101 protein-coding genes and 1 pseudogene (2 of these 102 running past the window's edge) are annotated in these 112796 nt (G+C 64.7%); 39 read left to right on the forward strand and 63 right to left on the reverse strand.

Going from position 1 to position 112796, the window contains the following annotated elements; all coding sequences use genetic code 11:
• Together AB3X94_RS12110 and AB3X94_RS12115 are read left to right on the forward strand one after the other, a co-directional pair.
• Positions 1–2874: the 3' portion of a tetratricopeptide repeat protein gene (locus tag AB3X94_RS12110; protein WP_368611638.1), read on the forward strand. It extends 930 nt beyond the left edge of the window; 2874 of the gene's 3804 nt are visible here — the last part of the coding sequence; its start codon lies off the left edge, out of view; its stop codon occupies positions 2872–2874.
• 248 nt (positions 2875–3122) lie between these two features.
• Positions 3123–3671: an aspartate carbamoyltransferase gene (locus tag AB3X94_RS12115; RefSeq protein WP_368611639.1), complete on the forward strand. Its 549-nt coding sequence runs from the start codon at positions 3123–3125 to the stop codon at positions 3669–3671.
• Between the two features lie 226 nt (positions 3672–3897).
• On the opposite strand, the gene AB3X94_RS12120 is transcribed toward AB3X94_RS12115, so the two are convergent.
• On the reverse strand, positions 3898–4959 hold the full coding sequence (locus tag AB3X94_RS12120) for a DMT family transporter (protein ID WP_368611640.1): 1062 nt from the start codon (positions 4957–4959) through the stop codon (positions 3898–3900).
• A gap of 411 nt (positions 4960–5370) precedes the next feature.
• Here AB3X94_RS12120 and AB3X94_RS12125 point away from each other — a divergent pair, with 411 nt between their 5' ends.
• Both AB3X94_RS12125 and AB3X94_RS12130 read left to right on the forward strand, forming a co-directional pair.
• Positions 5371–6630, forward strand: coding sequence for an MFS transporter (locus AB3X94_RS12125; protein WP_368611641.1), 1260 nt, complete (start codon positions 5371–5373; stop codon positions 6628–6630).
• Positions 6627–7685 carry a hypothetical protein gene (locus AB3X94_RS12130; protein ID WP_368611642.1) on the forward strand — a complete coding sequence of 353 codons (1059 nt, stop codon included), beginning with the start codon at positions 6627–6629 and terminating at the stop codon, positions 7683–7685. The genes AB3X94_RS12125 and AB3X94_RS12130 overlap by 4 nt, the downstream gene beginning before the upstream one ends.
• Before the next feature lie 165 nt (positions 7686–7850).
• Here AB3X94_RS12130 and AB3X94_RS12135 read toward each other — a convergent pair whose 3' ends face one another.
• The gene (locus AB3X94_RS12135) at positions 7851–8489 is read right to left on the reverse strand and encodes an alkyl hydroperoxide reductase (RefSeq protein ID WP_176105965.1); all 639 of its coding nucleotides are present in this window, start codon (positions 8487–8489) and stop codon (positions 7851–7853) included.
• Between the two features lie 473 nt (positions 8490–8962).
• Positions 8963–9796 (reverse strand): oxidoreductase, encoded by an 834-nt coding sequence (locus tag AB3X94_RS12140; RefSeq protein WP_368611643.1) that lies wholly within the window; start codon positions 9794–9796, stop codon positions 8963–8965.
• A gap of 94 nt (positions 9797–9890) precedes the next feature.
• On the opposite strand from AB3X94_RS12140, the gene AB3X94_RS12145 reads away from it, so the two are divergent.
• On the forward strand, positions 9891–10862 hold the full coding sequence (locus AB3X94_RS12145; protein WP_368611644.1) for an AraC family transcriptional regulator N-terminal domain-containing protein: 972 nt from the start codon (positions 9891–9893) through the stop codon (positions 10860–10862).
• Positions 10863–10871: 9 nt separating this feature from the next.
• Here the strand turns inward: AB3X94_RS12145 and AB3X94_RS12150 are convergent, their stop codons facing one another.
• The 7 genes from AB3X94_RS12150 to AB3X94_RS12180 all read right to left on the reverse strand — a co-directional run bounded on the left by AB3X94_RS12150 (position 10872) and on the right by AB3X94_RS12180 (position 17989).
• Positions 10872–11345: a YbhB/YbcL family Raf kinase inhibitor-like protein gene (locus tag AB3X94_RS12150; protein WP_176369111.1), complete on the reverse strand. Its 474-nt coding sequence runs from the start codon at positions 11343–11345 to the stop codon at positions 10872–10874.
• 158 nt (positions 11346–11503) lie between these two features.
• On the reverse strand, positions 11504–11800 hold the full coding sequence (locus tag AB3X94_RS12155) for a hypothetical protein (RefSeq protein WP_176125700.1): 297 nt from the start codon (positions 11798–11800) through the stop codon (positions 11504–11506).
• Positions 11801–11998: 198 nt separating this feature from the next.
• The gene (locus AB3X94_RS12160; protein WP_176105960.1) at positions 11999–12427 is read right to left on the reverse strand and encodes a VOC family protein; all 429 of its coding nucleotides are present in this window, start codon (positions 12425–12427) and stop codon (positions 11999–12001) included.
• A 63-nt stretch (positions 12428–12490) separates the two neighbouring features.
• Positions 12491–13597 carry a hypothetical protein gene (locus AB3X94_RS12165; RefSeq protein WP_368611645.1) on the reverse strand — a complete coding sequence of 369 codons (1107 nt, stop codon included), beginning with the start codon at positions 13595–13597 and terminating at the stop codon, positions 12491–12493.
• A gap of 223 nt (positions 13598–13820) precedes the next feature.
• A complete protein-coding gene (zapE, locus tag AB3X94_RS12170) occupies positions 13821–14921 on the reverse strand; it encodes a cell division protein ZapE (RefSeq protein WP_368611646.1) in 1101 nt (366 codons plus the stop codon).
• A 230-nt stretch (positions 14922–15151) separates the two neighbouring features.
• Positions 15152–16987: a thiamine pyrophosphate-requiring protein gene (locus tag AB3X94_RS12175; protein WP_176105957.1), complete on the reverse strand. Its 1836-nt coding sequence runs from the start codon at positions 16985–16987 to the stop codon at positions 15152–15154.
• A gap of 99 nt (positions 16988–17086) precedes the next feature.
• Positions 17087–17989 (reverse strand): YihY/virulence factor BrkB family protein, encoded by a 903-nt coding sequence (locus AB3X94_RS12180; protein ID WP_368611647.1) that lies wholly within the window; start codon positions 17987–17989, stop codon positions 17087–17089.
• Positions 17990–18148: 159 nt separating this feature from the next.
• Between AB3X94_RS12180 and AB3X94_RS12185 the strand changes: the two genes are divergently transcribed.
• From AB3X94_RS12185 to AB3X94_RS12220, 8 genes are all read left to right on the forward strand, one after another.
• Complete coding sequence (locus tag AB3X94_RS12185; protein ID WP_368611648.1) at positions 18149–19231, forward strand: ligase-associated DNA damage response exonuclease; 1083 nt, start codon at positions 18149–18151, stop codon at positions 19229–19231.
• A gap of 10 nt (positions 19232–19241) precedes the next feature.
• The gene (locus tag AB3X94_RS12190) at positions 19242–20915 is read left to right on the forward strand and encodes an ATP-dependent DNA ligase (protein ID WP_368611649.1); all 1674 of its coding nucleotides are present in this window, start codon (positions 19242–19244) and stop codon (positions 20913–20915) included.
• A 443-nt stretch (positions 20916–21358) separates the two neighbouring features.
• Positions 21359–21835, forward strand: a complete 477-nt coding sequence (locus tag AB3X94_RS12195) for a response regulator (protein ID WP_176105953.1) — start codon at positions 21359–21361, stop codon at positions 21833–21835.
• Between the two features lie 269 nt (positions 21836–22104).
• Entirely contained in the window at positions 22105–22971 is an 867-nt protein-coding gene (locus tag AB3X94_RS12200; RefSeq protein ID WP_176105952.1) for a glucose 1-dehydrogenase, read from the forward strand.
• A gap of 85 nt (positions 22972–23056) precedes the next feature.
• Positions 23057–23374, forward strand: a complete 318-nt coding sequence (locus AB3X94_RS12205) for a hypothetical protein (RefSeq protein WP_176105951.1) — start codon at positions 23057–23059, stop codon at positions 23372–23374.
• Between the two features lie 150 nt (positions 23375–23524).
• The gene (locus AB3X94_RS12210; protein ID WP_368611650.1) at positions 23525–24085 is read left to right on the forward strand and encodes a (2Fe-2S)-binding protein; all 561 of its coding nucleotides are present in this window, start codon (positions 23525–23527) and stop codon (positions 24083–24085) included.
• Positions 24082–25089, forward strand: coding sequence for a xanthine dehydrogenase family protein subunit M (locus AB3X94_RS12215; RefSeq protein ID WP_368611651.1), 1008 nt, complete (start codon positions 24082–24084; stop codon positions 25087–25089). The genes AB3X94_RS12210 and AB3X94_RS12215 overlap by 4 nt, the downstream gene beginning before the upstream one ends.
• A complete protein-coding gene (locus AB3X94_RS12220; protein WP_368611652.1) occupies positions 25086–27347 on the forward strand; it encodes a xanthine dehydrogenase family protein molybdopterin-binding subunit in 2262 nt (753 codons plus the stop codon). The genes AB3X94_RS12215 and AB3X94_RS12220 overlap by 4 nt, the downstream gene beginning before the upstream one ends.
• Before the next feature lie 44 nt (positions 27348–27391).
• Here AB3X94_RS12220 and AB3X94_RS12225 read toward each other — a convergent pair whose 3' ends face one another.
• Positions 27392–27814 (reverse strand): PRC-barrel domain-containing protein, encoded by a 423-nt coding sequence (locus tag AB3X94_RS12225; protein WP_184227461.1) that lies wholly within the window; start codon positions 27812–27814, stop codon positions 27392–27394.
• A gap of 295 nt (positions 27815–28109) precedes the next feature.
• Here AB3X94_RS12225 and glgX point away from each other — a divergent pair, with 295 nt between their 5' ends.
• The 3 genes from glgX to AB3X94_RS12240 all read left to right on the forward strand — a co-directional run bounded on the left by glgX (position 28110) and on the right by AB3X94_RS12240 (position 32823).
• Entirely contained in the window at positions 28110–30323 is a 2214-nt protein-coding gene (gene glgX, locus AB3X94_RS12230; protein ID WP_176105946.1) for a glycogen debranching protein GlgX, read from the forward strand.
• A 162-nt stretch (positions 30324–30485) separates the two neighbouring features.
• Positions 30486–30662 carry a DUF2934 domain-containing protein gene (locus AB3X94_RS12235; protein WP_176105945.1) on the forward strand — a complete coding sequence of 59 codons (177 nt, stop codon included), beginning with the start codon at positions 30486–30488 and terminating at the stop codon, positions 30660–30662.
• 94 nt (positions 30663–30756) lie between these two features.
• On the forward strand, positions 30757–32823 hold the full coding sequence (locus tag AB3X94_RS12240) for an AI-2E family transporter (RefSeq protein ID WP_368611653.1): 2067 nt from the start codon (positions 30757–30759) through the stop codon (positions 32821–32823).
• 46 nt (positions 32824–32869) lie between these two features.
• Here the strand turns inward: AB3X94_RS12240 and AB3X94_RS12245 are convergent, their stop codons facing one another.
• The 5 genes from AB3X94_RS12245 to AB3X94_RS12265 form a co-directional block, all read right to left on the reverse strand.
• Positions 32870–34471, reverse strand: coding sequence for an efflux transporter outer membrane subunit (locus AB3X94_RS12245; protein ID WP_368611710.1), 1602 nt, complete (start codon positions 34469–34471; stop codon positions 32870–32872).
• A gap of 70 nt (positions 34472–34541) precedes the next feature.
• Positions 34542–36131, reverse strand: a complete 1590-nt coding sequence (locus AB3X94_RS12250) for a DHA2 family efflux MFS transporter permease subunit (RefSeq protein WP_176105942.1) — start codon at positions 36129–36131, stop codon at positions 34542–34544.
• Entirely contained in the window at positions 36128–37324 is a 1197-nt protein-coding gene (locus AB3X94_RS12255; protein WP_368611654.1) for an HlyD family secretion protein, read from the reverse strand. Before AB3X94_RS12255 ends, AB3X94_RS12250 begins: the two co-directional genes overlap by 4 nt.
• 140 nt (positions 37325–37464) lie before the next feature.
• The gene (locus AB3X94_RS12260) at positions 37465–37638 is read right to left on the reverse strand and encodes a hypothetical protein (protein WP_176105940.1); all 174 of its coding nucleotides are present in this window, start codon (positions 37636–37638) and stop codon (positions 37465–37467) included.
• 39 nt (positions 37639–37677) lie between these two features.
• The gene (locus tag AB3X94_RS12265) at positions 37678–39303 is read right to left on the reverse strand and encodes an FAD-dependent oxidoreductase (RefSeq protein ID WP_368611711.1); all 1626 of its coding nucleotides are present in this window, start codon (positions 39301–39303) and stop codon (positions 37678–37680) included.
• Positions 39304–39569: 266 nt separating this feature from the next.
• Here AB3X94_RS12265 and AB3X94_RS12270 point away from each other — a divergent pair, with 266 nt between their 5' ends.
• Positions 39570–41714, forward strand: coding sequence for a response regulator (locus AB3X94_RS12270; RefSeq protein WP_312883530.1), 2145 nt, complete (start codon positions 39570–39572; stop codon positions 41712–41714).
• A 153-nt stretch (positions 41715–41867) separates the two neighbouring features.
• The gene (locus AB3X94_RS12275) at positions 41868–42155 is read left to right on the forward strand and encodes a hypothetical protein (protein ID WP_176105938.1); all 288 of its coding nucleotides are present in this window, start codon (positions 41868–41870) and stop codon (positions 42153–42155) included.
• Positions 42156–42274: 119 nt separating this feature from the next.
• On the opposite strand, the gene AB3X94_RS12280 is transcribed toward AB3X94_RS12275, so the two are convergent.
• The 3 genes from AB3X94_RS12280 to AB3X94_RS12290 all read right to left on the reverse strand — a co-directional run bounded on the left by AB3X94_RS12280 (position 42275) and on the right by AB3X94_RS12290 (position 44147).
• Positions 42275–43294 carry a class I fructose-bisphosphate aldolase gene (locus AB3X94_RS12280; protein ID WP_176105937.1) on the reverse strand — a complete coding sequence of 340 codons (1020 nt, stop codon included), beginning with the start codon at positions 43292–43294 and terminating at the stop codon, positions 42275–42277.
• Positions 43295–43391: 97 nt separating this feature from the next.
• On the reverse strand, positions 43392–43811 hold the full coding sequence (locus AB3X94_RS12285) for a secondary thiamine-phosphate synthase enzyme YjbQ (RefSeq protein ID WP_176125723.1): 420 nt from the start codon (positions 43809–43811) through the stop codon (positions 43392–43394).
• Between the two features lie 15 nt (positions 43812–43826).
• Positions 43827–44147 (reverse strand): thioredoxin family protein, encoded by a 321-nt coding sequence (locus AB3X94_RS12290; RefSeq protein ID WP_176105935.1) that lies wholly within the window; start codon positions 44145–44147, stop codon positions 43827–43829.
• A gap of 171 nt (positions 44148–44318) precedes the next feature.
• Here AB3X94_RS12290 and AB3X94_RS12295 point away from each other — a divergent pair, with 171 nt between their 5' ends.
• The 5 genes from AB3X94_RS12295 to AB3X94_RS12315 all read left to right on the forward strand — a co-directional run bounded on the left by AB3X94_RS12295 (position 44319) and on the right by AB3X94_RS12315 (position 48702).
• Positions 44319–44615, forward strand: a complete 297-nt coding sequence (locus tag AB3X94_RS12295) for a DUF2628 domain-containing protein (RefSeq protein WP_368611655.1) — start codon at positions 44319–44321, stop codon at positions 44613–44615.
• A 78-nt stretch (positions 44616–44693) separates the two neighbouring features.
• Positions 44694–45137, forward strand: a complete 444-nt coding sequence (locus AB3X94_RS12300; RefSeq protein ID WP_176105933.1) for a hypothetical protein — start codon at positions 44694–44696, stop codon at positions 45135–45137.
• 235 nt (positions 45138–45372) lie between these two features.
• Positions 45373–46716 (forward strand): sugar efflux transporter, encoded by a 1344-nt coding sequence (locus AB3X94_RS12305; protein WP_368596246.1) that lies wholly within the window; start codon positions 45373–45375, stop codon positions 46714–46716.
• Between the two features lie 216 nt (positions 46717–46932).
• A complete protein-coding gene (gnd, locus tag AB3X94_RS12310) occupies positions 46933–47967 on the forward strand; it encodes a phosphogluconate dehydrogenase (NAD(+)-dependent, decarboxylating) (protein WP_368611656.1) in 1035 nt (344 codons plus the stop codon).
• Positions 47968–48003: 36 nt separating this feature from the next.
• A complete protein-coding gene (locus tag AB3X94_RS12315; protein ID WP_176105930.1) occupies positions 48004–48702 on the forward strand; it encodes an HAD family hydrolase in 699 nt (232 codons plus the stop codon).
• A 63-nt stretch (positions 48703–48765) separates the two neighbouring features.
• Here the strand turns inward: AB3X94_RS12315 and AB3X94_RS12320 are convergent, their stop codons facing one another.
• Positions 48766–49305 carry an ankyrin repeat domain-containing protein gene (locus AB3X94_RS12320; protein WP_176105929.1) on the reverse strand — a complete coding sequence of 180 codons (540 nt, stop codon included), beginning with the start codon at positions 49303–49305 and terminating at the stop codon, positions 48766–48768.
• A 114-nt stretch (positions 49306–49419) separates the two neighbouring features.
• Positions 49420–49548, reverse strand: a complete 129-nt coding sequence (locus tag AB3X94_RS12325; protein WP_255208912.1) for a hypothetical protein — start codon at positions 49546–49548, stop codon at positions 49420–49422.
• 224 nt (positions 49549–49772) lie between these two features.
• Here AB3X94_RS12325 and AB3X94_RS12330 point away from each other — a divergent pair, with 224 nt between their 5' ends.
• On the forward strand, positions 49773–52166 hold the full coding sequence (locus AB3X94_RS12330; RefSeq protein ID WP_368611657.1) for a phosphoketolase: 2394 nt from the start codon (positions 49773–49775) through the stop codon (positions 52164–52166).
• Between the two features lie 10 nt (positions 52167–52176).
• Positions 52177–53328, forward strand: coding sequence for an acetate/propionate family kinase (locus AB3X94_RS12335; protein ID WP_368611658.1), 1152 nt, complete (start codon positions 52177–52179; stop codon positions 53326–53328).
• 24 nt (positions 53329–53352) lie between these two features.
• Here AB3X94_RS12335 and AB3X94_RS12340 read toward each other — a convergent pair whose 3' ends face one another.
• Positions 53353–53607: a BON domain-containing protein gene (locus AB3X94_RS12340; protein WP_176105926.1), complete on the reverse strand. Its 255-nt coding sequence runs from the start codon at positions 53605–53607 to the stop codon at positions 53353–53355.
• 139 nt (positions 53608–53746) lie between these two features.
• On the opposite strand from AB3X94_RS12340, the gene AB3X94_RS12345 reads away from it, so the two are divergent.
• Positions 53747–54142 carry a PaaI family thioesterase gene (locus AB3X94_RS12345; RefSeq protein ID WP_368611659.1) on the forward strand — a complete coding sequence of 132 codons (396 nt, stop codon included), beginning with the start codon at positions 53747–53749 and terminating at the stop codon, positions 54140–54142.
• Between the two features lie 132 nt (positions 54143–54274).
• Positions 54275–54970: a YceH family protein gene (locus AB3X94_RS12350; RefSeq protein WP_368611660.1), complete on the forward strand. Its 696-nt coding sequence runs from the start codon at positions 54275–54277 to the stop codon at positions 54968–54970.
• Between the two features lie 41 nt (positions 54971–55011).
• Here AB3X94_RS12350 and AB3X94_RS12355 read toward each other — a convergent pair whose 3' ends face one another.
• From AB3X94_RS12355 to AB3X94_RS12380, 6 genes are all read right to left on the reverse strand, one after another.
• Positions 55012–55530: an SLATT domain-containing protein gene (locus AB3X94_RS12355; RefSeq protein ID WP_176105924.1), complete on the reverse strand. Its 519-nt coding sequence runs from the start codon at positions 55528–55530 to the stop codon at positions 55012–55014.
• A gap of 22 nt (positions 55531–55552) precedes the next feature.
• Positions 55553–56596 carry a rod shape-determining protein gene (locus AB3X94_RS12360; RefSeq protein WP_176105923.1) on the reverse strand — a complete coding sequence of 348 codons (1044 nt, stop codon included), beginning with the start codon at positions 56594–56596 and terminating at the stop codon, positions 55553–55555.
• Between the two features lie 146 nt (positions 56597–56742).
• On the reverse strand, positions 56743–57600 hold the full coding sequence (locus AB3X94_RS12365; RefSeq protein WP_176105922.1) for an IclR family transcriptional regulator: 858 nt from the start codon (positions 57598–57600) through the stop codon (positions 56743–56745).
• Between the two features lie 85 nt (positions 57601–57685).
• The gene (locus AB3X94_RS12370) at positions 57686–58414 is read right to left on the reverse strand and encodes an SDR family NAD(P)-dependent oxidoreductase (protein WP_368611661.1); all 729 of its coding nucleotides are present in this window, start codon (positions 58412–58414) and stop codon (positions 57686–57688) included.
• 13 nt (positions 58415–58427) lie between these two features.
• Positions 58428–59729, reverse strand: a complete 1302-nt coding sequence (locus AB3X94_RS12375; protein WP_368611662.1) for an MFS transporter — start codon at positions 59727–59729, stop codon at positions 58428–58430.
• Positions 59730–59812: 83 nt separating this feature from the next.
• Positions 59813–60334: a 2,4'-dihydroxyacetophenone dioxygenase family protein gene (locus tag AB3X94_RS12380; RefSeq protein WP_368611663.1), complete on the reverse strand. Its 522-nt coding sequence runs from the start codon at positions 60332–60334 to the stop codon at positions 59813–59815.
• 330 nt (positions 60335–60664) lie between these two features.
• On the opposite strand from AB3X94_RS12380, the gene AB3X94_RS12385 reads away from it, so the two are divergent.
• Positions 60665–62083: a trypsin-like peptidase domain-containing protein gene (locus tag AB3X94_RS12385; protein ID WP_368611664.1), complete on the forward strand. Its 1419-nt coding sequence runs from the start codon at positions 60665–60667 to the stop codon at positions 62081–62083.
• A gap of 63 nt (positions 62084–62146) precedes the next feature.
• Here AB3X94_RS12385 and AB3X94_RS12390 read toward each other — a convergent pair whose 3' ends face one another.
• From AB3X94_RS12390 to AB3X94_RS12415, 6 genes are all read right to left on the reverse strand, one after another.
• The gene (locus AB3X94_RS12390) at positions 62147–63652 is read right to left on the reverse strand and encodes an efflux transporter outer membrane subunit (RefSeq protein ID WP_368611665.1); all 1506 of its coding nucleotides are present in this window, start codon (positions 63650–63652) and stop codon (positions 62147–62149) included.
• On the reverse strand, positions 63645–66842 hold the full coding sequence (locus AB3X94_RS12395; protein WP_368611666.1) for a multidrug efflux RND transporter permease subunit: 3198 nt from the start codon (positions 66840–66842) through the stop codon (positions 63645–63647). The genes AB3X94_RS12390 and AB3X94_RS12395 overlap by 8 nt, the downstream gene beginning before the upstream one ends.
• An 11-nt stretch (positions 66843–66853) precedes the next feature.
• The gene (locus AB3X94_RS12400; RefSeq protein WP_176105915.1) at positions 66854–68077 is read right to left on the reverse strand and encodes an efflux RND transporter periplasmic adaptor subunit; all 1224 of its coding nucleotides are present in this window, start codon (positions 68075–68077) and stop codon (positions 66854–66856) included.
• Positions 68078–68423: 346 nt separating this feature from the next.
• The gene (locus AB3X94_RS12405; RefSeq protein ID WP_176105914.1) at positions 68424–69890 is read right to left on the reverse strand and encodes an amino acid permease; all 1467 of its coding nucleotides are present in this window, start codon (positions 69888–69890) and stop codon (positions 68424–68426) included.
• A 260-nt stretch (positions 69891–70150) separates the two neighbouring features.
• Positions 70151–70966 carry a hypothetical protein gene (locus AB3X94_RS12410; protein ID WP_368611667.1) on the reverse strand — a complete coding sequence of 272 codons (816 nt, stop codon included), beginning with the start codon at positions 70964–70966 and terminating at the stop codon, positions 70151–70153.
• A 630-nt stretch (positions 70967–71596) separates the two neighbouring features.
• A complete protein-coding gene (locus AB3X94_RS12415) occupies positions 71597–72019 on the reverse strand; it encodes a hypothetical protein (RefSeq protein ID WP_176105913.1) in 423 nt (140 codons plus the stop codon).
• Between the two features lie 34 nt (positions 72020–72053).
• On the opposite strand from AB3X94_RS12415, the gene AB3X94_RS12420 reads away from it, so the two are divergent.
• Together AB3X94_RS12420 and AB3X94_RS12425 are read left to right on the forward strand one after the other, a co-directional pair.
• Positions 72054–72392 carry a hypothetical protein gene (locus AB3X94_RS12420; protein ID WP_368611668.1) on the forward strand — a complete coding sequence of 113 codons (339 nt, stop codon included), beginning with the start codon at positions 72054–72056 and terminating at the stop codon, positions 72390–72392.
• A gap of 336 nt (positions 72393–72728) precedes the next feature.
• Positions 72729–73133 carry a helix-turn-helix domain-containing protein gene (locus AB3X94_RS12425; RefSeq protein ID WP_176105912.1) on the forward strand — a complete coding sequence of 135 codons (405 nt, stop codon included), beginning with the start codon at positions 72729–72731 and terminating at the stop codon, positions 73131–73133.
• A gap of 70 nt (positions 73134–73203) precedes the next feature.
• Here AB3X94_RS12425 and AB3X94_RS12430 read toward each other — a convergent pair.
• Both AB3X94_RS12430 and AB3X94_RS12435 read right to left on the reverse strand, forming a co-directional pair.
• Positions 73204–74160: pseudogene (locus AB3X94_RS12430) on the reverse strand (pyridoxamine 5'-phosphate oxidase family protein); the annotation flags it as partial.
• Between the two features lie 43 nt (positions 74161–74203).
• Positions 74204–74845 carry a glutathione S-transferase family protein gene (locus AB3X94_RS12435; RefSeq protein ID WP_176105910.1) on the reverse strand — a complete coding sequence of 214 codons (642 nt, stop codon included), beginning with the start codon at positions 74843–74845 and terminating at the stop codon, positions 74204–74206.
• Positions 74846–74954: 109 nt separating this feature from the next.
• Here AB3X94_RS12435 and AB3X94_RS12440 point away from each other — a divergent pair, with 109 nt between their 5' ends.
• Both AB3X94_RS12440 and purU read left to right on the forward strand, forming a co-directional pair.
• A complete protein-coding gene (locus AB3X94_RS12440; protein ID WP_368611669.1) occupies positions 74955–75869 on the forward strand; it encodes a LysR family transcriptional regulator in 915 nt (304 codons plus the stop codon).
• A 136-nt stretch (positions 75870–76005) separates the two neighbouring features.
• Entirely contained in the window at positions 76006–76881 is an 876-nt protein-coding gene (purU, locus tag AB3X94_RS12445) for a formyltetrahydrofolate deformylase (RefSeq protein WP_368611670.1), read from the forward strand.
• A 56-nt stretch (positions 76882–76937) separates the two neighbouring features.
• On the opposite strand, the gene AB3X94_RS12450 is transcribed toward purU, so the two are convergent.
• From AB3X94_RS12450 to AB3X94_RS12495, 10 genes are all read right to left on the reverse strand, one after another.
• Positions 76938–77795 (reverse strand): glycine betaine ABC transporter substrate-binding protein, encoded by an 858-nt coding sequence (locus tag AB3X94_RS12450; RefSeq protein WP_176105907.1) that lies wholly within the window; start codon positions 77793–77795, stop codon positions 76938–76940.
• Between the two features lie 183 nt (positions 77796–77978).
• Positions 77979–79172, reverse strand: coding sequence for a 2Fe-2S iron-sulfur cluster-binding protein (locus AB3X94_RS12455; protein WP_368611671.1), 1194 nt, complete (start codon positions 79170–79172; stop codon positions 77979–77981).
• A gap of 34 nt (positions 79173–79206) precedes the next feature.
• Complete coding sequence (locus AB3X94_RS12460; protein ID WP_368611672.1) at positions 79207–80493, reverse strand: SRPBCC family protein; 1287 nt, start codon at positions 80491–80493, stop codon at positions 79207–79209.
• 73 nt (positions 80494–80566) lie between these two features.
• Positions 80567–81346 (reverse strand): electron transfer flavoprotein subunit beta/FixA family protein, encoded by a 780-nt coding sequence (locus tag AB3X94_RS12465; RefSeq protein ID WP_368611673.1) that lies wholly within the window; start codon positions 81344–81346, stop codon positions 80567–80569.
• Positions 81343–82530, reverse strand: a complete 1188-nt coding sequence (locus tag AB3X94_RS12470; RefSeq protein WP_368611712.1) for an electron transfer flavoprotein subunit alpha/FixB family protein — start codon at positions 82528–82530, stop codon at positions 81343–81345. The genes AB3X94_RS12465 and AB3X94_RS12470 overlap by 4 nt, the downstream gene beginning before the upstream one ends.
• Positions 82531–82537: 7 nt before the next feature.
• On the reverse strand, positions 82538–84463 hold the full coding sequence (locus AB3X94_RS12475) for a (Fe-S)-binding protein (RefSeq protein ID WP_368611674.1): 1926 nt from the start codon (positions 84461–84463) through the stop codon (positions 82538–82540).
• Between the two features lie 2 nt (positions 84464–84465).
• Positions 84466–86529: an FAD-dependent oxidoreductase gene (locus AB3X94_RS12480; protein WP_368611675.1), complete on the reverse strand. Its 2064-nt coding sequence runs from the start codon at positions 86527–86529 to the stop codon at positions 84466–84468.
• A 25-nt stretch (positions 86530–86554) separates the two neighbouring features.
• On the reverse strand, positions 86555–87094 hold the full coding sequence (locus AB3X94_RS12485; protein WP_184228574.1) for a DUF5943 domain-containing protein: 540 nt from the start codon (positions 87092–87094) through the stop codon (positions 86555–86557).
• Positions 87095–87128: 34 nt separating this feature from the next.
• On the reverse strand, positions 87129–88100 hold the full coding sequence (locus AB3X94_RS12490; protein ID WP_368611676.1) for a dipeptidase: 972 nt from the start codon (positions 88098–88100) through the stop codon (positions 87129–87131).
• A gap of 18 nt (positions 88101–88118) precedes the next feature.
• The gene (locus AB3X94_RS12495; protein ID WP_368611677.1) at positions 88119–89393 is read right to left on the reverse strand and encodes a serine hydroxymethyltransferase; all 1275 of its coding nucleotides are present in this window, start codon (positions 89391–89393) and stop codon (positions 88119–88121) included.
• 417 nt (positions 89394–89810) lie between these two features.
• Between AB3X94_RS12495 and AB3X94_RS12500 the strand changes: the two genes are divergently transcribed.
• A complete protein-coding gene (locus AB3X94_RS12500) occupies positions 89811–90806 on the forward strand; it encodes a GlxA family transcriptional regulator (RefSeq protein ID WP_368611678.1) in 996 nt (331 codons plus the stop codon).
• A 114-nt stretch (positions 90807–90920) separates the two neighbouring features.
• Here the strand turns inward: AB3X94_RS12500 and fdhA are convergent, their stop codons facing one another.
• Positions 90921–92120 carry a formaldehyde dehydrogenase, glutathione-independent gene (gene fdhA, locus AB3X94_RS12505; RefSeq protein WP_176381424.1) on the reverse strand — a complete coding sequence of 400 codons (1200 nt, stop codon included), beginning with the start codon at positions 92118–92120 and terminating at the stop codon, positions 90921–90923.
• Between the two features lie 279 nt (positions 92121–92399).
• Between fdhA and ampC the strand changes: the two genes are divergently transcribed.
• Complete coding sequence (gene ampC, locus AB3X94_RS12510; protein ID WP_368611679.1) at positions 92400–93581, forward strand: class C beta-lactamase; 1182 nt, start codon at positions 92400–92402, stop codon at positions 93579–93581.
• Positions 93582–93640: 59 nt separating this feature from the next.
• Here the strand turns inward: ampC and AB3X94_RS12515 are convergent, their stop codons facing one another.
• From AB3X94_RS12515 to AB3X94_RS12545, 7 genes are all read right to left on the reverse strand, one after another.
• Positions 93641–95059 carry an MFS transporter gene (locus AB3X94_RS12515; protein ID WP_368611680.1) on the reverse strand — a complete coding sequence of 473 codons (1419 nt, stop codon included), beginning with the start codon at positions 95057–95059 and terminating at the stop codon, positions 93641–93643.
• 164 nt (positions 95060–95223) lie between these two features.
• Positions 95224–95487, reverse strand: a complete 264-nt coding sequence (locus AB3X94_RS12520) for a hypothetical protein (protein ID WP_176105894.1) — start codon at positions 95485–95487, stop codon at positions 95224–95226.
• A 92-nt stretch (positions 95488–95579) separates the two neighbouring features.
• Positions 95580–96236 (reverse strand): sarcosine oxidase subunit gamma, encoded by a 657-nt coding sequence (locus tag AB3X94_RS12525; protein WP_368611681.1) that lies wholly within the window; start codon positions 96234–96236, stop codon positions 95580–95582.
• Entirely contained in the window at positions 96226–99228 is a 3003-nt protein-coding gene (locus AB3X94_RS12530; protein WP_368611682.1) for a sarcosine oxidase subunit alpha family protein, read from the reverse strand. The genes AB3X94_RS12525 and AB3X94_RS12530 overlap by 11 nt, the downstream gene beginning before the upstream one ends.
• Complete coding sequence (locus AB3X94_RS12535; RefSeq protein ID WP_368611683.1) at positions 99225–99572, reverse strand: sarcosine oxidase subunit delta; 348 nt, start codon at positions 99570–99572, stop codon at positions 99225–99227. The genes AB3X94_RS12530 and AB3X94_RS12535 overlap by 4 nt, the downstream gene beginning before the upstream one ends.
• A 17-nt stretch (positions 99573–99589) precedes the next feature.
• Positions 99590–100834, reverse strand: a complete 1245-nt coding sequence (locus tag AB3X94_RS12540; RefSeq protein ID WP_013091654.1) for a sarcosine oxidase subunit beta family protein — start codon at positions 100832–100834, stop codon at positions 99590–99592.
• A 45-nt stretch (positions 100835–100879) separates the two neighbouring features.
• Positions 100880–102274, reverse strand: a complete 1395-nt coding sequence (locus AB3X94_RS12545; protein WP_368611684.1) for an L-serine ammonia-lyase — start codon at positions 102272–102274, stop codon at positions 100880–100882.
• A 326-nt stretch (positions 102275–102600) separates the two neighbouring features.
• Between AB3X94_RS12545 and AB3X94_RS12550 the strand changes: the two genes are divergently transcribed.
• The gene (locus AB3X94_RS12550; protein WP_368611685.1) at positions 102601–103683 is read left to right on the forward strand and encodes a GlxA family transcriptional regulator; all 1083 of its coding nucleotides are present in this window, start codon (positions 102601–102603) and stop codon (positions 103681–103683) included.
• Positions 103684–103699: 16 nt separating this feature from the next.
• Here the strand turns inward: AB3X94_RS12550 and AB3X94_RS12555 are convergent, their stop codons facing one another.
• From AB3X94_RS12555 to AB3X94_RS12565, 3 genes are read right to left on the reverse strand one after another with little or no spacing between them, the layout of a single operon-like run.
• Complete coding sequence (locus tag AB3X94_RS12555) at positions 103700–104695, reverse strand: GlxA family transcriptional regulator (protein ID WP_368611686.1); 996 nt, start codon at positions 104693–104695, stop codon at positions 103700–103702.
• Between the two features lie 20 nt (positions 104696–104715).
• Entirely contained in the window at positions 104716–105618 is a 903-nt protein-coding gene (gene choW / locus AB3X94_RS12560) for a choline ABC transporter permease subunit (protein ID WP_176105887.1), read from the reverse strand.
• Positions 105611–106786, reverse strand: a complete 1176-nt coding sequence (locus AB3X94_RS12565) for a glycine betaine/L-proline ABC transporter ATP-binding protein (protein ID WP_176105886.1) — start codon at positions 106784–106786, stop codon at positions 105611–105613. The genes choW and AB3X94_RS12565 overlap by 8 nt, the downstream gene beginning before the upstream one ends.
• 100 nt (positions 106787–106886) lie before the next feature.
• On the opposite strand from AB3X94_RS12565, the gene AB3X94_RS12570 reads away from it, so the two are divergent.
• Complete coding sequence (locus AB3X94_RS12570) at positions 106887–107042, forward strand: hypothetical protein (protein ID WP_176105885.1); 156 nt, start codon at positions 106887–106889, stop codon at positions 107040–107042.
• Positions 107043–107047: 5 nt separating this feature from the next.
• Here the strand turns inward: AB3X94_RS12570 and AB3X94_RS12575 are convergent, their stop codons facing one another.
• Positions 107048–108175, reverse strand: a complete 1128-nt coding sequence (locus AB3X94_RS12575; protein WP_176105884.1) for a VIT1/CCC1 transporter family protein — start codon at positions 108173–108175, stop codon at positions 107048–107050.
• Between the two features lie 101 nt (positions 108176–108276).
• Positions 108277–108588 (reverse strand): hypothetical protein, encoded by a 312-nt coding sequence (locus AB3X94_RS12580; RefSeq protein WP_368611687.1) that lies wholly within the window; start codon positions 108586–108588, stop codon positions 108277–108279.
• 408 nt (positions 108589–108996) lie between these two features.
• Between AB3X94_RS12580 and AB3X94_RS12585 the strand changes: the two genes are divergently transcribed.
• Entirely contained in the window at positions 108997–109368 is a 372-nt protein-coding gene (locus AB3X94_RS12585; RefSeq protein WP_176105882.1) for a BON domain-containing protein, read from the forward strand.
• Between the two features lie 123 nt (positions 109369–109491).
• On the opposite strand, the gene AB3X94_RS12590 is transcribed toward AB3X94_RS12585, so the two are convergent.
• Genes AB3X94_RS12590 through AB3X94_RS12605 form a run of 4 tightly spaced genes read right to left on the reverse strand, consistent with a single transcriptional unit; the run spans position 109492 to position 110868 of the window.
• Positions 109492–110061 carry an XRE family transcriptional regulator gene (locus AB3X94_RS12590; protein WP_176105881.1) on the reverse strand — a complete coding sequence of 190 codons (570 nt, stop codon included), beginning with the start codon at positions 110059–110061 and terminating at the stop codon, positions 109492–109494.
• Entirely contained in the window at positions 110034–110198 is a 165-nt protein-coding gene (locus AB3X94_RS12595) for a hypothetical protein (RefSeq protein ID WP_368611688.1), read from the reverse strand. The genes AB3X94_RS12590 and AB3X94_RS12595 overlap by 28 nt, the downstream gene beginning before the upstream one ends.
• The gene (locus AB3X94_RS12600; RefSeq protein ID WP_176105879.1) at positions 110195–110581 is read right to left on the reverse strand and encodes a DUF86 domain-containing protein; all 387 of its coding nucleotides are present in this window, start codon (positions 110579–110581) and stop codon (positions 110195–110197) included. The genes AB3X94_RS12595 and AB3X94_RS12600 overlap by 4 nt, the downstream gene beginning before the upstream one ends.
• The gene (locus AB3X94_RS12605; protein ID WP_176105878.1) at positions 110578–110868 is read right to left on the reverse strand and encodes a nucleotidyltransferase family protein; all 291 of its coding nucleotides are present in this window, start codon (positions 110866–110868) and stop codon (positions 110578–110580) included. The genes AB3X94_RS12600 and AB3X94_RS12605 overlap by 4 nt, the downstream gene beginning before the upstream one ends.
• A 199-nt stretch (positions 110869–111067) precedes the next feature.
• On the opposite strand from AB3X94_RS12605, the gene AB3X94_RS12610 reads away from it, so the two are divergent.
• Both AB3X94_RS12610 and AB3X94_RS12615 read left to right on the forward strand, forming a co-directional pair.
• On the forward strand, positions 111068–112462 hold the full coding sequence (locus tag AB3X94_RS12610; protein ID WP_368611689.1) for an LLM class flavin-dependent oxidoreductase: 1395 nt from the start codon (positions 111068–111070) through the stop codon (positions 112460–112462).
• Positions 112463–112510: 48 nt separating this feature from the next.
• Positions 112511–112796, forward strand: partial view of a flavin reductase gene (locus tag AB3X94_RS12615; protein ID WP_368611690.1) — the beginning only. 311 nt of this gene lie beyond the right edge of the window; only the first 286 of its 597 coding nucleotides appear in the window; the start codon lies at positions 112511–112513; its stop codon lies beyond the right edge, outside the window.

The raw sequence follows: 112796 nt of genomic DNA on the forward strand, positions 1-112796 counted from the left end.
GCCTCCCGGTTGGTCGGGCTCGCGGCTTTGCTTGACGGCCTCGACGCTTCAACGATGCGGCGACTTGCTGCACCTGAGCTCGGGATCGGGCTGCCGGCTCCTCAGTATGTGGTCGATGGGGTGCGTCTGCTGGGCTGGTGCAGAGACAATCGATTTCCATCGCCAGCGCCTGACATCGTTGCAGCCGAACTGCTGCGACAGGTGCTCATCGATGCTCAGGACCGTCGCGCTGACTGGGTATGGGCGACACTGTCTGAAACCGGAGCGGATCACATCGAACTCTTGAGCAGGCGTATGCACGACTTGGTTACTCTGCATGGACCTGCTGAACGGATCTTGCGTGACTCGCTTGTTGAAGCGGTCACGGGGAAACCTGAACGTGCCAAAGCATGGCGGGGCTTTCTTGAGGCCAACGCAGTCGGCTTCCGGCTAAGTCCGGTTGGTATCGCAGTTGGCCAGGCGCTGCTTGGTATGGCTGATCTTCCAGCTGCCGAACGCGCAGAAATTCTCAACGATCTGTCAAATCGCCTCGGCGACGCCGGCGATGGCGGGCCCGGGCTAGCCGCGATCCACGAAGCGGTAGAAATCCGGCGGCGTCTCGTAGAGATGGACCAGCGCCAGTTTGCCCCCGGTCTTGCTGCGAGCCTCAACAACCTGTCCGTCCGTCTCAGTGATGCAGGTGATCGCGCGGGCGCGGTAGCTTCAGCCCGCGAGGCAGTAGATATCTTTCAGTCTGTCGCGCAGGAGAACGAAAGTCAGTTCGCACCCGATCTCGCCATGAGTCTCAATAATCTTTCTGACTTCCTGGGCAACGTCGGCGATGACGTGGGCGCATTGGCTGCGATCCGTCAGGCGGTAGAGATCCGGCAGAGTCTCATGCGGGAGAACCCGGGCCGCTTTGCACCCGATCTCGCCATGAGCCTTAACAACCTGTCGCTCCGCCTTCACAATGCCGGTGATGGCGCAGGCGCACTGGCCGCGATCCGCAAAGCGGTAGAAATCCGGCGGCGTCTCGTGCAGGAGAACCCGGGCCGCTTCGCACCCGATCTCGCCATGAATCTCAACAATCTGTCAGTCCGCCTTCACGATGCTGGCGATGGCGCAGGCGCGCTGGCCGCGATCCGCGAGGCGGTGACGATCCGGCGGCGTCTCGCACAAGAGAACCCGGGCCGCTTCGCAGCCGATCTCGCCATGAGCCTCAACAACCTTTCACGCTCCGTCGGCGATGCCGGCGATGGCGCCGCCGCGCTGGCCGCGATCCGCGAGGCGGTGAAAATCTATCGCTTTCTCGCGGAAGAGAACCCGGACCGCTTCTCGCCCGAGCTCGCCGGCAGCCTCCACAACCTGTCGCTCCTCCTGGCCAAAGCCAGTGATGGCGTAGGCGCGCTGGTCGCGATCCGCGAGGCGGTGGAGATACGGCGGCGTCTCGCCCAGGAGAACCCGAGGTACTTCGCTCCTGATCTAAGCGTGAGCCTTAACGACTTGTCGCTCCGCCTCGACGATGCCGGCGACAGTGCCGGCGCACTGATCGCGATGCGCGAGGTAGTGAACATCCATCGTTTTCTCGCAGAGGAGAACCCAGACCGCTTTTCGCCCGATCTCGGCAGCAGCCTCCACAACGTGTCGCGCCGCTTGGCCGATGCCGGTGATGGCGGCGGCGCACTGGTCGCGATGCGCGAGGCGGTGGAGATCCGGCGGCGTCTCGCACAGAAGAACCCGGGCCGCTTCGCTCCCGATCTAGCCGGGAGCCTTAACGACCTGTCGCTCCTTCTCCGTAATGCCAGGGATGGTGCGGGCGCGCTGGCCGCGATCCGCGAGGCGGCGGAGCTCCAGTGGCATCTCGTACAGGAGAATCCAGACCGTTTCGCGCCCGACCTCGCAACCAGTCTTTACAACCTGTCGCTCCACCTCAAGGATGCTGGCGATGGAGCGGGCGCGCTGGCGGCGATCCACGAATCAGTTCAGATCCGGCGGCGTCTCGCACAGGAGAACCCCGGCGGCTTCGTACCTGCTCTTGCCGCGAGCCTCCAAGCCCTTTCGAACTGTCTTGATACTGAGGGCGATGGCCCGGGCGCATTGGCTGCAATACGCGAGGCGGTGAAGCTCCGGCGACGGCTAGTACAGGATGACCGGGACCGCTTTGCAGCCGATCTCGCCATGAGCCTCAACAATCTGTCGGTCCGCCTTGGCGATGCCGGCGACGGCGCGGGGGCACTGGACGCGATCCGTGAGGCGGTGAATATCTATAGTCCTCTCGCAAAAGAGGACCCGGGCCGCTTCGCATCCGCTCTCGCCATGAGCCTCAACAATCTGTCGCTCCGCCTTGGCGATGCCGGCGACGGTGCGGGGGCACTCGACGCGATCCGTCAGGCGGTAAGAATCTATAGTCCTCTCGCAAAGGAGGACCCGGGCCGTTTCGCTCGCGATCTCGCCGCCACATTCCACAACCTGGCGAGCTGTCTCCACAATGCGAACGATAGCGCGGGAGCACTTGCCGCGATAGCCGAAGCGGTCAACATCTATCGCTCGCTCGCAAAGGAGAATCCGGGCCGCTTTGCGCCCAGTCTTGCCAAGAGCCTCCACAATCTGTCGGACCGCCTCAAAGACACGGGCGATGGCGCGGGTGCGCTGGATGCGATTCGCGAGGCGGTGGAGATCCGTAGGCGTCTCGCACACGAGAACCCAGACCGCTTTGCACCTGACCTTGTTAGGAGCCTCAACAACTTGTCGGCCCGCCTTATGGATGTCGGCGATGATGCCGGCGCGCTGGATGCGTCGCGAGAGGCGGCCGACATCTCGCGGTCTCGCTCTCAGGGGCAAGGCAACAGTGGCCTGCATGGCATCCGTCGCGTTTCCGACGGCGACCCCGCCTGAGTTAGTCCCGTTGACTTCGGCGAACGCTTGCCTCTCGCGTTGCCAGTCCAGTTATTTCCTTTTGCTGCGCGGCAGTCTGGTCGTTTTCCGTTATTTCGGGCGAGTCATCGCCCACATATCCAGTTGCGGAAGAGGTGAACGACTACCGAGGCGTACGCCCGTAGTCGACCCTGAAGGGAGGTTCGCCAATACCGGAAACGGACAGTGAACGCTAGACTATGCGTTCTCTCTTTCGATTGGAGCAAACCATGTCGCGCCCGTCGGCGGCTGTTGTCGCGGTCTCAACCGCGGTCCTTCTCGGGATAGCTGTTCTTTCGTCGTCCGCCATCGCCGACGTTACGCCACGCCAGAGGGAAGTTGAGCAATACGGCACGGAGGTAATGCCGTTCTCCCTTGCAGCCACCACACACATCTTTACGAAGACGGCCAATGGCGGAACCCAGCAGGTCGTCACGAAGCATCATGATCCGAAGCAGGCCGCCATGATCCGCGGACACTTGGCCATGATCGCCCGGCAGTTTTCGGAGGGAGATTTCAATGCGCCGGTGCAGATCCACGGCAACGACATACCGGGCCTAGCCGTACTACGTGCCGCGAAGCAGGGTGAACTGACGATCCACTATCACGACTTGCCTGATGGAGGCGAAATCGTATATCACGCGGACGAGCCTCGCCTCATCATGGCGCTACACGAATGGTTCGACGCCCAGTTGTCCGATCATGGCCACGACGCGATGGCAGGGCACGATCCAGGCATGATGCACCATCATCCGGCAGACGCCTCGACAGCGGAATAGATAGCGCACACGATCAGGATGCGAATGATTGGCCGGTCCGATTTCCCGCCCGGTCAGTGGCGGGTCAGCGCCGGACCTTTGACTTGTTACGAATTCAGAAGTGAGCGCCGAAGGGCCGCTTGTGGCCGTACCAAGCCCCACAGCGTCCGCCTCAATCCGACCTTGAACGTCCGGTTGCCGATACCTGGCGTGGGAGCCATATCCGGTCTTCAAGCCGTGCGCACAACTAGTGCGGATGCCGATGATGAATATCGGGGAAATGTGCGTGCGAATGGGTAACAGGCAGATGCACGTGAGGATGTGTGTGCGGCTCGTCACCGGCATAAGGAAAATCATGCTCGTGCTGATGATGCTCGTCATGACGATGCCGGTGCGTGTGTTCGAGAAACTCATGACTGTGCTCATGCTCATGCCGTTCGCGCACATGCAGCCAGATACCCAGCGCCATCAGGGCCGCGGCAATCCAGAAAGACAGGTTGGGCAGGGCGGGCCATATGATCAGCGAAAGGATCACACCGAAAAGCGGCGCTACAGAAAAGTACGCGCCTGTACGCGCCGTACCGAGATGGCGAAGCGCGATAACGAACAAGACGAGGCTGATGCCGTAACCGCTGAGCCCGGTCAGCATCGCCGCCGCCATGGTTCCTGCTGAAGGAAGCGAAGCGCCAGCCGCGAGCGCGATGCCGAGATTCACGGGACCGGCCACCAACCCTTTGAGACACGCGATCACCATCGCGTCGTTCGCCGAGACCTTGCGCGTCAGATTGTTGTCGATTGCCCAGCACAGACACGCGCCGACGATCAGTAACGCACCTACCGGCACGCCTGTCTGGCCCGGATGCCACGACAGAAGCACGCCGCCCGCAACGATCGCCACCATCCCGAGAAAAACCTGAATGTCGACATTTTCCCGGAAGACCACCCAGGCAATCACTGCGGTCAACACGCCCTCGAGGTTGAGCAACAACGAACTCGTTGCCGCTGGTGTGGTGGACAGGCCCAGCATCAGCAATGCAGGCCCGGCGACGCCGCCCATCGCTATTGCCCCGATCAGCCAGGGTAGCTCGCCTTTGGTGATGCGGTGGTGCGCGCCGGACTGATGCCCGCGCGACCGGAAGGCGCGCCACGCGATGCCGACGCCAAGCCCCAGGCCGCTACCGAGATAAAACAGGCCTGCGAGCATGAATGGGCTGACCGAGCCGAGCAGCGCCTTGGCCAGCGGTGTCGCGGCGCCGAACAGCGCCGCAGCGGCCAAGGCGGTGAATATCGCGGCGTATCCTGATTTCACAACTTCAACCTCATGTTCGCAGCAGAAGGGACAGTTTACAGACCATTGCTGAGGTGACGGATCAAACTCGCAGCAGGCAGCCAAAAGCTTGCTTGTAGAAATCGTTACTGCGACGTAACGTAATCTACATGAGCACGCTTTCAACCTGGTTGCTACTGGTGCTGACTCTTCCGACAGAGAACGCCACCGCGCGGATGCGTTACTGGCGTGCGCTGAAAGCCCGCGATGTACACGCATTTCGCGGCCAGTGAAAAAGGCAGCGATACGGGAAGGCGCCCATGAGCACGACGAGCGCACACGTGCCCGGCTATACGCGTGGTCAGATCGCCAGTACGTCAGCCAGCTTTTCAACATCACCAACTGGGAACGCGGCTTCGCGGCTAAAGGCAGCGACGCGCGCATAGCACTGTCATGCGATGCAACGTCTCATCGGCGACGCTTCACTCCCGGCTCTCCAGTCTGGTTCTGCCGGGCGGCGTGGAAGGTGGCGCGTTGACACTGCTTGCGGCTCGCGGTTTGCGGGGTATCTGCGATGGATTCGTCGCGGTGCTGCTGCCTGTCTATCTTCTCCGGCTCGGATTCGGCCAACTGACTGTCGGGTTGATCAGCACCACAACGCTATTCGGTTCTGCTCTCGCCACGGTTCTGATCGGCTTTGTGGGCAATCGCGTCGCCCTGCGCTTGTTGCTGCTGTTTGCCGCGGCGCTGATGACAGCTACAGGTCTTGCGTTCGCCAGCCTTTCTTCGCTGTGGCCGCTGCTGGTCGTCGCTTTTATCGGAACCCTGAATCCGGGTTCCGGCGACGTAAGCCTGTTCCTTCCACTGGAACATGCACGGCTCGCGGAATCCGCTAGTGGCGACGCGCGTACTTCGCTCTTTGCACGCTATAGCCTGATCGGCGCATTGTCGGCGGCGGTGGGCGCGCTCGCTGCCGCACTGCCGGACAGGATCGCTACGGGTCTGGCCGTCTCGTCACTGTCCGCGACGCGAGCCATGTTCGTGGTCTATGCGCTGACGGGGTTTGCCATCTGGCTTCTCTACCTGCGCTTGCCCGCGCGCGTGCCGCAGGCGCGTGTTGTGCGTGCGCCGCTCGGACCGTCACGCGGGATCGTGATCCGCCTCGCACTGCTGTTCAGTGTCGACGCGTTCGCGGGCGGTCTTCTCGTCAACTCGCTGCTCGCGCTGTGGCTGATCCAGCGGTTCGGGCTTTCGCCCGGCGCAGTGGGCCAGTTCTTCTTCTGGGCCGGCATGTTGAGCGCTGGGTCCCAACTCGTCGCAGCGCCGCTTTCGCGAAGGATTGGTCTGCTGAACACGATGGTGTTCACGCATATGCCATCCAGCGTCTGCCTGATCGCGGCCGCGTTCTCGCCGTCGCTCCCACTGACTCTGGCGCTGCTTCTCGCGAGAAGTGCCCTGTCACAGATGGACGTGCCGACCCGCAGCGCCTATGTGATGTCGGTAGTGACGCCCATGGAACGTCCTGCCGCCGCGAGCTTTACCGCCGTCCCGCGAAGTCTTGCGGCGGCGCTCGCGCCTGTGCTGTCGGGTACGTTGCTTGGCCTCGGATGGCTGGGCGCTCCGCTTGTCGCTTGCGGCGTGCTCAAGATCGCCTACGATCTTTCGCTGCTCGCAGCGTTTCGCCACATCGAACCGGAAGGCGGGTCGCCATGACGCGCACGCGCCCCTGCGGGCCACCAGCCATATCGCTTTACGTCATCCTGCTCGTAGTGTCGGCGGCGGCAGGCATTCTGGTACACGTCATTTCACCAGCGAGCGCCGCGCAGTCGGAGGCCCGCCTGCCGCTCGATCACAGCGCCGACGTCCCGTTGCCGGGCCGCGCCACGCGTCTGGACTACGTAAGCCATGACGCTGACCGGCACCTGCTGTTCATCGCTCATCTTGGCGACAGTGAAGTCGTGGTGTTCGATACGCTCAGGTCGAGCGTTGTGTCCCGCGTCGCCGACATTGCGTCAGTACATGGGGTACTGGCCGTGCCGGAACTCGGGCGGGTGTATGCATCGGCGACCGGCACCAACGAGGTCGTAGCGATCGACGAGGCCAGCATGCATGTGGTGGCGCGTGTGCCGGGTGGCATCTACCCCGACGGCATCGCATATGAGCCCGACTCCCAGAAACTTTATGTGTCGGATGAGACGGGCGGCACGGTAACCGTGATCGATACGCACACCAACCAGCGAAAGAGCACTATCCAGTTGGGTGGAGAAGCGGGCAACACGCAGTACGACCCCGACTCGCACCACATCTTCGTCAATGTGCAGACGCGGCGGCAGCTCGTCGAAATCGATCCGTCGACCGACACGATTATCAGCCGGATCGATCTGCCTGGTGCGAAAGGCAACCACGGCCTCGCCATCGTCCCTCAATTGCATCTCGCGTTCATCGCGTGTGAAGACAATGACAAGCTGATCGTGCTCGACCTGCTGACGAAGCGCGTCACTCAGACTTTCGACGTCGGAGGCGGCCCTGACGTGCTCGCTTACGATCCGGGCGCGCATCTGCTTTACGTGGCCGGCGAAGCCGGCATCGTGTCGATGTTCCGCGTCTCGGGGTCTGCCGTATCGAAAGCAGGTGAGGGCAGGGTAGGACCCAACGCCCATGTCGTCGGCGTCGATCCCGCGACACACCGCACTTACTTCCCGCTGAAGAACGTCGATGGTCGGCCCGTGCTTCGCATCATGGCGCTTGCATCCACGGGATCGCGGTAGCGGTGCTTGCGTCGGCGCTCCTCGAAGCTCATTTCGGTGACGCGTGGATCAATCTGATCGTACGCGATCGCGCGAGCGATGGCATGACGATGCTGCTCGCGATCCATGAAATGGGCTTCGCGCGCGAGGTTTCGTCAAAGGTTGGTTTTCTGTGCGACGGCTCGGTTACGACTTGCTCGCCGCACGCAGTGCCGCTCTCATGCTCATTTCTATGTCGAGAAGTCTTGCGCCGAGCTCCACGAAGCTGCTGCGCCCCTCGCCGAAGACCTCGCCGTTCATGTAGATCGTCGGCACGACGCTAATTTCACGCGCGGACAGCTCACTTTGAAAAATTCCGCCGTCGATCGTAACGTTGTGAATCCGTGGATTGATCACCGCCATCATGTTCAGCGCTTGCACAACGTCCACACAGCTTCCGCACGACAACGAAATATAGGTTTCGAAATAGTAGTCACGTTCCAGTGTTCGAATCCGTTCGATGGTCGTACTGTCGGCTACGACGGGATGCCCTCCAACCTGGAGTATGGCGAGGACAAGGGACGAAAATTCAGGCCCTGTTGGGGTGGCGGCAAACTGAATGCAGGCATCTGCTCCCACCTGCCTGATTGAAAACGATGGCTTGCGCTCGTCGCCGTGCTGCTCCTCGACGACCGTGACCAGGTCGGTCAACGACGCAATTTCGTTCAGCATCGCCAGCATTTCGTGCGATGTTCGACTACCGCCCGGCGACACGATTAATTCGACGGGTCTGCGAAGGTTTCGCAAATACGTCTGCAGTTGTGACCTGAGATCGATGTTCAGCATTTGAATTTCGATTCCGTAGCAACCTGCACAGGGCTATGTGAGGAGCCTAACGCCACAACAACACGCGAGTGCCCACAACCGGCGGCGCCGGTCGGTGGGTAGAGGGTGCCTCGCAATGCTCCCCCCGAATGCCGGGACGATTTGGTGCGCTATCGCACACATTCAAAGCGTTCGCGAATTACCTCCAATGGTTGTCACCGTGCCTGCTTCGGCGGCAACTGCGGCCAGCGTCGAGAGTGACAATGCCACCGAAGCGTCCGAAGCGCAACTGATCTTCAAAGCTCGATGACGTATGACTGGCCGGGTTCCAGTGCGCAAATTGTCAGAAAGCGAAGTGGGCGTTCCGGGTCGCAGCTGCTAAAAAGCGTATGTTGCACGTCGCTGCCTTTCTCGTCGAGGTGCTTGGGCGGGACAACCCAGTCGACGCCGCCTGACAGTGAGGCCGCCCGACCGCGTCAACAAGACGGCGTTCATCAGCCATCCGTCGAAACGGTGATAGCCTCCCACGCACCGATTTCCGCGTTCAACGCCGACATCTTGTCTCGAACGAGACCGAGTGCGTCGCTACCGAGCAAAAGATGCGCGGGCGGATGTTCCGCTGCGATGGCGGCCAGCATTGCGCGCGCCGCTTTCCTTGGATCTCCCAATTGCTTGCCGCTTTTTTCCTCGCGGGCTTGGCGGATGGGATCGAAAATATCGTCGTAATCCGGAATCGAGCGGGGCGTTCGGGTCATCGAGCGGCCCGCCCAGTCTGTGCGAAACGAGCCCGGCGCCACCGCCGTCACGGCAATACCGAAGGGCTTGACCTCTTTGCCGAGCGCCTCGGAGATGCCCTCTAACGCAAACTTGCTGCCGCAGTAGTAGGTGATTCCCGGCATCGTGATGTAGCCGCCCATCGATGTGATATTCACAATGTGACCGCGGCGGCGCTCACGCATGAATGGCAGGACGGCCTTCATCATCGCGACCGCACCAAATACGTTCACATCGAACTGACGGCGCATCTCCGGGAGCGGCGATTCCTCCATGATGCCCTCGTGACCGTAGCCGGCATTGTTGACCAGCACATCGATGGGTCCGACGCTAGCCTCGATTTCCGCCACCACGCCGTCGATCGCGTCGAAGTCGGTCACGTCGAGCACGCGTCCCCAAGCGGCGTTCGCGGACAGGGACTCGAATTCGCGCTTTGCCTGGGCAGTTCTCACCGTACCGACGACCTTGTGACCCGTCGCCAGCGCTTCCTGTGCGAGCGCGCGGCCAAAACCGCTGCTGACGCCAGTGATGAGCAGAGTTTTGCTGGATGTCATTGAAGCTTCTCCCGAAAGTCGATTGGAGAGTGCATACTAATCTGACAGACGAGGCAAAATAAGCCGAATTCCGCTGAGTTTCTTGCACAAAACTATGAGCACGCCACGCGCTTCGACCCAGCACCCAGCTCTATCCTCGCGCAGCCAGAAACGCATGGTTGCGCTGCTGCGCGCGTTGGCGCCCGACGAGGGTTACAACCTGACGGCGCTGCCGAGCGTCCGCATCTTGCGGTCGAACCGGGCGCTATCGCGCACGCCCGTTCTGTACGACCCCGGTATCGTGATCGTCTGCCAGGGCCGCAAGCGAGGCTATTTCGGCGACCAGCTGTACCTGTATGACGAGCATCACTATCTGGCCGTATCCGTGCCAGTGCCATTCAGCATGGAGACCGACGCAACCGAGGAGCGACCACTGCTCGCGCTGTATCTGCACCTCGATTTCGCCTTGGCCGCCGAACTTGCGGAGCGGATCGACCGCGAAGGGGGGGCTGAGCGCACACCAGCACCTCGGAGCATGATGTCGACGCCGATGGATGACGCGATGCAAGCGTCCGTGCTGCGCTTTCTCGAGGCGATGCATCGGCCACTCGAAGCTGCTGTGTTGGGTGCCGGGCTGCTGCGTGAGCTGTATTTCCGGGTGCTCACCGGGGCCCAGGGAAGCTCGTTGCGCGAGGCCTTGGCGATGCGAGGACAGTTCGGCCAGATAGGCCGCTCACTCCGCGTGATTCATGCAAGCTATGCGCAGCCTCTCGACGTAAGGCGACTGGCCGACGAAGCGGGTATGAGCATTCCGAGTTTCCACAGCCACTTCAAGGCCATTACACAGGTGTCGCCGATGCAATACGTGAAGTCGACGCGACTTCATCAGGCTCGCCTGTTAATGGTGCGCCAGGACCTGACCGCGGAGGCGGCCGGACACGCTGTGGGTTACGCGAGCCCGTCCCAGTTCAGCAGGGAATTCAGGCGTCTGTTCGGCTTGACGCCGGCAGCGGAGGCTAAGCGGATGCGCGAGAGCTTCGCGATCCCGGCTGTATTCGCTGATACGGCTTATGTGTCGTCGCACTGATGCCAGCGCTCATCGCTTCTGATAGGTGCCGATCAGTTCGGCCTGCGTGAGTACGTGCCCGTGCATGGCCTTCTCGAGAGCGGCCTTGCTGGGGCTTTTCAAATCGGGCAGTACGGTGTCGAGCGCATACAGCTTGTGGAAATAGCGGTGGCGTCCCACGGGCGGACACGGGCCGCCGTAACCGGCACGCTTGAAGTCATTGGTGCCTTCGAGCGTGCCGCCCGGCAAAGGCTGTGCATCAGCGCCATCGGGTAACCCGGTTGCTGTCGGCGGGATGTTGTAGAGCACCCAATGCACCCAGGTCATTCTCGGCGCGTCGGGGTCCGGCGCGTCGGGGTCGTCGACGATCAGCGCGAGGCTTTTTGCATTCGCGGGCACGCCGGACCACGCGAGCGGCGGGGATACATTGGCGCCCTCGCAGGTATGCTGCACCGGAATCTCGCCGCTCTGTCGGAAGGCTTGCGACGTTAGCGTGAGTGTCATGGCAGCCTCCTCGTTGGGTCGCGACCATGCTTTTATTCTAGGTCAGCGTCCACCGAAGTCGCGCGCGGCGAGTGCACGCATTCGCGGATCGAACGACCGCATGCCGGGGCAGAGGCGACGTTCGATTTACCGCGCGGGGTTGCCAGCCAAGCTTGCGCTTATTGGCCGGCTGGCGACTTCGTGGATGGGGTCGCCAGTGAGTTGTTGACCCCGTAAGCGGGCTGGCGGGACGTGGAACTACTGTCCGTGCTCATCGTGCTCATCGGCTGGCCCGAGTTCGGCGATGCCGAGCCGCTGTCCGAGCCGGTGGCGCCAGGCGTGCCGTAGCCACTCGTTGGAGCGGCCGGCGACTTCGTGGACGGAGTCGCCAGCGTGTTGTTGCTTTGGGCATATACGCCGCCCGACAGCATCAGGGCGGCGACAGCCGCGATCAATGTGCTGGTTGCCTTGTTCATGAAGCGCTTCTCCTTTAATGGATTGCGATATCGACGCAAACGATGCTCACGTACGTTTCCGTCAGGGTCGCGAGACTCCAAGTTTAGGAAAGCGAGGGCTGATAGTTATGCGCATTATTCACAATGGTGAATATCGATTTCAGGAATTAACCGGGCAATTCGATGCGCGCTCGTCCCTGATCTGCGCGGCGGCCGTCATCATTTCTTGTCCCGCAGCCAGGGCGTATACGTGATTCCGATCAGCAATCCTTCCGGCCCGATAAAGCGGCTGACAGTCTGGCCCCATGGCTCATTCCGGTTTCTGACCAGCATTCGATACCCTTGCGATTCAAGTTCTGCCGTTGCCGCTTCGACGTCGTCGACATCGAACTCGATCCAGGCTTGCGGGATGGGTACCTCGGGAGGCCACGCTTCGGTGCCGAAGCAAGACTGAGCGGCGTGAGAGAGCGGCCACAACGCGAAAGAGTTTGCGCCGTTCAGGCTCTCCGTATGGAGATAGCCGCCGTTCTCTTCCTTGAAGGGGATACCGAAGGCCCGGCCATAGAGATCGCGGCTTGGCTGGGCCTCGGTAACGATCGGGCCAAAGCCTGCGATGAATAAGGCGGTGGTAACTGGGATCTTTTCCATGGCTTCTCCTTTGCCGCGAAAGAGCGGCGGGTGAGCGGCAGGTGAGCCGCTTACATTCGCTCGTCAATTCGCCGGAATCGTCACCACCGGCGCCTTACTGCTCGTATCCGACTCCGCGAGCGCCATCAGATTCTGCACGACCGTAAACGCGTATTTCGAGTCGAAGTCATTGCGCTCGACCCAATACACCGAAGGCCCATATGCGATCGACACATAAGCATCGGCCGGCGCGACCTTGCCCGAATGCACGATGATCGTCGGCCTGGTTTCACCGCCGACCAACCCGACGGTCGGCTTCGTCGAACCGTCGCTGATGCGCTCCTGCGGCACCTGCACCTGCGCGCCGAGATCGCTGAGGATGCCGAGCACCGAGCGCGTGACCATCGTAATGCGCTCGCCCTTCGCGGAAGTCGACGACGGCCCATAAACGACCTCATAGCTACGTGTCTTCGTAGACAGATGCAGCAGCCTGCGCACGCGCGCGACATCGGCGGCCGTGTCCGGCGACTCGCCGCTGGTGGTCGCGCCGATCGACAGGAACACGGCCAGTGCGGGGCTTTGGCCGCCTTTGAGATCGGCCTTCACATCGAGCTGACGTGTCTCGACGTTCAGTTCGCCCGCCAGTTGCAGACGACGCAACGCCTGCAGCAATTCGAAGAAGCCCGGCGCGCCCGCGCTGTTGTTGCCGCCGAGCACATCGCCGTTGCGCAGACCGCCGATCGATTGCGCGGTGATGCGCAACAGCAGATCGATCGGCACGCCGCCCTCGGCGAGCGGCAACACGAGCGCCGGCGCGAGCGGCCGGATATAGGCGGACGCGAACGCTTCACCGGTGGTCGGCGTGAACGTGAAGGTCGGCCGGTTCGAGTACGACACGCTGCCGGTCGCCTGCGCGTAGTTCGGCATGGTGCCCGAGCCGGCGTTGAGCGTCGCGCCGCCGGTGGTGTCGAACGTGTAGGCGGCGATGATGCTGCTGACGGTCAGGAACGCGGGCGCATCGCCGTAGCGCAGACCGATCACGGCGGCGAGGATCGCGCGTTTCTTCGCGTCGCCGAGCGCCCGCGCATAGTCGACCTGATCGGCCTTCAGACGCGAGGGGCCGATATGCACGCAGGCGGACGTGAGGCAGGCCGCGCACAATGTGGCGGCTACGGAAGCGGTTCTGAGCATGGACGGGCGCGAGCGGCGGTAATCCGCTGAACAATGGGGTCTGCGCTCGGCGGTAGCAGAACCCATTCCCGCGCAAGCGGCGGGCCGGGTCAGCGGGCGGCTTCGTTGTCGCTCCGGCGCCGCGCGCGGCGGCGTCGCGCGTGCGTCGATGCGCAAGGGCGTTGGCACGCTTTACCGCTGCCTTGCAAGAATTGCAGAAATGCGCAGGGTGGATGCCCGGCTTTCAAGCTTCGGCGTCGATCCCGTCTTGCGCTTGGTCCTCGCCGCCTCGCTCGAGCGCGCTGCGATACGCGCGCGATTGCATCTCGGCGAGCCGGCTCAGCGTACGCGACAGATCATGCGCGCCTTCGAGGCCGATCAAGGCGGTCCCGATCGGCTGATCGGACGCGATGAAGAGCGCGCGCTTGCGGTCGTAGAAGATGTCGATCAGCCACACGAGGCGCTGCAGCGTATGCGACTGCCTCAATGCTTCCGTATGCAGACGATCGACGATCAAGCCTTGCCATTGCTCGGCGAGATCGAGGTAGTCGAGGTGCGAGCGGCTCGCGACACATAGCTGCTCGAAGTCCGCCCACAGCAGCGCGCTGCCGGCCGCGCGCGCTTCGAGCGGGCGGCCCGCCGCGCTCAGCTTGACCGGTTCGATCGCAGCGCCGCTTTCATGGCTCGTGAAGATCTCGCGCAACGCGGCCTCACTCGACGCATCGAGCGGCGCGAAAAAGCGCGGCACCTCAGCCGCTTCGCCGCCGAAGCGGTAATCGCGCGCGCCGTCGAAATGGATCACCTTGAAAGCGCGTTTGATCTGCGCGATGGTCGGCACAAAGCGCTCGTGAAACTCGGGTTCGGGCAGCAGATCGTCCGGTGCGTAGTTCGACGTCAGCACGATCCGCGTGCCGAGGTTGATCGCGGTGTAGAGAAAGCGGCCCATCAGGAACGCGTCGGCGATATCGTGCACATGGAATTCGTCGAAGCACAGCAGCTCGATACCGTCGAGCCATTGCCGCGATACGTCGCCGAGCCGGTCGTCGCCACGCGGCGCCTGGACGAGCCGGCGGTTCATCTCGCGCAGGAACTCGTGGAAATGCAGGCGCCGTTTGCGGCACGGCGCGAGCTCGAACAGCGTATCGACGACGAGGCTCTTGCCGCGCCCCGGCAAGCCGTGGCAATAGACGCCTTGCGGCCCGAACGCGGCGGTGGACCATGCACGCCGTGCCCGCTGCTGCGCGCCGAGCAACGCGACGAGTGCGCTGATCGCCTCACGCTGGCGGGGATCGGGCGTGATGCCGCGCGCGGTCAATGCGCGAGCGATGCGGGTTTCGTCAAGCATGGGCGAGAGCGTCCATGCCAGGTGATGCAAATGATGCGACTTGCGCGAATGACGCAGAATGGGCCACCGCGAAAACGGCGAGGACGTGTGTGAGCATGAGATAAGGGGCGGCGTGATGGGCTGCGCTGAAGCAGGCCCAATGAGCGCGTGCACGAAGCGCGCGCCATTTTACCAGTCACGTTCCCTGTCGAACCGTTGGCGCGCGCACACGTCGTCGAGCCACTACCGCATCATTTGTCGTGATGCCCCGGCAGCACCGCACCGAGCACCTGCCTGGCCGTTTCGACCACCACGTTGCCCTGATCGGGATCGCCCTTCAGCAAGGTCTCGGCAAACGCTTTGGCCTGCGCGAGCGTGACGTGCGGCGGCAGCGGCGGCACGTTCGGATCGGACTTCACCTCGATCACGACGGGACGATTCGACGCGAGCGCGTCGTCCCAGGCGGTCGCCATCTGCTCGGGGTTGTCGACATAGATGCCCTTCAAACCGATCAGCTCCGCAAAGCGGTGATACGGCACGGAAGGAATGTCCTGCGACACCTCGAACTTCGGATCGCCTTCCATCACGCGTTGCTCCCACGTGACCTGGTTCAGATCGCCATTGTTGAGCACCATGCAGATCCAGCGCGGATCGCTCCAGCCTTGCCAGTACTTCGCGACCGTGATCAGCTCGGCCATGTTGTTCATCTGCATCGCGCCGTCGCCGACCAGCGCGATCACGGGCCGCTCGGGGTACGCGAACTTCGCGGCGATCGCATACGGCACGGCCGCGCCCATCGACGCGAGCCCGCCCGACAGCGAGCACATCATGCCGCGCTGCACCTGCAGATCACGCGCGTACCAGTTCGCGACCGAACCCGAATCGCTGGTGACGATCGCGTTCGACGGAATGCGCTTCGACAGCTCCCATACCGACAGCTGCGGATTCAGGCCATCCTTCGCGGGTTCGTGCGCGCGTTTTTCCAGCGTCTTCCACCAGTCGGACACCCAGCCTTCGATGCGCTCACGCCACAGCCGATCCTGCTTCTGCTCGATGAGCGGCAGCAGCGCGCGCAGCGTCTCGACGCTATCGCCGACGAGGTTCACTTCCATCGGATAACGCAGGCTCAGCATGTCGGCCTTGATGTCGATCTGCACGCCGCGCGCGTCGCCTTCCTTCGGCAGAAACTCCGAGTACGGGAAGCCGGAGCCGATCATCAGCAACGTATCGCAATGGGTCATCATGTCGTAGCTCGGCTTCGTGCCGAGCAGGCCGATCGAGCCGGTCACCCAAGGCAGATCGTCGGGCAGCGCCGCCTTGCCGAGCAGCGCTTTGGCGACGCCGGCGCCGAGTTTCTCGGCGACCGCGATCACTTCGTCGGTCGCGTGCAGCGCGCCCGCGCCGACCAGGATCGCGACCTTGCGGCCGGCGTTCAGCACGTCGGCGGCCTCGCGCAACTGCTGGTCGCCCGGCACGACGCGCGGACGCGCGTAACCGATGCCCGAATGCAGCGTGCCGTGCTTGCGCCCCGGCGGTTCGTACGGAATGTCCTGCAGATCGTTCGGCAGTATCAGCGCGGTCACCGCGCGCTCGGCAAGCGCGATGCGCACCGCCCGATCGACCAGATGACGCACCTGCGCGGGCATCGTCGCAAAGCCGACGAACGAGCCGGCCACGTCCTTGAACATCGCCGGCAGATCCAGCTCCTGCTGATAGTGTCCGCCGATCGCCGCGCGCGCCTGCTGACCGGCGATCGCGAGCACCGGCATGTGATCCATGCGCGCGTCGTAGAGGCCCGTCAGCAGATGAGAAGCGCCGGGCCCCGAGGTGGCGATGCACACGCCGAGTTCGCCGGTGAACTTGGCATGCGCGGCGGCCATGAACGCGGCCATTTCTTCGTGGCGGACCTGGATGAATTCGATCGGGCCCGGCTGATCCGTGCCTCTATGGCGCTTTTTCGCTTCGCTCTGCGCGCGGTTCAACGCGCCGAACACGCCGTTGATGCCGTCGCCCGGATAGCCATAGATACGCCGCACACCCCACGCATGTAGCCGCCCGATGATGAAATCGCCTACGGTTTCAGCCATGATCCTCGCTCCCTCGATATCCAGTCGATGCCGCCGCGTGGAACGGGCGGCTTTGGTCGGTATCGAACGAGCAAGGGCTGTTCCTTGCGACTGGCTTGCTCAGCCGGTCTTGATCTTCGGCTGCGGCGCGTCGAGCGGTTCGGTGCCGAAGCGCTCGTACTGCGATATCACCTGCGCGCCGAACAGCAGCAGCGTGGCGAGCCATTCGAAGCTCAGCAGGATCACGATGGCCATCGTCAGCGAGCCATAGACGAGGCTCACCTGCGACAGCGTGGCGAAATACCAGACCAGCACGTGCCGCGTGACCTCCCACAACACGCCGGCCACCACGCCACCGATCAGCGCGTGTTTGAGCGACGGACGTCCGACCGGCATCACCAGATACACCGAAGTCAGCACGAAGATTTCACCGGCGAGCCCGAGCAGATACAGCAGCACTCGCGTGAAGCCCTCCAACGACACATGCAGGCCGAACAGTTGCAGACCTTCGGCGCCGATCGTGTCGAGCGCGCTCGATACGAACGTGACGATCAGCAGGCCAACGCCGAGAAACATGATGTAGCAGTAGGGCAGCAACGCCGAGACCAGGAAGTGGCGCCGCTTCACGACGACGCGGTGCACGAAGATCAGCGACATCGCGTTTTCGAGCACGGTGAAAGCGAGCGAGCTGAAGAACAGCATCGTCAGCAGCAGCACCCAGCCAATCACCGCGCGATGCTGCAAAAAGTTCGACAGCTCACGCACGAGCGCGGCCGATTGCCCGGGCACGAGCCAGCGCAGCAGATGCGACAGCGCTTCGAGCACCAGCTGCTGCGGCACCACGCGCGACAGCACGATGACGACCAGGATCAGCAGCGGCACGATGGACAGTAACGCGTAGTATGCGACCGCGCCCGCGAGCAGCAGCCCCTGGTTCGCGCGAAACGCTTTCAGCGTTTGCAGCAGGAAGCGCCCGGGATGCCTGGCGATAAACAGCGCATGCTGGTCGAGCAGGATGGGCATGAGGCCTCGCGGTGCGCGCCGGGCGCTGCCGGATGGCAGCCGCTCTCGACACGCGTGTGTGCTTTATATACCGTAAGCAGAAACGGGGCCATCAATGGCGCGGCATACAGTTTGCTTGGCCGCGTTCGGAAGATCGCCCGCCATTCCCGAGGACAGCCGATGGATCAGCCGCCCCATCAGAACAACACCGCGCCGCAAGCCAATGATCTGGTGGTCGCGCGGCCCGAGGGACTGTATTGCCCGGCCGGCGATTTTTACATCGACCCATGGCGGCCGGTCGAACGCGCGGTGATCACGCATGCGCATTCCGACCATGCGCGCTTTGGTCATCAGCGCTATCTGGCGACGCGCGCGGGCGCGAGCGTGCTGATGGCGCGGCTGCCCGGCATCGCACTGCACACGCTCGACTACGGCGAGCCGCTCATGGTTGGCGCGGCGCGCGTGTCGCTGCATCCGGCTGGGCACGTGCTCGGCTCGGCACAGGTGCGCATCGAACACGCGGGCCGCGTATGGGTCGCATCGGGCGACTACAAGCTCGAAGCCGATCCGACCTGCGCCGGGTTCGAACCGGTGCATTGCGATACCTTCATCACCGAGTCGACGTTCGGCCTGCCGATCTATCGCTGGGACACGCCGCAAAGCGTGTTCGATTCGATCGATTCATGGTGGCGTCACAACGCATCCGAAGGGCGCGCGTCGGTGCTGTTCTGCTATTCGTTCGGCAAGGCGCAACGCGTGCTCGCGAGCGTCGATGCCGCGATCGGGCCGATCTTCTGCCACGGCGCGCTCGAGCCGCTCAATCGCGCGTATCGCGACGCGGGCGTGCGTCTGCCGCCGGTCAATCTCGTCAGCGAGATCGCCGCGAAAGACAAGGCCGTGTTCAGACAGGCGCTGATCGTTGCGCCGCCGTCCGCGCAGAACAGCGCGTGGCTCAAGCGCTTCAGCGATTACAGCGATGCATTCGCGTCGGGCTGGATGCGCCTGCGCGGCGCGCGGCGCCGGCGCGGCGTCGATCGGGGCTTCGTGCTGTCCGATCACGCGGACTGGCCGGGTTTGCAAACGGCGATCCGCGAGAGCGGCGCCTCGCGTGTGATCGTCACGCATGGCTCGATCGAACCGATGGTGCGCTGGCTCAACGAGCAGGGCCTGCAGGCGAGTGCGTTCGACACGCAATACGGCGACGATACGGTCGAAGCCGATGCGGCCGGCGCCGACGAAGCGCCGGCGGCGAGCGAATCATGACGGATACCGTATGAAACGCTTCGCGGCCCTCTACACCGCGCTCGATGCGACCACGTCGACGCACGACAAGCTTGCGGCGCTGACCAGTTATTTCTCGGTGGCCGAGCCTGAAGACGCGGCATGGGCGTCGTATTTCCTCGCGGGCGGCAAACCGCGTCAACTGGTGCCGACGCGTTTGCTGACCGACATGGCGCGCGAGCGCGCCGGCTTGCCCGAGTGGCTGTTCGAGGAGTCGTATCACGCGGTGGGCGATCTGGCCGAAACCATCGCGCATATCCTGCCGCCCGCGTCGCGCGACTCCGAGCTGGGTCTCACGCAATGGATCGAGCAACGCATGCTGCCGTTGCGCGGCCTGCCGCCCGACGAGTTGCGCACGCGTCTACTCAGTTACTGGGACGAACTCGACTGGGGCGGCCGCTTCCTGCTGACCAAGCTGATCGGCGGCGGCTTTCGTGTCGGCGTCGCGCGGCAACTGGTGGTGCGCGCGCTCGCCGAAGTGGCCGGCGTCGATCACAAGCGGATTGCGCAACGAATGGTCGGCTGGACCGATTCGCGACAGAAGCCCGATGCGGCGCGCTATCTGCGTCTGATCGCGCCGCAGACCGACGACGATACGCAAGCTCATGCGCGTCAACACGATAGCGACCTGGGCCTGCCGTACCCGTTTTTTCTCGCGCATCCGTTGCAGACCGATCCGGCGACGCTCGGCGATCCCGCGCATTGGCTGATCGAATGGAAGTGGGACGGCATACGCGCGCAACTCGTCAAACGCGGCGGGCGCGTGTGGTTATGGTCGCGCGGCGAGGATCTGATCACCGATCGTTTTCCCGAGGTCGCGGCATTGGGCGAGTCCTTACCCGATGGGTATGTGATCGATGGCGAGATTCTCGCCTGGGAACCCGGCGCGGCCGCGCCGTTGCCGTTCGCGCGGCTGCAACCGCGCATCGCGCGCAAGACGCTGACTCGCAAGATCCTTGCGGATTCGCCGGCAGCGCTGCTCGCGTACGACCTGCTCGAAGCGAACGGCCAGGACCTGCGCATGAACCCGCTCGTTGATCGGCGCGCGCGGCTCGATGCGTTGAGCGCGTCGGTCGATGGCACGCTCGCGCGCGGTCTGCTGCGCGTATCGCCGCTCGTCCGTGGCGCGGATTGGAGCGCGCTCACCGCCTTGCGCGAGGAGAGCCGCGCGCGCGGCGTTGAAGGTTTGATGCTGAAGGAGCGCGAATCGATGTATGGCGTCGGCCGCACCAAGGCATCGGGCACGTGGTGGAAATGGAAGATCGAGCCCTATGCGGTAGACGCTGTGCTCGTGTACGCGCAGCGCGGTCATGGCCGTCGCGCGAGTCTCTACACCGACTACACATTCGCGGTGTGGGACGAAGCCGACGGCGTGCGCACGCTCGTGCCGTTCGCGAAGGCCTATTCAGGGCTTACCGACGAAGAGATGCATCGCGTCGATGCGATCGTGCGCAAGACCACCGTCGATAAATTTGGCCCGGTGCGCAGCGTAACGCCGACGCTCGTGTTCGAGATCGGCTTCGAAGGGATACAAGCGAGTTCGCGCCATAAGTCAGGCGTGGCCGTGCGTTTTCCACGCATGCTGCGCTGGCGTACCGACAAACATATCGACGACGCCGACACGCTCGCGATGCTGAAAGGCTTTATCGATAATCGTGCGGGATAACCCGCAGAGCACAAACCCCTAACACGTCGAGCATTTTTTTATCGGCATCGTCGCTTATCCTTTGTTTATGACCGCGTCATCGATTCGCGCCATAAGAGCGCTCGCGGCATGCATTGCGTGGCCCCCTCAATCCGTTGGAATACCGATGTCGTGCGACGCCCCTGAGCGAGGCGGATCGCACCAGGACAGAGCGTAAAACGATGTTGCGCAGCACGCACATCGCAGTCGCCGTCATTCAAACGCCGTGATGTATGGGCACGCTGAATCCCGCATACCAGGTAATTGCAACGCTGGAGTGCGGGACGACGCGTGCCGGCCGCGCATCGTCCGAATGAAGCGGAAATAGCAAAAACCTGGCCGCAGTCCGGCAGACGCAATGGGATCGAATCTTGCGCGCGTGGCGCGAGATGCCCTTCAGGGCGAATGTAAAAGGGCGAGAAAAAATGACTGTGTTCAACGACAGCGTGGACAGCAGCGACGACGTGCTCGTATGGCGGCCGATCCGCTATGCGATGGCCGCGCATCGTCGCGTGCTGGTAGTCGACGATTACCGGGAAGCAGCGGACGCGCTGCAAATGCTACTGACGGCCGACGGCTTCGAGTGCCGTGCGCTCGACGATCCGTATGCCGTGTGTCAGACCGCGTGCGAGTGGCAGCCGTTTGCGGTGCTGCTCGACATCAAGATGCCGGGGCTCGACGGGCTCGAACTTGCGCGGCGTCTGCGCGCGCATCCGCAGACTGCGCATATGCTGCTGGTTGCGTGTACCGCGTTCGCGTCGCGCGAGGATCGCTCGCTCGCCAAGGCGGCTGGCTTCGACGCGCATTGCGCGAAACCATTGACGCCCGAGCGTCTGTTGCGCGTGCTCGAATCGGCCGCCGCGTTGCATGCGGCGGAGCCATCATCTGAATCAGGCTGTTAGCGAAAACTTGCTGACCGTTCTGTCATTTCTGCAGGGTCGTCGTCGGAAATCGCACTCGGCGCGGTGCGAATCCGTTTGTCATTTGTTTGCCATCTGGCTGCCACCGTTCTATCCGCCGCAGCTTCCTTAGCCATGCGAGCCCCTACGTTGCAGTTCACGCAGGGGTTTCACTTCGCTCGCACACGCAGGCCCACTCGTTGCTGAAAGACCGATGACGCGGCGCGCTCGGGCGCGCCGCCGAGGGTCATTTGCAACGAGGGAGATCAGACATGAGCGACAAGCAACGCCCGGCACCGCCGTTTCCTGAACAGCAGCAGGACCAGACGCCCGGCCGCACGGCCGGCATGAACCCGCAACCGGATCACGGCGAGAAAACCTACGAAGGTTCGGGGCGTCTCGCTGGCAAGGCAGCGATCGTGACCGGCGGCGACAGCGGCATTGGCCGTGCGGTCGCGATCGCGTTCGCGCGTGAAGGCGCCGATGTGCTGATCGCCTATCTCGACGAAGAAGACGATGCGCGCGAGACCGCGCGCTGGGTCGAGGACGCCGGTCGCAAGGCGGTGCTGGTCGGCGGCGATATCCGCGATCGCCAGCATTGCGATGCGATCGTCGACAAGGCGATCGAGGCTTTCGGCCGGCTCGACGTGGTGGTCAACAACGCGGCGTATCAGATGAGCTATCCGTCGCTCGACGCGATCAGCGACGAAGAATGGGACAAGACCTTCGATACCAACATCGGCGCGATGTTCAGGATCACGCGCGCGGCGGTCCGCCATATGAAGCCGGGCGGCGCGATCATCAACACGTCGTCGATCAATGCCGATCATCCGAACCCCGGCCTGATCGCCTATGCGACGACCAAGGGTGCGATTCAGAACTTCACCGGCGGCCTCGCGCAATTGCTCGCGGAAAAGGGTATTCGCGCGAACTGCGTGGCGCCGGGACCGATCTGGACGCCGCTGATCCCATCGACGATGCCGCCCGACAAGGTCGAGCAGTTCGGCAAGCAGGTGCCGATGAAGCGCCCCGGACAACCGGCGGAGCTCGCGGCCGCGTATGTGATGCTCGCGTCGGACGAAGCGAGCTACATCTCGGGCGCGACGATTGCCGTGACAGGCGGCGCGCCGATTATTTAGGTTGGCGAACCGAAGGCGGCGAGGCTGCCGGCGAGCGCATGGCGCTTCTCGCAGTGGTTTCCATAACGTCATAAGGGAGAGTGACATGAAGATCGATGTATCCGTCAAACTGGGGGCCGCGCTCGTGTCGGGCTGCCTTGCGCTAGGTTTTGCGCAGGCGGGCTTCGCGCAGACCGGTTCCAATCCGTCTACGCAACCCGGAAAGTCCGCCGCAAAACCGGGCGCAAGTCTGGAAGAATCGCGCACGCCGGATACGACCGGTACGAACGACGCGAACGGTAATGTCGGCGAGTCGGGGGGCGCGACCAATGGTGTCGCCGGCGGCGGCAATGGCCGCACCACTACCGACAAGCGCTTCAAAGGCGCGACGCCGCCGCGCGCGGGAAGCGCGGCGGGGCAATAAGCGTTCAGCCGGGCGCGTCGAGCTGCGACGCGCCGCACGCCGCGGCGGCATCGCGCTCGCGCGCTGCCGCCGTTTTGCATGGGTTCGAGTTGCATGGAGTTTCGTCGCGCGCCGCGTTGCTTGCGCGACGCCTTGTGAGGAGGAAATCCGATGGCTACCCCCGATGCTGAAACCGCGCAGGCCGACGCGCCCGCGTCGCATGCATTGACGTTCGAGATCAACGGCGAGACGCGGCACTTCGACGTTCTAGCGTGGACCTCGCTGCTCGATCTGCTGCGCGAGCATGCGCACCTGACCGGCACCAAGAAGGGCTGCGATCACGGCCAATGCGGCGCGTGCACGGCGCTCGTCAATGGTCAGCGGATCAATACCTGCCTCGCGCTCGCGGTCGTGTACGACGGTGCATCGATCACGACGATCGAAGGTCTCGCGAACGGCGATACGTTGCATCCATTGCAGCAAGCGTTCATCGAACATGATGCGTTCCAGTGCGGCTACTGTACGCCGGGGCAAATCTGCTCGGCGTACGCGATGCTCGAAGAAGGCCATGCGCGCTGCGCGGACGACGTGCGCGAGCAGATGAGCGGCAATCTGTGCCGCTGCGGCGCATATACGAATATCGTCGCAGCGATTCTCGACGCGGCGCATTCCGGCGACGAGGATGCAAGGCAAGCCAGTCCGGTCGCGAATCAGCGCGGAGCGCGGCCATGAACCGCTTCTCGTACACGCGCGCCGAGGCGGTGCAGGATGCGCTCGAACGGCATCGTTCGGACAAGACTGCCGCGTTTATCGCGGGCGGCACGAATCTCGTCGACCTGCTGCGCGAAGACGTGGCGCGGCCGGCTTTGCTCGTCGACATCAACCGTTTGCCGCTCAGGCGGATCGAAGCATCGGCGCAAGGCGGCCTGATGATCGGCGCGCTCGTAACGAACAGCGCGCTCGCGTATGACGATACCGTCGCAGCGCGCTACCCGCTGCTTGCGAAAGCGATCCTGGCCGGCGCGTCCCCGCAGATTCGCAACGCCGCGACGGTCGGCGGCAATCTGCTGCAACGCACGCGCTGCTACTACTTCTACGACGTGGGCACGCCGTGCAACAAGCGCGAACCCGGCAGCGGCTGCCCGGCGCTGCACGGCGTGAACCGCATTCACGCGATCCTCGGCGCGAGCGAACACTGCATCGCCGTGCATCCGTCCGATATGTGCGTCGCGTTGGCGGCGCTCGGCGCCACCGTGCATCTGATCGGCAACGACGGCGTACGCACGTTGCCGTTCGCGGATTTTCACCGGCTGCCGGGCGACACGCCGCATCTTGATACCAACCTGCGCGACGACGAACTCGTGACCGCGATCGAGCTGCCGCGGGAAGGCTTTGCCGCGCATCACGCATACGTGAAGGTGCGCGACCGCGCATCGTATGCGTTCGCGCTGGCGTCGGCCGCGGTCGGTGTCGAACTGGATGACGACTCGCGCATCGTCGATGCGCGTTGCGCGCTCGGCGGCGTCGCGCACAAGCCGTGGCGCGATCCCGCCGCCGAAGCCGCACTGCGCGGCGAGACGCTGAGCGCGCGGACCTTGCGCGAATTCGCGGGGGCGCTGCTGCGCGATGCGCGCCCCCAGCGCGACAACGCGTTCAAGATCGAACTCGCGGCGCGCGTGATCGTGCGCGCCTTCGGCGAGGCCACACAACGTTCGTTCGAGGAGGCCGCGCGATGAACCGTGCCGAAACCTTGCCATCGACAGGCAGCCCGAAGCACGCGATCGGCGTGCCGCATTCGCGTGTCGACGGCCTCGCCAAAGTGACCGGCGCCGCGCAATATGCGGCCGAGTTCTGCGCCGAAGGGCTCGTACATGGCGTCGTCGTGTCGGGCACGATCGCTTCGGGCAAGATCGTCTCGATCGATACCTCGGCCGCCGAAGCGCTGCCCGGCGTGCTGCTCGTGCTCACGCATCGCAAACGCCCGGCGCTGCCATCGGACGTCGATGCGTTCAAGGACATGATCGCGCCGGCTGGCACGCCATTGAGACCGCTGTGGGACGAGCGCGTGTGGTACAGCGGGCAGCCGGTCGCGCTGGTGGTCGCGCAGTCGCTCGAACTCGCGCGCTACGCGGCGTCGCTGGTGCGGGTGCGCTACGAGGCCGCTTCTCATCAGACCGATATCGAGGCGGCGTTGATGAGCGCCGTACCGCCGTCGGCCGAGAAGGGCGGCTTCGACCCGCCGCCGCCTGAGCGCGGCGACCCGCGCAAAGCGTTGGCCGATGCCAGGGTGCGTGTAGATGCGTTCTACACGACGCCCGCGCAATACCACAATCCGATGGAAATGCACGGCTGCACCGTGGTGCCCGATGCGCAAGGACACTTGACCGTCTACGAGAAGACTCAGGGCGTCGTCAATACGAAGGGCTATCTGCAGCGCGTGTTCGGTTTGAAAGACGACGAAGTGCAGGTGGTGTCGCCGTTCGTCGGCGGCGCGTTCGGCTCCGGCTTGCGGCCGCAATATCATCTGGCGCTCGCGGTGATGGCCGCGCGCGAACTGAAGAAACCCGTGCGCGTCACGCTGACCCGGCAGCAGATGTTCACCTTCGCGCATCGGCCGCAATCGGTGCAGCGCGTCGCGCTCGGCGCGTCGGCGGATGGCCGCCTGCAGGCGGTGATCCACGAGGCGGTGTCGGAAACCTCGCGCTATGAGGAGTTCTGCGACGTGGTGGTCAACTGGGCCGGGCAGCTGTATCGATGCGACAACGTGTCGATGGGCTACAAGGTCGCGAAGCTCGACGTGCCGACGCCAGCCGACATGCGCGCGCCCGGCGCGACCCAAGGCCTCTTTCCGCTCGAAGTCGCGATGGACGAACTCGCCGAGGCATTGCTGATGGACCCGCTCGAATTGCGGCTCGTCAACTATGCGGAGCGCGACGCGAACAAGAACCTGCCGTTTTCGAGCAAGGCGCTGCGCGACTGCTATCGCGAAGGCGCGGCGCGCTTCGGCTGGGCCGGGCGGCCGCTCGAACCGCGTGCACGCCGCGAAGGCAACGAGTTGATCGGCTGGGGCATGGCGACCGGTGCATGGGACGCGATGCAGAACAAAGCGGCCGCCCGTGCGGTGCTGACGCCCGATGGCTGCGTCAGGGTGTCGAGCTCGACCGCCGATATCGGCACCGGCACCTACACCGCGATGACGCAGATCGCCGCCGATGCGCTCGGCGTGCCGCTCGCGGACGTCAGCTTCGAACTCGGCGATACGCGGCTGCCGAAGGCGCCGATCGAGGGCGGATCGTGGACGGTGTCGTCAGTGGGCAGCGCTGTCGATGCGGCCTGCACGCGCCTGCACAATCGTCTCGTCGAACTCGCGCGCGAACATGGCGGTGCGCGCTTCGCGTCGGTGGATCGCGAAGCAGTGCGGCGCGAGCGCAACCGGCTCGTGTGCGGCCCGCACGCGGACGACTCGATCGCGATCGCGACGCTGCTCGAACGCGCCGGACTCGATGAACTCGAGGAGCAGGCGAGCGTGGAGCCGCACGTCAAGCAGCAGGCATATTCGATGGGCACGCATTCGGCGGTGTTCGCCGAAGTGCGCGTCGACGAAGCGCTCGGCACCGTGCGCGTGACGCGCGTGGTCAGCGCGGTCGCGGCGGGGCGCATCGTCAATCCGAAGACGGCGGGCAATCAGATCGCGGGCGGCGTCGTGTGGGGCATCAGCATGGCGCTGCACGAGCACGGCCAGTTCGATCACGTGCTCGGACGGCAGATGAATCACAATCTCGCCGAATACCACATGCCCGTGAATGCCGACATTCACGAGATCGACGTGCTATTCGTCGACGAGCGTGACGACATCGTCAATTCGCTCGGCGTCAAAGGCGTCGGCGAAATCGGCGTGGTGGGCGTGGCCGCGGCGGTCTGCAACGCGATCTGGCATGCGACCGGCAAACGCATCCGCGATTTGCCGATTACACCCGACAAGCTGCTCGGCTGACGGCCCGTAGCCGCGTCGATCGATTCGACGCGGCAGCGCCGCGCTCAATCCGCGTACTTGAACTCCGGCAACGCCTCGAGCGATTTCTTCGTCCCGTCGGGCAGCACGATACGCCGGTTGTCGATCTGCAGATCATTGAACGGCACGGCGACCAGATGCTTGCCCAGGCCGAGAAAGCCGCCGACCGACAGGATCGCGTAGGTGGTGCGCTCGGTGCCCGGCGATACGATCAGATCGTCGAGCGTGCCGATATTGTCCTTGTTGCGGTTGTACACGTCCGCGCCCGACAGCTTCGACGCGCGATATCCGCTCGCGAGCTGCACGACGTCGGTGCGTTTTTCGGTGATCGCTTGCGGAGCGCCTTGCGCGAACGCGCTGCCGCACGGACCCAACGCGGAAATCAGCGTAATGGCGGCGAGAAGCGATGCGGAAGCGGCCAGCGGTTTGATCTGCGTGTTGCGCATCATCTGTGTTCTCCCTGATTGCTGTCGTGGCTTTTCGATGGCGCGGAACGCGTGCGCCTTGCCGCTACGCTGCAAATCTCGTGCCGCGACTTTTGATCTGAGCGAAAGCAAGCCCGTCAGGCCCAAAAGTTGCTGTTCGAACTCGCCTGCTGGGTGCGCGCTGTGCAATGTCCGGCGCGTTCGCCCCGAATGCCTACACTTAAATAGCGAGCAGCCCGGAACACGTGGAAGGGCAGTTGAAAAAAAGCACATACATGCCCCCGAGATACCAGCCTCCTTGCATCCACTGAGAACACTTATGTCATCCCCAGCCAGCTACTCGACGCGCATTTCCGAAGGCACGCCATTTCCGCTCGGCGCGACATGGAACGGCAGCGGCGTCAACTTCGCGCTGTTCTCCGCGCACGCGACGAAGGTCGAACTGTGTCTGTTCGACGAATCCGGCCAGCACGAACTCGAACGCATCGAACTGCCCGAGTACACCGACGAGGTATGGCATGTGTTCGTACCGAATCTGAAACCCGGTGCCGTCTATGGATATCGCGTGCATGGCCCCTACGAGCCCCAGAACGGGCATCGCTTCAATCCGAACAAGCTGCTACTCGATCCGTATGCGAAGGCGCACATCGGCGAGCTGAAATGGGCGCCGGAAATTTTCGGCTATACGCTCGATTCGGAAGAGCTGGACCTGTCATTCGATGAGCGCGACAGCGCGCCCTTCGTGCCGAAATGCAAGGTGGTCGACGCGAATTTTTCGTGGAGTCATCCGGAGCGCAACGCGCTGCCGTGGGAGCGCGTGATTCTGTACGAGACGCACGTGCGCGGCTATACGAAACGTCATCCGCAAGTGCCCGAGCGTTTGCGCGGCACGTTCGCGGGTTTGGCGCAGCAGCCGGTGCTCGACCACATCCGCAGCCTCGGCGTGACCACGGTCGAGCTGATGCCGATCCAGACCTTCGTCAACGACAAACATCTGCTCGACAAGGGGCTGACGAACTACTGGGGCTACAACACGATCGGCTTTTTCGCGGCCGATCCGCGTTTCTTCGCGTCGTCGACCGAGTCGGTCGGCGAGTTCAAGGAGATGGTCGACCGCTTTCACCAGGCCGACCTCGAAGTGATACTCGACGTCGTGTACAACCACACGGCCGAAGGCAATGAACGCGGCCCGACGATCTCGTTCAAGGGCATCGACAACGCGTCGTACTACCGGCTGATGCCCGACGAGCCGCGCTACTACATCAACGACACCGGCACCGGCAACACGCTGAACCTGTCGCATCCGCGTGTGCTGCAGATGGTGACCGACAGTCTGCGCTACTGGGTCACCGAAATGAAAGTGGACGGTTTCCGCTTCGATCTCGCGACGATCCTCGGCCGCGAAGATCACGGCTTCGACGAAGGCGGCGGCTTTCTCGACAGCTGCCGCCAGGACCCGGTGCTCTCCAGCATCCGGCTGATCGCCGAGCCGTGGGATTGCGGCCCGGGCGGCTATCAGGTGGGCGGTTTTCCGCCGGGCTGGGCCGAATGGAACGATCGCTTCCGCGACACCGCGCGCGCCTACTGGAAGGGCGACGAGAGCACCGCCGCGGATCTCGCCACACGCATCACCGCGTCGGGCGACAAGTTCAATCACCGCGGCCGGCGGCCGTGGGCGAGCGTGAACTTCATCGCCGCGCACGACGGCTTCACGCTGAACGATCTGGTCTCGTACAACGACAAGCACAACGACGCAAACGGCGAGGACAACCGCGATGGCCATGCGGACAACCGGTCGTGGAACATGGGCGTCGAAGGACCGACCGACGACGCCGACATCCGCCAGCAACGCGAGCGCCAGAAGCGCAATCTGCTCGCGACGCTGCTGCTGTCGCAGGGCACGCCGATGATCCTCGCCGGCGACGAATTCGGCCGCACGCAGCAGGGCAACAACAATGCGTATTGCCAGGACAACGAGATCAGCTGGGTCGATTGGGATGCGATCGACGACGACGGCCGCGGGCTGACGGAGTTCGTGCGCAAGCTGACCACGCTGCGCCACCGCTTGCCGGTGCTGCGGCGCGGCCGGTTTCTGACTGGCGAATACAACGAGACGCTCGACGTGACCGACACGCGCTGGCTATCGCCGGACGGCACCGACATCACGGACGAGCAATGGGCCGATCCGGCGATGCGCTGCTTCGGCCTCGTGATCGACGGCCGCGCGCAAGCGAGCGGAATTCGCCGCCTCGCGTCCGACGCGACCTTGCTGCTGGTGCTGAACGCGCATCACGACGTCGTCAATTTCACGCTGCCCGACCTTCCCGAGGGCGAGAGCTGGACCTGCCTCGTCGATACCAACATGCCGGTGCGCGCCGAGCTGCCGCAATTCAGCGCGGGCGATTCGTACCAGGTGACGGGCCGCTCGCTGCTGCTGTTCGCGCTCGAAGCGCCGAGCCGCGCGACCCAGCGCGTATTCGACCGCCTCGAAGAGCAGTTGACTTCCGACGAAGGCGACTCCGCGCCAGGCTAGGTCCTGGTGAGTGAGCGACGCCAGTTCCGTTGCACTCCGTTGTACAAGCGGGCCGCAGCCCGGGTACAAGGTTTGCTCCCTCTGTTGTCGACGACACGCACGCGTCTCCGTTCTTCGCGACGATAGACGCGCGAACGCAAACAGCCAGGCTGGGGTGAACAAATGGAACAGGAACCGAGCGTCGACGAGCAGATCCGCACGCGCGCCTACTATCTGTGGGAGCAAGCGGCCGAGCCGAAGGGCACGCCCGAGCAATACTGGGAGCAGGCGCGCAGTGAGATCGAGAAGGAAGCACCACCGGTCGAGAGCGGGCCGGTGTCGGGCGACACGATGAAATAGGCGTTACTTAGCCTTCCGGAGTAACGAGACTCTGAGCCGGCGCATCGCGCGCGGCTCGGGGACCGCTTTCTCATGCCCGATCTTCCTTCACAAGATGAACGACACACCCGAGCCGCGCGCCACGAGCCCCGCCGCGCGTATTCAGGCAGCGACCGCCGCCTTCGGTATCGAGGGCCTCGTCACATTCGTCGTCGCGGTGATCGCGGTCGCATGCCTGTACTTCGCGAGCGCGGTGATGATTCCGATCACGCTCGCGATCCTGTTGAGCTTTCTCGTCGCGCCGCTCGCCGATGCACTGGCCCGGCTCAAACTCGGCCATGTCGCGTCGGTGTGCGCGGCGGTGCTGATCTCGGTGTCGGTCATCGCGCTGTTGTGCGCGGTGATCGCCACACAGTTGACTGATCTCGCCGCCGGCATGCCGCGCTATCAGGCGACCATCCATCACAAGCTCGATACCGTGCACAGCCTGACGATCGGCAAGCTGAACCGTTTCGCGAGCGAGGCAGGGCAGGCGTTGCAGCCCGCGACGATCGAGCCGCCGCAATTACCAGCGCCGAACGGTGCGGCGGCCGCGGCGAGCCCGCAGGCATCGACGGCGGTGCCGGTGGAAGTGCGCGAGCCGGTGCCGACGCCGTTCGAGCTCGCGCGACGCGTATTGTCGCCGGCCATCAGTCCATTGGAAACCGCGTTCATCGTGTTCGTCGTCACGATCGTGATCCTGCTGCAACGTGACGACCTGCGCGATCGGGCGATCCGGCTGTTCGGCTCGCGCGACCTGCATCGCACGACCACGGTGATGGACGAGACCGCGCGGCGCCTGAGCCGCTACTTCGTGTCGCAGCTCGGCGTGAACACCGGCGTCGGCGTCGTGATCGGCGCGGGGCTGTTTCTGATCGGCGTGCCGAGCCCGGTTCTGTGGGGCATTCTGGCGGCGCTGTTGCGGCTCGTGCCCTACGTCGGCATCTGGATCGCGGCGATACTGCCCACCGCGCTCGCGGCCGCGGTCAGTCCCGGCTGGGAGATGGCGATCTGGTCGCTGGTGCTGTTCGTGGTCGCCGAGCTCGCAGTGGGGCAGGTGGTCGAGCCGCTGTTGTATGGGCGCAGCACGGGCCTGTCGCCGTTTTCGGTGGTGGTCGCGGCGATCTTCTGGAGCTGGATCTGGGGGCCCATCGGACTGATCCTGTCGACACCGTTGACGCTGTGTCTGCTGGTGCTCGGCCGGCACGTGCGGCGTCTGGAGTTTCTCGACGTGCTGCTCGGCGATCAGCCCCCGCTGACGCCGGTCGAAAACTTCTATCAACGCGCGCTCGCCGGCGATCCGGATCAACCGATCGAGCAGGCCGAAGTGCTGCTGCGTGATCGCTCGTTGTCGGCCTATTACGACGAAGTCGCGATCGGGGCCTTGCGGCTCGCGGCCAGCGACGTAACGCGCGGCAGCGTGACGAGCGCACAGCTCGCGCGCATCGAATCGACGACCAACGAGCTGGTCGACGGCCTCGACGGCTACGAGGATCGCGAGCCCGCACCGCTCGCGAGGCAGTCGCACTGGGGCGCGGCGGGCCCGCTCGCGCCCTCCGACGAAACGCGGGCCGCGCGGGCGATGCCACGATCGCTCGACGCGGCGAACAGTGGCATGAGCACCGCGACGGTCACGCCGGAGGAGACCCACGGCCCGCAGCCGGAGCCGGGCAGCGATCCTTCCGTCATAGAGCCCGTATTCGCATGGCATGCGCCGACGAGCTGCGTGTTGTGCCTGCCGGGCCGTGGCCCGCTCGATGCGCTCGCGACGATCATCCTGCTGCAGTTGCTCGGCAAGCACGGCTTCGCGGCGCGCTCGCTGCCGCACGAGGCGGTGTCGCGCGCGTCGATCGATAGCCTCGAGGCCGACGACGTCGGCATCGTCTGCCTTCTGTATCTGCAGATCGACGGCATTCCGTCGCATCTGCGCAATCTGATCCGGCGCATCCGCGCGCGCTTGCCGAACGTGTCGATCGTGGTCGGCCTTTGGGCGCCCGAGGATACGCAGCAGTGGAGCGCGGAGCAGCAAGAGTCGCTGGAAGCGGATTGCGCGGTGACGTCGTTGCAGCAGATGCTAGCCGCGTGCCGTCATCTCGATGCGACGCGAACGGTGATTGAGGAGCCGCAGTTCGAGCATGGCTGACGCCTTGCGGCCTTGCCGTCTTGCGGCCTCGCCGCATCGCGGCCGGTTATCCGCCACTGCCTGGCGGCGCCGCCGCGCCAGCCGCTCCCGCCGCATCCGCATCGCTCTGCCAGCCCCCGCCTAGCGCCTTGTAGAGCGCCACCAGATCGGTGCTGACCTGGGTCGTGCCTTGAGCGTATTGCTCGCGTGCCTGCGCGAGCTGCCGTTGCGCGTCGAGCACGTTAATGAAACTCGTGAGCCCCTTGCGATAGCTGTCGCGCGACAGATCGAACGAGGTCTGCTGCGCGCTGACGCTGTCGGCGAGCGCATCGCGCCGCGCCTGATCGGTGCGATAGACGACGAGCGCGTTATCCACGTCCCGCAGCGCGCTCAGCACGGTTTTGCGGTAATCGAGCGCGGCCTCGGCCTGCTCGGCCTTCGACATGCGCAGATTGGCGACCAGCGCGCCGCCCTCGAAAATCGGCAGCGACACGGTGGGTCCGAACGAATAGAACAGGTGCGACCAGCGCGCGAGATCACGCGCATTCGTCGCGCGCGTGCCGGCCTTGCCGGTCAGCGACACGTCCGGATAGAACTGCGCGACCGCGACGCCGACACTCGCCGTTGCCGCATGCAGGTTCGCCTCGGCGCGGCGGATGTCGGGCCGGCGCCGCGCGAGCGTCGACGGCAGGCCTACCGGCACGACGGGCGGCACCGGCGGCACGGTCTGCGGCGCGCTCAGCTGCGCTTCGAGCGCGCCGGGCGGCTCACCGATCAGATACGCGAGCGCGTTCAGCGCCTGGGCGATCTGCTGGTCGTATTGCGGCAACTGCGTTTTCGTTTGCGCGAGCTGGGCGCGGGCGCTTTGCACATCGAGCTGGCTCGCGAGTCCGACCTTCGCCTGGTTCTCCGTCAACGCGACGGTCTCGCCTTGCTGCTCGACGAGGCTCACCGCAATGTCGTGCAAGGTCTGCGCGCCGCGCAACTGCATATAGGTCTGTGCGACCTCGGCTTCGAGCGATAGCAACGCGTCGTTGCGGCTTTCGTACGCGGCCTCGGTTTGCGCGTTCGCGGCCTCGACCGAGCGACGCACACGGCCGAACAGGTCGAGCTCCCAGGTCGCGTCGAAGCCGACCTGCCACAGATTGATCGGCGCCGTGAGCTGATCGAGCAGGTTGTTCGCGCCGTTTTGCAGCGCGGCGCCCGCGCCCGGTGCGATCGCATTGACCGGCGAATTCGGCGCGCCGAGCTGATCGACCTTATCGAAGGCGCCGTTCTCCTGCAGAAAACCTTTGAGGCCGAGCTGCTCGCGCTGATAGCTGCCGGTCGCGCGCAGGTTCGGCAGACCCTGGGCGGCCGCCGCTTGCACCTGGGTGCGCGCTTCGACGATGCGCAGCACCGCCTGCTGCAAGTCTAGGTTGCCGAGCGCCGCGCGAGCGATCAGCGCGTCGAGCGTCGGATCGTTGAAGCTGCGCCACCAGCGCGGGTCGGGATCGGTGTCGAGCGTCGGCACCGAAGCGACGTTGGCCGCCGTTGCGGATGATGCGCCGCTTGCGGCCGCATCGCTCGCAGCGGTGCGCTGGGTATCGTGCCACTGCGCCGGCACGTCGGCGTGCGGCGCATGAAAGTCGGGGCCGACCGTGCAGGAAGCGAGCAGCAGCGCGGGCATGCCGACGACGACACACGCAATCAAACCCGTAGCGGAATCGGGAACGTTGCGCCTTAAACGAAGCTTCACTTCAAGGTCCTCCGCCGCCGGACGCTTTGACCGGTGAAAAGAAAATCGTGATCGGAATGCAAAGCGTGCAGAAAATCGCGAGGAACGCGAACACGTCGACATAGGCGAGGAACGTCGCCTGCGAGATGTACGTGGTGTACAGATGGCCGTTTGCGGTTTGCAGCGCCTGCGAATGCGGCATGCCATTCATGTCGGCGATCCTCTGGGCGTTGCGTTGCAAGGTATCGTTGTAGTTCTGCGAAAGCGGCGACATGAACTCCGACAGGTGCGCCATGCGCGCCTGCGTGCGCTCGCGAACCATCGCGGTCGACAGCGAGATGCCGATCGAACCCGCGACGTTACGGAACATGGTAAACAGCGCGGACGCGTCGTCGTTGAGTCGCGGCGGCACCGTCAGATACGCAAGCGTGGTGATCGGCACGAACAGGAAGCCGATCGCGAGCGACTGCGCACTGCGCATCTTCACTAGCGTGAAGTAATCGATGTCTGGCGTGAGCGTATGCGAATACGCGAGCGCGCACGCGAGCAGCCCGAAGCCGGTCGCCACCAGAAAGCGCGTCTGCACGTGCGGCATCATTTTGCTGATCAGCGGAATTTCCATCGTGATCAGCACCGCGCCCGGCGACAGCACGAGGCCCGCGAGCATCGCCGTATAGCCGAGCTGCTGCTGCGCGAGCTGCGGCACGAGCACCGCGCTGCCATAGAGAATCGTTGCGAACGCGGCGATCGTCACGCAGCCGAGCGCGAAGTTGCGGTCCTTCAGACAGCGCAGATCGACGACCGGCTTTTTCGTGTACAGCAGCCAGTAGGTCGCGCCGACGATGCCCGACACCGCGAGCACCGTAAACATGCGAATGAAGTTCGATGAAAACCAGTCGTCGTCCTCGCCGCGATCGAGCATCACCTGCAGGCAGCCGAGGCCGACCGCGATCAGAACGATGCCCACGTAATCCACTGACACGCGCAGGTCGCCCTTGCGTTTCCATGGCGGGTCCTCGACCAGCTGCATCACCGCGAGCGAGGTCAGCACGCCGAACGGCACGTTCACGAGGAACACCCAGCGCCACGAAAAGTTGTCGGTGATCCAGCCGCCGAGTGTCGGTCCGAGCACCGGCGCGACGACGATCGCAACCGCCGAGATCGAGAACGCGCGGCCGCGCTGCTGCGGCGGAAACGTGTCGAGAATGATCGACTGCTGGTTCGGTTGCAGCCCGCCGCCGAAAAAGCCCTGCAAACAGCGGAAGATGATGAGCTGCCACAGATCGGTCGCGATGCCGCACAGAAACGAGCACACGGTGAACGCAATGATGCAGACGAGGAAATAGCGCTTGCGGCCGAGCAGCCGGCCGAAGAAGCCCGAGAGCGGCAGCACGATGCCGTTGGCGACCAGATACGAGGTCAGCGTCCACGTCGCTTCGTCGTAGCTCGCGGACATCGTGCCCGCGATATGCGGCAACGCGACGTTGACGATGGTCGTGTCGAGCACTTCCATGAACGCCGCGAGCGTGACGACGATTGCGATCAGCCACGGATTCGCGGATGGCTTCCAGTTCGACGATTCGTCGCCTGGCGCGGCATCGGACGCCGTCATTTCAGGTACACCTTCGGCTTAACCGACAAGCCGAGCCCGAGCGGATGATCGCGCGGCAGACCTTCGTCGATGATGATCTTGACCGGTACGCGCTGCACGATCTTCACGAAGTTGCCGGTCGCGTTTTCGGTCGGGAACGCCGAGAAGCGCGAACCGCTGCCGAGTTGCACGCTATCGACATGGCCGCGCAGCTCGAGCTTCGGATACGCGTCGACGTCGATCTTGACCTTGTCGCCGGGGCGCATGCGTTCGAGCTGCGATTCCTTGAAGTTCGCGGTGATCCACACCTGCGGCGTGACGATCGAGAACAGCGACACGCCCGCGGTGAGGAAGCTGCCGAGCTGCACGTTGCGCCGCGTGATCCAGCCATCCGACGGCGCGCGCACCTCGCAGTACGACAGATTCAGCCGCGCCTGTTCGAGCTGCGCCTCGGCCTGATGCACCTGCTGGCGGCGTTCGTCGACGCTGGCCTCGGCCTCGCGCAACTGCTGCGGCACGAGGCTCGCGGTGCGCTGCTGCGCACGCGCCTGCTCGACGCTCGCGCCGGCCGACTGGCGCTGCGCGTCGGCGGTATCGACGTTCTGCTGCGTGGTCGCGCGCGGATCGACCGAGTGCTGACGCTGCCAGGCGGCTTGCGCCTCGCGCAGATTCGCTTCCGCCGACGAGGTCTGCGCCTTCGCCTGGCGGTACTGCGCGGGATACTGCACGCCCGCGATATCGAGCTGCACCTGCGCGGCGTTCAATTGCGCCTTCGCAAGGCCGAGTTGCGCCTTCGCCTGATCGACCTGTGCCTGGTAGTCTCGCTTGTCGATCACGAGCAGCAGGTCGCCCTTGTGCACGAACAGGTTGTCGTCGACCGCCAGCGTCACCACGTAGCCGGAGACTTTCGGCGCCATCGTGATTGCGTTGCCATCGGTGTAGGCGTCGTCGGTCGTTACTTCGTTGCGGGTCGCGAACCACCAGACGAAGCCGACGATGCCGATCAGGATGACGACCGCGCCGAGGATGATCAGCGGCTTTTTGCCGGGCTTTTTCTGCTGGCTGTCCTCGTCGCCGTTGTCCTTGTTCTTGTCGTTGCCGCGTTTGCCTCCGTCATCGCGTGCGTCGTTGCCGTCGCGGCGCGCATCCCCGTGCGGCGCATCACGCCCGGATGCTTCCTTCCCGGTGCTGGCCGAGCCGGTCTCGTCTGACATGGTGAGTCGTTTCCGTCGTTCCAGGGGGTTGAGAATGGGGGAGTGCAGTAGATGCCACCCGCGGCCGCCGTGATCACAGCAATGCACGAGGCCGCGGGCACTCGGGAAACACGGGCAGCGCGCAGCGCGCCGCCACGCGCCTATTGACCGGCGGGCTTGTCGTGCCCGGCCTTTGCCTTGTCCTGCTCCGGCTCGATCTTCGTGGTGCCGCCGGTCGAAGGCGGGTCGCTAGCCGGGAAGCTGTCCTCGACCTGTTCGTCGATCTGCTGTTCGCTCTTTTCCGAGTGCGGATGCTGTTCCTTGTGTGTCGTCATGGTGGCTCCTTTCTCAACGTTGAACGGCAAGACGATGGCTCACGACGCCGCCGCTTGCGGCGCGCTGCCGGCCGTCGCGCCGATGATCGTGAGCGCTTCGGCGCGCGACAGCCCGCCGCGCATCGCGTCCGAAAGCCGCGCGGTCAGCGCTTCGCGCTCGCAGGCGAACACCGCGTCGACATTGCCGTCGCGCACGTACAGCGCGATGAACTGGTGATGATCGAAGTCGCCATCGACGACGATCTCATCCCACTCGCTCGCGTGACCCAGGTATTCGAAGTTCTTGCCGTAGTGATAGGTCCAGAAGAACGGCACGTCCGCATAGCGGGTACGCAAACCGCACATGTTCTGCGCGGCGATGCGCGCATGCTGCTGCGCGACGCGCCAATGTTCGATACGCAGCGGCTCCTGGTTCTCGTGCAGCGAGAACACGGCGATATCGCCGGCCGCATACAGACCGCACGCGGCGCTCATGCCGGCATTGACGACCACGCCGCCGTCCTTCTGCAACGGCAGTCCTTCGACGAATCCTGTAGCCGGCGCAACCCCCGTGCCCAGCAGCACGACATCGGCGGCGATGGCTTCGCCGTCCGCGAGCATCACCGTATGCACGTTGCCTTCCTCGCCCTCAAGCGAGGCGACCTTCGCGTCGAGATAAAACTTCACGCCATTGCTTTCGTGCAGCGCGCGAAACATCTGGCCCGCGCGCTCGCCGAACTGCTTCACGAACGGCACCTTGTCGCGCGAAATCACGGTGACGGGCACGCCGTGCTTGCGCAACGCGGATGCGACTTCGAGGCCGATGAAACTGCTGCCCAGAATCGCGACGCGGGTTTGCGATGCATCGTCGCCGAGCGCGTCGATCAACGCGGCGGCATCGTCGAGGTGCCGCAGCACGTGCACGCCGCCGAGTTCGCAGCCTGGAATGTCGGGCACTTTCGGCACGCTGCCGGTGGCGAGCAGCGCGGTGTCGTATTTGAGCGGCTCGATGCTCTGCCCGCCATTACCCGCGCCGGCTTCGAAATGGATCGTGCGCGCGGGCACGTCGAGCCGCGCGACCTTCGCGACGATCCGTTCGATGCCGTGCGTGTGCAGCCAATCGGGCGGCAACAGCGGCGGCACGTCGGCGGGTGGCATTTCGAACGATGGAACGAATTTGCTCAGCGAGGTGCGGTCGTACGGCGCGTGCGCTTCGTCGCCGATCAGCGTGATGCGGCCCTCGAAGCCGAACTCGCGTAACGCGGCACAGGCGGCGGCGCCGGCCGCGCCCGCGCCGATCACCACGTAGTGCTTGCGTTGCGCGGCGGCATCGAGCGCGGGCGTGCGCGCCGCCGCATCCGGCGCGGCGATTTTTTCCGCCGATACGAGCACGTCGTCGCCATCGAGCGTGACCGGGTAGCGATCGAGCGGCAGCAGCGGGGGCGGCTCCAGCACGTTGCCGGTCGTGACATCGAAGGTGCCCTTGTGCCACGGACAGATGATGCGGCCGTGGCACAGCGCGCCCTCTTCGAGCGGGCCCCCCGCATGCGGGCAATCCGGGGAGTACGCGCGCACGGTGTCGCCGTCGCGCACGAGCAGGATCGGCGTGTCGTCCACGGTGACGCGCACCGCGCGCTCCGCCGGCAATTCCGATAGCCGCGCAACGCGGCGGGCAGTCGTCGACATGGTGAGGCCTCGCGCATGGAAAGGCTCGCGCAGCGCAGCGAGGCGCGTCGCGAGCAGGAACGGACGTGGGCTTGCCATCAAGCAGCGATAGGGCAGCAATCGGTGTGCCCGCGCGGCTTAGCGAAGTGATGCAGCGAACCCGCTTGGGAAGATAGGCCGAGTTGCGGTAAATTTCGAGGCAGGGGAATTAGCGCGCGAACAGCGGCGTGCGAATTCACAGGCAATGCCTTCCCTGACCGTAGCCAACTTTGATGGAGCAGGTGACCGTGCAGCGTGCAGAACGTGTCGCAGTCGATGTGCCGATGCCGTCACGCAACTTCGCGGCGACACGGCGCATGTTGCTGATCGTGCTGGCCGTGTCGATCGTGTTTCCGTTGGCCTGCCTCGCGGGCTACGGCTACTTCGACTACCAGCGCCGGATCTCCGATGCGAACGATATGATCGACCGCCTCGCGCGCGTGGCGCAAGAGCAGGCCGTCAAGGTGCTGGATCTGAACCGGCAGATGGCCTCGCGCGTGATCGAGCTGCTCGGCGATTCCGACGATGCGCAGATCCGTACGCGCGAGCGCGAATTGCATGAGCGCCTGCAGAGCATTGGCGGCGACTTTCCGCAGGTGGCATCGATCGCGCTGCTCGGCGTGAACGGCGAGCTGCTCGTGTCGAGCCTCGCGTATCCGGCGCCGGCGGTGCAGATCGGCCAGCGCGACGATTTTCTCGCCGCGAAGGCGATGCGTCCGGAGCCGTATTTCTCGCTGCCGATGTTCGGCCCGCTCTCGAAGGTGGACGTCTTCACGACCGCGATCGGCCGCTCGGACGCGAACGGTCGGTTTCTCGGCGCGGTCACGGTCGCGCTGCGCAACGAATATTTTTCGCGTTTCTATCACGAACTGACCAACGGCGATCAGTCGCTCGCGCTCGCACTATACCGGCAGGACGGCAATCTGCTGGTGCGCTATCCGCCATGGCCGGCCGGCGCGCGGCCGTCGATGCACAGCGCGTTCATGTCCGCGTTGCGCGAAAAACAGCTGTTCGGCCACGTGCGTCTGGATTCGAGCGTCGACGGCGTCGAGCGGCTGCTCGCGTTTCGCCGCGTCGGCGACTACCCGTTGTATGTGATGAGCGCGTACGCGACGTCGTCGATCGTGGCGGCATGGCGCATGCACTTTCTGTTGATCGCGGCGCTGACGGCGATGCCCTGTATCGCGATCTGGGCGCTCGTGCTGTATTCGCTGCGCCAGCTCGAAGCGGAGCGCCGCGCGTGGGAGCGCTGGCAGGGCGAGGTCGCAATGCGTCTGTCGGCCGAAGCGTCGAGCCGGCAACTGCAGCGCATGGGCGCGCTCGGCAATCTGGTCGCCAATGTCGCGCACGATTTCAACAATCTGCTGATGGTGGTGTCGGCCAATACCGAGCTAGCGCGGCTCAAGCACTACAACGATCTCGAGAAGGAAGTGCAAGCGGTCGAGCGTGCCACCGCCACGGCCGAAGCGCTGACACGGCGTCTGCTCAGCGTCGCGCGCAAGCAGCCGCTGAAGCAGGAGCCCGTCGAGCTTGCGCGCTGGCTGCCGGCCGCCGTGCCGCTGATCAACGCGGCGCTCGGCGACACGATCGAGCTGGCGCTGCGCATACCGGAGGGCCTGTGGCAGGTGCTCGTCGATCCGACCGATCTCGAGTTCGCGATCGTGAACATCGCGATGAACGCGCGCGATGCGATGCCGCGCGGCGGGCGCTTCGTGATCCGCTGCCAGAACAATCGGCTGGTCGGCAGCGACACGCTCCTGCCGGACGGCGAGTACGTGCTGATCGCCTGCTCCGACGACGGCGAAGGCATGCCCGAATCGGTCGCGCGACGCGCGTTCGAGCCGCTCTTCACGACCAAGCTGCGCGGCTCGGGCACCGGCCTCGGGCTCGCCCAGGTGCTGTCGATGTCCGAGCAGGCCGGCGGCACCGCGAAGATCGACAGCGTGCTGGGCAGCGGCACGACGATACGGATGTTTTTGCCGCGCTATCGTGAGCGCGCCGCAACGGCCGGCGCCGATGCGCGCCAGCCGCTGCCGGCCGCGGCCGGGGTCATACTGCTCGTCGAGGACAACGAGGACGTCGCGGCCGGCGTGACCGCGGTGCTCGAAACCTTCGGTTGCGAGGTCCATCACGAGCCGACCGCCGACCAGGCCTTCGACGTGCTGAGCGCCGGCGAGCGCTTCGAGCTCGTGCTGTCGGACATCCAGATGCCGGGCAAGCTGAACGGTATCGACCTCGCGGAGAAGATCCGCAGCGCGTGGCCGTCGCAGAAGATCGCGTTGATGACCGGTTACGCCGACGAGCTCGACCGCGCGCGTCGGCTCGGCATCGCAATCCTCTCGAAGCCCTTCAATATCGACGAATTGCATGCGCTGGTGGCGTGCGGCCCCTGAAGCCGCGGCACGCCGTTCGCGCATTGCGTGCATGTGCTTTTCCTGTCGTGCTGTGCTGCGGCACAGCCCTTGCTGAAAAGACTGCGAGGTTTGCGCGTGCGGCTGCCGCGCGCCCACTTCGTTTCGACCCTCTCGACACCCAGGAGAATCGCCATGAAGATCAGACACGCAGTGCTAGTTTCCACCTTGCTCGCGGCTTCGTCGCTCGCGATGGCCCAAGGTGCCGGCGGTGGCGCCGGTGGCGGCGGGGGGCCGGCTGGCACCGACCCGAACACCAACGCCGCGACCTCGTCGCGCGAGGGCGGCGATGCGGGCCCGGCGACGACGGCTACGCCTGCGACCCACCATCACATGAAGAAGCACTCGAAGTCGAAGAAGCCCATGACCGACTCGACGAATACGCCGGGCGCCGACGCGAGCAGCGATACGAAGGGGCAGTAAGCGCCGCGTATTGAGGCAGAAGAACGGCAGGAGCCGCGCGCCGGTCCCCCGGCGTGTCGGCTCCTGCGGTTTCGTACAGAAGCGTGATGACGGGCGATTCGCGCTGCGCCCGCCAGCGCTCAATCCTTTTCCATCGACGGGTCGTACTTGCCGAGCGCGGCCGCGCCATTCAGACGCGCGCGCTTGAGCAGCGCCTGCTGCGCTTCCTTTACATTGCCCGGCTGGCCGCGCCACGCATTCAACGGCGGCTCCTGCAACGCGCGCCCATACGAAAAGCTCAGATTCCACGGCAGCGCGCCGAGCCGGTTCATCGCGCTGAGATTGGCGGTAGCCTCCTCGGGCGACTGTCCGCCCGACAGGAACACGAGACCCGGCACCGAAGAGGGCACTGTGCGCATCAGCACGCGCACGGTCGCCGCCGCGATATGCGCGGTGCTCGACTGCTGCTCATGCTCGGAGCCGGCCAACACCATGCTCGGCTTCAGCACGATATGTTCGAGCACGACGCGATGCCGATGCAGCGCATGAAACACCTCGTGCAACACGGCCTCGGTCACTTCGGCGCAACGCTCGATCGTGTGATCGCCGTCCATCAGCACCTCGGGTTCGACGATCGGCACGATGCCGGCTTCCTGGCTGATCGCCGCGTAGCGCGCGAGCGAATCGGCGTTCGCCTCGATCGCGAGCCGGCTCGGCAGGCTCGCGCTGATGTTGTAGACCGCGCGCCACTTCGCGAAGCGAGCGCCTTGCCGCTTGTAATCGACGAAGCGTTTGGCGAGACCGTCGAGGCCTTCGGTGATCTCGTCGCCCGGAGCGAGCGCGAGCGGCACTTTGCCGAGGTCCACCTTGATGCCAGGCACGATGCCGTTCGCCGCGGCCACCTGCGGGAACGGCGTGCCGTCGTCGGCTTTCTGGCCGAGCGTTTCCTGGTAGAGGATCACGCCGCTCACGAACTCGCCGAGGCCGGGTGTCGTCAGCAGCAGGTTGCGATACGCGCGACGGTTTTCTTCGGTCGATTCGAGGCCGATCGTCTTGAAGCGTTTGGCGATGGTCGGGCCGCTTTCGTCGGCGGCCAGAAGCCCCTTGCCCGGTTGAATCATCGCCTTGACGGTGGCTTGCAGCTCGCTACGGGTGTCCATGAGGTGTGCTCCCTTGGGTAGGCTCCGTACGATGCGGTGTGCGGAGAAGTGCCGGTGACGGTTTCCTTTGCGTGACGGGTGGGTGCGAAAGCGGACTTTATTCGCCGAGCAGATGCAACACGATATCGCGCGGCTGTGGCTGACGCCGATGTTCGAACAGATAGAGCCCCTGCCATGTGCCGAGCACCATTCTTCCATGCTCGACGGGCACCGATAGCTGCACCTGCGTGAGTGCCGTGCGCAGATGCGCGGGCATATCGTCGGGGCCTTCGGTGTCGTGCTCGTAGCGCGTGTCGTCCTCTGGCGCGAGGCTCTCGAAGTAGCGCTGCAGATCGCGCCGCACCGATGGATCGGCGTTCTCCTGGATCAGCAGCGACGCCGACGTGTGCCGGCAAAACACCGTCAGGAGACCTGTACGGATGTCCGTATCGTCGACGAAGCGGCGCGCGTCGTCGGTAAATTCGACCAGGCCGCGGCCACGGGCCTGGACACGCAGATGATGGATGACCTGGCGCATGATGGAGCTCGAATGTCAGAGCGACGCGAATGCGTCCTCGATGTCCTCGGCGCTGCGAGGCCGCACCACGCGCGCGACCTCGGCGCCGTCGCGCATCAGCACGAGCGTCGGCCACAGCTTGACCTTGAACGAGCGGCCGAGCGGGCGGCCGGGACCGTCCTCGATCTTCAGATGCCGCAGGCCCGCGTGCGGCGCGAGCGCCTGCCGGATCGAGGCCTGCGCGCCCTGGCAATAGCCGCACCAGTCGGTGCCGAATTCGACGACGGTGGCGCCGGGCAGCGAGTCGAGCTCGGCGCGGGAAGGGGCTTTCGGGGAATAAGCTGTCGAGGAGGTCATGCGTGCTCCGCTCTTGATCTTGATCTGCCAAGGGTAGCAGCTATGCTGCGGATCGTCAGCGCAGCGGCCGTATGCAGCCGATGCGCGTGATGTCGCCGCGGCATGTTAAAAAGCGTGCGCGCGTGCTCGACCGATCGACGCGCCGCGTCATCGCACGGAACCTCGCAAAACATGAACGCCCGAATCTATCTGCAACATCCGCAGCACAAGGACGCAATCGCGGTCGCGACCGGCTTCAGCTGGGGCGCGTGCCTGCTCGGCTTCATCTGGGCGCTGTCGAAAAGAATGTGGTTCGCCGCGTTCGTGATGCTGGGCATCAACGTGATTCTGCTCGGCATCGGTCTGTGGGGCGAGACGGCGGACCTGATCGGCTTCGGGCTGTCGATCGTATTCGCGTTCGCGTGCGGCGCGTATGGCAACCGTTGGCATCGCTGGACGCTCGAACAGCGCGGCTACGTGACCGTGTGATGCGTTCGCGCTGGAGCGGGGATTGCTGCGCGCAGACGTGTGATCGAAGCTGAGTTCAATCCGTGATGGAGGCGTTTCATGCTCATTGGATCGACAGTCGCTGGTCTCGCCGTTTCGTTGGGGATGTTGGCCATCGCGCCGCTCGCCCACGCCGCCGACGCGGCGCCCCCTGCCACGCTCGCCGCCACCCCCGCCACACCAGCGTCCGCTCCCGCCGACGACACCTTCCTGCTGACGATCTTCCTGCGCCACGACGAATCGAAGCCGCTGCCGAAGATCAACGATCAACTGCGCGAGCAGGGCTTCTTCAAGACCTTTCCGCCGCCCGGCATCGAAGTCGTGTCGTGGTACGTGATGATGGGCATCGGACAGGTCGTGACGCTGCGCGTGCCCGCGAGCCGGCTGCGCGAAGTGAACCGTGCGATCGAATCGACCGCGTGGGGCGGCTATCACACCGAGTTCTATCCGACCTACGACTACAAGGCGCAGGCGCAGCAAATGCGCGCAACTGAGGGCAAGTAGCGGCGAGCGTGCCTGCAGCTTGCCGCTAACCGCACGCATCGGCGCGGCACGGCGCGAGCAGCGCTGCGCACGGGCGCGCGCATTCCACATTTGGGACGGCTGTTGCGCGGGTTTACGCGGGCCGCGCTCCGGGTCGATAATGCCCCGGTCGTTTTGGCCCCGAGCCCGCGACGCCTATCGTGCCGTCGAGCGCATCGAAGCGCAGCGAGGCCGCTCCACCTGACCCTCCGTCCCCGTGTTGAAAACTGCGCGTTTTTTCGACCTGCTTCGCATTCCTGGCTTCAAGCCGCTCGCTGCCGCCACCCTGATGCTCGGTGTGGCGATGTCCTTCACCGCACCGTATCTGTCTCTGTTCGGTATCGAACGCGCCGGCATGACGCCGTTCCGGCTCGGCGTATTCATGACGCTGATCGCCGCGAGCGGCGTGCTCGCGAGCACGGCCGCCGGGCGCTGGAGCGACCGGAGCGGGCGGCACCGGCCGTTGTTGCTGGCGGCGCTGATCCTGGCCGCGCTCGGCTACCTGTGTCTGTGCGTGGTGCGAGATTACCGGCTGCTGCTCGTGGTCGGCATCGTTTTCATCGGCGCGGGCGGCTCGGCGATTTCGATGGTGTTCTCGTTCAGCCGCGCGGCGCTGCCGGTGCCGGACCCGGCCGAACGTGTGTTCGCGAGCGCGACGCTGCGCACGATCCTGTCGGCCGCATGGGTGTTCGGGCCGTCGGTCGGCGCGCTGGTGCTCGCCGCGACGAGCTTCACCGGGCTGTTCCTGTTCGCGGCCGCGAGCTTCGCGACCTGTGGCTTCATCGTCTGGCGCATGCAGGAGCCGCAGAGCCATCTCGGCGATCACACGGTCGAGGACACCGCGTCCGAGCCGTCCGCGTCGATCACGGTGCCGCCGCTGCGGCAACCCGGCGAGGATGCGCACGAAACGCTGCCAGCCGCGTCGGCGAACGACATCCTGCGCTCGGTGACCGCGCTGACCTTGCTCGGCCTCGCCGCGAACGCGACGATGATCGTGCTGCCGCTCTACATCGTGCACGGGCTGAACGGCACGCATCTCGACGTGTCGGTGATGCTCGGTCTCGGCGCGCTGACCGAGATCCCGATGATGCTCGCGCTCGGCGCGAAGTCGTCGTCGCTGCACAAGCCGAACTGGCTTGCCGCGTGCGCGGCCGTGCATGCGGTGTACTTCGTCGCGATGTCGCTCGCCGGCAACGTCAGCGTGCTGATCCCGATGCAGATGCTGAACGCGTTCGTGGTCGCCGTGACCTCGTGCCTCGGCATGACCTACGTGCAGGATCTGATGCCGCATTCGCCCGGGCGCGCGACCGCGCTGTTCTTCAATGCGGCGCGAGTCGGCTCGATCCTGTCGGGGGTGCTGTCCGGGCTGCTCGTGCAGGCGTTCAGCTATCGCGGCACGTTCCTGTTTTGCGGACTGCTGGGGCTGTGCGCGCTCGTGCTGTTCGCGGTGCCCGGCTATCGCTATCCGCTGATGTGGCGCGCGGTGAAGCGCTTCGCGGCCGAGCAATACGCGAAGCTGGCCGCGCGCCGCGGCACGCGCCTGCCCGAGCGCAGCGAATGACGCGCGACACCGCCGCATCCGCCTTCGTGCGGATGCGGCGCGCCTCCAGCCGCGCGGAACTTTGACCCGCGCCGCACCTCTGCAAAAAAGTGCGGCTTCTTTCGACCCATTCGGCGCACCTCGCGACACAGCGCCTATGCTTAAGGGCAACCACGCCGCCGCAACACGACGACCAGAAAATCGGACAGCGCAACGCAGCATCTTCCGGAGCGAGCTATGCAGCTAGGCATGATTGGATTGGGACGGATGGGCGCCGACATGGTGCGGCGCCTGACCAGCGGTGCTCAGCAATGCATCGTGTACGACGTGCAGCCGGCGGCCGTCGACAGGCTGAAGCAGGAAGGCGTGGCCGGCGCCAGCTCGCTCGAAGACCTCGTCGCGAAGCTCGCCAGGCCGCGCGCCGTGTGGCTGATGGTGCCCGCCGCGGTGGTCGACGCGACGCTCGACAAACTCGTGCCGCTGCTCGAACCGGGCGACATCGTGATCGACGGCGGCAACTCCTACTATCACGACGACATCCGCCGCGGCCAGCAGCTCGGCGCGCGCCAGCTTCACTACGTGGACGTCGGCACGAGCGGCGGCGTGGCGGGGCGCGAGCGCGGCTACTGCCTGATGATCGGCGGCGAGGCCGAGGTCGTGAAACGGCTCGAACCGATCTTCTCGGCGCTGGCGCCCGGCGTCGGCTCGGAGAGCGCGACACCGGGCCGCGCGGCGGGCGCGAGCACCGCCGAGCAGGGCTTTTTGCATTGCGGCCCGCAAGGCGCGGGGCATTTCGTCAAGATGGTTCATAACGGCATCGAGTACGGGCTGATGGCCGCTTATGCCGAGGGCCTGAACGTGCTGCGCCACGCCGACGCCGGCCGCCACGCGCGCGAAGCCGATGCGGAGACGTCGCCGCTGCGCCACCCCCAGCAGTATCAGTACGATCTGAATCTCGCGGACATCGCGGAGGTGTGGCGGCGCGGCAGCGTGATCGGCTCGTGGCTGCTCGACCTGATCGCCGGCTCGCTCGCCAGCGACACAGAGCTGAAAGGCTACGCGGGCCGCGTATCGGATTCGGGCGAGGGGCGCTGGACCGTCGCGGCGGCCATCGACGAAGGCGTGCCGACGCCGGTGCTCAGCGCGGCGCTGTTCGCGCGCTTCAGTTCGCGCGGAGAAGCCGATTTCGCGAACCGCGTGCTGTCGGCGATGCGGCACGATTTCGGCGGCCATGCGGAAAAACCCGTCGCGCCGGACGGCTGGCTGAAGTAGCCGAGGCGATCCACGAACCTGCCACGAGGAACCGCGATGCCAGTCACTTCCGCGACGCCGCACGATGTCGTATTTCTATTCGATTGCGATAACACGCTGCTCGACAACGATCACGTGCTGCAGGATCTGCGCGCGCACATGATGGGGCAGTTCGGCGAAGAGAACAGTGCGCGCTACTGGGAAATCTTCGAGAACCTGCGCACTGAACTCGGCTACGCCGACTACCTCGGCGCGCTGCAGCGCTACCGGACCGAGCATCCACGCGACACGCGCCTGCTGCTGATGTCGTCGTTCCTGATCGAGTATCCGTTTGCGAACCGGCTCTATCCGGGTGCGCTCGACGCGCTGCGGCATGTCGGCAAGTACGGGCCGACGGTGATCCTGTCGGACGGCGACGTCGTGTTCCAGCCGCGCAAGATTTCGCGCTCGGGCCTGTGGGACGAAGTCGAAGGACGCGTGCTGATCTACATCCACAAGGAGTTGATGCTCGATCAGGTGATGGATTGCTATCCGGCGCGCCATTACGTGATGGTCGACGACAAGCTGCGGATTCTGGGCGCGATGAAGAAGGCATGGGGCGCGGAGCTGACGACCGTGTTTCCGCGCCAGGGACACTATGCGTTCGATGCGAAGGAGATCGCGAACAATCCGCCCGCGGACGTGAGCGTCGGGCGAATCGGCGAGTTGGCGGAGATCGACGTGGAGACGCTGTTGCGTAGCGGGAAGGGCAACTAGGCGGCGCCGCGCGCGATGTGCGGGCACCGCTTCAGGGGTGAAGCCGCGGGTGAAGCCGCGAGATCAAGCGCCCAGCGCTTTCAGGCGCGCCTGGGTATCGGCGGCGCCCATCCGTGCGGCGGCATCGGCCGCGCTGACGCCGTTCGCGTCGCGCGCATGCGGGTCCGCGCCGTGCGCGAGCAGCAAATCGACGATTGCGGTGCGGTTGAACATCGCGGCGATCATCAGCGCGGTGCGGCCATCGGGCGATGCGCCTTCGACGTCGGCGCCATGCGCGAGCAAGGTTTCGATCACGTTGTCGAAGCCCTTGAACGCGGCGCCCGCGATCGGCGTCTGTCCCGCATCGTTGCGCAGGTTCGCATCGGCGCCCTGTTCGAGCAGCGTGCGCACCGCGTCGACGTGACCGTGGTAGCTCGCGAGCATCAGCAGGCTGTCGCCGCGTTCGTTGCGCAGATTCGGCGGTACGCCTTTTTCGATGACAGCGGCGAGCATCGTCGCATCGCCGCGTCGCGCGAGGTCGAAGACTTCGCGGGCGAGCGCCTGCAATTCAGGATCGGGCTGCGAAGCGGGCGGGTTGTTGGTGTGGTCGCTGTGGTGGGCCAAAGCTCTCTCCTTGCGTTGAATGAGCGGCGCGAGGCAAATGTCACGCCAGGTCTTGCAAAGAGCATACACATTCCGCGGCGCTCGCGTCCGCGTGCCGACAGCGGCGCCGCTGTGCTAGGCGTGGCTGAACAGCTTGACCAGCAGCCCGAATACGCCTATCGGTATTCCGACCGCCACGAACGTCAACACGAGCGTCAGGACCAGAACCTTAAGCACTTTGAGCGCACTGGGAGATCTCGACATGGCGGCCATTGACCTGAGACAGAGGATCACGAAAAGAAAGCAGACAGCGCAAGGCAATTGCAGTACGAATGCCACATTCAGCGCGAGATACTGCGAGGGGTAGAAAAATCATTCGCCCCCGGTTTGAGCAGCTTAGTACATTCGACCCGTGCCCCACGGCTTCGTTTCGATTGCACCGCATCATCCGCCAACCAGCCTGACAGTTCTTTTCGAGGAGTGACGCCATGGCCGAAGCAACCTCGCATCCCACCCCACCGCAAGTTCTGGACCCCGATACGCTGCGCAACCTCGATCGCTACTGGCGCGCATGCAATTACCTGTCGGTCGGCATGATCTATCTGCGCGACAACCCGCTGCTGCGCGAACCGCTGAAGCCCGAGCACATCAAGAACCGGCTGCTCGGCCACTGGGGTTCCGACGCCGGCCAGAGCTTCGTGCTCGTGCACCTGAACCGGCTGATCCGCAAGCACGATCTCGACATGATCTTTCTTTCCGGCCCCGGTCACGGCGCGCCGGCGAGTCTCGCGCACTGCTATCTGGAAGGCACCTACTCTGAGGTCTATCCGGACCGCAGCGAGGACGAAGACGGCATGCGGCGCTTTTTCCGGCAATTCTCGTTCCCGGGCGGCGTCGGTTCGCATTGCACGCCCGAAACGCCGGGCTCGATTCACGAAGGCGGCGAACTCGGCTACTGCCTGTCGCACGGCTACGGCGCCGCGTTCGACAATCCTGAGCTGATCGTCACCGTGATGATCGGCGACGGCGAAGCGGAGACCGGGCCGCTCGCCACCTCGTGGCATTCGAACAAATTCCTGAATCCGATCCGCGACGGCGCGGTGCTGCCGGTGCTGCATCTGAACGGCTACAAGATCGCCAATCCGACGCTGCTCGCGCGCATTCCGCGTGAAGAGCTCGAGGCATTGATGGTCGGTTACGGGCACAAGCCCTATTTCGTCGAAGGCGACGATCCCGACACGATGCATCAGCAGATGGCGGCGACGCTCGAACAATGCATCAGCGACATTCGCGCGATCCAGCAGAACGCGCGGCAGAACAACGACACCAAGCGGCCGCGCTGGCCGATGATCGTGCTGCGCTCGCCGAAGGGCTGGACCGGGCCGAAAGAAGTGGACGGTCACAAGGTGGAAGGCTCGTGGCGCTCGCATCAGGTGCCGGTGGCCGATGCGGTGACCAATCGCAAGAGTCTGAAGATCGTCGAGGATTGGCTGCGCAGCTACGGTCCCGAAACGCTGTTCGATGCGAACGGCCGGCTCGTCGAAGAACTGCGCGCGCTCGCGCCCGAAGGCGCGCGCCGCATCAGCGCCAACCCGCACGCGAACGGCGGCCTGCTGTGCAAGATGCTCGACATGCCGTCGTTCCGCGACTACGCGGTGGCCGTGAAGAAACCGGCGGCGGCGTATACGTCGCCGACCGCGGTGCTTGGCACCTTCCTGCGCGACGTGATGCGCAAGAACATGTCGAACTTCCGGCTGTTCGGCCCCGATGAAACGTCGAGCAATAAACTGCATGCGGTTTATGAAGTGTCGGGCAAGACCTGGCTCGATCCCCTCGAACCGAGCGACGCCGACGGAGGCTACCTGTCGCCCGACGGCCGCGTGATGGAGATGCTCAGCGAGCACACGCTCGAAGGCTGGCTGGAAGGCTATAACCTGACCGGCCGTCATGGGCTCTTCGCGACCTACGAAGCGTTCGTGCACGTGATCGACTCGATGTTCAACCAGCACGCGAAATGGCTCGAAAAATCCAAGCGCGAGCTCGGCTGGCGGCAGCCGGTGCCATCGCTCAATCTGCTGATCACGTCGATCGTGTGGCGCCAGGATCACAACGGTTTCACGCACCAGGACCCCGGTTTTCTCGACGTGGTCACGAACAAGAGCCCGGAAGTGGTGCGCATCTATCTGCCGCCCGATGCGAACTGTCTGCTGAGCGTTGGCGACCACTGCCTGCGCTCGCGCGACTACGTCAACGTGATCGTGTCCGACAAGCAGCCGCATCTGGATTATCTCGACATGGACGCGGCCGTCATTCATTGCACCAAAGGTATCGGCATCTGGGACTGGGCGTCGACCGACCAGGGCGCCGAGCCGGACGTGGTGATGGCGTGCGCGGGAGACATCGCGACGATGGAAGCGCTCGCCGCCGTGCAGATCCTGAAGGAGCACTGCCCGACGCTGAAGATCCGCTTCGTCAACGTGGTCGATCTGTTCCGCCTGATGCCCGAGCGTGCGCATCCGCATGGACTGTCCGACCGCGATTTCGATTCGCTGTTTACGACCGACAAGCCGGTGATCTTCAACTTCCACGCGTATGCGGCGCTCGTGCACAAGCTCACGTACAACCGCAAGAACCACGGCAACATGCACGTGCATGGCTACAACGAGAGGGGCAACATCAATACCCCGCTCGAACTCGCGATCATCAACGGCGTCGACCGCTTCACGCTGGCGATCGATGCGATCGATCGCGTGCCGACGCTGCGCGGTGTCGGCGATCATACGAAGGAGTGGCTGCGCGGGCAGATCATCGAGCATCTCGCGTATGCGCACGAGGAGGGGATCGACAAGGAGGAAATCCGCAACTGGACGTGGAAAGGCTGAGGGGGACACCATGCACGACCACGATCAGGAACGCACGATCCTCGTGTTGAATAGCGGGTCCTCGTCGCTGAAGTTCGGGCTTTTCGCACCCTCGGCCGACGACGAAACGCTGCTGCTCGAAGGCGCGGCCGAGGGTATCGGCCGCACCGATGGCCGCCTGCGGATCAAGGCGGCCGATGGCCGCGTGCTGTTGCAGCAGGACCAGAAGCTCGACTCGCAGACCGAGGCGCTGCAACAGCTTTCGCAACTGCTCGTGCAACAGCATCATGCGCGGCCCTCGGCGGTGGGGCATCGCGTCGTGCATGGCGGCCCGCATCTGCGCACGCACCAGCGCATCACCGACGACGTGCGCCGTCAGTTGCTCGACGCGCTGCACTTCGCGCCACTGCATATCCCGCCGGCACTCGAGTTGATCAACGAAGCCACGGAGATTTTCCGCGACGCTACGCATTACGCGTGCTTCGACACCGCGTTTCATGCGACGCTGCCACCGCGCGCCGCGCGGCTCCCGCTGCCGCGCCGTTATGCGGACGCCGGCGTGATCCGCTATGGCTTTCACGGGCTGTCGTACGAATCGCTGGTCAAGCAACTCGGCGCGGCTTTGCCGTCGCGCGCGGTGTTCGCGCATCTCGGCAATGGTGCGAGCCTGTGCGCGCTGCTCGACGGCCGCTCGGTCGATACGACGATGGGCCTGACGCCGACCGGCGGCATCCCGATGGGCACGCGCAGCGGCGATCTCGATCCGGGCGTGCTGCTGTATCTGATGCGCGCGGAACGGCTCGACGCCGATGCGCTGGACACGCTGCTCAATCGCCAGAGCGGTCTGGCCGGTTACGCGGACGGCGAAAGCGACATGCAAGCGCTCCAAAAAAGCGCGGCGGCCGGCGATGCGCACGCGTCACTCGCGCTCGATGCGTTTGCGACCGGAGTGCGCAAGACGATCGGCGGATACGCGGCACTGCTTGGCGGCATCGATCTGCTGGTGTTCACCGGCGGGATCGGCGAGCACAGCGCCGAGGTTCGGCGGCGCGTATGCGACGGTCTTGCGTTTCTCGGGCTCGTCGAGGGCGATCCGGCGGGCAAGGTGAGGGTGCTGCACACCGAGGAGGAGAAGCAGATCGCGCGGCATTGCCGGCAACTGCTGCAAGCAGGCCTGAGCTGAACGGCCTGACCCGCCTGGGCCGCGTTATGCCGATTTGACGACGGTCCGGTCCGCGATGCCGGTGACGCCGAACAACCGCGTCACGTCTTCGAGCATCGCGGTGCGCTGTGCTTCGCGCTGAAGCTCACCCGACAGCGTGATGCGTCCGTGCGTGACCTTCACGCGCACCGCGCGCGGCGGCACGGCCGAGTCCCACGCGAGACGGCGCGCCGCTTCAGCGGCGATCTGAGCGTCGGTCAGGCGGGCAGGCTCGCCAGATTTCCAGCTAGCGGAGCGCATCGAGTCTCCACGAAACAGAATGTCCATCCCTTCACACTAGCAGATGCGCCGGGATTTGCCCGCGTGCGCGCCTGGCCGCTGCCGCGCGCGTTTCGAGGGTATGCTCACGGTTCGTTCCGACCGAGCCCACGCCCGAATCATGTCCGACTTTCCCATCGACAACCCGTTTCTCGAATCGCTCGGCGTGCGTCTGACGCAATGGCGCGACGGCTACGCTGAGCTGCTGACGCCGATCGACGCGAGCAAGCTCAATCGTCAGGGCGTGCTGCAAGGCGGCGCGATCGCGACGCTGCTCGATGCCGCCGCAGGCTACGCGGGCCTGTATGCGCAGCCGGGACAGCCGGCCCGGCATGGCTTCACGCTGTCGCTGACCACCAACTATCTGGACAAGGGGCTCGGCGCGACGGTCACCGCGAAGGGCTTTCTCGAACGGTCGGGCCGCTCCATTTTCTTTTCGCGCGCCGAAGCGTGGGTGGACGGCAAGCTGCTGATCGCGAGCGCGCAGGGCACCTTCAAGTATTCGAAGACCGCCTGACGCGCGGCGGCGCCGGCAGCGCAGATTCCCGCACCGCGCGAACCGCGCCGCGTTTATCATAGTGGCCACCTGACAGAACGCGCCGTCCAGCCGCGAACGGCGCGCGCATCTTCCACGAGACCTCGCATCCCCATGAATTCGACTCCCGACGCTCCTTCCCGACCCTCGCTGCGCGCGCTGACCGCGCTCGAAGGTCGTGTTCTCGGTGTGCTCGTCGAAAAACAGAACACAGTACCCGACAGTTATCCGCTATCGCTGAACGCGCTGACGCTCGGCTGCAATCAGAAGACCGGCCGCGCGCCGGTGATGAACGCGACCGAGGCCGAGGTGCTGACCGCCATCGACGGCTTGAAACGCCTGAGCCTCGTGTTCGAGGGCAGCAGCAGCCGCGTGCCGCGCTTCGAGCACAACATGAACCGCGTGCTCGGACTGCCGGGACAGTCGATCGCGCTGTTGACCACACTGCTGCTGCGCGGCCCGCAAACGGCCGCCGAATTGCGCCTGAACAGCGCGCGTCTGCATGGTTTCGCCGATATCTCGTCGGTCGAAGCGTTTCTCGACGAGCTGGCCGCGAACGATCCGCCTCGCGTCGTCCGGCTGCCGCGCATGGTGGGCGAGCGCGAGAATCGCTGGATGCATCTGTTGTGCGGCGAGGTCAGCATCAGCGAAGCCGCGCAGTCGGCGGTTGCCGAGGACGACAGCGTGCCGCTGTCCGCATTCGAGGCGCTGAAGGCCGAGCAGAAGCGTCTCGCCGATGAAGTCGGCCGTCTGCAATCCGTCGTGCGGCGCATGGCGGCCGAGCTGGGTATCAGCGCGGACGATTTGTGATCTGAATTGCACACGGAAACGGAAACGTAAAGCCGCCCGTTTCACGCATCGCGCCGACGCGGCCTGTCCGCCAGCAACGTGCGCTGCGTGCGATAGAAGATCCGCGGCGGCACGTTCGGCGAGTCTTCTGCGAGACGGTCGAGTTCGGTACGGATCCCGGTGAGGTAGTGCGCTTCGCGCGCATCGGCGTCGCCGGCAAACACCGCTTCGAGCCGCCGGCGCACCGCGCCATAGCGCGCACCGGCCGCGCGATGCTTCTCGGCACGCTCCGCATAGCGCAGGAACGTTTGCAACGCCGCGGAAATCGCCGCCGTCACGCTGACGAGCCCAACGAATATCCGCATCTCGAACGACACCGGCGGCACGCTCAACGACGCGAACACCGCCGTGCCGACGAACGCGGTCAGCGCGGTCACGAGCCAGCCCATGCGGCGCTCGCGCGCCGACAGCAGATCCGCCATGTCGTAATGGCTCATCTGCGATTCGCGCGCGCGGCGAATCCATTTCAACAGCAACTCGGTTTCGTCGACGGGCGGCTCGTAGGCGGGCAGGGTCGTCATCGTTCAGTGGTCGGCACGCAGATCAATCGTAGGAAAACGAGCTGCCGAACTTCTCGATCCGCTCCAGCGCCATGCCCGAGCCGCGGACGACGCAGGTCAGCGGCGCCTCGGCGACGAACACCGGCAGGCCGGTTTCCTCGGCGAGCAGTCGGTCGAGATCGCGCAGCAGCGCGCCGCCGCCCGCGAGCGTGATGCCGCGCTCGGCGATGTCCGCGCCGAGTTCCGGCGGCGTCTGTTCCAGTGCGATCTTCACCGACGACACGATCTGGTTCAGCGGATCGGTCAGCGCTTCGAGAATTTCGTTGCTCGACACCGTGAAGCTGCGCGGAATGCCCTCGGACATGTTGCGGCCTTTGACCTCCATCTCCATGACCTCGGAGCCCGGAAACGCAGAGCCAATTTCCTTCTTGATCGCCTCGGCGGTCTGCTCCCCGATCAGCATGCCGTAGTTGCGGCGGATGTAGTTGACGATCGCGTCGTCGAACTTGTCGCCGCCGACGCGCACCGAGCCCTTGTACACGATGCCGCCTAGCGAGATCACGCCGACCTCGGTGGTGCCGCCGCCGATATCGACGACCATCGAGCCGGTCGCATCCGACACCGGCAGGCCGGCGCCCGTCGCGGCGGCCATCGGTTCCTCGATCAGATAGACCTGCGAGGCGCCCGCGCTATGCGCGGCCTCCTTAATCGCGCGACGCTCGACCTGGGTCGAACCGCATGGAACGCAGATGATGATGCGCGGCGAGGGTGCAAAGAGCCGCGCCTCGTGCGCCATCTGGATGAAGCGCTTGATCATCTGCTGGGTGATGTTGAAATCGGCGATCACGCCGTCTTTCATCGGCCGGATCGCCTCGATGTTGCCCGGCACCTTGCCGAGCATCTGCTTCGCTTCACGGCCCACGGCGAGGATGATCTTCTTGCCGTTCGGCCCGCCTTCCTGGCGGATCGACACGACCGACGGCTCGTCGAGAACGATGCCCTTGCCGCGCATGTAGATAAGCGTGTTCGACGTGCCGAGGTCGATCGCGAGGTCGTTGGAAAAGTAGCCGCGCAGAAAACCGAACATGCGTATTCCTGTCTTTGCGAAGGCGGGCGCGCGAGCGCCGCCGGGAGCTTGTCGGGGTCTGCCGCTTGCACGCGGCGGGCGGCCAGAGCGGCCGCGCGACAGCAAGAATAGCAGTTTATCGACGGCCGCGGCCGCACTATCGTCCGCTATCTGCCGCTTGCCGGGCCCAGCCGCGCCGCGATCGTGCGGCATGCCGCAAGCAGCGGCTCGATGTAAGTAGCTTGCACATCGTCGCGACGGCGGAAGGTCGGCATGCTGATGCTCACGCAGCCGGCCGCGCGGCCGTCCGGGCCGAGAATCGCGGCGCCGTAGCAGCAGATCGATGCTTCGTTCTCCTCGTGATCCTCCGCGTAGCCGCGTTGCGCGGTCGCATCGATCTCGCGGCGCACGGCGTCGAGGTCGGTCAGCGTGTGCTCGGTGAAACGCGCGAGTGGCGCGTTCTTCAGCAGCGCCTCGCGCTCGGGCAACGTGAGTGTCGCCAGATACGCCTTGCCGACCGAGCTCGACGTCAGCGACACGCGCGTGCCGATGCGCGAGGCCATGCGCACCGCGTGCGGGCTTTCGAGCTTTTCGATGTAGACCATCTCACCCTGACTCGGCACCGCGAGGTGGATCGTCTCCGACGTGAGGTCGCGCAACGCCGTCAACGCATCGACGGCCGCGAGCCGCAGGTCCGAGCGCTCCCAGCTATGGCTCGCGAGATTGATCAGGCGCGGTCCGAGGCCGAAGGCGTTGCCGCTGCCGCTCGCGATGATCAGCCCTTCGGCCTGCAATGCGGCGACGATGCGATGCACGGTCGGGCGAGGATAGCCGCTCGCCGCGCTCAGTTTCGCGACGTTGGGCGGAGTTGGCGCATCGGCGATCAGTTGCAGCACCGCGATGAACTTCGAGAACGCGGCGGCGCCGGCGACGGCCTTGGAGTCGGTCTTGTTTTCAGCGTGCCGGACGGCATCATGGCGGGCCGCGCCAGCGTGCGAGGAAGGTTTGGAAGCGGAACTGGACATTACACAGAGGCAGGGCAGGGGTACGCAATTATGCCTTTATCGATGGCCTCAATCGACGGTGACGCCGCTTCACGCAACGACTCGCTCACGCGACCAGATATCCGCCGTCGACCGGAACGATCGCGCCCGTCATGAACGATGCCGCCGGCGTGCAGAGGAACACCGCGACCTGCGCGACTTCTTCAGGCGTGCCCCAGCGACGCAGCGGTGTGCGCTCGAGAATTGCCTGCGAGCGGGCAGCGTCGTCCTGCAACGCCTGCGTGAGCGGCGTTGCGATCCAGCCCGGCGCCACCGCATTGACGCGAATGCCGTCGGCCGCATACGCGATCGCGAGCGACTTCGTTAGCTGCGCCACCGCGCCCTTGCTCGCGCTATAGGCGGGCACGAGACCGCCGCCGAAAAAACTCAGCATCGACGCCGTGTTCACGATGCAGCCCGCCGATGCCTTCAGCAAGTCGCGCGCGGCCGCGCACACCCGCATCGTGCCGTTCAGATTGATATCCATCACGCGTTCGAATACGTCGAGCCGATGTTCTTCGACGCGGCTGATCACGCCCGCGCAGTTGACCACGATGTCGAGACGCTCGAACGCGTTAACCGCTGCGCTTACCGCCTCGGCCGAGCGCACGTCCAGCGTGACGCGCGGAATCTCGCGATCGAGCATATCGGGTGCGCGTTCGGGCAGCGGCAAACCGGCCGCAACCGTGTGCGCCCCGAGGTGCGCGAGCGCGTTGGCGATTGCCGCGCCGATGCCGGACAAGCCGCCGGTCACGAACGCGGTCTTGCCTTCGAGTAGTTGATTCTGGAATGTCATGTGAGAAGCCGCGTCAGGTGGGTTGGGTCTCGATCGAGCTCGCGAGCGGCGCGGGCGCGACTTCCTTGACGACGAACAGATAGACGAGCGCCGCCGCGAACGCAACCGCCGCGCTGATCAGGAGCGCGTTGACGAATGAATGCGTCTGATCGACGACGATGCCGGTGATCACCGGCGCGAACGAGCCGCCCAGATAGCCGCCGAAGTTCTGCATGCTGCCGAGCGACGCCACCAGATGGCGCGGCGCGGCGACGCTGACGAGCGCCCATGCGCTGCCGCTCGACAGGTTCACGAACAGCATCGCGAGCGACACGTAGACGATCGCGAGCGTCGTGCTCGGCGTGTAGGCGGCCGGCACCGTGAACGCGGCCGCGCCGACGAGGCCGATGCACAGCGGCCACTTGCGGCTGCGGATCGGCGCCATGCCGCGCTTCAACAGATAGTCGGCGATGACGCCGCTGCTCGCCATGCCGATCGTGCCGAACACATAGGGAATCGCGACGAGCCAGCCGGTGTGCGCGATGCTCAAATGACGCTCGCGCTCCAGATAGCCGGGCAGCCAGGTCAGATAGAGCCACACCATGTAGATCACGCCCATGAAGCCGAAGATCATGCCCCACGTATTGCGCAGCTTGAACAACGCGCCCCATTCGGACCAGCTGAGGCCCTGCGGGTTTTCCTGGGCGGTTGCGCCTTCGTTCAGATGCGCGGTCTCGGCTTCGGTCAGCGCGATTTCGCTGCGATTACGATAGACGACGTACCACGCGAGCGCGACGATTATGCCGACCACGCCCATGATGACGAACATCGTTCGCCATCCGAAGGCCAGCATCAGCACCGTGAGCAGCGGCGGCGCGATCATCGGCGCGATGGTGGATGACGAGATGAAGGTGCCGATCGGCGTGCCGCGCTCGCGTACCGCGAACCATTCGCTGACGACTTTCGCGCCGGCCGGAAAGAGCGGCGCCTCGGCGATGCCGAGCACGACCCGCGCGCTCAGGAAGTGATTGAGCGTCTGGATGAAGCCGCCCGCGACCTGGGCGATCGACCATACGAGCATGCCGAGGCCGAGCATCACGCGCGAGCCGAAACGGTCGAGCAGTGCGCCGACCGGCAACTGAGCGAACGCGTACGACAACGAGAACGCGGACAGCAGCAAGCCCATCTGCGAAGCGGACAGATGCAACTCCTCGCTGACCAGATGATTCGCGATCGACAGCGTGCTGCGGTCGAGATAATTGACGATGCCCGCAACCGTCAGGAAGACGACGGCCACCACCTGGATACGTTTCAGACGCTGCGACTTCTGAAGCATGCTTGTCTCCTGCGCAATGTGTCCTGCTGGGTGGGATGGTGTTGCTGTGACGCCTGGTATTGCAGAGTCGTTGGGCGCGTTGTTTACCGGATGAACTGATCGACGTAGTCTTCGCCGAGCCCGATCGACGCGTAGTGCTTGCGGCACATGTCGATCTTCGTGAACACGTCTTCATAGCCGGTGTGGTTGCCGTACGGATCGCAATAGAACATCACGCCGTTGACCTGGAAGTACGTGATCATTTCCTCGACGTCCTCGGGCACATACAAGGTATGCGTTTCGCCCGGCGGCTCGTACACATAGCTGCCTTCGGTTGCGACCCAATCATGTTCGAGATAGCGCCAGTGGCCCTTGAGCACCATGCCGTGCACGGCCTGCGGATGACGATGCCGGCTCAGCACACCCGAGCGGCGCACGCGCAGCAGATTCATCCAGTATCCCTGCGACGCGTTCAGGCACAGCGGACGGAACGACACGTTTTCGGCCTGCGGGACCCACACGCGTTCGTCGGTCGGAATCGCGAAGGGCACGACAATTTCCTTTTGCGCTTCCTTCGGGAACGGCAGCTGGTACGGCGTCAAATCGGATTGATTGGCCTCTGGCATGGGGAAATTCCTCGCGAAGTGTGCCAAAAGAACTTGATGTCCACATTGTGGATGCCAAGTCTACGATATGGTCATTATCGGAACCGGTTTCGGCGGGGTCAATCCTGGGGAAATCACTGGTCGGGGACGATAAGCCACTCGTGAATTAATCCTCACACCGCGGGACAGATGCACGGGCAACTATGGCCACGAGCGCGCACGACGCGCAAATGACCCACAAATCAAGGCTTCTTCGCCTGTTCTGATCGAGCACCATCTTTAAGCCTTGTTTAAGAGGAGGCCACTACATTACGCATCCATCTCGAAATTTTCGGCAATATTCCCTTGACTATGACCACGAAAAAATACTGGAGCGGTAGCGCTGCGATTTGCGTAGTACTCGCCTTTGGCGGCGCGTATGCACTGAGCCATCGCAATGCCGATGCGTCCGTGAGCGACACGCAGGGCTCGACGTCGTCGCTGCACGCGGTGTCCGATATCGTCGGCTCGCGCTCGTCGGCGCCCGACTTCTCCAGCATCGTCACGCGCTATGGTCCGGCGGTCGTGCATATCGGCGTCAAGGAAGCCGCGTCGATCGACGAGAACGGTCAACGCAAGAGCGGCGGCGAAGCGCTCGGCTCGGGCTTCATCATCAGCCAGGACGGGTTCATTCTGACCAACAATCACGTCGTCGACGGCGCGACCAGCGTGAGCGTGAAGCTCACCGACGGCCGCGAATTCCGCGCCCGTGTGATCGGCAAGGACAAGACCACCGACGTCGCCGTCGTCAAGATCGACGCGAACAATCTGCCGACCGTGAAGATCGGCAACCCGGACAGCAGCAAGGTCGGCGAATGGGTCGTAGCAATCGGCTCGCCGTACGGCTTCGACAGCACGGTGACCTCGGGCATCATCAGCGCGAAATCGCGCTCGATGTCCGACGATAGCCCGATCCCGTTCATCCAGACCGACGTGCCGGTCAATCCGGGCAACTCGGGTGGTCCGCTGTTCAATCTGAATGGCGAAGTGATCGGCATCAACTCGATGATCTACTCGCGCACCGGTGGCTTCCAGGGTCTGTCGTTCGCAATTCCGATCGATGCGGCGATGCACGTGAAAGACCAGCTCGTGAGCACTGGTCACGTGACTCGCGGCCGCATCGGCGTGGCCGTGCAACCGCTCAGCGCCGACAAGGCGAAGGCGCTCGGCCTCGACTCCGCGGGCGGCGCACTGGTCGGCTCCGTCGATCCGAATGGTCCCGCGCACGCAGCCGGTCTGCGCCAGGGCGACGTGATCGTCGGCGTGAACGGCAAGCATATCGATAACACGAGGGAATTGGTCGGTCAGGTTGCGCAACTGTCGCCGGGCAGCAAAGCGACGATCAGCGTGTGGCGCAACGGCAGCGAAAACAAGCTGTCGGTGACGGTGGGCACGCAGCAAGCGTCGGACTTGGCGTCAGCCGAGCCGGGCGAAGAGCAGCAGCCCCAACCGCAGCAGCAAAACCGTCCGCGTCTGGGCGTCGCCGTGCGCCCGCTGTCCCGCGACGAACTGCAGCAAGCGCAGCTGCCGGGCGGCGTGGTAGTGCAGCAGGCCACCGGTCCGGCCGCCGAGGCAGGCATTCAGGCGGGCGACATCATCGTTGCCGTCGACGGCAAGGTGATTCGCGGCGTCGAGCAGCTGCGCCGCATGATCGCGCAGGCGGACGAAAGCGTGTCCATCACCGTGGTGCGCGATGGTGAACAAGCGTCGGTCGACGTGACGCTTGGCTGATGAGTAGAACCCGCCGGTGCAATGCCGGCGGCGGGCACGACGCGCTGATGCAGCGCGCGTGCCTCAGTTGGACGGCTGGACCCCATCCGCGTGAGACGTGCTGTGCGATACGTTCGGCGGCTCGTCGGGTCCGCCCCCCAACGCGACGTAGAGCGACACGCCATTCTGCAAGGCCGTCGCCCGAAGCTGGATCAGTTGCTGCTCGGCGGCAAACTGATTGCGTCGCGCATCCACAACCTCGAGGTAGATCGAGATCCCGTTTTCGTAGCGCAGCTCCGCAGTTTCGGCGAGCTGCCGCTGCGCCTGCACCGCCTGCTCCTGCGCCGCGATCTGCTCCTTGTAGCGTTGCCGTGCGACCAATGCATCGGAGACCTCGCGAAACGCGTTCTGCACCGTGCGCTGATAGTCGGCGACCAGTTCGTCGCGCCGCGCGCGCGCCTGCGCGAGTTGCGCCTGGCGCTGTCCCGCATCGAAGATCGGCATGCCGACCAGCGCGCCGAACGACCACGCCTGTTTGGCCGGCACGAACAGATCGCCGAGTTCGGGCGACACATAACCGAAGCTGCCCGTCAGCGCGATGCGCGGGAAAAAGTCCGCGCGAGCGGCGCCGATGTCGGCATTGGCCGCGCGCAGCTGCTGCTCGGCCTGCTGGATGTCCGGCCGGTCGATCAGCAACGCGGAGGGCAGGCCCGCATCGAGTTCGCGGAACTGCGCGGCGTCGGCGATAGGCGGTGCTTGCGGTAGCGCCTCGTTCAGTGGCCCGCCGATCAGCACCTCGAGCAGATTGCGCTGCTGCGCGGTGGTCCGTTGCAGCTCCGCGAGCTGCGTTTGCGCCTGCGTGACGAGAATGGCGGCCTGGTCGTAATCGACCATCGACGTGACGCCCGCGTCGAGCCGCATCTTCGCGACTTCCAGCGCGTAGCGCCGGCTGTCGAGCGTCTGTTGCGCGAGCGCGATGCCTTCTTCCCCCGAACGGATCGCGTAGTAGTTCGACGCGACATTGCCGATCAGCGACAAACGAAACGCGTGCTGCGCGTCGACGGTGGCCAGATACCGGCGCCGCGCCGCTTCGCTGGTGTTGCGCACGCGCCCCCAGAAATCGAGTTCGAACGACGTCACCGCGGCCTGCACGTTGTACTGGTTGAACTGGACCGAGATGTCAGTGTTGTCGAACTCGGGATCGATCGAACCGAGCGGCGCCTTCGTGCGGGTCGCAGCCGCGTTCGCATTGACCTGCGGCAAACGCGCGGCGTTCTGGATGCGATAGAACGCGCGCGCCTGCTCGATGCGCGCGATCGACGCGGCGAGATCGCGGTTGTGCTCGAGCGCGGCCTCGATCAGCAGCTTCAGTTGCGGATCGGCGAAGAAGGTCTGCCAGTCGACTTCGCTTGCCAGATGCGCGGTGGCCGGATTGGCGGTCTCCGTCGTGTCGAAATGATCGGCGATCGGCAGTGAGGGCTGCTGATACTTCGGCGCAAAGTTGCAGGCGGCGAGCGCGCAGCAGAAGAGGGGCAGCAGCAGGCGCTTATGAAGGCACCGATGAAGGCTCTGATGAAGGCTCTTAGGCATCGCGCTGCCCTCCACCCAATTCGCCCGGCGTGGCCGTTGGCCGATCGTCATCGTCCAGATCGATGCTGCGCTTCTTGCGGCTCAGCCAGCGACGCGCGGCGACATAGAACAACGGCGTAAAGAAGATGCCGAACATCGTCGCGGTCAGCATGCTGCCCATCACGCCGGTGCCGACCGCGCGCCGGCTCGCAGCGCCCGCGCCGGTCGCGAGCACGAGCGGCAGCATGCCCAGCACGAACGTGACGCTAGTCATCAGAATAGGGCGCAGACGCTGCTGCGCGCCGTTCTTCGCGGCGGCCAGCGCGTCCTTTCCTGCGGCTTCCTCCTTGATCGCGAACTCGACGATCAGAATCGCGTTCTTCGCGGCAAGGCCGATGATCGTCACGAGGCCGATGTTGAAGTACACGTCCGCGGACAGTCCACGCAGCATCGTCAGCACTACCGCGCCGATCACGCCGAACGGGATGATCAGCAACACCGCGACCGGAATCGCCCAGCTCTCGTACAGCGCCGCGAGCAGCAGGAACACGACCACGAGCGACAACCCCAGCAGCATGCCGATCTGCCCGCTCGCCTGTTTTTCCTCGAACGCGGTGCCGGTCCATTCGTAGCTCAGGCTGCCGGTCAACACGCGCGACGCGATGCGTTCCATCTCGGCGATCGCCGCGCCGCTCGAACGGCCGGGCGCGGCCTGCCCCGACAGCGTCGCGGACGGAAAGCCGTTATAGCGTTCGAGCTGCTGCGGCCCGGAAATCCAGCGCACGTGCGAGAACGCCGAGAACGGCACCATCTCGCCGCGGTTGTTGCGCAGGCGCAGCGCGCTCACATCCTCGGCGCGCATGCGTTGTTCGGCGTCCGCCTGCAACAGCACGCGCAGCACGTTGCCCTCGAATACGAAGTCGTTCACGTAGTTCGAACCGAACGTCAGCGCAAGCGCCTGGTTCACCTGGCCGATCTGCAGACCGAGCGCGCGCGCCTTCACGCGATCGATCTCGACATACAGCTGCGGCGCCTCCGGCATGCCCTCGGCGCGCACGCCGGCGAGAAGAGGGCTTTGCGACGCCTCGATCATCATGCGCCGCGCGGCCTGTTGCAGTGCTTCGCCGCCGATGCCGCTGCGATCCTGGATCTTCATCGTGAAGCCGGTCGCGGTGCCGAGCGACGGAATCGGCGGCGGATCGAGCGCAAAAATGATCGCCTCGGGAATCTGCCGGAACGCGGCGTTCGCGCGACGCACCAGCGCGCTCGCCGAATTCTCCTCGCCCGAGCGCTCGTCCCACGGCTTCAGATCGACGAACGACAGCGCCGCCGATTGCCCCTGGCCGAAGAAGCTGAAGCCCGTCACGGATGCGACGTTGCGCACCTGCGGCTGCGTTCGCAGAAACGCCTCGACCTGATCGATTGCGCGCTGCGTGCGCTGGTCGGTGGAACCCGGCGGCCCGGTATAGGTGACGAAAATGTATCCCTGGTCCTCGGTCGGCAGAAAGCCGGTCGGCAGCCGCGTGAAGAAAAACGCGGTGATCGCGCAAGCCGCGACGAACACCAGCAGCCAGCGCAGCGGCGAGCGCAACATCGCATCGACGCCGCCGATATAGCGCGTGGTGCCCGCTTCGAGCCCGCGATTGAAGCCGCCGAACACGCCGTGCAGCAGACGTGAGGCCGGGTTCTTCGGCCGTTCGTTGGCGGCCGCCTCGCTGCGCAACATCGCCGCGCACAACGCCGCGCCGAGTGTCAGCGCCAGCACCGTCGACAGCAGGATCGACACCGCGAGCGTGACAGAAAACTGCCGGTAGATCCCGCCCGTCGAGCCCGGAAAGAACGCCATCGGAATGAACACTGCGACGAGCACCAGCGTACTCGCGATCGCCGCGCCCGAAATCTGCCCGATCGCTTTCACCGTTGCGCGCGGCGCGCCGAGCCCTTCCTCGCGCATGATGCGCGCGACGTTTTCGACGACGACGATCGCATCGTCGTTGAGGATACCGATCGCGACCACCATGCCGAACAGCGACAGAATGTTGATCGACAACCCGAACAGATAGAGCCCCGCGCACGTGCCGATCAGCGCGATCGGCACGACGATCGTCGGGATCACGGTCGCGCGCCAGTCCTGCAGGAACAGGAACACCACGACCGTCACGAGCAGCAGCGCCTCGACCATCGTGCGGATCACGCCCTGCACCGAGGTCGTGATGAATGGCGTGGTGTCGAACGGCACGGTCCACGTGACGCCGCGCGGGAAGATCGTCTGCAATTCGCGCATGCGCTGGCGCACCGCGTTGGCGACCGCGAGCGCGTTCGCGCCGCTGGCGAGCTGGATCGCGATGCCGGCCGACGCCTTGCCGTTGACGGTGAGCCGGTTGCCATAGCTGTCGTTGCCGAGCTCGACGCGCGCGACGTCGCCCACCCGCACGGTCGAGCCATCCGGATTCGCGCGCACGATGATTTCGCGGAACTGCTCGGGCGTCGTGAAGCGGCTTTGCGTGACGATCTGCGCGGTGAATTCGGAGCCCGGCGCGATCGGCTGATCGCCAAGGCCGCCGCCGGCGGTCTGGCTGTTCTGCTCCTGGATCGCCTGCAGCACCTCGCTCGCCGACAGACCAAAGCCCGCGAGCTTGCGCGGATCGATCCAGATCCGCATCGCATACGACGAGCCGAATAGCTGCACGTCGCCGACGCCGTCGATCCGGCGCAGCTCATTGACGATGTTGTTCGACGCGAAGTTGCCCATCGCGACGGCGCTGGTGGAACTGTCGGTCGCCTGCAGCGCAAGCAGCATCAGAAAGCCGGATGACGCCTTCGTCACGCGCACGCCGACCTGTCGGACTTCGAGCGGCAGGCGCGGCTCGACGCGGCTCAGACGGTCCTGCACCTGGCTGCGCGCGACGTCGAGATCGGTGCCGGGCTTCAGCACCACGGTGATCTGCATCGTGCCGTTCGAGCGGCTCACCGACGACATGTACAGGAAATTGTCGATGCCGTTCATCTCGTCTTCGACGATCGACGTGACGGTACGCTCGAGCGTGTTCGCGTCGGCGCCGCTGTACACCGCGGTGATGCTGAGCGACGGCGGGGCGACGTCGGGGTACTGCTCGACCGGCAACAGCGCGAGCGCGATCGCGCCGAACAGCACGATGAACAGCGCGATGACCCACGCGAAAACCGGCCGGGCGACGAAGAATCGATTCATCGGGCCGCCCGTCAGTGCGCGGCGGAAGCGGGGGCGGCGGGCTTGGCCAACTGCGCGGCCGGCTGCGCCGCTGGCGAAGCATCGGGCGCGGGCCGCGCGTCGACATGCTGACCCGGTTGCACCTTCTGCCAGCCGTCGACGATCAGGCGCTCGCCGGGCTTCAAACCACCGCGCACGGTCCAGCGTCCTTCGCCCTGTTCGCCGAGATCGATGTTGCGGCGGACCACGGTGCCGTCGTCGGCGACCAGCGCGACGCTCGCAACGCCGTTGTCGAGCTGCACCGCCCGCTCTGGAATACGGATGCCCTGCAGAGTGCCCGCCGCGATGATGCGCCCGCGCACGAATTGCCCCGGCAACAGCGTGCGGTCCGGATTCGCGAAGCGCGCGCGCACCGTCTGCGTGCCGGTCGATGGATCGATGACGAGGTCGGCGAAGTCGAGAAAGCCGCGCTCGTTGTAGACCTGGCCGTTGGCGAGGATCAGTTGCACCTCGACGTGCTTCATGCTGGTCGGCTTGCGCGCGCCCGCCTGGATCTGCTGCTCGACATCGAGCATCACGGTATTCGACTGCGTGAACACCGCGTTGATCGGCGTCAGCTGATTGACCTGCGTAAGCAGCGTGGCCGCGCCCGCGCTGACGAGCGCGCCTTCGGTGACGAGCGCGCGGCCCGCGCGCCCGGCGATGGGCGTGCGTATGATGCAGCGATCCAGCCGCAGTTGCGCAAGCGCAACCGCGGCTTGCGCATCGGAGACATTGGCCTGGGCCTGCTGCATCGTCGCGAGCGCGGCGTCGTATTCTTGCGCGCTGACCGCATGACGGCCGACGAGCGGCTTGAACCGCTCCACGACCGACGCCGCGTTGTCTCGCACGGCGGTCGCGCGCGTGAGCGCGGCCTGCGCCTGCTGCAACTGCGCGCGATAGTCGCTCGCGTCGATCTGGAAGAGCGGGGCGTTGGCCGGCAGGTCCGTGCCTTCCTGATACAGCGTGCGCTCGACGATGCCATCGACGCGCGCGCGAATCTCGGCGGTGCGCACGGCCTCGATGCGGCCCGGCAACTCGACGACATCGGCGACAGGGGTGGTGGAAACCGTTTCGACCAGAACGGGAACCGGCGGCGGCATCGACGCGGCGGTGGGAGTCTGCGACCGGTCGTTGCAGGCGGCAAGCAGGAACGGCAAACCGGTGATCAGCAGCGACACGGCACGACTACGCAGGCGGAATGCGGAGCAAGGCAAGAGAAACTCCTTTGATCAAGGCAGTCTTTTTTGCGCGTGAGATCGGTGACGGTTTTTCCGGTTTGCGGTCGAATTAACTATTCGGAACGAGTGTGGGCGCGTTAATGCGCGGGAAAATATTTCCGTTGATCCTACCGTGTCTGGGTGGCTTGTCAATTTATTCTTGGTGGTCGCGAGTGGGGAGGACTTGCCGCTCGCAAGCGAGACACCGCGTGGGTTGCCGAACAGACACGCAGCGCGCATGTCCAAAGAGACCGGCAGGGTGAATGGCAATCGTCAATTACATGTCAATTGCCATCCGGCAATCGCCGCTAATTAATGGCATGCAATTGTCACCCAATAACAGTCACGTATGCTTGCGCTCAGGATGGCGCAACACCGAATGATTGCGGCCGTACGACAGATAAATCGTCATGCCGATCACGAGCCACACGACGAGCCGCAGCCACGTGACGAGCGGCAGGCCGACCATCAGCAGCACGCAGAACAGGATGCCGAGCACCGGCACGACCGGTACGCCGGGCGCCCGGAATGGACGCGCCGCCTCGGAGTCGCTGCGCCGCAGATAGATCACCGCGCCGCACACGAGCACGAATGCGAACAGCGTGCCGATGCTGACCATCTCGCCGAGCACGCCGATCGGCGTCAGCGCAGAGACGATCGCGACGACCGTACCGATCAGGATCTGGCTCAGATAAGGTGTGTGCAGACGCAGATGCACCTTCGCGAAAAAGTGCGGCAACAGACCGTCTTGCGACATCGTGAAGAAGATGCGGCTTTGTCCATAGAGCAGCACGAGTATCACGGTGGTCAGCCCCGTCAACGCGCCGATTTTGATCAGTATCGCGAACCACGTGAGCCCGATCGTGTCGACGCCCTTGGCGATCGGATCGGGAACGTTCAGCTCGGTGTAGGGAACGAGGCCGGTCAGCACGGCGGCGACGAGGATGTACAGCACCGTGCAGATGATCAGCGAGCCGAGAATGCCGATCGGCATATCGCGCTGCGGCTGTCGCGCCTCCTGCGCGGCGGTGGACACCGCATCGAAGCCGATGAACGCGAAGAACACCACGGCCGAGCCGCGCAGAATGCCGCTCATGCCGAAACTGCCGAACTGCCCGGTATTGGCAGGAATGAACGGATGCCAGTGTTCCGGCTTGATGAAAAACAGGCCGATCGCGATAAATGCGACCACCACGGTCAGCTTGACCGCGACCATCACGTTGTTCAGGCGCGCCGATTCCTTGGTCCCCAACACGAGCAACGTGGTCAGGATCGCGATGATCACCACCGCCGGCAGGTTGATCACGCCGGTGACCGTCGAGCCATCGGCCAGTTTGACGACGGTGCCAGGGGCGGCGGCGAGGGTAGGTGGAATATCGATACCGACATTGCGCAACAGGCTCACGATATAGCCGGACCAGCCGACCGCGACGGTCGCGGCGCCCATCGCGTATTCGAGGATCAGGTCCCAGCCGATGATCCACGCGAAGATTTCGCCGAGCGTCGCATACGTGTACGTGTAGCTGCTGCCGCACACGGGCAGCATCGCCGCGAGCTCCGAATAGCACAGGCCGACGAACGCGCACGCGATGCCGCCCAGGATGAACGACAGCGTGATGGCCGGGCCCGCGAACTGCGCGGCGGCGGTCCCCGTCAGCACGAAGATGCCGGCGCCGATGATCGCGCCGATGCCCATCGCGGTGATACTCGTCGCGCCCAGCGTTTTCGACAGATGGCGGCCTTCTTCGACGTCGGCGCTGGCGACGATCTCAGCGATGGTTTTGCGTGCCATGTAACCGGTATCGGCCATGATGAGTCGTCCCTTTTTCAGTGTTGATTAGGCACGAACCGGTCAGACTGTCATCGGCTCGCGGAGCACGACAAAAACATCCGTCGCCGCGCACGGCAACGGTCACGGCAAGTGCAAAGAAAGCGTCTAACGGAAAAAGTCTGAATTCAGTCTATGCCGGATTAAAAGCAAAGTGAAATCGGCTTGCTTCGTCGGGGCGACGGGGCAGTGGCATGGCTGGCGCGCGCAGCAGCGGGCGTGCTGCGGGCCGATGTGCAATCTCAGCCGATCCGCCCGCGCCGCAGCACGCCGCTCAGGCCGAGCGAGTGACCAGGGTCGTAGTAGTGAATCAGGAGCGTGCGCCGCTGCCCGTTCTGTACGTCGAGGTTCGCATGCTGAAGCGCGAAGCCATTGAATTCGTAGACGCTGCCGGGTTTGACCGGAATGCGCTTGCAGTTGCCGACACGCAGATCATGCAGGGTATGCCAGCTGCGCCAACTGAGCGGCAGGCTATGCAGGAAGCCATGACGCATCTTGCAGATCAGGTTGGTCAGCGTCGTGACCGACAGGCGCGGCTTGCAATACATCACGAGATCGCCGTTGTGAACGCCGTCGGGTGCGAGCTGAAGCGGAACCAGCAGCGTCAGCAGGTGCGAGTCGTAATGGCGGCAGTGGCTTTCCGCCAGCGAAGTCTTGCTCGCGCAGCGCAGTACGTGGAACGGCTCGGTCGGTAAGTTTGTTTGCCCGATTTTGGCGGCCATCGCGCGCGCATTCGCGCAGATCGACTGCTCGAGTTCGCGAAAGGCCTGAGCGCGACGCAGCATCTCGGCGATTTTCGCGCCGGATTGCGAGCGCGGTGCGGTGGTGTCAAACAGATGGTCGATGAACTGGTTGATTTCGGCGATCGTCTCCTGGGGAATCACGTCATCAAAAGATTTCAAGGCGACGCTTTGGTCGATTCGAATCCCGTTAATCTCAGTGTGCCCACGCACGTCTGTCAGGGTGTCCATAGCCCAGATTTCCATTCGTTTTTTTGCTCTACAACCGTAATGAAAAATATTCCCTAGTAGCCGCGCACAATGTGCGGAAGCGTACATAAAGCCCTCAGGTGATTGATTCCGATCATTAAATCTAAAGTCGGATTTCTCTGACCGCTTTTCTAAATCACGTTACGAGAATTTGGAAATGGCTGCGACTGCGACGATGCGCGCCGGTGTTCAGAAACCCGACATCTGTATTTAGCGGAAACCCGACATTTCTATTTGGGACCCACAGATTTGATGTTGATAATTTATCTTATGTCAAATGCCATATCCGTCGGAGACGGCCACCACTGGGACACCGACGATGCCCCGTCCCGATGGCGAGGCATCCAAAGCGCGCGTTTCCTTCATACCGCAATCGACACCCGGATGCTGGACGGTTCAGTAATCGTCAACAAAACTGCCTCGACAATTTGATGTCAACCTTACCGCGCGCTCAATCAGATCCTTCACGACTTACCATCCTCCACGCGGACCGGGAGATTTCATGCGCACCAGCCGAAATTAGACAATCGTTAAATCCTTCTTGGTGCACCACGAGACTAAGCTTTCAAGCTAACGCGAATATCGCTGTCGCCGCTCAAGCGGATTTTTAATCGTTGTCTATTGCATCGTGGCTCAGAGACGTTTCGCATATTCTCTCGACCCGCGAGCGTCTCGTCGCGCTCGGAGACTGCGCATGCGCTACGTGCATTTCGACGCGGCGTACGGACACAACGCGTTCGCCGCGTTCCCATTTGCCTCGGTCTGCGATGCATGTTCGAACACCCGCAGACGCTCGGCATCCGCAATCAGTCGTTTCTTGGTCGTCGAGCGTCCCGCCGATCCGAAGCCCATCACCTTTTCGTATTCATGCGGCCTGTCGTGCCTGAAACGATTAAAGAAGTCATCACCCGGCAGGCCGTTATCGAGGCTCATCAGGCAGCCGTAGTCGAGCGACGCGCAATCGCTCAGCGAGCGCGCCGCGTCTGCCAACGCGCGATAACGGCTTTGCAACGGTTCGTCGCGACCGAAAAGCGCGTGCAGTTCCTGATAAGACACGAGTCTCTTGCGCCTGGCGGCACGCAATAGCATCGCGGCGATATCGCGGGTCCTATCCGTGTTCATGTCATTCTCCTTACCGCCTGCTGGCTGATGCCCGATGGCACCGACGAAAACGCTGTCCCCTTTGATCGATTTATGCGTATTGAGTCAAAAAGTGCCCGGCGAAAAAGTATTTCCGGGTATTGAGCGACGCAGTCAAATTAAGCAGACGGTTACTGGAGTCGGGATTCACAGCGACACACTCTGCGCGAATGTCCCGTTTCCCTATAATCCGCCTGGAAAAGCGCCGCAAAACGGTTTTCAATCTTCAGAACCCATTTTTCGCAGATTTCCAGCGAACACCAGCCTGCATCGAAAAATGCATTCGAATTGCATTCGCAAAACAGAAATCCACGCATTCAAACGATTCAGTCTTCCGGCATGCCGCGCGCACTGACAAGCCCTAAACGTCAAGCTCTATGCGGCTTGGAGGTAGTGGCGCTAGCCGCGCGAGGCAGGCCGGATTGATCTTTTGTTTAAATCAGTTCAATCAGGTTAGCAAACGTGAAATTCAATCGCAAGGAAGATCTTTACGTGAAGAAAGAAAAACACAGTGCGAACGTCTTAGCCGAGGATTACGTCGTTTTCTATCAGAGGAAAGACGCGATTGATTTTTTATTCTTTTAGACACAGCGGGCGATTTTTCGATTATCTGTAAGTGGCGTGCCCTCTTCTCTGTCTACACCAGCAACCGATTGCAGTCCGGTCAGCGACCCAACGGCGGAGTTCTCCAATGCATCGACCGAATGACGATTTACCGACCGTCGCACGGCGTCTCACGGCGGGCAAGAAACTGCTCGACGGCATCGCTGCGGCCGAGGTCGCGAAACAGATGGGAATGGCAAAGACCACCGTCGAACGATATCGCAAGCTGTTGGAGCAAGGTGGGCTCGACGCGCTCAGAAACATGAGCGTCGGCGGCCGCCATTCCGCGCTCGCGGTGGCGGATCTGGACTGGTTGGCCGAGGCGCTGAGGGCCTCGCCGCGGGACTATGGCTTCGACTCCGATGGCTGGAGCAATGCGCGCATGCGCGAGTTGATAAGCCGCCAGTTCGGCATTTCTTACTCGCGGGTCTATGTATGGCAACTGGCCACTAGACTTGGCGTGTCTTACCGGCTCGGCCGAAATGCACACTGAAACGGCGGCCGCACCCAGCTAACGCACGCGCGTGCGCATCGGCTCAGGCGCTTTCCCGGATCTTTGGCAGAAACTGCGGCGCGAGTTCGACCTGCGACCATTGGAACGGCAACGCGCCGCGGCTGCGGCGCACCTCGTCCACATGGAACCGCACGAGCCGCTGCGCGCCGGCAAATGCCGCGAGTTCGTCGCCGTCCCAGATGATCTCCGCTCGCACCGCCAGATAAAGCAGATCGCCGGTTGCGAAGTCGATGACCAGCAGGCCCGCGCGCGGATCGTGCACGAGGTTGCCGATCGTGTTGAAGAAGCGGTTGCCGCTGTAGTCGGGCGTGGTCAGCGTAGTAGCGTCGTCCACGCGCACGAAGCCCGGTGCGCCGCCGCGATGCGAAACGTCGACCCCCTTCCCCACCCCCGCTTCCTCGCTCAGATTCGCACTGGCGATAAAGAACGTGTCCGCGCTCGCGAGCAATTCGCGGTCGGCACTGCCCAGCCGCTCGGCGATCTCGGGCTGCGCGCGCGTCGCGGCCAAGTCCCGCTCGATGAAAGACGGCGTACGGCTCTGGATGTACTTCGGGCAATTGCCGAAACTCTGCATGACTTCGAACTGCAACGTGTCGCCTTGCACGGACCGTACGACACCATTCACCCGATTGCGGCGCCGCGTGCGCGGCTCGATGCCCAGCGCACCGAGCTGCGCGCCTTCGCGCCACGCCGCGGCGAGCGGGTCGCCCGGCAATGCGCCGCCTTCGATGCGCAGCGTGCGCGCATCCGGTGACGTGACGAAGCCCGGCGAACTCGCGCGTAGCGTCGCCCACGGCTGACCGCTCGCATCGACGCCGCCGATCACGAGGAACGGCTGCGCGGCAAAGAACTCGCGATGCTGCTCCGGCATGAAACGGCGAATGCCCCGACGCCCCATCGACTCCGCCACGTCACGCACACCCGCGCGCTGCTGCGCATCCTGCTCGCCGGCATGAAACGGCGACACGTCGGCTCCCCAGTTATTGAGCGGAACGAACTCGGACATGATCTGACTCCCTTGCAAGATCTGAAGCGGCTCCAAACGCGTATCACGCCGCCAGCAAACCCGCCTTCGTCGACGGCATCGCGATGAAACGCGGCAATGCTTCCACTCGATCCAGCCACGCACGAATGTTCGGATACGGCTGCAACGACACACCGCCCTCGGGTGCGTGAGCGATATACGTGTGCGCAGCGATATCGGCGATCGTCACGTGTGTGCCAGCCACGAACGGCTTGCCGGCAAGCTCCGCGTCGATCACGTCGAACAGCTTGACGGCGATCTGCTTCGCACGCTCGTGGTCGAGCGGCGCGCCGAATACGGTAACGAGCCGCGCCGCGCACGGCCCGTATGCGATCTGGCCCGCCGCGAGCGACAGCCAGCGCTGCACCGCCGCGGCGCCGAGCGGATCGTCCGGCAGCCACGACGAATCACCATAGCGCTTCGCCAGATAGACGAGAATCGCGTTCGAATCGAACAGCGTCAGCTCGCCGTCCTGAATCGTCGGCACCTGACCGAACGGGTTTAGCGCGAGGTACTCGGGCTTGCGGTTCTCGCCCGCCTTCATGTCCAGCTCGACCACCTCGAACGGCAGATCGAGCAGCGACAGAAACAGCTTCACGCGATGACCGTGGCCTGACAGCCGTGTCGTATAGAGCTTGATAGGCTGGGCGGGTCGGGTGGCGGACATGGAGGTCTCCGGACAGGTTGAATGACACGCCCAGCATAGGGCGTAGGCACTGTCGCGCGGAAGCCCGATAATCCGGGAAACACAGTCAAGCGAGAATGGACAATCGATCATGGCCGATGTGCGCAACGTCAACCTGAACCGCCTCGCGATCTTCGTCGCGGTCATCGACGCGGGCTCGCTGAGCGCCGCCGCGACTCGGCTCGGACTCGCGAAGACGATGGTCAGCACGCACGTGCAGCGGCTCGAGGCGGAGGTCGGCGCGAGCCTGCTGGTGCGCACCACGCGGCGGCTCGGCGTCACCGAGGCGGGCCGCACGTTCTACGAGGCGAGCGTGAAAATTCTGCGCGCCACCGAGGATGCGCTGAACGCACTCGGCGGAGAAACCTCGCCGGTGCGCGGCACGCTGCGCGTCAGCGCGCCGAACGACTACGGCGCGCTCGTCGTCACGCCCGCTCTGGTCGAATTGCGCCGCACGCACGCGCAGCTCGACGTCGAGCTTCTGAGCAGTGACCGCTACGTCGATCTGATTGCCGACGGCATCGACGTCGCGATCCGGCTTGGTCGTCTCGCGGACTCGAACTATCGCGCGGTGAAGCTCGGCAGCTTCGTCAAGTGGCTCGTCGCGAGTCCCGAGTTCCTGCGCACGTGGGGCGTGCCGAACACGCCGGCCGCGCTGGAGACGCTGCCCTATTGCGCGTTGTCGGTGCTGCCGCATCCGTTGACGCTCGATCTGCGGCACGTCGACGGTAAAACCGCGAGCGTGCGCTGCGCGTCCGCGCTGCGTGTCAACACGGCCGATGCCTGCCGGGCGGCGACGCTCGCGGGCGGCGGCATCGGTCTGCTGACGGATTTTTCGATCGCGGACGACGTCGCGGCGGGACGGTTGATCCGGCTGCTGCCCGAATGGGCAACCGCGCCGGCGAGCATCCAGGCCGTGTTTCCGCCGACGAGTCATCCGCCGGCGAAAGTCCGCGCGCTCATCGATACGCTGAAGCGAAGGCTCGGAGCGGACCGTGCGCACTAGTGCGGCAGATCCTCCTGGCGTTCCCATTCCAGCGCAACGGCGGTTAGCTTCTATCCCCGCGATCACCCGATTTGCTCTACTGCGACGGTGCGCGCCGCGCCCCGCGGCCTCGCCTGATCGTCAATGTGGAGAGCTCATGTCCGCCATTTCCCGTCCTGCTCAAGGGGTCCTCACCGTCGCGTGTCCGAGCGCGGCGGGCCAGGTTGCCGCCGTCGCCGGCTTTCTCGAACGGCATCGTTGCTATGTCGACGAACTGACCGTATTCGACGACGAACTCAGCGAGCGCTTTTTCGTGCGCTGCGTGTTTCACCACGTCGATCGCGACGACGCGCTGGAGATCGCCACGCTCAAGCAGGAATTCGCACCGATCGCCGAACGCTTCCGGATGACGTGGGCGATCCACGATCTGTCGGTCCGGCCGAAGGTCCTGATCATGGTGTCCAAACTCGAACACTGCCTCGCCGATCTGCTGTTTCGCTGGCGCATGGGCGAGCTGAAGATGGACATCGTCGGCATCGGCTCGAATCATCGCGATCTCGAACCGCTCGCGCGTCAGCACGGCCTGCCGTTCCATCATCTGCCGATTACCGCCGACACGAAGCCGCAACAGGAAGCGCAACTTCTCGAACTGTTCGAATCGTGCGGCGCCGAGCTGCTGATTCTCGCGCGCTACATGCAGATCCTGTCCGCCGAAACGAGCCGCGCGCTCGCCGGGCGCGCGATCAATATCCATCATTCGTTCCTGCCCGGGTTCAAGGGGGCGAAACCGTATCACCAGGCCCATGCGCGCGGCGTCAAGGTGATCGGCGCCACCGCCCATTTCGTTACCGACGATCTCGACGAAGGTCCGATCATCGAGCAGGGAGTCGAACCCGTCGATCACTCGTACAGCCCCGAACGGCTGCTGACGACCGGACGCGACGTCGAATGCATTACGCTCGCGCGCGCGGTGAAGGCGTTCGTCGAGCGGCGCGTGTTCATCAACGGCGAGCGCACCGTCGTGCTGAGGTAAACAGAAAACGCCGCTGAAAAGCGGCGTTTCATCAGGCTGCGCCAACGCTTGCCGGCTTACTTCACCCAGCTATCCACCCGATCCGAGTGCGCGCTGATCCAGGCGTCGGCGGCCGCGGCCGGCTTTTCGCCGTTCTGCGTGGCCAGCATCACCGCGTCGATTTCGCCCGGCTTCCATTGGAACTTCTTCAGGAACGCGACCACCGTCGGCGCTTTTTTCTCGAGTTCCGGATTCACCACGCTATCGACGTGCTCCGCTTCACCGAACACCTTCTTCGGATCGTCGAGGAATTTCAGCTTGTACTTCGCGAACATCCAGTGCGGCTTCCAGCCCGTCACGATGATCGGCTTGCTGGCCGCCTCCGAGCGCGCCAGTTCGGCGGTCATCGCGCTGCCGGAACTCGGCATCAGCTGATAGTCGAGCCCGTAGGCTTTGATCGCCTCGCTGGTTTTCTGCATCACACCCGCACCAGCGTCGATGCCGACGATGCGCGCGCCGAATTCCGTCTTCTTCGCCTGCAGATCGCCAACGCTCTTCACGTCCACGTTGTCCGGCACGATCAGCCCGATCTTCGCGTCGTTGAAGTTCGGCCCGAGGTCGACCACCTTGTCCTTGAAGTTGTTCCAGTACGCGCCGTGCGTGACCGGCAGCCACGCGGACAGCGTCGCGTCGAGATCGCCGCGCGCCACACCCTGCCACATCACGCCGGCCGCGACCGGCACCAGCTGCACCTGATAACCGAGGCGTTTTTCGATCACCTCGGCGGCCACGTTCGACGTCGCAACGCTATCGTCCCAGCCCTCCACGTAACCGATCTTGATGGTCGGCTTCGAATCGGCCGACACGCCCGCACTGACCGCCGCCAGCATCATCCCCAACGCGCTTGCCACCACTACCTTTCCGATCAGTCTCATCGACGTTCTCCCGTTGATACATTTGCCCATTGACGCGTTTGCCATCGAACCGCAGATCGCGCATTTAGAATCGCCAACCAGAATTGCCGGGTAGCGTTGTTTTGCGACATGCAGTTGTCTGCATGCGACTTCCACGCAAATCCGCGCAGTATTTGCCGTGTTCTTGTGGTGTTGTCAATCGTATTACTTGTCGACGACGAGATCGCTCAGCGGCTTGCTACAGCACAGCAGCACCATGCCCTGATCGATCTCGCGCTGACGGATACCGCCCGCGTGCTTCATCGCCACTTCGCCCGACACGAGCTTCACCTTGCAGGTGCCGCACATGCCTTGGGTGCACGACGCCGGCAGCCGCACGCCCGCCTGCTTCGCCGCTTCGAGCACATGCTGGCCGGCGCCGCATTCGATCTCGCGATGACTGCGCGTAAAGCTCACCTTGTAGCGTGTTCCGGTTTCGACCGGCGCCGCCGGCGCATCGCGCAGCGCGTCCGCGACATGCGCTTCGGTCAATTGCGCGGCCACCTCGCTGACGGTCTCGAACGAGAAGCTTTCCTCGTGATAGTGCTGGCGGTCGAAGCCGCCCTCGTCGAGCAGTTTGCGCACCGCTTGCATATACGGCGCGGGGCCGCAGGTGAAAATTTCCCGCTCCAGAAAGTCCGGTGCAATCAGCTTCAGCAGCGGCAGCGTCAGAAAGCCGGTGATGCCGGGCCAATTGGTGCGCGCGCCCACGCGCTCACAAACGAACGCTGTGCGGAAATGCGCCTGATTCGCGGCGATCAGATCGAGCTCGCGCGCGAAGATGATGTCGTCCGGCGTGCGCGCGCTATGCACGAAGACGATATCGCTGTCCTCGCCGAGTTCATGATGCGTGCGGCTCATCGACATCAGTGGCGTGATGCCCGAGCCCGCCGACAAAAACAGGAACTTGCGCGCCGGATGCCGCGCGCAGGTGAACTCACCGGCAGGCCCCAGCACGCGCACCTGCATGCCCGCATGCAGATTGTCGTGCAGCCAGTTGGACACCGGGCCGCCCGGCACGCGCTTCACGGTGATCGAAATCGTATGGGGCCGCGTGGGCGGCGACGAGATCGTATAGCAGCGATTGACCCGCTCGCCGTCGATCTCCAGCTCCAGCGTAATGAACTGCCCCGGCTCGAACACGAACGCCCGGCCGGATGGCGCGCGGAAGAAGAAACTCTTCACGTCGTGCGTTTCGCTGCGAACCTGGCAGCACTCCAGCGTGTCGTCGGAATCACTGCTCCAGCGCGCCGGCAGCGCATCCCAGAAGCGCGGCTGGGTGACGCGGCTCGGCGCGCCAGCTGGATTCTCAGAAGTCTGCTCGATGTCCGGTTGAAACATGGCCTGATCGCGCATCATGGTTGTCCCCCCGCTCGTCATTGCGGTGTTGCACTCAGCGCGCGAACGACACGACTTTCTCGTCGTGCGCTGCTCGCGGGTTCGCGTCGTAATCCGCGAGACGGCCGATATACCATTCGCAGAACTTTTCGACGAGTCCTTCGGTGAATGGCGAATACGGACCCGGCTCATACGCGCTGCTCGTCGCGCCGCGCTGCGAATATTCGACGAGCGCGCGATCCTGGTCGTTGGTCGCGCGCCACACGGCGGTCAGATTGTCGACGTCGTAATCGATGCCTTCGCGCGCGTCCTTGTGCACGAGCCATTTGGTGCGCACCAGCGTCTTGCCGGCCGACAGCGGAATCACCGAGAAACTGACGATATGGTCGCTCATGAAGTGATGCCACGAATTCGGCTGCGTCCAGAACGACAAGCCGCCGAGATCGGCCTCCTTGAAACCGCCGAGCAGTTTCTTCGAGGCGACCTTCGCGTCGAGCGTCTGCGATTCGCCGTCGCGATCGAGCGGCAGACGTTGCGTGCGAAACCCGGTGACCAGATCGGCGAGCCGCTCGATTTCCGCCGATGGCAACTGCATCGCCTCCCACTGCGCGGTGCGGCGCGCGACCGTCGCCTCGAACGCGGCCATGCCCTCCTCGTTCGCCGGCGTGCGCTGATAACCGAAGCCGTATTCGTACAGCGAGATGGTCAGCTCCGGATGGTTCGCGACGCAGTGATAGCACTCGCGATTGTTCTCCATCGTCAGCTTCCAGTTGCCCTCCTCGATGATGTCGATCGACGCGGCGATCTTGCAGCCGGCCAGATCGTGCGGCAACAGATACGGTTCCATCGCGGCGCGCATCACTGAAAAATCGGCGGGCGGCTGTTCGGCGAGACAGATGAAAATCAGTCCGGCAAGACTTTCGACATGCACCGCTTTCAGGCTATGTTTGCAGCGGTCGAACTGCTCGCCCATGTGCTCGGCGAACATCAGGTCGCCATTGAGGCTATACGTCCAGCTGTGATAAGGACAGACGATATTGCCGAGCGAGCCCTTGCCGGTATTGCACAGACGCGCGCCGCGATGGCGGCAGACGTTATGAAACGCGCGCACCTGCATATCGTCGTCGCGCACGATCAGGATCGAGTCGTCGCCGACCTCGACCGTCACGTAGTCGCCCGGTTCGGGCACATCGGGCTCGACCGCGACCTGAATCCAGTGCTGGCGGAAAATCGCGTCGATATCGAGCGCGAATATTTCCTCGCTCGTATAGAACGGCGCTTCCAGCGTGTAATTCTGCTTGCGGCGTTCGATCATTGCGCGAACGTCTGCGGAAACTTTCATTGTGTGCTCCGTTGCGTGTCACGTCTGGCGCCGCGCCAGGCCCTCCTGGTCGCATGCTGGCCCGAGCCGGAATTCAGTAATCCACCAGTTGATGCTCGCGCAAATACGCGAGGATCACTTGTGCTTTTTCGACGCAACTCCCTTCAATTACGACGCTGCCGCCGCGGCTCTCGGTCGTCGTCGCCGACAGCATGCGTGCGTGGCCCGAGCGCTTTTCGGCGGCGGCGAGCCGCACTGGTTTCGCGGTAGCGGGGCCGATGGTCCATGCGGACTGTTCGGGAGTAGTGCCGTGCGGCGCGGCGGCGCCCGGCGCGGCGGTGCGCTCGATCTTGCCTTCGCGCAGCCGCGCATATGCGTACGACGTCGCGGCGTTCGCGAGCGGATGCACGGCGATCAACGCGGGCAGCCGCACTTCGACGCGCCGTCGCAGGCCCTTCGGCATGAACTGCCGGACCTGCGCGCAACCGTCGCGCACCGCCAGATCGACGGCGGCGCCGACGAGCGGTACCGCCAGCGCATGCGCGACGCGATACGGCAACATGCCGCTATCGAAGCCGCCTTCGGCGCGCGTACCGCTCAGCACCAGATGGTAGCCACGCAAACGCGCGGCGAGTTGCGGCGCCGGATCGGCGTCCGGTGGCATGTCGAGCACTTCGACCGAATGCGCGCCGAGCGCCAGATACTCGTTCAATGCGGCGTTCGACGGATCGCCCGCATGCAGCACGTCGAGCGTCGCGCCATGCGTTCTCGCGAGCGACAGCGCCAGCGTCAACGCCGCCGCATCATTGCGGCTGTAGCGCGCGACGCCGCTGACCGGATGACGTCCGATTGAAACCAGCACGGCGATCTTCATGCGAGCACTCCTTCGGCAAGCTTGCCCGGCTGCAGCAGTGCGGCCGAGGCCGCGCGCGCGCCGCGCGCCGCGGCCGCGGCTTCGTTGAGCGCCGCGATGGTTTCCTGCGCGTCCGCGATCACGGTCAGATTCGCGCGCTTCGCGATCGGCGCGCTCGCGTCGAGATTCACCGCGATCACATGGCGGCAATCCTTGATGCCCTGCAGATGCTGAACAGCGCCGGAGATGCCGAACGCGATATACACGCTCGCCTCGACGGTCTTGCCGGTCGCGCCGATCTGCTTGTCGCGCGTGAACTTGCCGTCGTCGACGGCGACCCGGCTCGCGCCGATCGCCGCGCCGAGGTTCGTCGCGAGACGCTCGAACGCGGGTACGTCGCTCACGCCGTTGCCCGCCGATACGATGAAGTCCGCCTCTTCCAACGCGACTTGCGCCGCATCGATTTCGTCGATGCCGAGATCGCGTATTGCGCGCTGCGCGACCGGGCTATCCGCCTCCCGCTCGAAGCGCCACGCGACCCGTTCGCCCGCGCCGACGAACGGCAGCTTCGGATCGACCGCATTCGGTGCGAGCAGCACCACTTCAGGCAGCGCGCGGCTGGCGAGCGCCGTATTCGCGCGAATATAGGTGGACACGTGCGCTGCATCGATCTCGACGACGTGCGTCGCGACGCTTGCATCGGCCACCGACGCATAACGGCGGCCCAGGTCGCCGTCGCCGGTGGCGTTGTCGGGCAGAAAGACGTGGGCGGGCGCGTAGGCTGCGACGCAGGCCGCCAGCGCATTCAGCTCATCGTCCGGTGCGTAGGTGCGGCGATCGAACATCGGCAATTCGATCAGCTTATCGGCGCCGAGCGCGGCGGCATCGCCGGTGAATTCGCCGAACACGAGCAGCACGACTTCGGCTTGCAAGTCCGCGATCAGCGCGGCGGCGGCAAGCGTTTGGCGCGCATGTTCATCGAGCGCGCCCCGATCCGCGTGCGCCGCAACCAGCAGCACATGGCGCGGCGTGGCCGTCGTGCGGCGCGGCTTCGGCTGTTCGTGATGCGCGGCGTGACGCGCTTCAGCCAGCGACGCACTGCCGCCGGCATCCGCCACGCCAACGGCGCCGAGCGTGATGCGCCGGAGTCCCTGCGCGGTCACCGTGAACGGCCGGCGCGGATCGATTCGTTTGAGCGTATTCATCATCGCGTTACTCCAGCGCCGCGGCGACCAGTTCGGCCACGTCGAGTACTTCCGGGCGCGGCCCCACTACTCCTTCGAGCATCGCCGTGCAATTCGGGCAGCCGACCGCGACGATCTCCGCGCCGCTCGCGCGCGCGTCATCGATACGGATGTCGGGAATCCGCCGTTTGCCGGGGATATCGGTCAACGGTGCGCCGCCGCCACCGCCGCAGCAGCGCCCGCGCATCCCGTGTCGCTCCATCTCGACCACCTTGATGCCGATGCTCTTCAGCACACGGCGCGGCGCTTCCGTCTCACCGTTGTAACGGCCCAGATAGCACGGGTCGTGATACGTGATGTTGCGATCCGCCACGGCGGCGGCCACACGCGGCGACAGCTTGCCGCTCGCGATCAGTTCGTCGATCAGCGCCGTGTGGTGCTGCACCTGATAGAAGCCGCCGAGCGCGCGATACTCGTTGCGCAGGCTATGCAGCACATGCGGATCGGCGGTGACGATGCGTGCGAACGAGTACTTGGCGAGTGTGCCGATCAGCGTACGAGCCAGTTGCTGGAACGTCGCTTCGTCGCCGAGACGCCGCGCGGTGTCGCCGGTATCGGTTTCGACGCCGCCCAGCACCGCGTAATCGACACTCGCGCGGTTCAACACCTTGACCAGCGCGCGCAGCGTGCGCTGATAGCGCATATCGAACGCGCCTTCGCCAGCGATCAGCAGCACGTCTACGTGACGACCGGGTTGCGCCACCTGCACCTGCAGATCGACGGCCCAGTCGTAACGCGCGCCGATGTCGTAGCCGTTGCTGCTGCCGGTCTCGCGCAGATTCGCGAGTGTCGCCGGCCCCTTGCCCGGCACGCTGCCCTCGACGAGCGTCTGGTTGCGGCGCATGTCCACGATCGCGTCGACATGCTCGATCAGCATCGGGCACTCCTGCACGCAGGCGCGGCAGGTCGTGCACGACCACAGCGTGTCCGCTTCGATCAGCGTCGAAATGAGCGGCTTGCCCGGCGCGCCCCCATGCTTGCCGATCGGAATGCCCGGCGTCGGGCTGCCCGCGTATTGCGCGTCGGTGCCGCCGACCATGCCCGTCACCAGATCCTGAATCAGCTTCTTCGGGTTCAACGGCTGTCCCGCCGCGAACGCGGGGCACGCCGCTTCGCATTTGCCGCATTGCACGCAGGCATCGAAGCTCAACAACTGGTTCCAGCGGAATTCGATCGGCTTGCCGACGCCGTATTCCTTCGCGTCGAGCAACGGTGTTTTCAGCGCGGTGGGCGGCACGGCATCGCGAGCGTGACGCGCTGCGGTGGAATCGGCGAAGCGCTCCTGACGCGGATGAAACGCGAGGTGCAGCAACCCGGCCAACGCATGCTTCATCGGACCACCGCGCGCCGCGCCAAACGTCATCGTGAACGCGCCCGTCGCGATCAGCAGCGCGACGATCACCGCGAGCGCACCGGACATCGCCGTCGCAGGCAATGCGATGAACAATGCCAGACCGAGCGCGAACGAACCCAGCAGCAGCGGCAACTGATCCCAAGGTCCACGCGAGAGCCGCGCCGGCACCGTCTTCGCGCCATGCCGGCGGCGCCAGACGAACACCGTGCCGATCAGCATCGCCAGCGCGGCGACGAAGATCAGCTTGTCGAGCCACGGCGAGTAGATCGCGAAGCCGTAGTTGACGAACACGAGCGCCATCGCGAGGATCGCTCCGCCCGCCGTCGCAACGTGCGTGCGTGCGATGTACGGATCGCGCGCAACCACATGATGCAGGTCGACGAAGTAGCGTTTCGGGATCGCGAGCAGATTGGCCCAGCCGTAGGCGCCCGCGACGGTCGCGCGGCCTTCGCGCCAGTAGGCGGCGCGGCGTGCCAGCGCGAACGCGAGACCGGCCACCGACACCCACAGCAGGACGGTGATGACAAACACGGGGCTCATCGTCAGAAATCCTTGCAAAGGCGCAGCGCGTCGTAGATCGCGCCGTGAATGTTGTGCATCGAGATGCAGTCGCCGACCCGGAACAGCAGGAAGCGGCCATTGCCGAGTTGCTCGTCCAGACACGGCTGCGGTTCGGACGCGAACAGCTTGTGCACGTCCACCTGCCCGCGATTGACCGATTCAGTCTTCAGCTTCCAGTAAAGCTGATCGTTCGGCGTACTACCGTTTTCGATCACCACCTGATCGACCGCGCGTTCTTCCTGCTCCTCGGTGTACTCGTTGCGGATCACGGCGATCTTCTTGCCGTCCTCTTCGTACACCTTGTCGAGCCAGTAGTTCGGCGTATGGATCACGCCTTGCGCGTACAGACGGCGATAGAAGATCGGGAATGTGGTGCCGCCGACGTCGTCGGCAACCTTCACATCGGGCGTGACGATCTCCACGTTGCCGCCACGGCTCGCGATGAAATCCGCGACGCCCGCGCCCGCATGCGTGCTGACGCCGTCGTACACGAGCACGTTTTTGCCCGGCTCGACCTTGCCGGCCAGCACGTCCCACGAACTGACCGCGAGCCCCGCTTCGACACCCCACGCCGCGACCTGCGACGTGAACGCCGAACCGCCGGTGGCGAGCACGACGATGTCGGGCTTCTCGGCTATGATGGTCCGCTCGTCGGCGGCGACACCGAGGCGGCGGTCCACGCCGAGGCGCTTCGTCTCCATGTCGAACCAGCGCACGATGCCCGCCATCTGCTCGCGCTGTGGCGCTTTCGCCGCCAGCATGATCTGGCCGCCGACGTGATCGTTCTTCTCGAACAGCACCACGTCGTGACCGCGCGACTTCGCGACGCGCGCCGCTTCGAGCCCCGCCGGCCCCGCGCCGACCACGACGACTTTGCGCTTCGGTCCGCGCGACTTCGCGATCACGTGCGGCATCGTCGCTTCGCGTGAGGTCGCGGCGTTCTGCACGCACAGCACGTCGAGCCCGTTGTACTGACGGTCGATGCAGTAGTTCGCGCCAACGCACTGCTTGATTTCGTCCTCGCGGCCATCGCGGATCTTGATGACCATATGCGGATCGGCGATCTGTGCGCGCGTCATGCCGACCAGATCGACCATGCCGCTCGCGAGCAGCCGCTCGGCCTGGCCCGCGTCGCGAATGCTTTGCGCGTGCATCACCGGCACCTTGACGACCTGCTTGATACCGGCCGCCAGATGCACGAACGGCTCGGGCGGCAGCGCCATCGGCGGCATGCAGTTGGCGAGCGTGTTGTGGGTGTCCGCGCCGGAACCGATCACGCCGAGATAATCGATCAGACCGCTCTCGCTCATCGCCTGGGCGATTTCCTTCAGTTGTTCGTGATCGAGCCCGTCTTCATGAAATTCGTCGCCGCACATGCGCAGGCCGACGCAGAAGTCGGCGCCCACCGCCGCGCGCACCGCCTGCAACACTTCGACGCCGAAACGCAGGCGGTTTTCGAGCGAGCCGCCCCATTCGTCGGTACGGAAGTTGGTACGCGGGCTCCAGAACTGATCGATCAGATGCTGGTGCGCGGCCGAGATTTCGATGCCGTCCATGCCCGCATCCTTCACGCGCTTGGCGGCCGCCGCGAAGTCGCCGATGATGCGGCGAATCTCCTCGACCTCGATGATCTTCGCGTTGCCGCGATGCACCGGTTCGCGCACTCCCGACGGCGACATCAGATGCGGCCAGTGCTCGCCGTGAAACGCCGAGCGGCGTCCCATGTGAGTGGCCTGAATCATGATCTTCGCGCCATGCGCGTGCATCGCTTCGGCGAGCCGCGCGAGCGGATCGACGATCCTGTCGGTGGCAAGATTCACCGACTTCCACCAGCCTTGCGGGCTGTCGATCGACACCGGGCTCGACCCGCCGCACACGGCGAGTCCGACGCCGCCCTTGGCCTTTTCCTCGTAGTAGCGGATATAACGGTCGCCGGGCAGGCCGCCCGGCTCCGCGTAGACCTCCGCGTGCGCGGTACTGACGATGCGGTTGCGCAGCGTCAGCTTGTTCAACGTGAGCGGCTTGAAAAGGTTCGGGTAACGCATCGCGATCGACCTCGGAATGCTCGGATTAGATTGACGCCAGCGGCGACACTTCGAATACGCAGTACTCGTGTCCCTCCGCCGCGCAGCTTGCTTCTTTCGATTGCGACGGCGGGCCCTTGCGCGCGCCGTCGGGCGCGGTGTCGTTGACCCAGTCCATCGCGCCCGCGAACCAGCCGGCGAACATGTAGCAAAGCTTGCCGGTCTTGCCCGGTTGCGCGAGCACGAACGACGAGTGCCGTAGTTCGATCCGCGCATGCGAGCTCGCCGGATCGGCCTCGATGATCCTGAACAGGCCCCAGCCGCGCTGCGACAGACGGTTCAGGTAGTGCTCGAATACCGCCATGCCGGTGAGGCCATGCTGTTTCGCTTCCTTCTCGCACCAGAAATAGGCGGACTTGTAGCCGGCCTTGTAGAGAATCTCGGCGTACGTGTCGCGGCCGAGCGCTTCCTCGACGGCGACGTGGTTGTTGGTGAAGAAATGACGCGGCACGTAGAGCATCGGCAGCGCGTCGGTGGTCCAGACGCCGGTGTCCGGATTCACATCGATGGGCAGTTGAGGTTGCATGTGGGAACTCCGTTTTTATCCGCTGTAAGAAGGCTCACACCTTCCAGACTTCGCCGAACACCCGTACCCAGTTCTCGCCCATGATCTTGCGGATGCGCGTCTCGCTCCAGCCGGCGCGTTCCATCGCGGCGGTGAGGTTCGGAAACTCGCCGATCGTGCGAATGCCTTCGGGATTCACGACCTTGCCGAAGTTCGTCAACTGGCGATAACGGCCCTTGTCGTGCGTGATCCAGTCGAAGAACTCGGTGCTGTAGCCCTGTGTGAAATCGGTGCCGATTCCCACCTGGTCCTCGCCGATCACGTTCACCACGTACTCGATCGCCTCGAGGTAATCTTCGACGGTCGCATCGGGGCCGCGCTTCAGGAACGGCGCGAACATCGTCACGCCGACGAAGCCGCCCGCATCGGCGATCTCCTTCAGCTGCTCGTCGGTCTTGTTGCGCGGATGCTCCTTGAGGCCCGACGGGCAGCAATGCGAATAGCAGACCGGTTTGTTCGACGCCGCGATCGCCTCCGACGAAGTCTTGCCGCCCACATGCGACAGATCGACCATGATGCCGACGCGGTTCATCTCCTGAATCACTTCGCGCCCGTAACCCGAGAGACCGCCGTCGCGCTCGTAGCAGCCGGTGCCGACGAGGTTCTGCGTGTTGTAGCAAAGCTGCACCACGTTGACGCCGAGATCCTTGAATGCCTCGATGTAGCCGAGGTTGTCCTCGAACGCATGCGCGTTCTGGAAGCCGAAGATGATGCCGGTCTTGTTCTCTTTCTTCGCGCGGTAAATGTCTTCGGTGGTGCGCACCAGCGTGAGAATCTCGCTGTATTCGCGGATCTGCTGCTTCATTTCGGCGATGTTGTCGACGGTCTTCTGAAAGCTTTCCCAGACCGACACCGTGCAGTTCACGGCGGTGACGCCGCCCTTGCGCATGTCCTCGAACACCGAGCGCTCGAACTTGGAAATGTTCAGCCCGTCGATGATGATGCTGTTCTCGTGCAGTTGACTCATCGTTTGCTCCACGCGTATTCAGTAGATGGGAAAACGGTCGCACAGCGCGAAAATTTCGCGGCGCACGCGTTGTTCGGTTGCGGCGTCGCCCTCGGGGGACGCACGCAGCGCATCGAGCACCTCGACGATCAGACGCCCGACCTCGCGAAACTCACTGACGCCGAAGCCGCGCGTCGTGCCCGCCGGCGTGCCGAGACGAATGCCGGAGGTGACGGTCGGCTTCTCCGTATCGAACGGAATGCCGTTCTTGTTGCAGGTGATGCCCGCGCGCTCCAGCGCCTGCTCGACCTGATTGCCCTTGAGCCCCTTCGGCCGCAGATCCACCAGCAGCAGATGGTTGTCGGTGCCGCCTGTCACCAGATCGACGCCGCCCGCTTTCAGCACTTCACCGAGCGCCTGCGCGTTCGCGAGCACGCTGTCGATATAGGTTTTGAAGCCCGGCTGCAACGCCTCGCCGAACGCGACCGCCTTGCCGGCGATCACGTGCATCAGCGGGCCGCCCTGCAAGCCTGGGAACACGGCGGAGTTGATCTTCTTCGCGATCTCTTCGTCGTTGGTCAGCACGAAGCCGCCGCGCGGACCGCGCAGGGTCTTGTGGGTGGTCGACGTGACAACGTGTGCATGCGGAACCGGATTGTCATGACGGCCGGCCGCGATCACGCCCGCGATATGCGCCATGTCCACCATGAGCTTCGCACCGACGCCATCGGCGATCGCGCGCAGCCGCGTGAAGTCGAGCGCGCGCGGATAGGCGGAGAAACCGGCGATCAGCAGCGTGGGCTTGTGCTGCTCAGCCAGTTCTTCGATCTGGTCGTAGTCGATCAGCATCGTGTCGCGCCGCACGCCGTACTGCACCGCGTTGAACCACTTGCCCGACAACGCGGGCTTCGCGCCGTGCGTCAGATGCCCGCCCGCGTCGAGCGACATGCCGAGCACCGTATCGCCCGGCTTCGTCAGTGCGAGCATCACCGCGCCGTTCGCCTGCGCGCCGGAATGCGGCTGCACGTTGGCGAACTTCGCGTCGAACAGTCGCTTGATACGATCGAGCGCGAGCGTCTCGATCTCGTCGACGTATTCGCAACCGCCGTAGTAGCGCTTGCCCGGATACCCTTCCGCGTATTTGTTGGTCAGCACCGAGCCCTGCGCGTCGAGTACGGCGCGCGACACGATGTTTTCCGACGCGATCAGCTCGACTTGCGACTGCTGACGCTCGAGCTCTTTCAGAATGGCGCCGCGCACCGCCGGATCGCGCGCCGGCAGCGAGTCTTCGAAGAAGGGATTCGGGTTCGACATGGAAGGTCCGTAAGAACGTTGACGGGAGGCTGTTGCGGGTTGCCGACGGATCGCGCCGCCGCTTTGCCTTGGATCTATTCTTGACGGTCGGCCCGCGCGTCGATTTACGAATTCAGACGCGTTCTTTGCCTTTTCCGCCATGCGCGTCCTTTTTCGACAAGTCGGCGCAGTCCGCCTGCGTGGGGCTGCACTACAAGGCAGTCTTACTGCGCCGTTCGGGTGCGCCGTACCGCCGTCGCGGCGCCGTTCTGGTGCCGCGTGGAAGCGATTTCATCAGTGGGTTGCCTAGCCATTCCACGCTTTGTGCGCAGCATCCAAGGGTTTAGCCTGATGGCACGGTAGTTGCCCTGATATTCAGAATTGAGATAGTCGCCTTCCCCACGGCGACGCGACATTCAAATCAGGATTTCCGTTCCCATGTCCACCGATCGCACGGCATCGTTGTCGCATTTCGCATTCATGCCGGTTCCGAACTTCACGATGATCGCGTTCACCAACGCGATCGAAGTGCTACGCATGGCGAACTACCTGACGGGCCAGACGCTTTACCGCTGGTCGATCGTGAGTCCCGCCGGCGGCCCGGTCATGGCGAGCAACGGGCTTTCTGTCGATACGGGTTCGGTCGAATGCGTCGGGCAACCCGATATCGTGTTCGTGGTCGGCGGCATCGACGTGCAGCGCTCGACTACCGCCGAGCATCTGTCCGCGCTGCGCCGTTTCGCGCGCATGGGCTGCATGCTGGGCAGTCTGTGCACGGGCACCTATGCGCTCGCGCGCGCCGGTCTGCTGGCCGGTTATGCGTGCGCGATTCATTGGGAAAACATGTCGGCGCTGAAGGAGGAGTTTCCCGACACGCGCTTTCTGAAAGAGCTGTTCGTGATCGATCGGGATCGGGTGACCTGCACCGGCGGCGTCGCGCCGCTCGACATGATGCTGAACCTGATTTCGCCACGCGTCGGTACCGCGCGCGTCACGCAGATCGCCGAGCAGTTCATCGTCGAACACGTGCGCGACACCAGCGCGCAGCAGAAGATGCCGCTGGTCGCGCGGCTCGGCTCGGCCAACAAGTCGCTGTTCGAAGTGATCTCGCTGATGGAGAACAACATCGAGGAGCCGCTGTCGCGCGAGGAACTGGCGCGGCTCGCCGGCATGTCGCAACGGCAGTTGCAGCGGCTGTTCCGCGAGCACCTGGGCATGACGCCGACGCATTACTACCTGACGCTGCGCCTGCGGCGCGCACGCGAGCTGCTGTTGCAGACCGACATGTCGATCATGCACATCACGATGGCGTGCGGCTTCCAGTCGGCCTGCCACTTTTCGAAGAGCTATCGCGATGCGTTCGGCACCGCGCCGACCCGCGAGCGCCGCAGCCAGGCGCCTTCGCTGTCCCATGCGCCAGTGCTGGCGGCTTGATCAATGAAGATACGCGCTGAACGGCGTACCCGTTTAGCGCGTGCGTAAGACAACGCGCTGCGTGGACCGGCAGCCCACCCAGCGCTTCGGCGACACTCTGGCGGCTGGCGAACCTCAAGCCGCCTTCAAAAGCCCATGCGGGTCGATCACAAACTTCTTCGGCGCGCCGCCGTCGAATTGCCGATAGCCCTCGGGCGCATCGTCGAGCGATACCACCGTCACGTTGACGATATCGGCGATCGGCAAACGATCCCACAGGATCGCCTGCATCAGATTGCGGTTGTACTTCATGACCGGCGTCTGCCCGGTGTGGAACGAATGCGACTTGGCCCAGCCCAGGCCGAAACGCAAACTGAGGCTGCCCTTGCGTGCGGCGGCGTCGGCCGAGCCCGGATCGTCGGTCACGTAGAGGCCGGGAATGCCGATCGCGCCGGCCGCGCGGGTGATTTCCATCAGCGAATTGAGCACCGTGGCCGGGGCTTCCTCGTGTGAGCCGCTGCTGCCGTGACCGTGCGCTTCGAAGCCGACGCAGTCCACCGCGCAATCCACTTCGGGCTTGCCGAGGATCTGCTCGATCTGTTCGCCGAGCGTCGCGTCCTTCGACAGATCGATGGTCTGGAAGCCCATCTTGCGCGCGTGCGCGAGGCGCGCCTCGTTCATGTCGCCGACGATCGTGCAGGCCGCCCCCAGCAGGCGCGCCGACGCGGCCGCCGCCATGCCGACCGGTCCCGCGCCCGCGATATAGGCTGTCGCGCCGGGCTTCACGCCGGCCATCACCGCGCCGTGATAGCCGGTCGGCAGAATGTCGGACAGGCAGGTCAGGTCGCGGATCTTCGCCATCGCCTGCGCCGGGTCCGGGAATTTCAGCAGATTGAAGTCCGCATACGGCACGAGTACGTATTCGGCCTGGCCGCCAATCCATCCGCCCATGTCGACATAGCCATACGCGCCGCCCGCGCGCGACGGATTGACGTTCAGGCACACGCCGGTATGCTGTGCCTTGCAGGTCGGGCAGCGTCCGCAGGCCACGTTGAACGGCACCGACACCAGATCGCCGACGCTCAGCGTTTCGACGTCGCGCCCTACCTCGATCACTTCGCCGGTAATCTCGTGCCCGAGCACGAGGCCGACCTCGGCGGTGGTGCGGCCACGCACCATGTGCTGATCGGAGCCGCAGATATTCGTGCTCACCACCTTCAGGATTACGCCATGGCCGATCGAACGGCCGCGTGGATCGACCATCTTCGGATAGTCGATCGACTGCACTTCGACCTTGCCCTGCCCCAGATACACGACGCCGCGATTGCTGCTCATTGTCTCGTCTCCATGTTCGTGAGCGGCGCGCCCGCACGCTGCATGGCGCGCCGTTCCACCAGCGTAGCGGCCGCTCGCAGCGGCACCTGTGCCGAACCCGACACGCGTTTGGCCACAACCGACAACGCCGGCATCGCTCGCGCTGCGGGCCCACAACTTTTTCTTTACCCCCGCGCAACATATCCTCGTTTGCCAGCGTTTCGCAAAAGCCCGATAGTGCTGCGTCAGCCGAATCGCCGATCCGCCGACTCACACTCCCCGACCGAGGACCCGTTTGCAATGAAGACCCGAGCGCTCAAACTGATAACAACCGCGACGTTCGCGCTGTTCGCGCTGTCCGCGATCTCACCCGCCGGTCGCGCGGCCGAGCCCGCCGCCGCGCAACGCCAATCCACCGTCGATGCGGCGATCCGGCCGCTGATGGCGAAGTACCATATCGCCGGCATGGCGGTTGGCGTGATCGACGACGGCAAGCCCTACGTGTACAACTACGGCGTCGCATCGACGCAAACCGGCAAGCCGGTCACACGCGACACGCTGTTCGAACTCGGCTCGGTCAGCAAGACCTTCACGGCGACGCTCGCGTCGTATGCGCAGCTCGACGGCAAGCTGTCGTTGGCGGACGGCACGGAGCGCTATCTGCCGACGCTGCGTGGCCGGCCGTTCGGCAAAGTGAGCCTGCTGAACCTCGGCACGCACACGCCCGGCGGTCTGCCGCTCCAGGTGCCCGACGAAATCCATAACGACACGCAATTGCTGCAGTACTTCCACGACTGGCAGCCCACTCATCCGCCCGGCACGTTCCGCACCTACTCCAATCCCAGCATCGGCACCCTGGGCCTGATCACCGCGAAAAGCATGGGGCAGGACTTCACAGTGCTAATGCAGCAACGCGTGTTTCCGGCGCTCGGCATGAAGAGCACCTACATCGACGTCCCAGCGGCAAAGATGCCGGACTACGCGCAGGGCTATGCCAAAGATGGTGCGCCCGTCCGCCTGACGGGCGGCGTGATTGCCGCCGAAGCGTACGGGGTGAAGTCGACCGCCGCCGATATGCTGCGTTACGTGCAGGCGAACATGAACCTGCTTCCGCTCGACAGCCAGCTCCAGCGTGCGATCACGGACACGCATACCGGCTATTTCCAGGCGGGCGTGTTGACCCAGGATCTGATCTGGGAGCAGTACCCGTATCCAGTCGCGCTGCCGACCTTGCTGGCCGGCAATTCGGCGGAAATGGTCCTCGACGGCAAGCCGGCGACCGAAATCAAACCACCGCTGCAGCCGCAGCAGAATGTCTGGATCAACAAGACCGGTTCGACCAATGGCTTCGGCGCGTATGTCGCCTTCGTGCCGCAAAAGCGCATCGGCATCGTGCTGCTCGCCAACCGTAATTTCCCGAACGAGGCGCGCGTGAGCGCCGCGCATCAGATCCTCACGGCGCTGGATGGCGGCGAGCATTGATGGATTGAGTACGACGGGACGGGGTACGGTCGCGTGCGGCGCGCTCCGTCCCGTGACTTTCATTCCCGCACAGCGGTCAACGCGCTGCGCGCATCGGCTTCGACCGCTTCGGACATGAGTGTTTCCAGCGCCATGCCACGCGTTTCGATCCCGAGTATCCACACCGCCGCCGCGGCGACCACGAAGCACATCGCGCCCAGCGAGAACACACCGCCCTGTCCGAAGACCGGCAGCACGACGCCCACGACATAAGGACCGATGAGCGAGCCGACCCGGCCGACCGCGGACGCGAAGCCCGATCCGGTCGCCCGCGCGCCGGTGCCGTAAAGCTCGGGGGTGTACGTGTACAGCACCGCCCACATCGAGAACATGAAGAACTGCATCGCGAGTCCGGCACAGATCAGCAGCCCCGGCGTCTGCACATGGAGCGCCGTTTGCCCGTAGACGTACGCCATCACCGCGCTGCCCGCGAGCGACGCGATACAGGTCGGCTTGCGGCCCCAGCGCTCTACGAGCCACGCCGCGCAGATGAAGCCGGGCACGCCGCCCAGGGAAATCAGCACCGTGTACAGCACGGACTTCGTCACCGCGAAGCCAGCCTGCTGCATCAACGCGCCGAGCCACGACGTCAGCCCATAAAAGCCGAGCAATGCGAAGAACCACAGCGTCCAGACCATGATCGTGCGACGCCGGTACGCCAGGCTCCAGATTTCGCGTAACGCGCCAGTGCCCTTCGCCGCCGCGGGTTCCGCCAGCATCACCGGTGCTGGCAACTGGCTCACGTTCGCCGAGCGCATCACCTTGGCCTCGATGCCGGCGAGAATACGATCGGCTTCCTCATGACGGCCACGATGTTCGAGCCAACGCGGCGACTCGGGCACCACACGGCGGACGATCAGCACGAACACCGCCGGAATCGCGAGCAGCGCGAACTCGCTGCGCCAGCCGAAGTTCGGCAGCACGAAATACGACACCACGCCCGACGTGATGAAGCCGAGCGGCCAGAAACCATCCATCAGCGCAATCAGGCGGCCGCGCGATGGGGCGGGCACGAACTCCGACAGCAAGGTCTGCGCGATCGGAAACTCCATCCCCATACCGACGCCGAGCAGCACGCGATACAGGATCAGCACATCGACGCTCTGCGCGGTCGAACACAGATACGACGCCAGCCCCCACAGCACCATGCTCCATTGAAACACGGGCCGGCGTCCGAAGCGATCCGCCAGCAGACCCGCCACGGCCGCGCCGAGCACCATGCCGAAGAAACTCGCACTGGCGACGAGCCCCGTCGTCGCGGTCGACAGATGGAACTCGTTCTTGATCGAACCGAGCACGAAGGTCATCGTGGCGAGGTCGACCGAATCGAAGAAGAACGCGATCGCGACGATGATGAAGAGGGTTCGGTGATAGCGGGAGAACGGCAAGCGTTCGAGCCGGGCGGCTGCGCTGGCGCGAAGCGGGAAAGCAGTGGACATGTGATCCCCTCGTGGATACGGCGGTTGACGCGGTGACTTCCGCGTGGATGGGGCAAACTGTGTCCTCAGTAGATGCCGACATAAATCGGCCACATAGAAGAAATGCGTCGTCGGGATGGAACAGAGGCGTCGTGACGCGTCCGCCATGCCGCCAGGTTTCGGCGCTACGTGCGCAGCCGCGCATGCGCGGCGGTGGCGATCCGCGCAAGCGCCTCTGCGCTCAGACGGGCCGCGACTTTTTCGACGTACGCGTGATGCCGCGCTTCGAGCGGCGCACCGAGTTGCCGTGCGAGCAGATAACGGATCAGCGCGATGCGGCGGTGGCGCAGCGCGATGCTTTGATCGAGCAGCGCGAGCGCGGCACTGGCATCGTGCTCATCGCACGCGCGCGCGGTGAGACGCGCGGTGGCGACCCGGGTCGACGTCATGGCGGAAGACGGGGAAGAAGAGACGGAAAAAACGGCGGCCGGGGCGCGCACACACCGGCCGCCATCGATTGGCAAAGCCCATCGTGTCCCACTCAGGACATCAACGGCTCGGCGGCGTCGAGCATGATCCTGACGAAGTAGTCCGCGAAGCTGCGGCGCACGACGATGTCGAAACTGTCGGCGCCCGTGGGCAGCAACGTGATCGACGCCTTGAAATAATGGCTCTGCGCGCACTGCCCCACGCCGAATAGTTTCGGATGCAGATCGAGCGGGCAGCCGCGCGCGAGCACGTCGCGCGTCAGGGTGCCCTTGATTTCGAGCACCGTATAGCCGCTGCCGACATCGACCGCCGAGGCGAACACGCCCGCGAAAGCCGCGCCGAGCAACGCCAGCAACGGCGCCGTGCGCGTCGCATCATGCGCGGCCTCCGAACGCACGAGCCATTCGTCCGGGCCGAGCCACAGCATGTCGTAGCCGTTGCCGCGCGCGACGGTGTTTGCCTTCTCCGGCGGCTTGCAGCCAATCACCTGTTCCACCGCACGGATGAACGCCGCGTCGCGCATATCGCCGCGCACGTTGACGAGTTCGAGAAACGGCCGCTCGCCGAGCCGGAACGCGGCAGTCGCGTTGGCCTGATGCTGTTTCAGCTGGCCATCCACACCGACCAGCGGCGACTCCTGCCACGCGCCGTTCTGCCGCCCGACCGTACGGTCCACGATCGATACCGTTCCGCCTGTTTCATTCCACATGTTGACGTGCTCCTTCGCTGTCGTAGAACACCGGACTCGCGATTTTCGCCGCGATCTGTTTGCCGCTCGCGAGCGGAATCGTGACCGTCGTGCCGATCTTGTCGAGGCCGCCCTTGACCACCGCCATCGCGATCGAGCGCTGCAGAATCGGGCTGTAATAGCTCGACGTGACATGCCCCAGCATCGGCGCGGTATCGCCCTGGAACGGACCGGCGACGATCTGCGAGCCCTCGGGTATCACGAACGATGCATCCTCCGATAGCAGCCCGACCAGTTGCTTGCGCCCTGCCTTCGCGGTGTCCGAGCGGGAGAGCGAGCGCTTGCCGAGAAAGTCTTTCGACTTCGCAACGAGCCCGCCCATGCCGAGGTCGTGCGGCGTCATCGAACCGTCCGTGTCCTGGCCGACGATGATGTAGCCCTTCTCCGCGCGCAGCACGTGCATCGTCTCGGTGCCGTACGGCGTGATGTTGAACTCCTCGCCCGCGGCCATCAACGCTTCCCATACCGCGCGTCCGACGTTGGCCGGCACGTTGACTTCATAGGCGAGTTCGCCCGAGAAGCTGATGCGCATCACGCGCGCCGCCGCACCCGCGACCGTGCCTTCACGATACGTCATGAACGGGAACGCCGCGTTCGCGAAGTCGATGTCGTCGCAAACCTTTTGCAGCACCTTGCGGCTCTGCGGTCCGACCACCGCGAACGTCGCCCAGTGATCGGTGACCGACGCGAGCCGCACGCGCAGGTCGGGCCATTCGGTTTGCAGCCAGCGTTCGAGCCACGTGAGCACACGCGCCGCGCCGCCGGTGGTGGTCGTCATCATGTAGTGCTGATCGGCGAGGCGCACGGTCACGCCGTCGTCGAAGATCATGCCGTTCTCGTCGAGCATCAGGCCGTAGCGGCATTTGCCGACTTCGAGCTTGGTCCACGGGTTCGTGTACACCCAGTTCAGCAGCTTCGCGGAGTCCGGGCCCTGAATGTCGATCTTGCCGAGCGTCGACGCATCGAGAATGCCGACGCTCGTGCGCACCGCGAGCGATTCCCGCGCAACCGCCGCGTGCAGGTCCTCGCCTTTCTTCGGGTAGAACCACGGCCGCTTCCAGTTACCGACGTCTTCGAACGCCGCGCCGTGTTCGACGTGCCATTCATGAATCGCGGTCTTGCGCACCGGGTCGAGCAATTCACCCAGCTCGCGGCCGGCAAACGTGCCGAACGTGACCGGCGTGTAGTTCGGCCGGAACGTCGTGGTGCCGGTCTCGGGAATGGTCTTGCCGAGCGCCTGCGCGAGAATCGCCATGCCGTTGATGTTGCCGAGCTTGCCCTGGTCCGTGCCGAAGCCCATCGCGGTGTAGCGCTTCACGTGTTCGACCGATTCGAAGCCTTCGCGCGCGGCGAGGAAGATGTCGGCGGCCGAGACGTCGTTCTGGAAATCGACGAACTGCTTGGGCCCGCGCGTGGCCAGCTCGCGTCCGCCGACGAGCCACAGCGGCTCCAGCTTCGTTTCGCTCAGCTCGGCGACCTGCACCGGCTTAGGCCGCGCGACGATGTGCCCGACCGCGCGCGCCGCTTCGACGCCGGCATCGACCGCGAAACGGATGCCCTGGCCGAGCGTGAAGTCGCCCGCGCAGGCGCCGACGCTGGTCTCCGGCTGGACCGCCTTGCCCGGTACGAAGCAGGCCTTGTCGTCATGCCAGTGGGCCTTGCCGCCCGACTGCGCGAACAGATGCAGCACCGGGCTCCAGCCGCCCGACATCGCGAGCAGATCGCACGGCAGTTGGCCCTGTTGCGCCGTGATCTGCCCTTTCGCATACGACGCGAGCGACACCGACGCGACGCGCAGCTTGCCATGCGCCGCCGTGACGACCGTGCCGTTCAGCACCTTGATGCCGTGGCGGCGCGCGAGCGCGGGCAGCGTGCCCTTCGATTCACCGGCGCGCGGATCGATCACGCTCACCTGCGCGCCGGCCGCTTTCAGGTCGAGCGCGCATTGATAGCCGTCGTCGTTGTTGGTGAACACGACCGCGTTGCGACCCGGCAGCACCGCATAGCGATGCAGATAGGTCGATACCGCCGACGCGAGCATCACGCCAGGCAGATCGTTATTGCCGAACACGATCGGCCGTTCATGCGCGCCGGTCGCGAGAATCACGCGTTTCGCGCGGATCTTCCACAGCAGTTCGCGCGTGCCCTTGCGTTGCGACACGGGCAGATGATCGGTCAGGCGCTGCGTGACCGTGACGAGGTTGTGGTCCTGATAGCCGAACGCTGTGCTGCGGCTCAGGATCTTCACGTCGGGCAACTGCCGCAATTCGTCTTCGATTTTCTGCACCCACTGCAGCGCGGGCTTGCCGTCGATCTCCGCGCCACACGACAACAGCGTGCCGCCGAGCTCCGGCTGATCGTCGACGAGCGTCACGCGCGCGCCGGACAACGCCGCCGCGTGCGCGGCCGCGAGCCCGGTCGGGCCGCCGCCGACCACCAGCACGTCGCAATGCGCGAAGCACTTGTCGTAGCGGTCCGCGTCGCGCTGTTTCGGCGCGGTGCCGAGACCGGCCGCGTCGCGAATCGCTTCCTCGTACTTCGGCCAGAGCTTGCGCGGCCACATGAAGGTCTTGTAGTAGAAGCCCGCCGGAATGAAGCGCGCGATCTTCTGATTGATCGCCATGCGGTCCTTCTCGATGCTCGGCTTCGCGTTCACGCTGCTCGCGACGAGCCCCTGGTACAGCTCGACCTCGGTGGCCCGCGCGTTGGGCACCGTGTAGGCGCCGGTCTCCAGTTGCACGACCGCGTTCGGCTCCTCGACACCCGCGGTCACGATGCCGCGCGGCCGATGATATTTCCAGCTGCGCGCGACGAAGTGCATGCCGTTCGCGAGCAATGCGGACGCGAGCGTATCGCCCTGATAGCCCTGGTATTCGACGCCGTTGAACGTGAAGCTCAGCGCGATCGCGCGGTTGATGCGGCCGCCGGTTGGGAGTCGGTCTTTCTGGCTCATGATGCTTTGCCCTCTTGTGCCTTTGCCTGTGCCTTTGCGTGTGCATTAGCTGCCTGCGTATCGCCACCGTCCAGCGCCAGCAACGGACGCTCGAACGTCTGATAACCCTGGAACGCATAGCTGACGGTGTCGCGCTGCGCCTTGAACCAGCGGCGGCAGCCCTGCGTGTGGAACCATTGCTCGCGATGCACGCCGCGCGGGTTCTTGCGCATGAACAGGTAATCGCCCCATTCCTTGTCGGTCAGCGATTCGGTGTCGAGCGGGCGGGCGATGTCCGCCTCGCCGCCGCAGGAGAATTCGGTTTCGGCGCGGGGACCGCACCACGGGCATTCGATCAGCAACATCTGTGTCTCCTCGTCGACTAGTGGGCCACGGCGGCAGCGCCGTGCTCATCGATCAGATGACCGGTATAGAACCGGTCCAGCGAAAACGGCGCGTTCAACGGATGCGGTTCGTCCTTCGCGATCGTGTGCGCAAAGACCCATCCCGAACCGGGCGTCGCCTTGAAGCCGCCCGTCCCCCAGCCGCAGTTGAAGTACAGCCCCTTCACATCGGTCTTGCTGATGATCGGGCACGCGTCCGGCGACACATCGACGATGCCGCCCCACTGCCGGTTCATCCGCACGCGGGAAAACACCGGGAACATTTCGACGATCGCCTCGAGCGTGCCCTCGATGATGTGGAAGCTGCCGCGCTGCCCAAACCCGGTGTACTGATCGACGCCCGCGCCGATCACCAGATCGCCCTTGTCGGACTGGCTGATGTACGCGTGGACCGCGTTCGACATCACGACCGTGTTGACCACCGGCTTGATCGGCTCCGACACCAGCGCCTGCAACGGATGGCTTTCGAGCGGCAAGCGCACGCCGGCCATGTCGGCGAGCGTCGACGTGTTGCCGGCCGTGACCACCGCGACCTTCTTCGCCTTGATGAAGCCCTTGGTCGTGTCGACGCCCGTCACCTGGCTGCCGTTGCGGCGAATGCCGACCACCTGGCAGTTCTGCACGATATCGACGCCGGCCTGATCCGCGCCGCGCGCGAAGCCCCAGGCCACCGCATCGTGCCGGGCCACGCCGCCGCGCCGCTGGATCGATGCGCCGAGCACCGGATAGCGGCTGTTCAGATTGATGGTCGGTTCGAGTTCCTTGATCTGCGCGGGCGTGAGAAATTCGGCGTCCACACCATTCAGCCGGTTCGCGTTGACGCGGCGTTCGGTGTCGCGCACGTCCTGCAGCGTATGCGCGAGATTCATCACGCCACGCTGGCTGAACATCACGTTGTAGTTCAGATCCTGCGAGAGCCCTTCCCACAGCTTCATCGCCTTCTCGTAGAGCCCGGCGGATTCGTCCCACAGATAGTTCGAGCGCACGATCGTCGTATTGCGCGCGGTATTGCCGCCGCCGATCCAGCCCTTCTCGAGCACCGCGACGTTGCGCACGCCGTGTTCCTTCGCGAGGTAGTACGCGGTCGCGAGACCATGCCCGCCACCGCCGACGATCACGACGTCGTACTCACGTTTAGGCTCGGGGCTGCGCCATTGCCGCTCCCAGTTCTCGTGGTACGACATCCCGTTGCGCAGCAGGCTGAATATCGAATAGCGGCTCATCGTGGGTCCTTTGCGGTTTTGCAGCTACGGTGTAGCGGTAGCGGTTCAACACTCGATGACGTTCACGGCCAGCCCGCCGCGCGACGTCTCCTTGTATTTCGTCTTCATGTCGGCGCCGGTTTCGCGCATCGTGCGGATCACGCTGTCGAGCGACACCACGTGCTTGCCGTCGCCCTTCATCGCGAGGCGCGCCGCGTTGATCGCCTTGATCGCGCCCATCGCGTTGCGCTCGATGCACGGAATCTGCACGAGCCCGCCGACCGGGTCGCAGGTCATGCCGAGGTTGTGTTCCATGCCGATTTCGGCGGCGTTCTCGACCTGCGCGGGCGTGCCGCCCATCACTGCCGCGAGCGCCGCGGCAGCCATCGAGCAGGCCACCCCCACTTCGCCCTGGCAGCCCACTTCGGCGCCGGAGATCGACGCGGTTTCCTTGTAGATGATGCCGATCGCAGCGGCGGTCAGCAGGAAGTCGACGATGCCGGCGTCGTTCGCCGCATGCATGAACTTCACGTAGTAGTGCAGCACCGCCGGGATCACGCCGGCCGCGCCGTTGGTCGGCGCGGTGACGACCCGGCCGCCCGCGGCGTTTTCCTCGTTGACGGCCATCGCGTACAGGTTGACCCAGTCGAGCATCGACAGCGGGTCGCGCAGCGATTCCTCCGAGCGTGCGCGCAAGCGCTCGCACAGCTCGGCCGCGCGGCGCTTCACGTGCATCGGGCCGGGCAGTTCGCCGCGCACCTTGCAGCCGCGTTCGACACACGCGGCCATCGTGCGCCAGATTGCCAGCAGGCCCTCGCGCACTTCGTGTTCGGGCCGGGTCGCGCATTCGTTGCGCAACGTCACTTCGGCGATCGACAGGCCGCTTTCGCGGCACACGCGCATCAGATCGTCGCCGGTGCGAAACGGATACGGCACCTCGGCGGTCGCGCGGCGTCCATTCACGCGATCGCCGTCGCGATTGACGACGAAGCCGCCGCCAATCGAGAAATACTCTTTCTCGACCAGCAACTGGCCGTTCTCGTCGAAGGCATGAAAGCGCATGCCGTTCGGATGCACGACACCCGAGCCCGGTGCGCCCGGCATCAGCTTGCGGTAGAAGCCGACATGCTCGCGCTCGTCGAACGCGACTGGATGCTTGCCGAGCAGCACGAGCTGCCTGGTCTCGCGAATCGTCCGCAGCCTCGGCTCGATCAGGTCGGGGTCGATCTGGTCGGGCAGATTGCCTTCCAGGCCGAGCAGCACCGCCTTATCGGTGCCGTGGCCCTTGCCGGTCGCGCCGAGCGAGCCGAACAGTTCGGCTCTGACGCGCCGCACGAAGCCGAGCAGATTCGCGTCCTCGACATGCGATGCGAAGCGGCATGCGGCGATCATCGGCCCAACCGTGTGTGAGCTCGATGGACCGATGCCGATCTTGAACAGATCGAAGACGCTGACGTTCATGGCTTGCCTTGTGCGTTGTGTCTTGCGAGTTGCGATGGCCGGAAGCGCTTCGACTCGACTGATGCGCCCGGATGGAAAGTGCGTCTATTGCACCGCACGGCAGCCCCGATCGATAGAATAAAAACGGCATCGCAATGGGATGGCGTCGTCAAATGACCCGCCACGCGGGCCTCCCGGCGGATTTGCGATGACTTGCGACGCATTCGCGAAAGGCGACCCGACGCCGGCAGGCAATGCTGAAGGTCCGTGGTGCTATGCTTGCCTACAGCCTTTTCGGTCAACGTTCGTTCCTCTTTCGCAGCTCTGATCACCGACCCGCCGCGCGCATGAATTCCGCTGAAACGCTTGCCCCTTCCTCACTCGACACCGCCGCGAAGCAGCGCATCCGCTTCGGCATCATCCTGCTGCCGAACTTCACGCTGACCGCGTTTTCGGGTTTCGTCGATCTGCTGCGCCTGTCGGCCGACGAAGGCGACTTCAGCAAGCCGGTGCGCTGCTCGTGGAGCGTGATCGGGGAAACCCTTGCTCCGGTGCGCGCGAGTTGCGGCATCCAGATCACGCCGTGGGAAACCTTCGAGACCGCCGAAAAGTTCGACTATGTGGTGGTGGTCGGCGGACTGCTGCACTCGGGGCCCGCCGCGAGCGAGGCGACGCTCGCGTTCATCCGCCGCGCCGCCGCGCGCGACGCGACGCTGGTCGGCATGTGCACCGGCGTGTTCTCGCTGATGCGAGCGGGCGTGCTCGACGGCCACCGGATTTGCGTGAGCTGGTTTCACTACTGGGATTTCATCGAGCGCTTTCCGTCGGTCGACGAACAGATGCTGGTCGCCGACCGGCTGTTCGTAATCGACCGGCGGCGCATCACGTGTTCGGGCGGGCGCGCGTCGATCGACGTCGCCGCCGCGATCCTGCTGCGGCACTTCGAAACCGCGACGGTCCAGAAGGCGCTGCGCATCCTGCTCGTCGACGACCTGCAGAAAGGCAACGCGCCGCAGCCGCATCCGCCCGGACTTGCGCCGGCCTCGCATCCGAAGGTCAAGCGCGCGATCCTGCTGATGGAGCAGCACGTGGGCCGCGCGCTGTCGCTCGACGAACTGGCGGGCAAGCTCGATCTGTCGCCGCGTCAATTGGAACGGCTGTTCAAGGCGCAGACCGGCAAGGCGCCGCAGGCCTACGCGAAGCAGGTGCGTCTGCGCACCGCCGCGTGGCTGCTGACGAGTTCGGACAAGACCGTCGCCGATATCGCGTCGAGCTGCGGCTTCTCGGACGCGTCGCACCTGGGACGGGAATTTCGCAAACAGTTCGGTGTGCCGCCGATGATGTATCGCGAGCAGCGCGGCACGGCTGAGCAAGTCGACGACGCCTCGTGCTACGACGAAACCTTTCCGGGCCGCGCGCAGGCGATCTGAATTGACGCGGCGTGCGCTACTCCGGCATGCGCCGCTCTACGCTCGGCGCATGCCCGAACTGCGCGCGGTACGCCTTGCTGAAATGACACGGCGAATGAAAACCACACACCGCGGTCACGCGCGCGATCGATGCATCGGTATTGCGCAGCAGATCGCGCGCGCGGCGCAGCCGCAGGCTCAGGTAGTAATGCGTCGGCGATACGTTCAGGAACAGCTTGAACATCCGCTGCAAATGGCGCTGCGACAGGTTCACGAGCCGCGCGAGTTCATCGAGCGATAGCGGCTCCTCGATGTTCGCTTCCATCAGCCGCACCACTTCGATCAGTTCGGCGCGCGACAGGCCGACCCGCGCATCGACCGGAATATGCTGGCAATCGGTCGAACCGCGAATCCGCTCGACGATGAACTGCTCGGACACTTGCGCGGCCACCGCGGGCCCGAGCCGCATGCCCACCAGATGCAGCATCAGATCGAGCGGCGCGGTGCCGCCGGTGCAGGTGAGCCGGTCGCGGTCGATCACGAACAGCTCGTCGTCGAAGTGCACGTGCGGATAGCGCTGGTGCAACGGCGACATGTCCTCCCAATGCACGGTCGCCCGATAGCCGTCGAGCAGCCCGGCCGCGAGCAGCGCATACGGGCCCGTGCAGATGCCGCCGAGCGGCACGCGGTGCGCGGCCGCCTCGCGCAGTTGCGTGATCACCGCGTCGTTCACATACTCGCGCACGTGCCAGCCCGCGCATACGAACAGCAGGTCCGGCATGCCGGCCTGCGCGAGCGTGGTGGTCGGCTTCACCGTGATGCCGTTGCTCGCGCGCGCCGGCTCGCCATCCGGTGTGACTACCGACCACCGGTAGTGCTGCGCGCGGCCCACGTAGTTCGCCATGCGCAGCACCTCGACCGCGCTGGTGAACGCGATCATCGAGAAGTTCGGCAACGTCAGGAAGCCGACGTGCGCGACGGCTGACAGCCGCGCATCGGCTTGTTCGGCGGTGGCGATTGCGTCGCGCTTCATGGACGTATCGGATCAGGCCATCAGCCGTGTTGCGCCGCCGGCTCGCGGCGCACTTTCAGCGCCTGGCGCAATCCGGCGAACAGCGGTGCGCGTGCCTTGCCCGGCGCCCGGCCGAAGCTTTCGGTGATGCGGTCCAGAATGATCGCCAGCATCACGACCGACATGCCGCTTTCGAAGCCGAGCCCGATATCGAGCCGCTGGATGCTCGCGAGCACGTCGTTGCCGAGACCGCCCGCGCCGACCATCGACGCGATGATCACCATCGACAGCGCCATCATGATGGTCTGGTTCACGCCGGTCATGATCGACGGCAACGCGTTCGGAAATTGCACCTTGTAGAGCAGCTGCCACGGCGTGCAGCCGAACGCCTGCCCCGCTTCGACGATTTCATGATTGACGTGCTTGATGCCGAGCGCGGTCAGACGCACCGCGGGCGGCATCGCGAAGATCACCGTCGACAGGATGCCGGGCACGCGGCCGAGGCCGAACAGCATCGCAGCCGGAATCAGGTAGACGAACGCGGGCATCGTCTGCATCAGATCGAGGACGGGGCGCACGATCATTTCGACGGTGCGGCTCTTCGCCATCCAGATGCCGAGCGGTACGCCGAGCACGAGACTGATCACCGTCGACGACAGCGTGAGGCCGAGCGTGATCACCATCTGATCCCAGAAGCCGGTGCCGTAGATCAACAGCAGCGCGGCCAGCGTGAACAACGCGAAGCGCCAGCCGACGCGCCACAAGCCGATGCCGACGAAGAACGCCATCAGCGCCCACATCGGCACGGCCTGCAAACCGTGCTCGACGGCCGCGGCGAAACTCTCGATGACCTTGCCGATCGTGTCGAAGGTCTTCGCATCATGATCGAGCAGGTAGTGAACGCCGTGATCGACCCAGGCGCCAAGCGGAATGATTTCAGACATGGGAACCTCGATGATGCGTGAGAACGCTCAGCACGTTCGTCTTGTTGACCGAGCCGCAGTAGGAGCCGTCCGCTTCGACGACCGGCAGCGGCGCGCGGCTCGCCACCACGCGCTCGACCACGTCGTTGAGCGGCGTGCTGCGATGGATGCATTCGATCTGGTTGAGCTGCGGCGACACGCTGCCCGTCGCGTCGCGGCATACGAAGCCGCGTATCCTGCGCTCGCTGTCGAGCACGAACGCGTAGTCGGCGCTGCCGTTCAGCGTCGCGGCGACGCTCGACGCGTCGATCTGCGGCGCGTGCATCAGCGGCACGTCGTCGGTTTGCATCAGATCGCCGGCCGTCAGATAGCGGCTCGTGTCGATGCCTTCGAAGAATGCCCGCACGTAGTCGTCGGCCGGGTTCTTGATGATTTCCTGCGGCGTGCCGATCTGCACGACGCGCCCGCCTTCCATGATCGCGATGCGCGTGCCGATGCGCATCGCCTCCTCCAGATCGTGCGATACGAACAGGATCGTGCGCTGCTGCTCGCGCTGCAGATCGAGCAGCACGTTCTGCATTTCCTTGCGCTTGAGCGGATCGAGCGCGGAGAACGCCTCGTCCATGATCATCAGCGACGGGTTGACCGTGAGCGCCCGCGCGAGCCCGACGCGCTGCTGCATGCCGCCCGACAGCTCGGCGGGCAGCTTCTGCGCGAACGGCGCGAGGCCGACCTGTTCGAGCACCGCCAGCGCCCGCGCCTCGCGCTGCTTGCGGCCGACGCCCGCGACCTCGAGGCCGAACGCCGCGTTGGCCAGCACGGTGCGCTGCGGCATCAGCGCGAAGGACTGGAACACCATGCTCATGTCCTTGCGGCGCAGCGCCGTCAGCTCGGCGCGCGGCACGCTCGCGACATCGCGGCCGTCGATCAGCACCTTGCCGGCGCTGGGGTCGACGAGCCGATTGATCAGGCGAATCAGCGTCGACTTGCCGGAGCCTGACAGGCCCATCAGCACGAAGATTTCGCCCTCGCGAACCTCGAACGACGCGTTGTGCACGCCGACGATCTGACCGGTGCGGGCAAACACCTCCTCTTTGGTGGCGCCGCTGGCCAGCATTGCGAGCGCCTGTTTCGGGTTGGTGCCGAACACCTTGCACAGCCCTTCGACCACGACCTTGGGGGAATTCATCGAATGCTCTCCTCGCTTGCGGACGTCGCCCGCGCTGTGCCTACATAGTTGCTAGAAAAAAGTGCGGCTAGCCGACTATTTCCGACAAGCACATGAGGAAATGCGACACCCGGCCGCGCCGCGAGCGCTCGACGCGGCGACGAAAGCCTTGTGGCAGAAGGGATTGGCGCCGGGTGGCCGGCGCGCGGAGGATGTCGCGACAGAGCAAGCGGTGCTCCCGGACGGCAGCGAGCGCGACACGGTGCCCGCGGGTTGAACCGCTCAGGAGATCGACACGCCCAGCAAACGTCCGACGCCGAACGTAAATCCCGCCGCGAACAGCCCGATGATGATCTGGCGCATCGCCGAAAATCCCGCGCTGCGGCCGTTGAACAGCGACGTGAACACGCCGATCGACGCGAGCGCCAGCATGCTCAGCACGACACACTGCACGATCGCGCTGACGCCGTGCGACCACAGAAAAGGCATCACCGGAAAAATCGCGCCCAGCGAGAACAGACAGAACGACACGCCCGCCGCCGACCACGGGTTGCCGCCCAGTTCCGCCGGATCGAGACCGAGTTCCTCGCGCGTGAGGGTGTCGAGCGCCTTGTCCTTGTCGCGCATCATCTGCGCGGCCACGCGTTTCGCCTCGTTCGCGTCGAGCCCCTTCGCGCGGTAGATCAGCGCGAGCTCGTGCTCCTCCGCTTCGGGCTGCTCTTCGATCTCCTCGGCTTCCTTGGCGATCTGCGTGCTCGCGAGTTCGCGCGCATTGGTGACCGACAGCCATTCGCCGAGCGCCATCGAACAGGCACCGGCGATCAGCCCGGCGAGGCCGGTCAACAGGATCGCCTGGTTGCCGGTGCCCGCGCCGGCGACGCCCATGATCAGGCAGAAGTTCGACACGAGGCCATCGTTCGCGCCGAGCACGGCCGCGCGCAGATCGTTGCCCGACGCGGCGCCCTTGTGCCACGACTCGGCCGCGGCGATGCGCGCGCCGGGCGACAGGTCGGGATTGCTGGTGCTGGCGAGCGTCTGCACGACCGCCGCGTGGTGATGCTCATCGGCCGACATGTGGCCTGCGTCGCCTTGACCTCGATATTTGTTGCGGTCCGCGTATTCGGCGGCGGCAAGAGTAGGCAGCACGAAGTCCGCGCCGCACACGCGCACGAGCCCCTTCATCAAACGCGTTTTGATCGCATGACCGCGGCCTTTCGGTTCGATGCCGTTGGCCCGGAGCTTGTCGGCCCACACTTGCGCGTGACTGTGTTCGGATTGCGCGAGATCCTGATAGATCTGCTTGCGGGTCTCGTCTTTCTCGACGCGCGCGAGCGTCTCATACAGGGCGGCGCTGTGCAGTTCGTCGGAGAGGTTCGCCTTGTAGCGTTTCACTTCATGCTTCGTTGCCATGATCACGTTCCCCGCGGATCGCGTTGCTGACGGCAAAGCCTAACCGAAGCCGCCCGGCGTCTCGTCGGCGCTGAATACCGCGCCGGGCGTGGGCTTGTCCGTTACTGGCTGGCCGGCGCACCGACGCCGGCCTTTTTCTGCGCCGCCTGCAGCTTGTCCGGATAGTTCGGATCGTTCTGCGCCGGCTGGTAGCCCGCGTCTTCGAGTTTCTTCAGCTCGGCGTTCTTTTTCGCGCGAGCCTGTTTGCGCGCTGCCTTGCGCTCGGCCTTCGTTGGCTTCGGGGTGGTTGTCGTCGCGCCTTCCTGGGCTGCGGCATCCGTCGAGCCCTGAGCGAGCGCGAGCGGAATGGTGCCGGCCATCAGTGCGACGGCCGAAACCCCAAGCATGATTCGTTTGATGGCGAGGCTCTTCATAACTGAGATCCCTTGGTTGATTGGTAATAACGTACGAGTCCGTCTGCGAATCGTGAAGCACCACAGCGGGTCGCGCAGCCTGGACGCGAACCCGTCAGGGAAGCTTACAGGCAAATGGCGGGATGCGCGCTGTAACGGTCGGCGGGCGCGTTCGTCGCTTCGTCACGAACCGCTCTGCTACCCGATCCATCACAGTGATCTCCGGCATTGGGCGATCAGACATTCATTCGTGATGCGGTCTTTTGGCAAGACCGCCCCGCCAGGAGTATCGTTTAACCGCGCCGGAAGCGCCGAAACCACCACTCCTCTACAAGACAGGCACTTCCCAGAGCTCAGACCAGCTCGACAAAAGCGCGACGTTTCTAACATGCAACGAAGCGACATCAACTTATCGAGGATGGTGAAACCGTGAAAACACTCAATCTTTTGAAGGTGCTCGGTATTGCATTGTGCGTGGCAACGGCATCCAGCGCCTACGCGCAGGCAAGCGACGCGCAGGCGCCTGCCGCCACGGCAGCCGCGCCGGCCACGACCACCCAATCGACGCGTGCGGCGGATCGCAAGCTCGGCCGCGACGTGCGGCGCGCGCTCTCGAGAGCGCAGGGCTTCAACGTGTCGAATGTGTTCGTGCGGGCGCGCGGCGGCGCAGTGACGTTGACCGGCTCGGTGCCTGAGAGCGGCATGATCCAGCAGGCTGCCGACGTGGCGAAAGGCGTGCCAGGCGTGACCTCGGTGACCAACAAGCTCACCCTGAATTTCCCGTCCCGCGGAGGTGGTTGAAGCTGAGCGTCGGCATTCGACTCGCAAACGGGAGCGCCGCGAACCTGCGATGCATGCGGCGTCTCCCGCTAATCCCCGGTCGTCGTCCTGCTATCTGGACTGCTGGGCACGATCCGGCACAGCTCAGCGCCGCACCAAGCCCACCACATATCTGCACACCTGAGTGCCAGCATTGAAGAACTCGCAGTCGACCGGCGCACCGAGTTGCAGGCAGTCCCCCGCTTCCAGCTGGTACGTCAGCGAGCCCTCGCGAAACGTCAGCACCCCTTGCGTGACCCAGATCTGCTGATGCTGAAACGCGAACGCATCCGACGGATAAGGCACCCTCACCCCGATCGGCAATTCGATTTCGAGCAGCTCCAGCACGCCGCCGGTGGGCGGTGAAATACGCCGCCGCGTATAGCCGGTTTCGGGGTCTTCCCACAGCGACTGGTCCGCATGACGCACGAGCCGCTCGCCGGTCTGCTCGGCGAGCGCGAGCAATGTCGACAGCGTGAGCCCGAACGCGCCCGACAGACGCCCGAGCACCGTCGCGGTCGGACTCGCCTCGCCACGCTCGATCTTGCTGATCATCGCCTTCGACACACCCGAGCGCTCGGCCAGTTCGGCGAGCGACCAGTTGCGCGCCTCGCGCTCGGTCTTTACGCGCGCGGAGATCGCCTGGGTCAGATCGATTGCGGAAGTTTCGGACATGGAAGGGGCGTCGGTGCGGAGATGGGGGTACGGGCATAGCCGATCATCGTGGCGTGACAGCGCCCATTGACGAGTTCGTTGCCGCCGGCGGCCGAGATAGTTGCCTTCAGTTCCGTTAACTCGATCCGCTCGGTCATTGCTTCAATCCGTCGTCCTTGCGGTCTTCATCTTTGGCATCCCGGCACGCAGCAGGCAGTTGTTTGAGTAGCTCCGGTAGCGCCGTTTGCACGGTGTCCCACACCACATCAAGGTTGATATCGAAGTATCCGTGGGCGATGCGGTTGCGCATCCCGCGCATGCTGCGCCACGGCACTTCGGGGTGCGCCTGAGCGAAGTCCGCATAGCGGTCCATTACTTTCGTGGGGGCCTCGCCAAGGATGATGAGGCTCATGACGACGGCCCGCTGGGTGCGCTTGTCTACAAGGAACTGATCCTTGGCCTGCCCCTTCACGAAGCTGCAAGCATCAGTGGCGGCCTGCTGCATGTGGTCGAGGTAGTCCGGCAAGCGGTTCTCGTTCATACCGGCTGCGCCTCCGCTAGCACCTTGGCCCGGGACTTCTGCGGCAGGTCGGCCGGGGTCAGCAGATCGACGTGGACGCCGAGTAGCGCTTCCAGTTCATCCTGCAACCCCCCAAGGTCGAACAGCGTCGCCCCGGGCAGCGCATCGACCAGCAGATCGAGGTCGCTGCCGTCCCGGTCGGTGCCATGCAGCACCGAGCCGAACACGCGCGGGTTCGCTGCGCGGAAGCGGCTCGTCGCTTCGCGCACTACGCTGCGCTTCATCTCGAGTACAACGGACGGTCGCATGGGCATCCTTTCTTGTCGAAACTCATCGAGACGATAAGCGATTGAGTCGAGACTCGCAACGCCTTCACCTGCGCCATGCCGGTTGCTTTGGAGGGCTGGCTGCCCCCGCAGGCAGCCAACGATGTCTTGCATAGTGATTTTTCGTCCACTATATTAAACGAAATCCATCGTCCGAACCGCTCACCAGCCGGAACACACCATGCCGAAGCAAATCGTACTCAACGCGTTCGACATGAACTGCGTAGGTCACATCCAGCAAGGGCTGTGGACCCATCCGCGCGATCAGTCCACGCGCTACACGGACCTGCAGTACTGGACCGACTATGCGCAAAAGCTCGAAGCGGGCCTGTTCGACGGCATCTTTTTCGCGGACGTGGTCGGCGTCTACGATGTCTACGGCGGCAACCCCGATGCCGCGATCCGCGGTGCCGTGCAGGTGCCGGTCAACGATCCGACGCTGCTGATTCCAGCGATGGCCGCGGTCACGCGGCATCTGTCGTTCGGCGTCACGTCGAATCTGTCGGTCGAGCAGCCGTTTCTGTTCGCGCGCCGCATGTCCACGCTCGATCATCTGACGCGCGGCCGGGTCGGCTGGAACATCGTGACCGGCTATCTGGACAGCGCATCGCGCGCAATCGGCTTGACCGGTCAGATGGCGCACGACGACCGCTATGATCTCGCCGACGAGTACATGGAGCTCGTGTACAAGCTGTGGGAATGCAGCTGGGAGGACGACGCGATGCTGCGCGACAAGGCGCACGGCGTCTACGCGGACCCGTCGAAGGTCCACGTGATCCACCACCACGGCAAGCAATACCGCGTCGATGCGATGCATCTCGCCGAGCCGTCGCCGCAGCGCACCCCCGTGCTGTATCAGGCCGGCTCGTCCGCGCGCGGCAAACAGTTCGCGGCGGCACACGCGGAGTGCGTGTTCGTCAACGGCCAGGCGAAGCCGGCGGTCAAGTCGATCGTCGACGACATTCGCGCGCACGCGGTCGCCGGCGGCCGCCGCGCCGACGACATCAAGGTGCTGCTCGGCCAGACCGTCATCACGGGCCGCACCGATCAGGAAGCGCAGGAGAAATTCGACGAGTACCGCCGCTATGTAAGCTCGGAGGCGGCGCTGGTGCACGCGGCCGCATCGCTTGGGATCGACTTCGCGCGTTACGACATCGACGAGCCGATCGAAACCGGCAAGAGCCAGGCGATCGTGTCGAACGTCGAAGCGATGACGCGCGCGGCCGGTCCGCAATGGACGAGGCGCAAGCTGCTCGAACAGATGGTGCTCGGCAGCCGCCAGCAGCCGCTCGTCGGCTCGGCCGAGAAAATCGCCAGCGAGCTGATCGCATGGACCGAGGAAGCCGGCGTCGATGGCTTCAATCTGTCGCGCACCGTCGTGCCCGAGTGCTTCGACGATTTCATCGAACTGGTCGTGCCGCTGCTGCAGGAACGTGGCGCGTACAAGCGCGCGTACCGCGACGGCACGCTGCGCGAAAAACTGTTCGGCCATGCGCGGCTGCCCGAGACTCACACCGCGGCGCGCTTCCGATCGCCGGCTTGCGCGGCGGCACCGGCCGACGAGGCTCGCGGCTGACGCGATCACCGTTGTCTTAGCGAACCCCGACTTCCAGCAGAGGCCTTCATGCTTGACAAGAGCACGTTCCGCGACGCGATGGCCGGTCTTGGCGCGGCCGTCAACATCATCACCAGCGACGGCGCAGCCGGCCTTGCGGGCTGCACCGCGTCGGCGGTCTGCGGCGTCACCGACGAGCCGCCGACGCTGCTCGTCTGCATCAATCGCGGCAGCCGCAATAACGCCGCGTTTCGCAGCAACGGCAAGCTCTGCGTGAACGTGCTGAGCGCCGAGCAGCAGGCGCTTGCCGCGCACTTCGCCACGAGCGCGCTCGCGATCGAAGAGCGCTTCGCGG

This window comes from Paraburkholderia sp. BR10923, from assembly GCF_040948765.1.
GTDB lineage: Bacteria > Pseudomonadota > Gammaproteobacteria > Burkholderiales > Burkholderiaceae > Paraburkholderia > Paraburkholderia youngii.

Excerpts from the sequence above, each read along its gene's own strand:
- AB3X94_RS12500 (WP_368611678.1), top strand. The coding sequence starts at position 89,811 with ATGTCCACCGATCGCACGGCATCGTTGTCGCATTTCGCATTCATGCCG.
- AB3X94_RS12405 (WP_176105914.1), bottom strand. The coding sequence starts at position 69,890 with ATGGCCGATACCGGTTACATGGCACGCAAAACCATCGCTGAGATCGTC.
- AB3X94_RS12195 (WP_176105953.1), top strand. The coding sequence starts at position 21,359 with ATGACTGTGTTCAACGACAGCGTGGACAGCAGCGACGACGTGCTCGTA.
- AB3X94_RS12370 (WP_368611661.1), bottom strand. The coding sequence starts at position 58,414 with ATGACATTCCAGAATCAACTACTCGAAGGCAAGACCGCGTTCGTGACC.
- AB3X94_RS12595 (WP_368611688.1), bottom strand. The coding sequence starts at position 110,198 with ATGACCGAGCGGATCGAGTTAACGGAACTGAAGGCAACTATCTCGGCC.
- AB3X94_RS12580 (WP_368611687.1), bottom strand. The coding sequence starts at position 108,588 with ATGAAGAGCCTCGCCATCAAACGAATCATGCTTGGGGTTTCGGCCGTC.
- AB3X94_RS12225 (WP_184227461.1), bottom strand. The coding sequence starts at position 27,814 with ATGATGCGCAACACGCAGATCAAACCGCTGGCCGCTTCCGCATCGCTT.
- AB3X94_RS12315 (WP_176105930.1), top strand. The coding sequence starts at position 48,004 with ATGCCAGTCACTTCCGCGACGCCGCACGATGTCGTATTTCTATTCGAT.
- AB3X94_RS12495 (WP_368611677.1), bottom strand. The coding sequence starts at position 89,393 with ATGTCGAACCCGAATCCCTTCTTCGAAGACTCGCTGCCGGCGCGCGAT.
- AB3X94_RS12335 (WP_368611658.1), top strand. The coding sequence starts at position 52,177 with ATGCACGACCACGATCAGGAACGCACGATCCTCGTGTTGAATAGCGGG.
- AB3X94_RS12125 (WP_368611641.1), top strand. The coding sequence starts at position 5,371 with ATGCGATGCAACGTCTCATCGGCGACGCTTCACTCCCGGCTCTCCAGT.
- AB3X94_RS12490 (WP_368611676.1), bottom strand. The coding sequence starts at position 88,100 with ATGAGTCAACTGCACGAGAACAGCATCATCATCGACGGGCTGAACATT.
- AB3X94_RS12530 (WP_368611682.1), bottom strand. The coding sequence starts at position 99,228 with ATGAGCCAGAAAGACCGACTCCCAACCGGCGGCCGCATCAACCGCGCG.
- AB3X94_RS12375 (WP_368611662.1), bottom strand. The coding sequence starts at position 59,729 with ATGCTTCAGAAGTCGCAGCGTCTGAAACGTATCCAGGTGGTGGCCGTC.
- AB3X94_RS12115 (WP_368611639.1), top strand. The coding sequence starts at position 3,123 with ATGTCGCGCCCGTCGGCGGCTGTTGTCGCGGTCTCAACCGCGGTCCTT.
- AB3X94_RS12600 (WP_176105879.1), bottom strand. The coding sequence starts at position 110,581 with ATGAACGAGAACCGCTTGCCGGACTACCTCGACCACATGCAGCAGGCC.
- AB3X94_RS12480 (WP_368611675.1), bottom strand. The coding sequence starts at position 86,529 with ATGCGTTACCCGAACCTTTTCAAGCCGCTCACGTTGAACAAGCTGACG.
- AB3X94_RS12570 (WP_176105885.1), top strand. The coding sequence starts at position 106,887 with ATGCGACACCCGGCCGCGCCGCGAGCGCTCGACGCGGCGACGAAAGCC.
- AB3X94_RS12160 (WP_176105960.1), bottom strand. The coding sequence starts at position 12,427 with ATGGAAAAGATCCCAGTTACCACCGCCTTATTCATCGCAGGCTTTGGC.
- AB3X94_RS12145 (WP_368611644.1), top strand. The coding sequence starts at position 9,891 with ATGAGCACGCCACGCGCTTCGACCCAGCACCCAGCTCTATCCTCGCGC.
- AB3X94_RS12425 (WP_176105912.1), top strand. The coding sequence starts at position 72,729 with ATGCATCGACCGAATGACGATTTACCGACCGTCGCACGGCGTCTCACG.
- AB3X94_RS12330 (WP_368611657.1), top strand. The coding sequence starts at position 49,773 with ATGGCCGAAGCAACCTCGCATCCCACCCCACCGCAAGTTCTGGACCCC.
- choW (WP_176105887.1), bottom strand. The coding sequence starts at position 105,618 with ATGTCTGAAATCATTCCGCTTGGCGCCTGGGTCGATCACGGCGTTCAC.
- AB3X94_RS12410 (WP_368611667.1), bottom strand. The coding sequence starts at position 70,966 with ATGTACGCTTCCGCACATTGTGCGCGGCTACTAGGGAATATTTTTCAT.
- AB3X94_RS12455 (WP_368611671.1), bottom strand. The coding sequence starts at position 79,172 with ATGATGCGCGATCAGGCCATGTTTCAACCGGACATCGAGCAGACTTCT.
- AB3X94_RS12190 (WP_368611649.1), top strand. The coding sequence starts at position 19,242 with ATGAAACGCTTCGCGGCCCTCTACACCGCGCTCGATGCGACCACGTCG.
- AB3X94_RS12440 (WP_368611669.1), top strand. The coding sequence starts at position 74,955 with ATGGCCGATGTGCGCAACGTCAACCTGAACCGCCTCGCGATCTTCGTC.
- AB3X94_RS12295 (WP_368611655.1), top strand. The coding sequence starts at position 44,319 with ATGAACGCCCGAATCTATCTGCAACATCCGCAGCACAAGGACGCAATC.
- AB3X94_RS12435 (WP_176105910.1), bottom strand. The coding sequence starts at position 74,845 with ATGTCCGCCACCCGACCCGCCCAGCCTATCAAGCTCTATACGACACGG.
- AB3X94_RS12460 (WP_368611672.1), bottom strand. The coding sequence starts at position 80,493 with ATGAAAGTTTCCGCAGACGTTCGCGCAATGATCGAACGCCGCAAGCAG.
- AB3X94_RS12275 (WP_176105938.1), top strand. The coding sequence starts at position 41,868 with ATGAAGATCAGACACGCAGTGCTAGTTTCCACCTTGCTCGCGGCTTCG.
- AB3X94_RS12470 (WP_368611712.1), bottom strand. The coding sequence starts at position 82,530 with ATGAATACGCTCAAACGAATCGATCCGCGCCGGCCGTTCACGGTGACC.
- zapE (WP_368611646.1), bottom strand. The coding sequence starts at position 14,921 with ATGCTTGACGAAACCCGCATCGCTCGCGCATTGACCGCGCGCGGCATC.
- AB3X94_RS12355 (WP_176105924.1), bottom strand. The coding sequence starts at position 55,530 with ATGACGACCCTGCCCGCCTACGAGCCGCCCGTCGACGAAACCGAGTTG.
- AB3X94_RS12220 (WP_368611652.1), top strand. The coding sequence starts at position 25,086 with ATGAACCGTGCCGAAACCTTGCCATCGACAGGCAGCCCGAAGCACGCG.
- AB3X94_RS12545 (WP_368611684.1), bottom strand. The coding sequence starts at position 102,274 with ATGAACGTCAGCGTCTTCGATCTGTTCAAGATCGGCATCGGTCCATCG.
- AB3X94_RS12150 (WP_176369111.1), bottom strand. The coding sequence starts at position 11,345 with ATGACACTCACGCTAACGTCGCAAGCCTTCCGACAGAGCGGCGAGATT.
- ampC (WP_368611679.1), top strand. The coding sequence starts at position 92,400 with ATGAAGACCCGAGCGCTCAAACTGATAACAACCGCGACGTTCGCGCTG.
- AB3X94_RS12515 (WP_368611680.1), bottom strand. The coding sequence starts at position 95,059 with ATGTCCACTGCTTTCCCGCTTCGCGCCAGCGCAGCCGCCCGGCTCGAA.
- AB3X94_RS12280 (WP_176105937.1), bottom strand. The coding sequence starts at position 43,294 with ATGGACACCCGTAGCGAGCTGCAAGCCACCGTCAAGGCGATGATTCAA.
- AB3X94_RS12465 (WP_368611673.1), bottom strand. The coding sequence starts at position 81,346 with ATGAAGATCGCCGTGCTGGTTTCAATCGGACGTCATCCGGTCAGCGGC.
- AB3X94_RS12240 (WP_368611653.1), top strand. The coding sequence starts at position 30,757 with ATGAACGACACACCCGAGCCGCGCGCCACGAGCCCCGCCGCGCGTATT.
- AB3X94_RS12605 (WP_176105878.1), bottom strand. The coding sequence starts at position 110,868 with ATGCGACCGTCCGTTGTACTCGAGATGAAGCGCAGCGTAGTGCGCGAA.
- AB3X94_RS12555 (WP_368611686.1), bottom strand. The coding sequence starts at position 104,695 with ATGAAGCGCGACGCAATCGCCACCGCCGAACAAGCCGATGCGCGGCTG.
- AB3X94_RS12345 (WP_368611659.1), top strand. The coding sequence starts at position 53,747 with ATGTCCGACTTTCCCATCGACAACCCGTTTCTCGAATCGCTCGGCGTG.
- AB3X94_RS12395 (WP_368611666.1), bottom strand. The coding sequence starts at position 66,842 with ATGAATCGATTCTTCGTCGCCCGGCCGGTTTTCGCGTGGGTCATCGCG.
- AB3X94_RS12525 (WP_368611681.1), bottom strand. The coding sequence starts at position 96,236 with ATGTGGAATGAAACAGGCGGAACGGTATCGATCGTGGACCGTACGGTC.
- AB3X94_RS12175 (WP_176105957.1), bottom strand. The coding sequence starts at position 16,987 with ATGGCTGAAACCGTAGGCGATTTCATCATCGGGCGGCTACATGCGTGG.
- AB3X94_RS12265 (WP_368611711.1), bottom strand. The coding sequence starts at position 39,303 with ATGTCGACGACTGCCCGCCGCGTTGCGCGGCTATCGGAATTGCCGGCG.
- AB3X94_RS12130 (WP_368611642.1), top strand. The coding sequence starts at position 6,627 with ATGACGCGCACGCGCCCCTGCGGGCCACCAGCCATATCGCTTTACGTC.
- AB3X94_RS12290 (WP_176105935.1), bottom strand. The coding sequence starts at position 44,147 with ATGACCTCCTCGACAGCTTATTCCCCGAAAGCCCCTTCCCGCGCCGAG.
- AB3X94_RS12575 (WP_176105884.1), bottom strand. The coding sequence starts at position 108,175 with ATGGCAACGAAGCATGAAGTGAAACGCTACAAGGCGAACCTCTCCGAC.
- fdhA (WP_176381424.1), bottom strand. The coding sequence starts at position 92,120 with ATGAGCAGCAATCGCGGCGTCGTGTATCTGGGGCAGGGCAAGGTCGAA.
- AB3X94_RS12255 (WP_368611654.1), bottom strand. The coding sequence starts at position 37,324 with ATGTCAGACGAGACCGGCTCGGCCAGCACCGGGAAGGAAGCATCCGGG.
- AB3X94_RS12610 (WP_368611689.1), top strand. The coding sequence starts at position 111,068 with ATGCCGAAGCAAATCGTACTCAACGCGTTCGACATGAACTGCGTAGGT.
- AB3X94_RS12415 (WP_176105913.1), bottom strand. The coding sequence starts at position 72,019 with ATGAACACGGATAGGACCCGCGATATCGCCGCGATGCTATTGCGTGCC.
- AB3X94_RS12485 (WP_184228574.1), bottom strand. The coding sequence starts at position 87,094 with ATGCAACCTCAACTGCCCATCGATGTGAATCCGGACACCGGCGTCTGG.
- AB3X94_RS12350 (WP_368611660.1), top strand. The coding sequence starts at position 54,275 with ATGAATTCGACTCCCGACGCTCCTTCCCGACCCTCGCTGCGCGCGCTG.
- AB3X94_RS12360 (WP_176105923.1), bottom strand. The coding sequence starts at position 56,596 with ATGTTCGGTTTTCTGCGCGGCTACTTTTCCAACGACCTCGCGATCGAC.
- AB3X94_RS12550 (WP_368611685.1), top strand. The coding sequence starts at position 102,601 with ATGAATTCCGCTGAAACGCTTGCCCCTTCCTCACTCGACACCGCCGCG.
- AB3X94_RS12590 (WP_176105881.1), bottom strand. The coding sequence starts at position 110,061 with ATGTCCGAAACTTCCGCAATCGATCTGACCCAGGCGATCTCCGCGCGC.
- AB3X94_RS12365 (WP_176105922.1), bottom strand. The coding sequence starts at position 57,600 with ATGTCCAGTTCCGCTTCCAAACCTTCCTCGCACGCTGGCGCGGCCCGC.
- AB3X94_RS12155 (WP_176125700.1), bottom strand. The coding sequence starts at position 11,800 with ATGAACAAGGCAACCAGCACATTGATCGCGGCTGTCGCCGCCCTGATG.
- AB3X94_RS12520 (WP_176105894.1), bottom strand. The coding sequence starts at position 95,487 with ATGACGTCGACCCGGGTCGCCACCGCGCGTCTCACCGCGCGCGCGTGC.
- AB3X94_RS12185 (WP_368611648.1), top strand. The coding sequence starts at position 18,149 with ATGGATCAGCCGCCCCATCAGAACAACACCGCGCCGCAAGCCAATGAT.
- AB3X94_RS12180 (WP_368611647.1), bottom strand. The coding sequence starts at position 17,989 with ATGCCCATCCTGCTCGACCAGCATGCGCTGTTTATCGCCAGGCATCCC.
- AB3X94_RS12245 (WP_368611710.1), bottom strand. The coding sequence starts at position 34,471 with ATGCCCGCGCTGCTGCTCGCTTCCTGCACGGTCGGCCCCGACTTTCAT.
- AB3X94_RS12380 (WP_368611663.1), bottom strand. The coding sequence starts at position 60,334 with ATGCCAGAGGCCAATCAATCCGATTTGACGCCGTACCAGCTGCCGTTC.
- AB3X94_RS12215 (WP_368611651.1), top strand. The coding sequence starts at position 24,082 with ATGAACCGCTTCTCGTACACGCGCGCCGAGGCGGTGCAGGATGCGCTC.
- AB3X94_RS12390 (WP_368611665.1), bottom strand. The coding sequence starts at position 63,652 with ATGCCTAAGAGCCTTCATCAGAGCCTTCATCGGTGCCTTCATAAGCGC.
- AB3X94_RS12135 (WP_176105965.1), bottom strand. The coding sequence starts at position 8,489 with ATGCTGAACATCGATCTCAGGTCACAACTGCAGACGTATTTGCGAAAC.
- AB3X94_RS12535 (WP_368611683.1), bottom strand. The coding sequence starts at position 99,572 with ATGTTGCTGATCGAATGCCCGTGGTGCGGTCCCCGCGCCGAAACCGAA.
- purU (WP_368611670.1), top strand. The coding sequence starts at position 76,006 with ATGTCCGCCATTTCCCGTCCTGCTCAAGGGGTCCTCACCGTCGCGTGT.
- AB3X94_RS12205 (WP_176105951.1), top strand. The coding sequence starts at position 23,057 with ATGAAGATCGATGTATCCGTCAAACTGGGGGCCGCGCTCGTGTCGGGC.
- AB3X94_RS12475 (WP_368611674.1), bottom strand. The coding sequence starts at position 84,463 with ATGAGCCCCGTGTTTGTCATCACCGTCCTGCTGTGGGTGTCGGTGGCC.
- AB3X94_RS12300 (WP_176105933.1), top strand. The coding sequence starts at position 44,694 with ATGCTCATTGGATCGACAGTCGCTGGTCTCGCCGTTTCGTTGGGGATG.
- AB3X94_RS12235 (WP_176105945.1), top strand. The coding sequence starts at position 30,486 with ATGGAACAGGAACCGAGCGTCGACGAGCAGATCCGCACGCGCGCCTAC.
- AB3X94_RS12540 (WP_013091654.1), bottom strand. The coding sequence starts at position 100,834 with ATGAGCCGCTATTCGATATTCAGCCTGCTGCGCAACGGGATGTCGTAC.
- AB3X94_RS12285 (WP_176125723.1), bottom strand. The coding sequence starts at position 43,811 with ATGCGCCAGGTCATCCATCATCTGCGTGTCCAGGCCCGTGGCCGCGGC.
- AB3X94_RS12250 (WP_176105942.1), bottom strand. The coding sequence starts at position 36,131 with ATGACGGCGTCCGATGCCGCGCCAGGCGACGAATCGTCGAACTGGAAG.
- AB3X94_RS12565 (WP_176105886.1), bottom strand. The coding sequence starts at position 106,786 with ATGAATTCCCCCAAGGTCGTGGTCGAAGGGCTGTGCAAGGTGTTCGGC.
- AB3X94_RS12260 (WP_176105940.1), bottom strand. The coding sequence starts at position 37,638 with ATGACGACACACAAGGAACAGCATCCGCACTCGGAAAAGAGCGAACAG.
- AB3X94_RS12210 (WP_368611650.1), top strand. The coding sequence starts at position 23,525 with ATGGCTACCCCCGATGCTGAAACCGCGCAGGCCGACGCGCCCGCGTCG.
- AB3X94_RS12385 (WP_368611664.1), top strand. The coding sequence starts at position 60,665 with ATGACCACGAAAAAATACTGGAGCGGTAGCGCTGCGATTTGCGTAGTA.
- AB3X94_RS12140 (WP_368611643.1), bottom strand. The coding sequence starts at position 9,796 with ATGACATCCAGCAAAACTCTGCTCATCACTGGCGTCAGCAGCGGTTTT.
- AB3X94_RS12165 (WP_368611645.1), bottom strand. The coding sequence starts at position 13,597 with ATGCTCAGAACCGCTTCCGTAGCCGCCACATTGTGCGCGGCCTGCCTC.
- AB3X94_RS12450 (WP_176105907.1), bottom strand. The coding sequence starts at position 77,795 with ATGAGACTGATCGGAAAGGTAGTGGTGGCAAGCGCGTTGGGGATGATG.
- glgX (WP_176105946.1), top strand. The coding sequence starts at position 28,110 with ATGTCATCCCCAGCCAGCTACTCGACGCGCATTTCCGAAGGCACGCCA.
- gnd (WP_368611656.1), top strand. The coding sequence starts at position 46,933 with ATGCAGCTAGGCATGATTGGATTGGGACGGATGGGCGCCGACATGGTG.
- AB3X94_RS12340 (WP_176105926.1), bottom strand. The coding sequence starts at position 53,607 with ATGCGCTCCGCTAGCTGGAAATCTGGCGAGCCTGCCCGCCTGACCGAC.
- AB3X94_RS12420 (WP_368611668.1), top strand. The coding sequence starts at position 72,054 with ATGGCACCGACGAAAACGCTGTCCCCTTTGATCGATTTATGCGTATTG.
- AB3X94_RS12325 (WP_255208912.1), bottom strand. The coding sequence starts at position 49,548 with ATGTCGAGATCTCCCAGTGCGCTCAAAGTGCTTAAGGTTCTGGTCCTG.
- AB3X94_RS12200 (WP_176105952.1), top strand. The coding sequence starts at position 22,105 with ATGAGCGACAAGCAACGCCCGGCACCGCCGTTTCCTGAACAGCAGCAG.